The organism is Streptomyces sp. NPDC046379 (genome assembly GCF_055587785.1).
This window is the reverse complement of record NZ_JBVJFP010000005.1, coordinates 284,673-395,323: the sequence shown is the minus strand read 5'-3', so window position 1 is coordinate 395,323 and position 110,651 is coordinate 284,673. Positions and strand designations below refer to the sequence as shown.

The window sequence follows — 110,651 nt, the reverse complement described above, 5'->3', positions numbered from 1 at the left end:
CTGTTCGACGGCTCGGGCACCACCGGCTGGAAGCAGGCCGGCCCCGGCGGGTTCACCCTCGCCGACGGCACCCTCACCTCCCACGGCGGACTCGGGATGCTGTGGTACGCGGCCAAGGAGTTCACCGGCGACTACTCCCTGAAGGTCGACTGGAAGGCCGCCGGCGACGACAACTCCGGCATCGTCATCGGTTTCCCGGCCTCCGACGACCCCTGGTCCGCGTTGAACAACGGCTACGAGATCCAGATCGACGCCACCGACGCCGCCGACCGCACCACCGGCTCGGTCTACGCGGTCAAGTCCGCCGACCTCGCCGTGCGCGACGCGGCGCTCAACCCGCCCGGCGAGTGGAACACCTACGAGATCCGGGTCACCGGCGAACGGCTGGAGGTCTTCCTCAACGGACGCAAGATCAACGACTTCACCAACACCGACCCCGCGCGCAGCCTGCGCCAGGGCCACATCGGCCTCCAGAACCACGGCGACGGCGACGAGGTGGCCTTCCGCAACATCCGCGTCAAGCAGGGCGGCACCCAGCAGCCCGGCCCGCGCACGGGTGAGGTGAAGGGCGTCAACGGCAAGTGCCTGGACGTGGCGGGCGGCAACGGCGCCGACGGCACCGGTGTCCAGCTGTGGGGCTGCTGGGGCGGGACCAACCAGCAGTGGACCCTGGCCGACGACGGCACCCTCCGCAGCCTGGGCAAGTGCCTGGACGTGGACGGCGCCGGCACCGCCGACGGCACCAAGATCCACCTGTGGACCTGCCACGGCGGAGCCAACCAGAAGTGGACACCCCAGCCCGACGGCAGCATCCGCAGCACCCACTCCGGCAAGTGCCTCGACGCATCCGGAGCCACCTGGAACGACGGCACCCCCGTCCACCTGTGGACCTGCCACAACGGCCCCAACCAGAAATGGACCCTGCCATAGCGGTCGAGTGATTCCCGGACAGTTCGCCTCTCACCCCGTGTGACGGCGGCGTGAATGCCGCCGCCCCGGGCGCAGAAGACATCGGCGTGGTCCCCACCGTACGTACGGCGGGACCACGCCGATGCCGTTGCTCCGGAGGTCGCGACGTCGGGCGGGGCCGTACGAACACTTCGGAGAGCGGTTCGACTGCGTTGCGTGCGCCGCTACCCGCTTGCTCATCAGTGACGACCCCGTGATCGGGTGGGAGATGGGCCTGAGTGTCGACGACGACATCGACCGGCTTCAGCCGGGCGAGCTGATCCGCTTCTGCTCCGACGCCGATGTGGGCTGCTTCCCAGATGCCGGCGCGTGGACGGCCTTGACCGCACCGTTTCGCACGTATGCGAACGGCGTGCCGGCACCGCGCCACTCCGAGCGACTGCCCGGCGGGTGCGAGCGGGTAACCGACGAGTCGCAACAAGCCGATCTGGCCACGTTCACGGCACAGTCCGTCCGAGGTCGCGCCCCAACTCGCCCGAGGCGTGACCGGAAGGATTGGCCGAGCCGCTCACGCCGCGGCGGCGAGGGGCGTCCGCCTGGATGATCGATTCCATTGGGGCAGTGGTCATGGGCGGTCAGTTACAGCGCGGTGGTGAGGGAGTCCAAGTCCGGCGTCACAACCGCACTTCGTGCTCCCTCGTCCCCTGCGGGCGGCCGGTCCCCTGAGACGATCATTCGGGTGGCGCGGCGGCTACCGGCCCCCGGTGGGGGGCCGTCGCACCTCGAAGTGGAAGCATCCGTATTCCAGTGCCCTGACATGCACGAGCACCACGGCCGGGTCGCTGAACGCGTCGTCGAAGGCTGCGTCGAAGCCGGTCGTGGCGTCGGCCGGAATCTCCAGAAGACGGCCACCGGCAATATGGCCCTGGGCGTCATAGCGACGCACGGTACGCAGGGCGCCCGGCCGCGCGAAGGGGTAGGTCTCGCCGGGGGTGAACCCGCCGCAGTCATCGGCGTGGATGAAAACGGGACCCTGTTCGTCGTACGCGCCCGGATCTGCGCCCTTCGCGGCGGCCCAGCGACGCAACGGGGCATAGGAGACGAGGGCAATCCGCTCGCCGAGCGCGATGGGGCTCAGGCAGCAGCGCAGCGGCGAGCCCACGTCGTCGTGGGTCGCGGTGTACGGGGCGCAGGGACGGCCCGCGTCATCGGCGACCCGCAGTTGCTCGAGGGCGGCTGCGTCAACGGAAAGCACGGTGTACCTGGTCATGTGCCCATGCTGGATCGACGCACGTGTGGGTGCTGGCAGGAATCGGACGTCATGTTCGTGCATGCCCACGCGGAAGACCCCGCGACAAGGCCGCACCCGCTGAACGCGTGCCGCATACGACGGGCGACCCGCTGTACTTTCTCATCCAGGGTTCGTCGGTCCGTCGCGGCTGTAGCGGGCGGGGGCGACGAGCATGGTGGGCAGCGAGATGAGCAGCGAGAGGCTGCCCGCGGTGTTGATGTCCTCTCCGAACAGCAACACGATCGTCGGAATCAGCAGCTCACCTCCGGCCACGTTCGCGAACTTCACCCGAAAGTGGCAGATTTGACCCTATGCAGGAGAACAGTGATCCCCTACAGTGCCCGTTCCGGGCGTGGAGGGCAGCAGGCCGGGAAACGGGGGAACTGTGGCGCCTGTTTTCGATCACAGGCTGTTCGAGCTTGTACAGAGGCTGGTGCAGCGGCCGGCCAAGGAGGAGTTACCCGAGGAGGTGCCAGGCCGGGACGGCATTCCGGTCCTGGAGCTGCTCGGTGCCCACGCTGCCGAGCTCGGCGCGCAGTTCGGTCATGCGGCGCACGGTGCCAGGCCCCGGTCCGTGCCGTATCAGCGCATCGACGTGGAGGCGCTGTGGACGGAGGTCGTCGAGGAACGCGGCGCCGTCGGTTCGGCGACCTACCTTGAACCTGCATGGCAGAAGGCCGAGCTGTGCCGCCGCACCCTCGTGCTCCTGGGCCAGGAGTTCTCGTCCGACCGTTACGGCAAGGATCAGCGGGTGCGCTTCCGGCGGCTCGGCATGGTGAACTGGCTGCTTCAGACGACTGATTCCATGCAGGAACCGGACGGCCAGCAGGGCCATGTGGTGATCCGGCGGCTGCGGGATCGGGAGCTGGCACGCAGGCGGCTCTTCAGGCTGATGAGCAGCCCGAGCACCGAGGCAGCGCTGACCGGCCAGGTCCGCTGGTGGGCTCAACTGTTCGTGCTGGTCCTCGTCCCGCTGATCTGGTTTCGGCTCTGGCGGTTCATCGGTCAGGAGTACCGATGGCTGCTCAAGCAGCCCTATATGGCGCCCGCAGACCCGGGGACGTTCGTCGGGTTCGCGCTGCGACTGACGCAGCCGCGCTGGGGACGCGAAGACCCCGAACAGATCAGCAAGTTGATGATCAACGCATTCCTCGAGGATCTGCGTGCGGCCCATCGACGGCAGGGCTGGTCGCGCCGTCTGCGTGCAGGGGGACATCGCCGCACGGCCTACTGCACGGCCTGGCTGCAGGGTGCCGCTCACAGCAACGGCGGCCGTGACTTCGTCCGTCTTCTGGCCACGGTACGCAATGACACCGGCGCGTTCGACCCCCTGCTGCTCATCGTGAGCCGCCCGGAAGAAGCCGGGGAACCCGTCCGGGTCCGTGAAGTCTGTGACGATCCGTCTCCCTATGACGCCTGGTGCGAGCGGCTGATCGCAGGGGGACGGGACCGACAGCCGGAGTTCTGGTACCTGCCCGTACGCATTCCGGCCCCGGTCGTCGAAGGTGATGCGGCCCATCAGCTGCAGGCCGATCGCACCGCCCGCGCTGCCCGGTGGCAGGTTCCCAGGCCCCCGCGCTGGACCAGGCGCGCGCTGCGACGCACAGCCGCCCTGGTGCTCGCGTGTGCGGCAGCCCTGGTGGTCGTCGAACGTGTCCTGGACCACCGCGCCGATGAGGAGGCGTGGAAGAAGCAGCACTGCGGGCTGAGTGACAGCGATCCGGACGCCGAGACCGTATGGCGTGAAGAGACGACAGGCGAATGCGTCGGCATCGCCCCGAACGGGTTCGCCTTCGGCTCCCAGGACGGGCGTGTCCGGGAGACTCTCCAGGTCATCGCGGAGCAGAACGACGAGGCCGACCGTATCCATGAGGATGTGCCCGGCCGGCCGGTCATCACCTTGGTTCATCTGTCCGCTCTGCTCAGCGCACCGAGCGGTGACTCGGACAGTGCTTTGGCGTATGCGCGGGAGCAGCTGCAGGGCGCGGCCAGTGCGCAACGCCGGCAGCTCGACATCTCCCGTGGCAATGCGCCCGTTGTGCGGATCTTCCCGGCCAGCGCCGGCTCGGGGATGCGTTTCGGGACCGATGTGGCCCGCAAGATCGAGGAGCTGATGGCGCAGGACTCCACGATTGTCGGCGTAACCGGTCTCGACCAGAGCCGCAGGGCGACGATCGGCACCATCCGCGAGCTCACTCGGGTGGGCTTGCCGATGATCGCCACGACGCTCTCCGCGGACAGCCTGCCAAGCCACTCAGCACTGTATCTCCAGGTATCTCCGCAGAACCGGCGCGAGGCTGCCGTTGCGGCCGCGTACGCGGCCCGCATGGCCGACCAGGAGAGGATCGGGGAACGCAGTGTACGCATCGTGTACTCGCTCGATCCGACCGACGAGTACAGCACCAATCTTCGCGAGGACGCGGCCGAGTCCTTCGGCCGAGCCGATTTCCACGTGACAGAGCAGGGTTAGGTCCCGGAGTCCGCCTCCGGGCCTGTGCCCGAGGGAGCCACGCCCGGCGAGATCGGCAAACGGGCCTGCGGGTACGACGGTCTGGTCTTCTTCACCGGACGGACCGAGGATTTCATCACCGTGGTGGAATCCACCAACACCCGCTGCGGGCGCACCCCGCCCGCCTTCCTCGGGGGCGACGATGTCGCCCGGCTCGGTGCGGATCCCGCTCGGCGGCGCGGGCTGGCCCGAGTGCCCTACGAGTTCCTGGACTTCACCCTCGGTTCCACCGACTGCGAGGGGAACAGCGACCTGTACACGACGATGAAGGAGCTGTTTCCCAAGGAGTGCAGGAGTGCCCCTGACACCTCACTGGACGGCCATGCGGCTCTCGCCTTCGACTCGGTGAACCTGTACCTCACGGCCATTTCGCACCTTCAGGACACCGCACCGGGAGTGCCGCTGACGCCCGCTGCGGTCTGGCACGGCCTGAGCGGTATTCATGGCGATGACGCACTGGACGGGGAAAGCGGAAAGATCGACTTCGGCGGGGTGGTGGACCAGCAGGTCCCCCTCGACAAACTCATCTCGGTCCAGCGCGTGGAGAACGGTGAACGCCCGCGTGAGATGGGTTTCTGCGGCCTTGTCGGCGACCAGGCGCAGGCCGGGTGGTGCCCGCCCTCGGAGAAGCGGCGTCGCCGCGTGTTCCGGCCGACCGTTCCTCCCGGGTGACGTCTGCAGGGCCTCGGCGTTCTTCCTGCAGATCGTGCGGGAGACAGGCACACTGTCAGCCGGTCCGCCCTTGGTAGTGGATCGCGTTCACGATCTCCCTCAGGTCGTAGGCGCCCTGGTGGCCGCTGACCGAGCGGTGCCGGTCCTTCCACACGGTGATCACCGGCTCGATCAACGACCACCGCTCGTCCGATAAGTCGCTCGGGTGCGGCTTGCGTTCACTGACCCGGTCGCATCACCAGATCAACAAGCGCGGAGCGGCAGATTCTGCTCCGCAGCCACACCATCAGGCGACAACAGACCCAGTCAGAAAGTCGTGAAACACGCTAAGAGCGTAATTCACCCGAGCAGGGCGTCCCAAGACGGTTGAAGCCGACGAGGCGCGGCAAGACGACGAAGGGGAAGGACTCGCCATCGGGGGTCTTGAGAGCCGCCACGATGTCATGGTCCGGTGCACCGAATATCTCGAAGTGCTCCACGGTGCAGTGCTCCATCACCTCGCGGATGTACGGATCCGAGAGCCGCCAGTGGGCGCGGATGGCATCGGAGTCGCGGTAGAGCTGGAAGCTGTGCGCCAGCATCCGCTCCTCGTCGATGAAGACCTCGACCATGAGCTGAGGGCCGTGCTCTTGAGCAAATGCCACCGCCTGCGCGATGGCGCGCCGGAAATCGCCGAGGTGACCGTCGGTGATGCGCATGCTATTGCGGAAGAGAATGGTGCTCCCCTTTGTGATCTCCATGCGCCGAGTGTTGCGCCTCAACCAAGGTTGAGGTCAAGGGTGCCGTCCGGCCGGCGGTCCCCGAGTACTGCCGCTGGACGCCGGCCGAGACCGTGCCCTTCTTCAGGAAGCCGCGTCGATGACCAGCGCACCGCCCGGCTCCCCAAGCTTCTCGGTGACGTACTCCTGCACTACGGTCGGCTGACGAGTACCGAGGAGGCCCAACACGTGTGGCAGACCTCCGAGGAACTCGTGGGCGAACGCCTCCGCACCGGCTGAGAGGCGCGGCGCACCCTTTGGCCTCTTCCGGTGCGAACTCGGTTGAAGGAACGGCTTCGGTGGATCAGGGCGCCGAAGGAGTGCCCCGGGCGCGCCGCCTTCCGTGCGCCCGGGGTGGCTTCTATCGGAATGCCTGGAGGTTGCGCGCGACCCACTCGTCGAACGCAAACGGCTGGAGGAGCCGTATCGCGGGGTGTGCGGTCGTGGCTGCGCGACAGGGTGCGTGTTACCGCCGAAGCCCTCGTCGGCACCGTGGAAGATGCCCGCCATGCGGAGTCCGGGCAGGTGGATGGTGGCGGTCTTCCCGTAGCGGGTGGCTTTGCCTCACCGCTTCAGGCAGGAGCTACACCGCTCGACGGTGTTGCCCTGCTTGCAGGTCTCGCGGTCGAAGGCCGGTGGCCTGCCGCCTCGGCTGCCCCGGCCGAGCCGGTGGCTCCGCCGGGGCAGCCAGGACGGGGGTCACTGCTCGGATGCCACGCTGGCGCAGGTGCTCGCGGAAGGCGCGGGAGGAGCACACGCCACCGACGTGAGCGCGTTGGGGAACGGCGCTCCCCCGGCCGGGCCGGTGCTGCGGCCGCCGAGGCATGAACCTCGTCGCTTCGCACGCGATGGGGCATGCCGCCCGGGCCGTACAAGCGTGCCGAGACGCGTCGGTACGTACGGCAGTCAACGCGCGTGAGGCGACGCTGCCCCTCTGTCGTCGAAGAACCACGGGAATCCGTCCGGGGCGTTGACGCCGCGGTACCGGCTCACTATGGTTCCGACGACACTGCGAACAATGTTCGACATCCCGAACAAGCGGGTAGACGGCAACGCCGAGGGCTGTTCGCGGTGCACGCCGGCCTCGGTGTCCCGGCTGCCCGCTGTCCGGGCCGGTCGCGGGGTCGTGGCGGATTCAGCGGAGCGATCGTCGGCCCACGGGCCGTTCCACCTGAACGGAAAGGACGCACCATGCCCCTCTCCCCCACCAGGCGCCGCCTTCTGCAGATCGCCGGAGCCACGGCTGTCGCCTCCGTCGCCGGCGACGTCGTCGGCGGCAGCCCGGCCCAGGCCGCGGTGATCCCGCCCGTCCGGGCAGACATCGGCGCCCTCGCGCATCCGTTCGCCCTCGGCCAGGTCCGCCTGACCGCGAGCCGCTGGCTCGACAACCACAATCGCACCACCGCCTATCTGCGGTTCGTTGACGTGGACCGGCTGTTATACAACTTCCGCCACAACCACCGCCTGTCGACGGCCGGCGCCGCCGCGACCGGCGGCTGGGAGGCTCCGAACTTCCCCTTCCGCAGCCACGTCCAAGGTCACTTCCTCACCGCCTGGGCCCAGTCGTACGCCGCCACCGGAGACACCGTCTGCCGGGACAAGGCGACGTACATGGTCGCCGAACTGGCCAAGTGCCAGGCGAACAACGGCGTCGCCGGATTCGCCCCCGGATATCTCTCCGGCTACCCCGAGTCGGATTTCACCGCCCTGGAAGCACGCACGCTCTCCAACGGCAACGTCCCGTACTACACGATCCACAAGACGCTCACCGGGCTGCTGGACGTCTGGCGCCTCCTCGGCAACATCCAGGCCCGCGACGTGCTGCTGGCCCTGGCCGCATGGGTGGACGCCCGGACCGGCCGCCTGACCTCGGCCCAGATGCAGGCGATGCTGGGCACGGAGTTCGGCGGCATGAGCGCCGTGCTGACCGACCTCTACCAGCAGACCGGCGACGCCCGCTGGCTCGGCGTCGCCCGCCGCTTCGAGCACGCAGCGGTCCTCGACCCCCTGGCCGCGGGGCAGGACCGGCTCAACGGCCTGCACGCCAACACTCAGGTGCCGAAGTGGATCGGAGCCGCCCGCGCGTACAAGGCCACCGGCGCCGCCCGCTACCGCGACATCGCTGCCAACGCCTGGAACATCTGCATCGGCGCCCACACCTACGCCATCGGCGGCAACAGCCAGGCGGAGCACTTCCGTGCCCCCCACGCCATCGCCTCCTATCTGCGCCAGGACACCTGCGAAAGCTGCAACACCTTCAACATGCTCGTCCTCACGCGGGAGTTGTTCGCCCTCGAGCCCAATCGAGCCGCTCTCTTCGACTACTACGAGCAGGCGTGGCTCAACCAGATGATCGGCCAGCAGAATCCGGCCGACCCGCACGGCCACGTCACCTACTTCACCCCGCTCAACCCCGGCGGCCGGCGCGGGGTCGGGCCGGCCTGGGGCGGCGGCACCTGGAGCACCGACTACACCACCTTCTGGTGCTGCCAGGGCACCGGCCTGGAGATGCACACCCGGCTGATGGACTCCATCTACTTCCACGCCGGCACAGCGCTCACGGTGAACCTGTTCGTCCCCTCGGTGCTCACGTGGACCGAGCGAGGCATCACCGTCACGCAGACCACGTCGTACCCGGCGGGCGACACCACCACCCTCCGCGTCACCGGCAACGCCGCCGGCAGCTGGACGATGCGCATCCGCATTCCCGGCTGGACCACCGGCGCCACCGTCAGCGTCAACGGCGTCGTGCAGAACATCGCCACCACACCCGGCAGTTACGCCGTCCTCAACCGCACCTGGACATCCGGCGACACGGTCACCGTCCGTCTGCCCATGCGGATCGTCATGCGCCCGGCCAACGACGACCCGAACATCGCCGCGATCACCTACGGCCCGGTGGTCCTCTCAGGGAACTACGGCAACGCCACGCTCGCTTCACCGCCGGCCCTGGACACGTCCTCGATCAGGCGTACCGGCTCCACCACACTGGCCTTCACCGCCACGGCGTCCGGATCCACCGTGAACCTCGGTCCGTTCCATGACGCCCATGGCCACAACTACACGGTCTACTGGACCATCGGCACGGTGCCCACCGTCCGCCTGGTCAACGCGGCCAGCGGGCTCGTGCTGGGCATCCAGGACATGTCCACCGCCGACGGCGGCCGGGCCCTGCAGTGGACCGACTCCGGCACCGCCGACCACAACTGGGAGATGATCGCCGACGGCGGCGACTTCCGCTTCCGCAACGCGCACAGCGGCAAGGTTCTCGGCGTCCGGGACATGTCCACCGCCGACGACGCGACCGTCCTGCAGTGGACGGACAACGGCACCGCCGACCACCGCTGGACCCTCCTCGACCAGGCCGACGGCACCTACAAGATCCGTAACGTCCACAGCGGCAAGCTGCTCGCCATCGCGGGCGACTCCACCGCCGTGGGCGCGTTCGCGGTCCAGGACTCCGACGACGGCACGGCCGACAACCGATGGCGCGTCGTGCGCAACCAGGGTTGATCCGGGCGGTCCCGGCGGCTTCGGGGAAAGGAGCGCATCCACCGGAGCAGGGCACGAACCGCCGTTCCGCGCGCCGCCGGACCTCCGGGCGTCGTCGGCGCGCGGTGGTCGAATGGGGAGGCGTGCTCTTCGTTCTCACGCACGACCATGACGGTGAACGGCTCAGCGGTGTGTTCAGCGGCCGAGGAGCAACGGAGGAGGCCGGAAGGGCAGGGGCTGCCGGCGTCAGGACCCACAGGCAACGGCACGACCGGGCAACGGCCCGCTCGGCGGCCTCGCTCAGGTCGTGCCGGAGATGCCATCTGCGGACGGAACCTCCGCCATCCGGAAACCCTCACCGAGTCCGAGCAGCTTCCACCCGAGAACGTCCGGGCCCACTGCCCCGAACTGGACGCCCTCACCCGGGGCATGCCCGCTCCTTCCCGACCATGCCGGCCGAGCGCCGGGGCGAGCGCCTGCCGGACCGCCTCGACGCCGTCCGGCAGGACGACTCGCCCAGCCTCCACACCCTCGCCGTCGGCATCGACCGGGACCGCGACGCCGTCATCGCCGGCCCCACCCTGGCCTGGAACTCCGGCGTCGCCGAAGGCCACGTCAACCGGATCAAGACGCTCAAACGCCAGATGTTCGGCCGGGCAGGCTCCGTCCTCCTGCGTGACCGAGTCCGGCTGGTGTGACGGGCCCGGTGGGGTCACCCAGGACTGCGCCATCGGCGTTGCGGCGGGGTCGGTCGGCGGGGTGCGGGACGCCGGCGATCCCCAGTTCCCGGATCTCCTGCCGCAGTACCGGGGTCAGCGCCTGCGCGTAGGACTCCGCCACATGGCTTCCGTCACGGTAGACGAAGGTGTCGCCGACGACCACGGGGCATCGGCCTGCCTGCGGACACAGCCACGGCTTCGGGTCGATGACCGCGGCGCCGGTGCGGAGGGCCGCCCTCTCGCCGGCCTCCCGAAGAGTGGGGGACCTGATCACATCTCGCTGGTCCGCCTCGCAGTTCTCCAGCCGCAGCGGATGCCGCGCCGCGCACTCGACGGCATCGCCCCTCGGCCACGGATTGTCGAGCAGCACGACCACACGGCCGGCGTCACGGGTCAGCCGCCGATAGACGCGTTCGTACCCCGCTGTCCATTCCCGCGGCGGCTCCTCCATCCGGTTCACCGGCGTGGCCTCTTCGGACGAGGAGGCCACGACCAGCATCGGCCGCAGCTCTGTGATCCGTTGCAGCGCTCCCCTCCTCCAGGTGTCGCACGCCTCGTACGCCCTGCCTTTGGAGCGAAGCGTGACGTCGGCGGTCTTGCAGGACGCCTTCGTCAGCGACACCAGCTTCCACCCGTGCTCCCGACTCCACCGGTCGAGCGGGGGAAACCACTGCGCCGCATGGGAGTCGCCGAAGAGGACGACGACCTTCTTCGAAGACCGGTCCCCGTAGACGCACGCGGGCGAGCGTGTGGCGCCGTAGCCGAGGTGACAGCCGTCGCGGTAGACGGCCGATCGCTGCTCCTTGACGTCCGGCAGCGACGGGGACAGATTGGCCGGCAGTGCGGTGCCGGACGTGGCGATGAGGTCGGCGAGCCGGGCGTGGGGGTCCTGCGCCGTCGCCAGGGTCTCGCTCAGCTTCGGGGAGTGGACCGAGGAGCCGATCGCCGGCGGGAAGGACGCCGCGACGAGGCAGACGCACACGACGCTCGCGGACAGACCGAGGCCGAGGGTCACTGCCGCCGTGGGCCTGCGATGCAGCGACGCACGGAAGCGGACCGGGTTCTCCACCAGGTGCAGGGTCGCCCAGGCCAGCAGCAGGGCGGCCGCGCTCAGCTGGAGGGACAGCACAGGAGTGGCCGCCCGGTGCAGAGCCGAGGGACCGAGCATCAGCAGCGGCCAGTGCCACAGGTACCAGCCGTACGAGAGGTCCCCCAACCAGGTGGCGGAACGGAGCGCGAGCAGCCGTGAAACGCCGGACGGAGACGGCCGGCACCCGTCGGCGATCACCAGGACCGTCCCGAGCACGGGCAGAAGTGCGAAGTGGCCGGGGAAGGGCGTGTCGGCGTCGTACAGGACGGCCGAGGCGACGATCGCGGACAGCCCGAGCCACGCCAACGCCGCGGACACGGAACGCGGTACACGCGCCGGCGTCCCGGCGCAGAAGGCCAGCAGGCTTCCGGCCCCCAGTTCCCACAGCCGGGTGTGGGGGCCGAAGTACGCCCAGGACGGCGAGACCGCGGTCGCCCGCACGCTCAGGACGTACGAGACAAGGCACAGCACGCCCAGCGGCAGGACCCTCAGCCACGGGCGCCGCAGCACCTTCCAGCTCACCAGCAGGAGCGCGGGCCACAGCAGGTAGAACTGCTCCTCCACGGACAACGACCAGAAATGCTGGAACGGCGACGGCGTGCCGCCCTCCTGGAGGTAATCGGCTTCGGAGACCGCCAGGTTCAGATTCATGCCGTACAAGGCGCTGGTCAGCGCATCATGCAGGAACTCCTCGTAACGGACCTTCGAGGCGAAGAGCCGGCAGCCCACGAGGGTGGCCAGACAGACCAGGGTCGCCAACGGGAGGATGCGCACCGCGCGTCTGCCGTAGAAGCGCCGCAGGGACAGCGATCCGCACCGCCCGGCCTCCCGCAGCAGGCCGGACGTGATGAGGAAACCGGAGATGACGAAAAAGACGTCGACTCCGACGTAGCCGCCGGCCAGCCGGGGGACTCCGGCGTGCGCGAGCACGACGAGGACGACGGCCAGCCCGCGCAGCCCCTGGATGTCCCGTCGGAACGGAGGCTCCGGCCGGCCGCCGGCACGGGACGCTGCGTGCCCGTGCTCACGAGGTGGGCCCTCCTCGGGCAGACGGTCCGGCCGGTCCGGCGTCGATGCCCGTTTCGGACGGGGGGCCATGGGTGTGCGTGTCACACTCCCAACTGTCCGCAGGCGGGGCGCGGTTACTGTTGCTCGGGTCACATGACGCGACGCGGACGACGCCGGGCACGGGCGTACCTTTTCGGCTCGCCGCGCCGCGACGCGGGCCCACGCGGTGACCTTCACAGGACCGTCCGGACGGGTACGCCCTTCGTATCCCGCCCTTCCAGGACCGCGACCCCAGCCCTGTCATCGTCCGGCTGGTCGGCCGGAACGAGCCGGTGAGCGGCTTGGCCGGCCTGCGTGCCGGCGCATCGGGCTCCTGCGGCTGCATCGGACCTGCGGCCGGAGCCTCGGCCGGGCGTTCGCGAAGCGCCGCGTGGCCACCCGTTGTGCCTCCGCGCCCTCGGCATCCGTTCGTATGACGTACGTCACTGATGCGCTGCCCGTGATGCGGACAGTTACAAGCGTGGAGCATTCACTGCGCGTCCGTGTCCGAGACGGGGACCCCGAGGCCTTCGGGCGACTTTTCGACACCTACGCATCGACGGTCCACCGGCACGCCGTTCGGGTCACGGGCAACTGGTCCACGGCCGAGGACGTGGTGTCGCTGACCTTCCTCGAGGCCTGGCGGCTGCGTGAACGGGTGCGGCCGGAGGGGGACAGCCTGCGCCCCTGGTTGCTCGGAATCGCGACGAACGTCATGCGCAACATGGCGCGGACGGCGCGTCGGCACCAGGGCGCGCTCGCCCGGCTCCCTCCCGCTCCCCCGGTCCCGGACTTCGCCGACGAGGTGACGCAACGGCTGGCCGACCGGGAGGAGCTGGTCGCCGCGCAGCGGGCGCTGAGCGGGATGCGGCGCGCCGAGCGGGAGGTGTTCACGCTGTGCGTCTGGGAGGGTCTCGACACCGCCGAGGTGGCCGAGGCGCTCGGGGTGACCGCCGGCACGGTGCGAGTGCGACTGTCGCGCGCCAGGAGGAGACTGCGCGAGCTCACGGACACGGAGCGCGGACCGGGACCAGCAGCGGCTCGGCGCCCCGTGTCCGGTGACGGGACACGGGAGCGGCACAGCCGAGTGAACCAGTGCACGGAGGAGAGGAATAGATGACCCCGGAGCGACACCACCGGCTCGAGCCCGAGGAGATGGCCGAGCTGCTGCCGGCCCCGGGCGACCCGGTGCTCGGCCCGGAACGGCACCGGGTCCTCAGGCAGCACCTGATGCGGGAGATCGGCAGGAAGAAGCGGAAGGTGAAGCTCCGGCCTTTCCTCGGTCGGCGGCTCGCCGTCTGGGCGGCGCCGCTGGCCCTGGCGGCCACCGTGGCCACGGGGACGGTCGTCGTCGACGGGCTGCGGGACGGGCGTGAGGCCGTGCAGACGCCGGGCCGGTCCGTCACGTCGGTCGGCGATCCCCCGGCGATCACGATGGGCGAGGATCAGTTCCTGTACAAACGCCGTGTGATGTCGAGGGACTACACCCCTTCCGACGCGGACGCGGAGATCGTCCAGCGCGAGGACTGGCATGCCGTGGACGGCGGGCGGGACGGCCGGGCCCTGACAGGGCCGGAGCCCGCGGACACGGACCGTCTTGACCCCAATGCGCCCACGACGGAGCGCATGGCCATTTCCGGCAGTATGGACTACCGGGAACTCCAGGAGCTGCCCGCCGACCCGCAGAAGCTGCTGAAACACGCTTACAGGAAAACGGAAGGGCAGGGGCGGTCACCCGAGGAGGCGGCCCTCGGGTACATATCCACCCTGCTCGAACCGGCGGCCCTGGTCCCCGGCCTCAGCGAGGCGCTCTACCGGGCCGCGCGCCGGATCCCCGGCATCGTCGTCGAGGGCGAGGCCCAGGACCGGATCGGGCGCACGGGCACCGGCCTGTCCCTCCCGCACTCCAGCACGTACGACCGTGCCCTGGTCTTCGACGTGTCGAGCTCTGTCTTCCTCGGCGTCGAGGAGACGACTGCGCTGCTCGAGATCGGCGTCGCCGACCGGGTCGGTGAGCCGCCGGTCGAGTCCTGGAAACTCGGTTCCGGATGACGCCCCCGGTCCGGGAGGACGCCCGTTCCTCGTCCCGGTCGCCGTACCGGTACGGGGGCCGGGGCAGGCCGTTCGCGGGATCCGGTCCGTGCGCGGGCTCCGGGCAGTCGGGACCGCTGAGGCAGGACGTGGGGCCATGACCTCGAATCCCGGGCACGGGTTGTGCGATCGGTGCCGACGTGGTCGAAGTCGTCGGGACGCTCGCCCACCTTCGCCCGCCTGAAGGGGGGTTGAGGTCGTCATTTCGGTGCCCTGCCTCGATCCCAGCAGCACCCGCCCGCCGGGGCGCACGGCGAGCTGGGCACGGTAGCCGTCCCACTCTGACTCAGCCGCCACCCGGCCGGCAGAGTGGGGCACAGGGGAGTTGGACGGCTACGGCGTGGTCCGGCAGGCGGGGCAGGACGTGGGCGGCCGTAGACCCCGCCCTGCCGTGAGCCGCGGGAATCAGGTTGGCTTGCGCCACACGGAAATATGCTTCGCCGAGTCCTGGGTGAACGGCGCCCCGCCCCAGTCCGCGACGCGACGTTCCAGTTCAAGCCCCGCGATCCGTGCCATCAGGTCGAGTTCCGCCGGCCAGGCATACCGGTGTCGGGAGTTGCCGCGACGGTAGCGGCCGTCGTCACCGTCGCGGGTGAAGTGGTGCGAGACGAGTATCTGTTCAACCAGGTCGAAGGTGTCGAAACCGAGATGCTGCTCAGAGACGTCGAACGGCACCGCGACCTGGCCGGGCGGCAGGAAACGCAGCGGCGGCACGCCCAGCTCGATGACGAATCGGCCGCCGGGCTCCAGATGACGTGCGGCGTTGCGGAAGCATTCGACCTGTTCATCCTGCGTGAGCAGGTTGGTGATGGTGTTGTAGACGAGATAGACCAGGGTGAACTCGCCGGGGACGACGGTGGTGGCCATGTCCCCGATGACCACCGGGAGTGCGTCCTCGTCGATCTTGCGCCGCAGCACCGCTGCCATGTGCTCGGACAGTTCGATGCCCACCACCGGCACGCCGCGTTCCCGGAGCGGGACGCCTACTCGTCCGGTTCCGATGGCGAACTCCAGTGCCCGGCCATCTCCGGCCAGCTCGGCGAGGAAGGCGAGAGTCGGTCCGAGAACGGCGGCCGAGGACATCTCGGTCTCCTCGGCGTCATAGCGGTCGGCGGTCGCACGGCTCCACAGCTCACTGCTCGTCACAAGCGGCAACTGTGCCGGGCGCCAAGGGGCGCTGTCGACCCATTTACCTTGTACCGGCGGGCGGTACGGTCGTCCTCCCGGCGCAGCATGCACTCGCAACGCCCCTGGCAGTTGAAGTAGTAATTACTTCCGGATGCGCGTTGGGCCGAATGGGGGTGTACTGGGAACTGTGATCGTCCCGAAGTAAAAGCCCTCATACGGTACGGAAAGCACTTCACCCCTTTCGACGAGAGGTGATCTGTGCGCTGCGCCCGGAGGATCTCATGAGCAAAAAATCCTTCAGTACGAAGACTCGACGAAATCTTCGTTGCCTTTTCTCCGGAGGGGTGGCGACTGCCGCTGTCGTCACGGGCTCTCTCGCCTTGGCACCGTCCGCTCACGCACAATACGGCCCGTATACCTGCGTGTTCGGCCTTGTGTGGCGTGAGGCTGTGCCAGGGGATCGTGTCTGCGTAACTCCGCAGTGGCGCACCAAGACATGGAACGAGAATGCTCTTGGCCCCTCGCGGGTGCAGCCCGGCGGAGGGCCCTACGGTCCGGACACCTGCAAGCAAGGATTCGTGTGGCGTGAAACTCGGCCCTCGGACCATGTGTGCGTTCCCCCGCTGAGCCGCACCCAGAACCAGCAGGCCAACAGGAACGCAGTGTCGGGGTATGCCCATCCCGAGCAGCTCCCGAGCAACGGCATCTCCGCTTACTGGAAATCGGACAACCAGCTGGTAGCGACTCCCCCGAACTTCTCCTTCTACAGTTGGGAGCCGGCCCGGGGAGCCAACTACAGGCCCATTGGCAGCGGGACCATCATCTTCGGCGAGAGGTGGCTGACTGATCGAGGCTGCCGGAAGTCCGAATCTCGAACGATGTATGTGCTCGCCGTCAACGAGACAACGGGTGTCGTCAGCAACGCCGGTAAGGTGGCAGTGCCCCTCTGCCTCTACCCGTGAGTTGCCCGGGCTGCACCCAACCGCGCCGGCCGCCACACAACACCCTTCGCCGGGTGGTGGCGGCCCGGACGTCGCGGACGGGCCCGGCGCGGTGGCCTGCCCCGGCACTGCCGTCAGGGCCACGGACTACGTCATCGGAACTCGTTCGTCGCTGTCCTGGGACGGGCGCGTCGTCCTGGACGCAGATCCTGGATGCGGTCCGCCTCGGCCCGGCCTACGACGCCACCGCGGTGACTGCCGCCCAGCCCCGCGAATTCGGTGAACTGCTCATCGCAGCAGGACAACGGCGCCGGGCTGGCCGGACATCGTCATCGTGACTGGATGCGGCGAACGCGGATTCGGGCGAGGGCGGGGACGACGAGAGCTGGGGAGAACGTCGCGGGGGTGGCCCGGGCCGGCCACCCGGTCGCGGCGGTGATCAGGGTGTTGGGAACGGGAGACGCGTAGGAGACGATTCCCGAACCGGTGATCTGTGTGGCGCAGAGGGCGGCAGGGCGGCGGCTTGGCCGCGACCGGTCCCCTGTTCCGGTCGCTGCCTCGCCGTCGCGGACGTTCAGGTCGGTCACGAGCCGCAGCAGCCGCCCGCCGGGGCCTGGTCGGCGGCCGCCCCCGTCGTGGCGGGCGCGCCGAGCCGGACGAGTTGCGAGGTGGGCGCACAGCAGCCGCCGTCTGCTTCCTGGGCCTCGGGGGCGTCGAACAGGCCGGCGCCGCCGCAGACTCCGGTCTCGGGCAGGGTGAGTTCGACGCGGTCCGCGGACTCGATGTCACCGGCGATCGCGGCGGCGACGGAGCGGACTTGCTCGTACCCGGTCATCGCCAGAAAGGTGGGGGCGCGACCGTAGGACTTCATCCCGACCAGGTAGACGCCGGTTTCCGGGTGGGAGAGCTCGCGGTGGCCGTGAGGGTAGACGGTTCCGCAGGAGTGCTGGTTGGGGTCGATCAGCGGAGCGAGCGCAACCGGCGCCTGGAGGCGCTCGTCGAGGCCCAGGCGCAGCTCGTCGAGGAAGGACAGGTCGGGGCGGAAGCCGGTCAGGACGATCACCTCGTCGACCGGATCCAGGCGGCGGCCGTCCTCGCCGACCAGGCTGAGGCGGCCGTCGTCCGCCTGCTCGATCGCCTCGGTGCGGAAGCCGGTGACCGCGTCCGCGTGGCCCTCGTCGACGGCGGCCTTCGCCGCCAGGCCCAGGGCACCGCGTGCCGGGAGCTGGTCGGCTTCGCCACCGCCGAAGGTGGCACCGGAGATGCCCCTGCGCAGGATCCACACGCCCTTCGTGTCCGTGCCGTCGACGGACTTGGCGAGGTCGGCCAAGTAGGCGAGGGCGGTGAAGGCAGAGGCGCCGGAGCCGATCACGGCGGTGCGCTTGCCCGCGTACCGAGCCCGCACGGCCGGGTCCTTCAGGTCTGGGACACGGTAGGTGATCCGATCCCCGGCGGCCTTCTCACCGAGGGCCGGCAGGCCGCTGCCGCCGGCCGGGGACGGCGTGGCCCAGGTGCCGGAGGCATCGATGACCGCGCGGGCGAAGACGCGCTCCTCACGGCCGTCGCCATCGGCGATGTGGACGACGAACGGCTGCTTCTCGCGGTCGGCGTCCACGATCCGGTCCCGGCCCGCGCGGGAGACACCGGTGACGGTGGCGCCGGTGCGGACCCGCTCGCCGAGGACGGCGGCGAGCGGCTGAAGGTACTGCTCCGCCCAGTCTCCGCCGGAGGGGTACGTCGCCGGGTCGGGCCGGCTCCAGCCGGTGGGGGCCAGCAGCTTCTCGGCGGCCGGGTCGACGACCTCGCCCCAGGTGGAGAACAGCCGTACGTGACTCCACTCGCGGACGGCCGCGCCCGCACTGTCGCCCGCTTCCAGGACGAGGGTCTCGATGCCGCGTCCGGTCAGGTGGGCGGCGGCGGCCAGTCCCGTGGGGCCGGCTCCGATCACGACGACGGGGAGCTGCTGGGTGCTCATGGTGTCGGTCTCCTTGAGGGCGAGGGGGGTCAGTGCGGGTGGGCGAGGGCGGTCACCTGGTTGCGCGGGCGGCGTTCGGCCGCTCGGGCAGCATGGTCGCCGGCCCGGGCGCGGCTGTCGCAGAAGCTGACGCCGACCAGGTGGCGGGGGCGGTGCGGCGGGCCCGGGCCGGTGAAGTCAGGGCTCGACAAGCGGCGGTCACGACACCCCCTTGTTTCGATGTCTGTCTATATCGCGGAGCTTGCCAGTCATATCGACAGCTGTCAACATAGAGGCATGTCGAAGTCGAAGGCTGTGGAGTTGCCCGTCCTGCAGGACGGCGACGCGGTGCCGTGCTGCCCGCCGATCACGGCCGGAGAGCTGTCCCCGGCGGATGCGGAGCGGATGGCGGCCATGTTCAAGGCGCTGTCGGATCCCGTGCGGCTGAGGTTGTTCTCCAGGATCGCCTCGCATCCGGGCGGGGAGGCGTGTGTCTGCGACATCGCCGATGTCGGCGTCTCCCAGCCGACCGTCTCCCACCACCTGAAGAAACTGCGCGAGGCCGGTCTGCTGACTTCGGAGCGGCGCGGCACCTGGGTCTACTACCGGGTCGCTCCGTCCGTGGTGGCTGCCATGTCCGCCATGCTCGACCTGCGCGTCTGACCGCTGCCCCGGGGCGGGGTCGCTGTGGTCGTCGTCAACTGCGAGGTCGGGCTCTCGACCTGGTCCGGCCGCGCGGCAAGAGCACGGATCCGTTCGATCGTGAGATCCGCCGCCGAAGCGGCGAACAAAGGCTGCTCATCCCCTCATAGCTGGTAGCCGTAAACCGCACTCGGTTGGAGGCCGTGGAACCGTGAGGCGCCAGCCCTCGCAGCCACTTCCCGCTTCGCGGCCTCGCCGCCGAGGTGACGTACCGCCGCCTCCGGCAGCAGATCACGATGTCGTACCGGACTACCCGCCGCCCGCCAACGACGCGACCAGGCGTGTCATGGCGGGGCGCGGGTCGGGGGTGCCGGGCCAGGCGGTCATCAGAAGGTGGTGGGCGGTGCCGACGATCGCGAGAGCCGTGGTGGCCGGGTCGACCGTCTCGGGCACTCTGCCCAGTTCCTGCTCGGCCTTCAGATAGCCGGTGACGGCTTCCTGGATGGCGGTGAATCCCGGCGCCCCGCCTTCCATGGCCTCGCGGACACGCGACGCGGCGGCGGGGCGGGTCATGGCCAGGCCCGAGAGGGCGGGGCCGCCGGAGTCGAACAGCGCCATGACGACGGCGTCGAGGTTCCGCGCCACCTCGCCCTGCCCGGCGAGGCCCGTCAGCGCCCGCGCCTTGGCCGCTGTCCGGGCGAACCGGTCGAGGCAGAGCTCGGCCACGAACTCGTCGAGCCCTGCGAAGTGCGCGTGCAGCAGCCCCTTGGCGCAGCCCGCCTCCGTGGTGACGGACCGGCTGGTGAGGGCCCCGGGTCCGTCCCTCTCCACGACCCGCTCGGCGGCCGCGAACAGCCGCTCACGGACGTCGGGCGTCGCCACTCCGCGCGGTGACATAGGCATTCTCTCCCGTTCCCACACCGTCACCCACCAAGGACGGACTCCTGGGAGGGTACTGGCGATTGCCTGTTTGGGCGCACGCCCATACAGTTTGGGCGCACGCCCATTCCACTTCGCTCCCTCGCAGGAGGCGCCCGTGTCCATCGTCAACACCGAGCAGGCACAGGCATGGAACGGCCCCGAAGGCGCTCACTGGGCACGCCATCAGGACCGCTGGAACGCCGTGAACCAGGGGTTCAACGAGCCCTTGCTCGACGCCGCCGGAATCGCCGGCGCCCATCGGACCCTCGACCTGGGGTGCGGCTCCGGGCAGACGACCCGCCTCGCCGCACTCCGGGCACCCCGAGGAAGCGCGCTGGGCCTCGACCTGTCCCGGCCCATGCTGGACGGGGCACGAGCGCGCGCCGAACAGGAGGGCATCACCAACGTCACCTTCACCGAGGGCGACGCGCAGGCGCACCCCTTCGAGGCCGGCACGTTCGACGCGGCGATCAGCCGCTACGGAGTGATGTTCTACGGCGACCCCGTGGCGGCCTTCGGCAACATCGGCCGCGCGCTGCGACCGGGCGGGCGCCTGGCGTTCATCTGCCCGGCCGACGCCTCGCTCAACGAGTGGGTGACCGCGATGGCGTCCCTGCGCGGCCTGCTGCCGGTCGGCGACTTCGGGAGGACGGGGCAGCCCGGTATGTTCTCCCTGGCCGACCCGGACCACGTCCGCGGCGTCCTGACCGCGGCGGGCTTCACCGGCGTCGCCATCACCCGGACGCAGGCGTACGGGGTGTGGGGAAGCGGAGCCGAGGACGCGGCGCGGTTCCTGCTGGAGACGGGCCCCGGCCGTCACCTGATGGAACAGGCCGACCGCACCGCACGGGACCGCGCCCGCCACACCCTGACCGGGCACCTGCGCTGCCACGAGGCCGCGGACGGCACGGTCCGACTGCTCAGCACATCATGGCTGGTCACCGCGGACCGCCCCTGAGACCGGTCAACGCGCGCGCTCAGGTCCCGGCCGGATCAGGGGTCCTCGTCGACGCGCAAGGGTGACGCACCCCCTACCTCGCTGAGGCGATTGCGGCGTCGGTCCGCCTCCCTCGGCTCGGCTTGGAGCGGGGCCGGCCTGCGACGGGGGAGGTTGGCTCCGGCAAGGTGCGAGTCGTCATGTCCGGTGGTCAGGCGCTTGGGTCGCTCTCGGCGCTGGGGCCCGGAACAAGCAGCGACGCAAGGGAAGGCCGCTGGACACGCCGTTTTGTGCGGGTGCGCGGACACCTTCGCATGGCTTTTGAGGCGTGGTCGGCGGATGCGGCAGGCAATCCGCTGACCAAGTCGAATAGGCTACTTCGTGGCCCCGACCAGCATGGGACACCAGGGGAAGCGACATCCCAGAGGGCGGAAGGAGGTCCGGACATGGCAGAGACCGCCTCCCGGCCGTCCGCGTCGGCGGGACTCGAAGCTGCTCTCCGGTCGCTGGGCGCCGCCGCCCCCGCGCCGCGCGAGCGGTGGGACGATCACGGTTGGGTGGCGGAGTGGGACGGTGACGTCCACGGTCACGACGTCTATGTCCTCGTCATGGGCGCCCGCAACCATTCTGAGAGCGTGCGGCTCATGCTGGACGACTTCACGTTCGAGGACGTGCGCACGCAGCATGCAGGGGAACTGGTGCGCAAGGCGCTCACCGGCGACGCCAGGGTGACCCGCAGTCGACTGCTGCTGTCGAGGCAGCTTGTCCTGGACGTCCGGGCCGGCTCGGCGCGGTACTCGGCGAGCGTGAGCGGTGATTCCTTGGATGATCTGCCCGACTGGGCCAGGCCCTTGGCTGTGCCGTAGAGGAACGCCGACTCCGGATGGTCCGTGACGGCACCCGCGCATCTCGCCCAGCCGGGCCGAATCTTCATGGCGCTTTGGCTCTCTGGCATCCGGCCCGCCGGGGCCATGTCGGTCGGCCGAACGGGTCGATCTCAGCGTGCCCTCCGGTCTCCGCGTTAGTTCCGTGCAGGCGCTGGATACCCAACGCGGTGGCGAGGCACCGGCCGCACGGTCGGCGCCGCGCTGAGACAGCACAGACAGCAAAGACGGAGGCGGCGGTTCATGCCCAAGGTTCAGCAGCCCGTGACCGACGACAGCATCAAGGTGCGTCAGGTCAACCACTACCAGTTCAGCTGGGTCGCCGGGGAACCGGGCCGGCGCGGCACATTCACCCTGCAGTTGGTCCTCGACGAGGGCGCCTGGGAAGAGGTCCTCACCGTGGACGCCGAGGACGCCGATGTGCTGCAGGACCTGCTGGAGAACACCAAGACCGTCCACTACGACGTCTCCCGGCGCACGCTCATGTTCGGCGTCACCTCCACCGGCAACTGACCCCCCTGCGAGCCCCGACAGAAGCACCGGTCTTTCGGGGCTCGCAGCGGTGCCTCACAGACTCCGACGCCGCGCCATCGACTCCCGCCGGCCCGGTCTGCCGCACGTTCACAGGCGACTTCCGGCATGCCGGTCGAGGAGGTGCGGACCGATCCGGTTGGGCGTGGTGCTCGACTCGGCCAGGGAGATGACCCGGGTGCCTGTGGGAGCCGGTGTTAGATGCCGGACCGTCCGGTGCCGGGGCGGGGCGGCGACGCCCAAGGCGGTGATTCTCCGTTTGTCCGGCCGTGCACAGCTGTACGCGGACCAAGTCGCCGAGTCAGGTGTTCAGCTGACGCGCGATCTGCTGGGCGGCCTCGCGGGCGGGGCGGCCGACGCCGATGAGGGTGGCGGAGGCCGGGCCGGTCCAGTCGCCGTAGCCGAGCAGGTGCAGGCGGGGTTCGCCGACTGCCCGGGTGCCGACCGTGGGGACATGGCCGTGCGAGCCGCGCAGGCCAAGCGGAGCGAGGTGGGCCAGGGCGGGCCGGAAGCCGGTGCACCAGATGACGGCGTCCGCCTCGGTCCTGCTGCCGTCCGCCCACTGGAGGCCGGTGGCGGTGAGTCGGCCGAACATCGGCCGGGCTCGCAGGAGTCCCGCGTCGCGGGCGGCGCGGACGGTCGGTACGGCGACGATGTCCCCGAGTGAGGCGGCCCCGCCCGTGTCGGCGCGGCCGGTGTCGAGGGCGCGGCGGCGGGCGGTGGCGACGTCGAACAGGGCGCGGCCGTCGATGTCGTCCGGCAGGAAACGGGGCGGGCGCCGAGTCGCCCACGTGACCTCGACGTGGCCGTGGAGGGCGAGGTCCGCCGCGACCTGCGCGCCGGAGTTCCCGCCGCCGACCACGATCACGTGCTGCCCGGTGAAGTCGGCCGGACGGCGGTAGCTCACCGTGTGGAGCTGCCGCCCGGCGTATACCTCGCGGCCGGGGACGGCGGGAAGGAAGGGCCGCGACCAGGTGCCGGTGGCGCTGATCACCGCCCGGGCCCGCCATGCACCAGTGTCCGCCTCGACCAGGAGCCGGTCGCCGTCGCGACGTACGGCGTCCACGCGGGTGCCGTGCTGGACGGGCAGGTCGTAGCGCTTTGCGTAGTCGGTGAGATAGTCCACCACGTGCCCGGCGTCCGGGTAGGTCTCACCGGCCTGGGCGGGCATGGGGCGACCGGGCAGCGAACAGTGTTCCGCCGGGGAGAAGAGATGCAGCGAGTCCCACATGTGCCGCCAGGCCCCGCCCGGCGCCGGAGCGGCGTCGAGGATCGTGAAGTCCACACCCTGACGGCGCAGGTGGTAGCCGGCGGCGAGCCCCGCCTGGCCGCCGCCGACCACCACCACGTCCGCGTACTGCGTCATGAACCCTGCTGGGCGGCCGTGAACCTCCGCCGCCAGGCCAGCGAGACGTACACCAGCGCCACGAGCACCGGGACCTCGATGAGCGGGCCGACCACGCCCGACAGAGCCTGGCCCGAGGTGACGCCGAAGGTCGCGATGGCGACCGCGATGGCCAGCTCGAAGTTGTTGCCGGCGGCCGTGAAGGCGAGGGTGGCGGTGCGGTCGTAGGCGAGGCCGATCGCCTTGCCGAGCGCGAAGGTGCCGAACCAGATCACCGCGAAGTACACGAGCAGCGGCAGCGCGATACGCGCCACGTCCAGCGGCTGCGAGGTGATGGTCCTGCCCTGCAGGGCGAAGAGGACGACGATCGTGAACAGCAGCCCGTACAGCGCCCACGGCCCGATCTTCGGCAGGAACCTCTGCTCGTAGTTCTCGCGGCCCATCCTCCGCTCGCCGATCCGGCGGGTCAGGAAGCCGGCCAGCAGCGGGATGCCCAGGAAGATCACCACGTTCAGGGCGATCTTCCACATGGAGATGTCCAGGCGCTCGCCGTCGCCGAGGCCCAGCCAGCCGGGCAGCAGGTCGAGGTAGAACCAGCCGAGCAGGCCGAACGCCAGGACCTGGAAGACCGAGTTCAGCGCGACGAGGACGGCGGCGGCCTCGCGGTCGCCGCAGGCGAGGTCGTTCCATATGATCACCATCGCGATGCAGCGGGCCAGACCGACGATGATCAGGCCGGTGCGGTACTCGGGCAGGTCCGGCAGGAAGATCCATGCCAGGGCGAACATCACCGCAGGACCGAGGATCCAGTTGACGACCAGGGAGGAGATCATCAGCTTGCGGTCGCCGGTGACGGCGTCGAGCTTGTCGTAGCGGACCTTGGCCAGGACCGGATACATCATGATCAGCAGGCCGAGCGCGATCGGCAGGGAGATGCCGCCGATCTCCACCTTCGCCAGCGCGTCGTTCAGTCCGGGGATCACCCGCCCGAGCCCGAGGCCGACGGCCATGGCGACGAGGATCCACACGGCGAGGTAGCGGTCGAGCGTGGAGAGCCTGGCGACGACGGATGCTTCCTGGGTCGTCGCGGGCGCTTCGGTGCGGGTCACGGGCAGGCCCTCTTGTTGTCGGCGGCGGTACGGGCTCGTTCGGCGAGGTCGGCGAACTGCCCGGCGAGCTGGGCGATGACGTCGGGGCGCAGCTTGTAGTAGGTGAAGCGTCCGCACGGCTCGGTCTCGACGACTCCGGCCTCGCGCAGGACTCTCAGGTGGTTGGAGAGGTTGGTCTGCTTGGCACCGGTCTCCTCGACGAGGTGGGTGGTGCACAGCGTCTCGCGGGCGAGCAGGGTCACGATCCGGAGCCTGAGCGGGTCGGCCAGAACCCGGATCAGGTCAGTGTCGACTGACGTCATCATGGACTGATACTGTCACATCATCCGGCACTGATACCAGCTGAGACTGACCCACAGGCCCGTCGAAAGGGTCTTCCCATGTCCGCCGCACCGGATCCGCGACGGCACCGACCGCCGTATCACCGACCTGCTCGCCGGCCTGCCGAGCACCTGGAACCCCCGCCCCACCTGCCACTCACCCTGTGAAGGAAGAACGCATGTCCGCCGCTCCGCTCGCCTCCGTGCTGTTCGTCTGCGTGCACAATGCCGGCCGTTCGCAGATGGCTGCCGGTTTCCTCTCCCACCTCGCGGGCGACCGCGTCGAGGTCCGCTCCGCCGGTTCCGTCCCCGGCGACCAGGTGAACCCCGCGGCTGTCGAAGCGATGAGGGAAGTCGGCATCGACATCTCCGCCGCCAAGCCGAAGATCCTCACCACCGAGGCCGTCCAGGCGTCGGACTACGTCATCACGATGGGCTGCGGCGACGCCTGCCCCGTCTTCCACGGCAAGAAGTACCTCGACTGGGCGCTCGAAGACCCCGCCGGCAAGGGCGTCGAGTCCGTACGCCCCATCCGCGACGAGATCAGGACCCGCATCGAGGCCCTGATCTCCGAGATCGACGCCGCGCAGAAGGCGTGACCCCGTGACGCAGCCGCAGGATGTGCGCGAGGTCGTCATCATCGGCTCCGTACGAGGCGTCCGGTTTCCTCAACAATCCGCCCAGCGGTGAGTGCGTCAGCGCACTGCCGACCCGGCATCTGGAGCGGCGACCCATGCGGCCTGGTGGCCGGCGTCCAGGAACGGGGCAACCCTACGAGTGGCCGGTTCCGGCTCGGTGGCGAAGCCGGTGTCCTGGTCGAGTCCGGCATCCCGGCAGCGGTCAGGGTCGGAGGTCCATGAACGCGAGACGTGCGCTTCCCGGCCCACTGCCACGTGCCCGCCCCGGCCGGCCCGGACCAGGTAGACGGCGATGTGGGCATTCTCGATCCTGCCCGCGGGACCGGTGTACTGGCGCTGGACGCCGACCGTGTCGGTGCCCTTCTTCACGTCCCCGGTCTCGTCGGCCACCAGTACCGCCTGGTCGTCGTGCAGGTGGTCCACCACGTAGTCACACACGTCGTCGCGGACCCGGTCGGCGTCACCCGGCCCGGCCGAGCAGGTGTTGCATGCCGTCCGGGCTCCTCTCCCCGGCCCATTCGGCGATGGTCCAGCAGTCCTCTCGCGGCAGGTCCGGCAGCAGTCCGAGCACCAACTTCCGTATCGGGGACCCGGATTAGACCCGTGTGAACCATCCCGCTATCGGCTCATCAGGGCCCTCCGGAGCCTCCTGCCAGCGGGCAGGGTCTACGCTGTGACCTGCGGCCATCGCGTGATCGTTTGTCTTCACACGCCGATGATCAACGGGTGGCCTCCCCCGTCTCCACAGCGTGACGGGGTCGCGCAGCGTCCACCCGCCGTCCTGTGTCAGGAGGACATGTGCAACGTGGCGAACTCTGGTGGGTCCAGTTCGACGAGCGGCGGCCGGTCGTGCTGCTGTCGGGAGACGACGCGTCCGGGATCCGGGTGATGCAGGTCGTCGCTCGGGCGGGTGTCGACATCACCGGTCTGGGCGTCGAAGTGGCAGTAGGCGCCGTGGAAGGACTGCCCTTTGAAGGCGTGCTTCGGGTCGCGTTGCCGCGTCCGGGCTTCACCCCTTGCACGTGGCTGACCACCGTGTCCCGCGACGACCTGATCGAGCGAGCGGGCGTTCTGTCCTCCGCGAAACTCAGCGAGATCGAGAACGCCCTCCGTCTCGGTGGACTCGGGTAGCAGAGAAGGAACGGACGCCCGCGACGGCGTGGTCGGTCTCGTCCAGCTGATCGACGGTGACAGCTGCCTCCTCGGCGTCCTTCACGATCGAGATCACGAGCGCATGGGGCATGTTGAGTGCGGCAAGACGCGATCCCTGCCGCCCGGGCCCGGTGGAAGCCCACGGCCTGCCCAGTTGCCCCGCAGGACGTCCGGCCGCCCGGGCCGTCCGGAGCCGTTCCACGGCTACGTCGCGGTCGATGCCCGGCCCGCCGCCGGCGGAGGTGACCACGGGCACGGAGGAGGGCCGCCGCACGGCGACGGGCTGCGGGGCACCGGCGGCCGGGGCGCGGCCGACACCACCGCTCTGCCCTCCGGCACCGGGCGGGCCCTTTCAAGGCCCCGCGGGCGCCATGCCCCCGGAGGGCCCTGTCGAGTCAGCCGAGGGTGTTCTGCGTCGTGTCGACCACACGCTTGATGCCGATCAGGACCCGGTAACGCTCCCGCGCCGCGAACTCTTTCGTTCCCCAGACTGCCGGGCGTCCTACCTCTGCGCACAGATGCAGCACTCGTCCCTCATCCACCCAGACGCCCACGTGGGCGCCGTAAGCGTCGTCGGTGGCGTTGAACAGCACCAGGTCAAGTGGCTGGGCGACCAACACACGGGTTGAGCTCTGCGTATCGGCCCACAGTTCACTCGAACGCAGAGCGGGCACAGCCAGACCGAAGTGCCGAAGCACCTCGTAGGCGAACAGCTGGCAGTTCGCACCCTCCTCCAGACTGGGAGGGTCAGTCACCTCCGACGCCCCCGGAAACCGGGAGCCCACGTACGGAACGGTCCAGAAAGCGGCTGGCAGTCGGTGCAGGACTGGATCCATGGACCCATCGTCCCAGCCCAGGCGCGGGAAGGCGTGGGGACGGCAAGGCGGAAGAGGCGGCGCACGGCGGGCGGCGGCAGGGACCGGTTGGCCCAGCCAGGCCATGACGGTGTCAGGCGAACACCAGTGCGGACACTGCCGCGAGATCCCTTACTGCACATCGCCGTTGGCATCACGCCCCGCCGGAGCGGTGCCGAACCGGTGCCCTCGCCCCGATGCAGGCCATACTCGGCTACGCCTTCAGGGCCGAATGTCACCGCTGCCCCGCCGGCCGGCGTCGTAGCGGGACTGGTAGGACACGATCAGCCGGTCGCGGTCCAAGCGCCGCTGAACACTGCGTACTCGGCCGCCGCGGGCCTCTCATGCCTGACCGGCGACTCCGTGCCCGGCGGTGTCGGCCGGGCACGGCGACGCGGGTGGGTTGTCAGCTGGTGCGGTTGTAGATCGCCGTACCGGGGCAGGCGGTGACGCCGAGGCGGGTGGCGCAGCCGGAGTACTGGCTGTTGCCGTTCCACCAGGTCCAGCCGCCGATGGTGCGGCCGTTCAGCCAGGTGTACTGACCGGCGTAGTTGGCGTCGTACGTGCGCAGGCTCCAGTGCACATGGGCTCCGGTCGCGGAACCGCCCGCGCAGGTGTCGGTGCCGATGTTGCCGAGCAGGGCGCTACTGCCGATCGAGGTCCCGTTGTAGTAGGTCGCGTTCCACATGTGGTAGTAGTCCGTCGAGAAGCCGCCCGGGTGGATCACCCGGGTCCAGCCGCCGCCCGCGCCGCACATCGAGGTCGCCGTCCCTCCCTGCGAGGAGCGGATCCGGCCGCTGGCGTTGCCACCGGCGAAGTCGAGGCTGCTCCAGTAGCCGGTCGAGCCGTCGTGGGAGTGCGCGCCACCGGTGAGGGTCATGTAGTAGTCGGGCATCCAAGGCAGCAACAGCCCGCCGGTGTTGGCCATGGTCCCCATCGACGGCGCCTGCTCCGGCGCCGTCACCTTGCGCTGCGCGTACGCCGTCATGGTCTTCCGCTCCGCCTTGCCGACCAGCGGAGACTTCGCCACATGGTCGGCGAATTCGCGGTCGCCCTCGAGGCCGGTGACCCAGCGCCCGTTCTTGCGGTGGGCAATGTAGAGCCACCCTTCCGGCTCGCCGTGGTGGGTGCGCGGCGCCTCGACGTAGGCGACGCCACGGGCCCAGCCACGCGAGACGGTACGGACGTCCACGACCACGTCGCGGCCTTCGGCGGCGAGCTTTCTGACGGCGTCCTTCGGGGCGAGGCCCTTGGCATCGTGGGACCGGGAGAGGACATCGGTGGAGACGGCGTCTATCAGCGCCTGGCGGCCGGTGCCGAGGCGATCGGCGACCGCGGACGGCATCTTCACGGTGACATCGGAGGACGGCGACTGGGCGGCGGCTACCGGGGGCGTGTCCGCGGGAATCGCCGCGGCCGAAGGCGCGGTGGCGAGCAGTCCGGTGACGGCGAGGGCGGCGACGGTGATCCTCACGGGCAGTTTGGAAAGCATGCGAAGTGCTCCTCGTGGGCTCGGGAGAACCTGCCGGGCGGACAGGTAGCCAGAGTGTGGCAGAGCGCAGTGACGTCCACGAGATCGCGAAAGTTCAGGTTTCGGGGGCCGAACCATCTCCGTAGCCCTTGAGGCCTCACAATGGGCCACTGAAGGATGAGTTACCGTCATTCCCCCTGTATGGCCGAAGAATTGAAGGCTGAGCCGCTGTGGGTAGAGATGTTCTGCGGCCTGGGCGCGGCAGTTCGAGCGGCTGTTGAGTGCGTCTTGTGTCCTCGGCGACACCGGCCTGTTCGCGCCGCTGCGCGTCGACCGCTACCTCCTGCTGGACCTCACCGGCGGTGGCGACCTCGCCGAGGCCGTCGGCTCGTCCAGCTCTCGGGCAAGGGCGCCGGGGACAGGCCGGCAGCCCCACGACGTGACCATGCCGCCCAAGCCGCCGTCATGCACCGCGACATCGACGCGACGCTCGCCGTCACCCGCGACGACATCGTCAAGAGGTGATCCACGTCGGCCCGGTGGAGATCATCACCCGACTGCATGTATAGCACAATCATTCAAGGACCCAGGTCCTCCGAAGCGGTGCCGCTCCGCCGACCTGATCGGCTGCGGCGCCATGGGTCTTCTCCTCACTCCACAGCACGGCCGATGAGTTTGCGGCTCCCTGCCGGTCCAAGCTCGTGACACCCCAGGAAAGGACACAGCCATGTCGGAACTTCTCGTCGACTTCATCACCTCCCTCGACGGCCACGCATCGGGAGAGGGATGGCCCGGGTTCTGGGGCCTCGAGGGCCCGGAGTACCTCGCATGGCTCGGGGAGCAGCCCGGGGCGACCTACCTCATGGGAGCGAACACCTACCGCCTGATGTCGGGCTTCGCCGCAGGCGAGGTCCCGAGCGGCCAAGACGAGTTCAGGCCCGAAGAAGAGGCGTCCGTCGACCAGCTCACGCAGGCGTCCAAGGTGGTTTTCTCCTCCTCGCTCGAGGAGCCCCTGACGTGGGCCAACTCCACGCTCGTCCGCGACGACGCCGTAGAGGCGGTCCGCGCCATGAAATCGAGTGGCTCGGGGCTGCTCAGCACGATCGGCAGCCTCAGCCTGTGCCGATCCCTGCTACGAGCCGGACTCGTCGACCGCTTCCGGGTCGTGATGTTCCCGGTGATCACCGGGGCCACGGGCGCAGAACGCATCTACGACGGCTATCCGGACGTCGCCCTCGAGATGATCGAGCACCGCACCTTCGACGGCCGCATCCAGTTGGTCGAGTACAAGCCCCGCGTGCTCGAGCACCCGCCGCTCGGCGTCCCTGCGTGACGTCGCCCCGCGCTCTGCTGCGGCGTCCACTCCCGCCGCCGCAGCGACGATGGCGTATCCCGTACGCGGTACCCGCCCCGGCCGGGCGCCGCACGCCGTGCACCGGATGAATCCGCGCCGCGCCGCCCTCCAGGGCCGCCGCCCGTGCCGGCTCGCCGCCGAGGAGCTTCGGGACGAGTTTCCCTGAAGCACAGCGCAGCAACCCCTGGACCCATGCGCCGCGCCGCCTTGCTCTTGCTCATTGCCATGTGCACAGATCTCTCCCGTCTGTGAGGTACCTCAGTGGACGGCATCCAGCGATGCCATGCCGATCAGGTTGCCCTGCCGTCACGGGAAGGTCATTGACCGTGTGTCCACGGTCGATGACTTGGCGTCCGCAGGCCGGGCTGAGGGCGCACTGCCGGCAGTCGCGGGGCGAGAGGCCGTAGGCGGCGCGGAAGGCGCGGCTGAAGCCGACGAAGTGGTCGAACCTCGCGTGCTGCGACGGCCGCGCCGGGTCCGCGGCGCCTCGCCCTGCCGGCCGGCACGCCGGCTGACGGCTTGCCGGTCACATCGGGATCTCGAAATGCACCGTGGCGACGCCCGGTCCGTGTTCGCCGGTGGTGCGAGCGTCGAACACTTCCTTGGCCAGACTGCGCCAGAATGCCTCCGCCCCCTCGACGTTCACGTTGGTGTGGAGGTAGATGCGGTCGTAGCCGGGGGTGCCGATGACGAAGTCGCAGGCTGCGTCGACCAGTGTGCGGGCGAGCCCTCGGCGCCGGTGCTCGGGCCGCACGTAGACGCGGACGAGTTGGGCCGTGGTGCCGTACGGGTAGCGTTCGGCCAGCCAGCGCGGGTGGGGCGGATGGCGGGGGCCCTGGGACCGTACGCCCGTCGTGGCGACCACCTCGCCGTCGTGGACGGCCACGAGCAGGAGGTGCCGCGGAACGTCGAGGTACGTGCCCTCGATGTCCACCACGTCATGGTGCCACTGGGGCACGTACCCGTACCCGAATTCGTTGTAGAAGGTGTCGAGCATGACGCGGCGTGCGCCGTCCGCGTCCGCCGCTGTCGCGGGACGCACGGTGTACCCGCCAGGTGTGATCCGACTCATCTCGGTGTCCCTTCGGTCGGGCTCCCACGCTAGTCACATGAAAACGACTTTCAAAATCGTGAGGGCGCTCCGTGCGTCGCCCGTCGTGTCGGGCACGGCGGCGAACCGAACCGGGCGCGGACGTCGACGACGAGGCCGGCACCGACGACGGGCGCGTTCCCGGATCCGGGGCCGAGCGCGTGCGCGCACCGACGCCTCCGGGCACACGGTGGGGTCGACGGGCGCGGCCGGCCGGATCGTTCCCACATTGTGGCGCTCAGCAGGTGCCTCGCGAGACGCCGAGGGCGTCGGCACCCGTCGGCCGGCAGCGATGCCGCGCACCGACAGCACACCGGGAGCGGTCAGGGGCGGGTCGGCTCGGGCAGCCGTGCCCGCAAAGTGGCGGCGAAGTCCTCGGCGCGGGCGAGCTGGACGCGCAGTTTCTCCACCTGCTGCGCCGCGCTCCGCTCGTACGCGCGCAGGCGCTCGAGGAGCGCCTCGCGCTCGTCCGGGCCGAGTGCGCCGCCCTCGTCGAGGCGGTCGGTGACGTCCAGAAGGTCCCGCATCTGGTCCAGGGTGAAGCCGAGCGGCTTCATCCGCCGGATGACCATGAGGCGGGCGACGTCGTTGTCCGTGTAGAGGCGGAAGCCGCCGCGGGAGCGGGCCGAGGGGACGACGAGACCGGTCTCCTCGTAGTGCCGGATGGTGCGCAGGGACAGCTCGGTGCGCGCGGCGACCTCGCCGATCTGCATCTGCTTGCCGCCCACGTCCCTGCTCCTGGCCTCTGCGTCATGACGCCGCCCCTGGCCGGGGCCGCCAATCCCTACTCTAACGTTAGGGTAGAGTTGCCGGTTGAGGCGGCGTGCCGCCGCTCCGCCTCTGCCGTGTCGGGGCCGATGGCGCCCCCGGCGAAGATCCGATTCCGATTCCTGCAGGAGAGACGCGTGCGCGAGCCCATGTCGCCCGGCGCCGCCGCCTGCCCGCCGTGACGCTTCGCCCCTGGACGTGACTCCCGGCGCCCTCGTGCCCGCCCGCTCCGTCCTCCCTGGTCTTCCGGCTCCGCGATGACGGGGCCGCCCGCGGGGGCGCCGGCCCGGCCCCTCCGCGTCCTTCCGCGCGTCCCCGATCGCCACAGGGGGTGTGCCCGAGCACGACAGGTTCCCGAACTCTTGTCTTCCGCTGCCGCTGTGTCCCCGGCCGCCCGCCTGCGCGGCCTGAAGCCCGACTGGCTGAACAACCCGAAGGTCTGGCGCACCGAGGTCCTCGCGGGACTGGTCGTCGCCCTCGCGCTGATCCCCGAGGCGATCTCCTTCTCGATCATCGCGGGCGTCGACCCCGCGATCGGCCTGTTCGCCTCCTTCACCATGGCCGTGGTCATCTCCGTCGTGGGCGGCCGCCGCGCGATGATCTCCGCCGCCACCGGCGCCGTCGCCCTGGTCATCGCCCCGCTCAATCGCGAGCACGGCCTGGGCCACCTGGTCGCCGCCGTGATCCTCGCCGGCGTCTTCCAGGTCGTCCTCGGCGCGCTGGGGGTGGCCAGGCTGATGCGGTTCGTCCCCCGCTCGGTGATGGTCGGCTTCGTCAACGCGCTCGCCGTCCTGATCTTCATGGCCCAGGTGCCGGAGATGACCGACGTGCCGTGGGCGGTCTATCCGCTGATCATCGGCGGCCTGGCCCTGATGGTGCTGTTCCCGAGGGTCACCACCGTGATCCCGGCACCGTTGGTCTCCATCGTGATCCTCACCGTGATCACCGTCGCCGCGGCCATCGCCGTACCGACCGTCGGGGACAAGGGCGAGCTGCCGTCCTCGCTGCCGGCGCCGGGGCTGCCGGACGTGCCGTTCACGGTGGACACGCTGACGACGATCGCCCCGTACGCGTTCGCCATGGCGCTGGTCGGCCTCATGGAGTCGCTGATGACGGCGAAGCTGGTCGACGACATCACCGACACCCACTCCAACAAGACCCGTGAGTCCGTCGGCCAGGGCATCGCCAACATCGTCACCGGCTTCTTCGGCGGCATGGGCGGCTGCGCCATGATCGGCCAGACGATGATCAACGTGAAGGTGTCCGGTGCCCGAACCCGCCTGTCGACGTTCCTGGCGGGCGCGTTCCTGATGGTGCTGTGCATCGTCTTCGGCCCGGTGGTCTCCGACATCCCCATGGCCGCCCTGGTCGCCGTCATGATCATGGTGTCGTTCGCGACCTTCGACTGGCACTCCGTCGCGCCCAAGACCCTCAAGCGGATGCCCGCGGGCGAGATCGCGGTCATGGTGATCACCGTCGCGTGCGTGGTGGCCACCCACAATCTCGCGATCGGCGTCGTGGTGGGCTCGGTCACCGCGATGGTGATCTTCGCCAGGCGCGTCGCGCACCTCGCCGAGGTCACCGCCGTCACGGACCCGGACGGCAGCACGGTGGTGTACCGGGTCACCGGCGAGCTGTTCTTCGCTTCCTCCAACGACCTCGTCGGCCAGTTCGACTACGCGGGTGACCCCGCGAAGGTCGTGATCGACCTCTCGGCAGCGCACGTCTGGGACGCTTCCTCCGTCGCGGCTCTGGACGCGATCGAGACGAAGTACGCCCAGCGCGGCAAGACGGTGGAGATCACCGGTCTCAACGACCCCAGCGCCCGGTTGCACGGCAAGCTCAGCGGCGAACTCACCGCCAGTCACTGACGCACCGACGCGACCGCCCGCCGCCGCCCGCCACCAGGGGGGCGGCGGCGGGCGATCGCCGTTGCGGCCGGCCGCCGCGCACGCGGCGTCCTGCCTCCCCCGCCCGGGCAGGACGGCGGTCGCCCGGCCCGGTCTCTCCAGTCCGGCGAGGCCCGGTCGGGGACGGTGGCGCGTTCGACGCCGTGGAGGAGTGGGCCGGGCGGATCGCCTCCGACACCGGCTACGCCGCGCTCGAGCACACCGTCGAGCTGACCGGCATCTGCATCACCTGCCAGTCGTCCGCGAACGAGGGAGAACCGCCACGCCGCCGGCAGCGCGCCCCGGACGCCCCGGGCCGGGTCCGCAGCCGCGCGAGCTGACGGAGGCCGTACGCACCCTGCTCGCCCTCTCAGGACGACCGGGGCAGGCAGGCCGGGCATGCACGCGTGCCGGGACCCCGGCCGTGACTCGGTCGCGTCCGCCCGCCCGGCCCCGGTGCACGGCTCGGCATCCGACGGGCGAGGGGCAGTGCGCCGGAAACGAAGGCGCTGTCCGGGCCGGACGGTGCCGTGGCTGCGACCACCGTCCGGCCCGGAGTCTCAGGGCCCCGTCGTCGTGGTGAGGGGCTCGTGATCGTGCGCGCACGCCTCGTCGAAGCCGTAGGTGTCCCAGGCGGGGAAGGGATCGCGACGAGGAAGCCGCTCGTCCTCCCTCATCAGGCATTCGGTCAGGGCCATGTGCAAGGCCTCGGCGTTCAGACGGGTGCCGATGAACACGAGTTCCTGGGCGTGGGGACTGTCGGCGTCACGCGCGGCGGACGGCTCGAAGCGTGCGACCGAGCCGGCCTGGGACCACAGCCCCGTCACCCGGGGGCGGCTGGCCAGCGTGAAGAAGCCCTTGGACCTGAGTACCTGTCCGTAGGCGCCGCTGTCGAGCGACTCGTTCACGAACGCCCACAGCCGCCCGGGGTGGAACGATGCGGCGGAGCGGAAGACGGTCGACGAGATGCCGTACTCCTCCGTCTCGGGAACGTGGTCGCCGTTGAGTTCCCTGACCCAGCCCGGCGCCTGCTGCGCTCGCTCCAGATCGAAGAGACCGGTGCCCAGGACCTCGCCGACCGGGACGCGGCCCCGCACGGCCGGCACCACGCGGGCGGCGGGGTTGAGCCGTGCCAAGGTCGCCCGGAGGCGGTCCGCGGACTCGGCGTCGACGAGATCGAGCTTGTTGAGGACGATGACATCGGCGAACTCGACCTGGTCCATCAGCAGGTCGCTGACCGTGCGTTCGTCGTCCTCGTACTGATCCAGGCCCCGTTCGGCCAGTTCGTCACCGCCGGCCAGTTCGGGCAGGAAGTTGGCGGCGTCCACCACCGTGACCATCGTGTCCAGCCGCGCCACTTCGTCGAGGGCGGCGCCGTCGTCGCGGGCGAAGGCGAACGTGGCGGCCACCGGCATGGGCTCGGAGATGCCGGAGGACTCGATGAGGAGGTGGTCGAAGCGCCCTTCGCGCGCCAACCGGTCCACCTCCACCAGCAGGTCGTCGCGCAGGGTGCAGCAGATGCACCCGTTGGTCATCTCGACCAGGCGTTCCTCGGTGCGCGAGAGGGCCGCCTCGCCGCCGCGGACGAGGGCGGCATCGATGTTGACCTCGCTCATGTCGTTGACGATGACGGCGACGCGCAGCCCTTCCCGATTCCCGAGGACGTGGTTGAGCAGGGTGGTCTTGCCGGCGCCGAGGAACCCCGACAAAACGGTGACGGGCAGGCGCGCAAAGGGTACGTGGGCCACGCAGCGTCAGCCTTCGGGCCGGAGCAGGCCACGCTCGTACGCCTTGGCCAGCCGCTGGGGGATGCGGTACGCCACCCCGTCCACCGTGACGGTGACCAGTTGAGGCGTCACCGCCTTCCACTGTGCGCGGCGGTGCCGGGTGTTGCTGCGCGACATCTTGCGTTTGGGTACGGCCATGAGGACCTCCGGTGTGAGCGTGTACGGGACAGACAGTACATGAAAATGGATGTCATTACGAAAGTGCTGCCGCCCCCTTCGCGTTCATCACGAGGGCGGCTGTTCGCCGTGCCGTCCGGCATGCGTCGGCGGTCCCGGGCACGGCCGGGCCGTACGGGTGAGTGCATCCGCCCGGGCAGGTGGGGCAGAATCCCCGTGTACGTGCCCCGCCCGGGCACGCCCCAGCGCAGTCGAGGAGACCGTGAGCGACATTCCGAGAGCGGACCGGCCAGACCGGCTCTCCATCGAGCACTCCCAGGTCGACGGCGTCCTCGTCGTGACCGTACGGGGCGAGATCGACCACGACGTCACGGGGCGGTTCAGCCAGGCCCTGCAAGGCGGACGCGACGCCGGCACGCGGATCGTGGCGGACCTCGGCGACGTCACCTTCATGGACTCCAGCGGCATCAACGTCCTCGTCGCCGTCCACCAGCAGACGAGCGGCGCGGGCGGATGGCTGCGCATCGCCGCCGCCCGGGAATCCGTCCTGCGCGTTCTACGACTCGTCGGCCTGGACGCCGTGATCCCCTGCCACCCCACCGTCGAACAAGCCCTGAGCGACTGACCCACGCACCGCGTCTGCCATGCACGCCCTCACACGGGAGGCGTCCGCCCGGGGGCACGCGGGACAGCACCTGTCGGTCCGTCCCGGGCAGCAGTGGCTTTCCTGTCGCCTCGCCCGCGGCGCACCTCCGTGGTGCGATGGAAGGGGGCGACGGAGGTAGAGAGCGATGACCCCACCAGCAGCGGAGCGCAGGAGTGGCGCGGCCCCGGTATCAGTCCGCCCACTGGAAGCGGTGGACCTGGATCGGGCCGATGAGATCTGCAGGCTCGCCTTCGGGACCTTCCTGGGGGCTCCTGATCCTTTCGGGACCGTCGACTACGTCCGTACGCGCTGGGCGGCCGATCCGCGGGCGGCATTCGCGGCGACGGTCGAGGGCGAAGTCGTCGGATCGAACTTCGCCACCAACTGGGGCAGCGTCGGGTTCTTCGGACCGCTGACCGTACGTCCGGATCTGTGGGACCAGGGCATCGGCAGACGTCTGATGCAACCGGTCATGGACTGCTTCGACGCCTGGGGGAACCGCCACCTCGGCCTGTTCACCTTCGCGCACAGTCCCAAGCATCTTGAGCTCTACCGCCGGTACGGTTTCTGGCCCCGCTTCCTCACAGCCATCATGAAGAAGCAGGTCACCGACGGTGCCGCGGTGCCCGGCAGAGTGCTCTACGGCGAACTGCCCGCTGCCGAGCGGCCCGGCGCGCTGAGTTCCTGTCGCGCACTGACCGGAGCCGTGCACGAGGGCCTGAGCCTGGAGCGGGAGATCGTGGCGGCGCACGCGCAGGGGCTCGGTGACACCGTCCTGCTCCATGGCGCCGGCTCCGAGCTGGAGGGCCTGGCCGTCTGCCACTGCGGAGCCGGGTCGGAGGCCGGCTCGGACGTGTGCTTCGTCAAATTCGGCGCCGTGCGTCCTGGTCCGGGGGCCGCCGACCGGTTCGAGCGACTGCTGGACGCGTGCGAGCGGCTGGCCGCCGAGCGCGGGCTGGGGCAACTGGACGCCGGCGTGAACCTGGGCCGCCCGGATGCCTACCGGCGCATGATCGACCGGGGTTTCGGCACCTGGTTGCAGGGCGTCACCATGCACAGACCCAACGAACCCGGGTACAGCCACCCCGACGCGTACGTGATCGACGACTGGCGCTGAGACCGCGCGCCGCGCGACCCACCGATCCCGACGAAACCGCCGCCGGGCTCCGCCGGCCTGCGCGGCGACAGGGCTCCGGAGCGTTGCTCGGCCCGGTTCGGCGAACGCTCCTCACTCAGGTGCGTGCGTCCCCTTCCGCTCAGGCCGCCACGAGTTCCTCGGCGACGAACTTCTCCACGAACTCCCGTGCGCGACGGTCGAGATCGGCGTACTGCGCCTCTCGCTCGGCGCCCGTCACCGCGTCGCCGACCAGGAGGTTGCCTTCGGCGTCGACGCGCTGAGGGCGCTCCTCCGCGTCGGTGAGCAGGCCGACGGTCGAGCGGGAGAAGCCGCAGTAGTAGGCGATGCCCTCGCTCAGGGCGGTCTCGAGGACGGTCTGCATCCCCTCCACGACGGGATCGTCGGCAGTGGCGCCGGCGAGGCCGAGCCACAGGATGCGCTTGCCGGCGAGGCGGGGCTTGCTGCGGCCGTAGGCGAACCCGTAGTTCCACACGCGGTCGATCCAGCCCTTGAGGAGGGCGGGTACGTGCTGCCAGTACACCGGGAAGACGGCGACGACGGCATCGGCGTCGAGGACGCGCTGCATGTGGGCGTGCGCTTCGTCCGAGTAGCGCTTGTCCCGGTCGCCCCAGTCCGGCTGGTCCGCCACGTTCATCCGAGGGTCGAACCCCTCGGCGTGCAGGTCGAGGAGGTCGACGCGGTAGCCGGCGGCTTCGAGCCGGGCGGCGGCACGGCGGGCCGTGTGCGCGGTGAGGGAATCGGTGCGGTGGTGTGCGACGACGACGAGGGCTGTCCTGGCACGGCTGTCGTGCTGCGTCACGGTGTCTCCCGGCTGGTCTCGTTGGGTCCGAAGGAACGAGTCCAGTACAGCCCCGACGACGTAGATGATCCATGGGAGAAGCGCTCTCAAACATAGGAGATCGTCTACGGTGTCTTTCATGGATCCTCTGAGTTCGCTACTGAGCGGCATCCGGGCCGAGGGGTCGGTCGTCAGCCACGCGGTACTGACGGTGCCGTGGACCATCCGCTTCTCCGACGCCGCGCCGCTCACCATGATCAGCGTGCTGCGGGGAGGGGGCACCCTGCTGCTGGCCGACGGCACCGAGCGAGCTGTCGGCGTCGGTGACACGGCCATCGTCCGCGGCCCCGAACCGTTCCATCTCGCGGACCGCCCCGGTACCGTGCGCGGCTCCCACGCCGCGTACGAGATCGCCTGCTTCACCGAGAGCGCCGGGTGCAGCGCCCAGGAACTCGGCGGTATCCGATGGGGCGCCGACTCGAAGGAGGCGACCGCGCTGATCGTGGGCGCCTACCGTGCCTCGGGCCACCGCCACGAGCGGCTCCTGCGTGCCCTGCCGCCCGTCCTGGTGATGAAGGAGGACGTCGAGGTCTGCGCCTGGCTGGAGACGGCGGCCACCGACGCCGCCCGTCTTTCGGCCGGATCGCAGGCGTTGATGGACCGGCTCCTCGACTGGGCCCTGGTGTGCACGTTGCGCAGCTGGTTCGACCGGGCCGGCGCGGACGCGCCCAGCTGGTACCGGGGTCTGACCGATCCGGTCCTCGCACCGGCCCTGCATGCCTTCCACGACCGGCCCGCCGAACCCTGGACGGTGGCCTCCCTGGCCGCTCGTGCCGGCGTCTCCCGCGCGCTGTTCGCCAAGCGCTTCACCCGGCTGATGGGCCGTCCGCCCCTCGCCTACCTCACCGAATGCCGGATGGACGAGGCCGAGGCGCTGCTGTCCGACACCGACCTCGGCATCGCCCAGATCGCCAGGTCCGTCGGCTATGCCGACGCTTTCGGTTTCAGCGCCGCGTACAAACGCCACAAGGGCGTGAGCCCCAGCGCCCACCGCGCCGCAGCGCGGTCGGGATCCCTCGCGTCGAGGTGACCGGCCGACGGTGCGACGCCCGGGCGCGGGCCCTGGACGACGTCACGCGTGACCCTGTGTTCGTCCCGTCCGCTCGTCGTCCCGGAGACGAGAGCACCGCCGCAACCGCGTGGGCGCCCCGATGCGTCGAGGGGGCGACTGCCCTCTCGGACGGTTTCGGCCGCTGGTGGCGGACCAGGTCGAGCGCGCTGCTTGGCCACGCCGGCCAAGCAGCGCGTTCCGTCACGGACGAGCGGTGTCAGGTCAGCCGGCCCAGTGGGATCGGACATGCCTCGGCACGAGTCCGCCTCCCCAGGTCGGCCACGTCCTGACGGGGGTGAAGTTCTCGCGTCCCGCCCGTCCGGTGGATGCCGCTTCGGCGAGGGACGGTCCGCGCGCCTCGCCTACCGCACAGCGACGTAGTCGCCGGTCGACGACTTCGCGCCGGAGGTGGAGTTCCCGTAGTACGACCACCGCCACGTCCCCGACTTGCCGGCCTTCACCGTGGTCTTGAGCGCCCCTGTGCTGCTCGACGTCACCTTCTTGACCGTCGTGTAGGAGGAGGCTCCCGCCGCCTTGAACTGCAGGCTCACCGTACGGCCCGCGTACCCCTGGTATGTGTGGGTGTCCCAGTTCGCCCGTGTGACCCGCCCGGTCACGGTGATCGTCCTTCCCGCGGCGACCGGTTCCGGCGAGGCGTTCACGGAGACGCGTGTGGCCCGCTTGACCTGCAACGGGAGGTCCTCGTCGTCAGTGTCGTGGGCATCGCCGGCGAGATAGACCCGAGCAGCGGTCTGCCAGGTGCCGGCGTCCTCGTTTCCGAAGTCGAGGTGCCGCGGGTCGATGTACAGCCATTCCTTGAAGTCGCAGATTCCCTTCTCCTTGTCCACGACCTCGCAGTCGCTGGTGATGATGGAGGTGTAGAGGGTGTCTCCGCTGTCGGGCTTTCCCCGGTAGGGGAACACCGTGGGCCCGGCGTCGTATCTGAGTGTGGTCGTCATCCGGAAGGACGCACGCACCTCGACCTCGTCCTTGACCCCGATCACGATCGGCTTCCCGCCGTTCACCGCGACCCGGGTGAAGGCCACCCCGCCCTCCGCGGCCTCGGCCGGCACCGCCGTCAACGCCGTGAACACGACCGCCGTTCCACCGGCCACCGCCGCTTTCCACATCGTCTTCCCCATCCTCGGGTCGCTCCTTTCCCCTGCGGCATGGTCCCCACGCGCAGGCGCCCCGGCCGAAGGTTCGTCCTCGCGGCCAACTGTGGGACAGGAGAGGGCCGTACGCGGTTGTACGCGGTGCGGCAACGATTCGATCACCCCGGCACCGCCCCGGTCCGTTCGGGATGACGGTGCTGCCGGCAAGCGCGAAGGCATCCTGCCGCTCCGCCCCGCCCAAGGGCGGCGGGATGCCGTTCCTCGTTCAGTCCCGCCAGCCGTGTTCAGCCCCGCCACCCGTGCAGGAGCGCCTCGTCGTGCCGCACTGCTGCGGGCGGTCCGGGCCCCGCTCGGCTTGGGCCGCCCCTCCCGGTCACCAGTCCAGCGGCAGAGTGGCGAGGTACTGGTCGAGCAGACCGGAGATGATCCGGTGGTCGCGGAGGGAGGGGTGCCAGTCGCAGCCGAGCCGGTCCAGGCCGGGATCGTCGTAGTACCAGTAGCCGACCCGGTCGTCCCCCCGTGCGTTGCGGTCCGTGACGATGTCCCGGGCGGTGTCGGCGAAGGCGGTGCCGGACACCGCCGTGGCGCTGACCACCAGGAACGTCCTGCTTCCGTAGCGGGCCCGCAGCCTGTCGAGGAAGCCGTGGTAGGCGCTCGCGTAGGCGGCGATCAGCTCACTCTGCGTGGCCCATGGCTCGCCCGGGCGGAGCGGGGTCGAGAAGTCGTTGATGCCGAGGCCGATGACGACGACCTGCGGCCGCCAGGTGCGCGGCCTGTGCCAGACGTCGCCGGCGATGTTCAACAGGGCCCGGTCGTAGTAGGTGCGGTAATCGGTGCCGGGGTCGCCGCCGTTGTAGTTGCGGACCATGCCGCGGCCGGAGAACGCGTTCTGCTGGTGGTCGGCGTCGAGTTTCCGGGCGGTGAGGGCGCCGAAGGCGAGGTCCGCGTTGCTGTTCCGGTCGACTCCTCCGTTGGCCGAGCAGTCGCGCGTGCCCGAGACGTTGCCGTATCCGGCGGTGAAGGAGTCGCCGATGAACTCGATCTGCCTGTTCCGCGCCGCCGGGGCGGGAAGGACCTTTCCTCCTCGGGCGGCGACGAATCCGCCGAAGCGGCCGACGGCCCACGGGCTTTCCGTCCGCTTGACGAGCCGTACGGTGTGCTCGGTGTCGGTGAGATCCCTGACCCAGGACATCGTGCGCCCTGGCGTCACCAGTGTGTTGACGGTCGTTCCGTCGATCTGCACGTCGTAGTCGTTGGCGGCGTCGTCGAGCAGGATTCCGACGCCGGTGCCTCGGAACCGGCCCTCGAAGGCGACGCCGGGCCAGGTGTACTGCACCCAGCCGTCGGCCGCCGGCTTGACCCGGCCCACCGTCCGGAACCCGGCGAAGGACGCGGACGGCAGGGAGCGGTGGACGGCGGACGCCTGGAAGGGAGCGGCGGCGGTGACGCTCGCGGCGACGGCGGCCGTAAGGAGTGTGCGCCGGGAGAGACGGGGAGTGGTGCGCATGAGCGGTCCTTCCGGTGTCGGTGGATCTGCACGTGCGGCGGTGCGGGAGCGCTCCCATCATGGCGGTGCCGGTGCGACGTGGGGAGTGGTCTGCGGTGTCGGGTACGGAAGACGCCGGTGGGGTGGCCGCGGAGGTCGGCCGGCGCGGCGACGGCGTTCCGGTCGAGCACGAGGACAGGCGGCCGTGTCGTACGCCGGGCTGCCGGGCTGCCGGGCTGCCGGGCTGCCGGGCTGCCGGGCTGCCGGCCGAGCCTGCGGCCTGCGGCGACCCGGTCGCGTCGCGTGGAAAGCACGCCCCGCCGCCTCTGCGCGAGGCCTACCGGCTCAGACGCCGCGTCCTGAAGGGGCGGATGGGAAGGAGGAGGAACAGGCACGGCCCGATCAGCGTCGTGCGCGCTTCCTGCACTGCCGGGAAGGCGACCGCGTCCGCGGACTTCAGTTGCCGATGGTTAGCCCGGCTTCCACGGTGTAGCCCCCCTCGCACGCCCGGGTCCGCACCCACGCGGAGACGCATTCCACGATGGCCATGCCCCTGCCGCGCTCACTCAGGCCGCTCTCTGGTTCAGCGCCACCGACTGCGGGCCCCGCCCCGCAGTCGGTCGCACCGATCCGCAGCACCTTGTCCTCCAGGGACAGGCGAAGCAGGAAGTCGCCGCACCCGTGCCTCACCGCATTGGAGGCAAGTTCACTCACTACCAGCTCAGCGGTGTCCCGGACGTCTTCCGGAACGCTCCAGTGACGCAGGACGGTCGTCGTGAATCGACGCGCTTTCGGCACCTGGGAGGCTTCCCCCGGGACAGCGAGAACGGCCCTGCACAGCGCCGACCGACCGGTGAGCCCAGGAATCGCATGACGCCGTGCGCGACGGCCCGAAGGGATGCTTCCGAGCGCGGGGAGATCGCGTCGGGAAATTCGCAGTGTCGTCATGAGATCGGCCTTTGTGTGAGTCACTGCAGGTGCCGTGGTCTCCTCTGCGTCAACGTCACGAGGGGAGGGGACGCCACGGAAGGGCACTTCGCCCGGCGGGCGGTGAGCTTTATGAATCGTTTCAATAACGCCTTGTCCACTTTATCCACGGCCGAAATTCTGAGTCAACACTCCGGTTCGCCCGGAATCATTCGGGCACCCGAGGAGTCTTGACGTTCGAATACCACCGAGTTTGAAATTTACCTGTTCAACTTCCAGGACAGGATGGTGGGCAGCACGGACAGGGCTCCATCCGCACGAGGTCGGACGCCGTACCGACGGATGGGCCGGTGGCACGGGCACATCTTTGGTGCCCACCGACTTGGCCATGAGGCGCCGGCGCCGACCTCCCGGCCGCCGACCTCCCGGCCGCCGATCGGGCGGCGGCCGGGATCGCCGAAGCGGCCCGGCCCCACCGGCCTCACGTCGTCGGCGCCGTCCAACGCGGCGGCCGCATCCGGCTGGAGGCGCGGGCCCGCGCCCACCCGTCACGGTCGCAAGCCGAGCGTCGGAGGGAAGGCCTTCTTGGACCGGTGCAGTCACACCGCCCGGAAAGATGCGCCGCCCACCCGTCTGCGGCTTCCCGTGGCCACGGGGCGACGGGCTAGCCGACCTTCGCGCCCCGCCGCAGTTCCTCGAACGCCTCGATCGAGATGGGAACCGCGTCCGGCCTGCCGAGGTCGTCCAGAGGGACTCGGTGCGTCTCGCGGGCGGACCAAGCGGCGACGGCGGCGACGACCGTGAGCCCGAAGGAGATGCCTCCGATGATGAGCGGCACGTTGCTGGAACCGGGCGGAGCGATGACGGCGAACAATGTGGGCATGGACGCCGCGATGAGCAGACCGAGGTTCTGCGACACCGCGAACCCGGTGACCCGGGTGCGCGTCGGGAACATCTCCTGGAAGGCGCTGGCGAAGGTGGCGTTCCACATCTGGTACAGGACGCCCCACATCACGATCGCCAGGAGAACGGTCAGCATGACGTGCCGCTGGCTCACGGCGTACAGGTAGGCGAAGGAGAGCACACCCGAGCCGAGGGAACCGATGATCAGCACCGGCCGCCGGCCGATCCGGTCGGACAGGTTGCCGAAGACCGGGATGACGGCGATGCCGACGAGATTGGCCACCACCGGAATCCACAGATAGACCGTGGTGCTCATTTCGACGCCGTACCCGGGCTGCGTCGCGTAGGCCGCGCCGAACACCGCCGCCGTGACTCCGATGACGTTCGTCAGGGCCATGCACACGGCCCGCACCATGTTCCCTCGGCTCTCGCGGACGACCTCGAGGATCGGCGCCTTGGGGATCTCGCGCTGCGCCGCCTGGTCCTGGAATGCGGGCGTCTCCTCGACGCCTCGACGGATCAGGTAGCCGGCGAACAGCACCACGCAGCTCATGAGGAACGGAATACGCCATCCCCACGTGGTGAAGTCGTGGGTGGACAACACCGCGGACAGCGGAAGAAATACGGCGGCCGCGATGATCTGCCCGGCCTGGGTTCCCTGCAGGGCGAAGCTCGCGTAGTAACCGCGCCGGCCGAAGGGGGCGTGTTCCAGAATCATGGCGCCGGCCCCGCCCAGCTCACCGGCGACCGCGAATCCCTGGACGAGTCTCAGCAGCACGAGCAGGGCGGGCGCCAGTAGGCCGACCTGGCCGTAGGTGGGGAGCAGCGCCACGGCGAACGTCGACGCGCCCATCAACAGCATGGCCAGCACCAGCACGTTCTTCCGGCCGTGCTTGTCGCCCAGGTGCCCCAGGACGAACGCGCCGAGCGGCCGGGCCACGTAACCGACGGCGTACGTGGACAGCGAGGCGATGACCGCTACGGTCGGGCTGGCCGAGGGGAAAAAGACCTTGGGAAACACCAGTGCAGCGGCCTGCGCGTAAATGAAGAAGTCGTAGTACTCAAGTGCACTGCCGATCCAGCCACTCACCGCCGCCTTTCTTGGTATCTTGCGGTTGTCTCCCGGGTATCGCGTACCCGAGCGCCCGCGCATCTCGTCCTGCATGACCAACCTCCAGGGGCTGCATCCATCATGTCGATCGACCGGCGCGCGCCTTCGGCGGTCTGCCTTCCTCATCGGTCGGTTCTGCCGCAGCGAGGGACGCACAGGCGCGAGCGATGTGATCGATCGGCATGGGATGCGTTTCTCGTTGTGTCGGCGTCCCCTTCGGGTGGTCCGAACTCCCGAAACCACATCACTCGACGTGATGACTCCGCGCTGGTCACTGGACGTCCGGCCACACCCGCCGCCTTGTGAGGGCGCGAAGTGAGATAGCCGGCAACCGGAGCCCGGCCAGGGGCGAGTCTTCCCTGACTGCGATCATGCCCGGCCGGCTTGTCGCTGCAGCGAAATGACCGCCACAGCGCCGGAGCATCCAGCAAGCGAGTACCAGGAGAGCATGGGCTCCGACCCCGGTCAATGTGCTGATACGTTTCAATCTCCCCGCCACCGCCAACGAGGTGTCCCCCATGTCCGCCCTGAGCTGCGGAAACACTCGCGCTGGAACTGCCGCCCTGCGCGACGTCGGCCATGGGCGGCTCCCTGCGGCCCTCGGTGGTGCGTCGAAGGACGTCACCACCGCCGACCTGAGCGACGCCGACCCGACCGTCCTGTTCAGCTGTAGGCCAGGAGCCTTCCCGCGACCGTGACACCCGTCCACGAGGTGAGGGAGACGACCGCGGCCAGTCGGGCGGCGACAGGCGTCGGCCGATCTTCATCCCAGTCGGCCACGCTGCGGTAGGTCCACCGGTGGAAGATCAGGATGTTCAGACCGGCGAGCAGGATGAGGCCGAGCTTCCACGGGGCGCTGCCACGATCGGCGATGAGGCTCGCGCCGGGCAGGAACATGATCACGCCGGTGGCCGCGGCAATCATGAAGCCGAGGTGCGACAGGCGCAGGAAGTGGTCGGCCGCAGTCGTCACCCGCAGCGCCCGTCGGCCGATCCCGAGCAGCCGGAAGTCAAAGGCTGCGGCTGGGCCGACGAGGAGGGCGATCCCGATGATGTGGACGCTTTCGAGCATCGGATACAGATAGGCCGTGCCTCGGACAGCCTCGGCGAACCAGCTGTCCTCCAGCCGGAAGAAGACCTCGTCCATGAAGAGCAATCACGCTCGGGGCGACCGTGCTCGCAGGGAGAAGACTCCACCCGCGACGACGGCAACCAGCACGACACCGAGCACGACCCACACCGCAGTCGGTGACGTGGCCTCGGAGTCCGCTGAGGTCGACGGCGCATCCTGATCGGCGTCGGCGGACGGTGCGCCGCGTTCCGGATACGGGACCGGCAGCGGAGTGGCCGGGAGCTCCTCGTTGAGCACCTGGTTGACAGGCTGCCCGTCCTCGACCCAGAACACCACTGGACGGAACTCGTCGTTGTGGCTCTTGCCGATGTAGCCGACGGCTTCGATCCGCTCGCCGTCGTCGAGCTTGCGGTCAAGGCCCCACATCGAGGTGAAGCTCGGCGGCGCGATGGTGACGGCCAGCTCGTCGTGCGAACCGCTGTAGGACGGTGCGGCGCTGATCGGATCGCTGTCGGCGGCGTCCCGCAGCCCGACGGGCAGATCGCGCTCGGGTGCATCGGCGGGGAGGCCGTCCTCGACGGTCACGGTGAAATAGGAGTGCGGCTCGCCCCAGCGGACCTGCGAGACGGTACCGGCCATGTAGTAGAGGCGGTCGGTGTCGAAGTCGTCGAACCCGTGATGCGCCTGCGCGCCACCGGCCGAGAACAGGAGGAGCATCGTGGCGGAGAGCAGGGAGGCCGCGGCCAGCCCGGCGCGATGGAGGCCGACGCGGGCCGGCGGTGCGGCAGTCCTGAAACGCATGCCGAGTGGATCCTTTCAGACGGCCTGGATTGTCCGGCCCTCAGCGAACCTCTCTCGCTGGTGAAGAGGGAGTCACTGCCGAGGCAGGTACTGACAGGGCATCCTTCAGCGGGATCTTCGGCGCGCACTGCGGGTACTGACCCGAGTCGAGGCGGTCGGCGACGCCCTCGGCGCTCATCGCGGCCGGGACACACGTCCGGTCGGCGGTCGGTTACCTGTCGTGCTCTGCGGCGAGGCGGTCCGGCAGCGGTGCGAGGGGGTGGGCGCGCCAGAAGAAGGCGTCGGCGGCGTGCTGGTCCCCGGCGAAGTTGACCGCCTCGGCGATTCTCCCGCCCCGGATGCGGAAGGCGAGCGCCCAGATGGTGTCGAGTCCTTCGGGAGTCGTGCTCCACCCCCGGTGCAGGTCGACGACCCAGTCCCGGTCGGCTGCGATGCACAGCGTGTTCGCCCGGAAGCCGGACTTGCTCAATTCCCTGAAGAATGCGAGGACTTCGTCGACGCCTTCCTTCGTCCCGGCCAGTGGGTGGTGGCCGGGAATGGTCCAGCGGATGTCGGGCGTGAAGAACGGCCTCAGCGTTTCCGGGTCGCCCGACGCGTAGGCCTCGTAGTAGCGGCGGATCAGCCGCACATGCGGGTGTTCACCCGTTCCGGCCGGCACCGCGGCGCCGGCGGCGCCCGCCCCCGGGAGCATCACGGCGGCCAGCCCCGCCGCCCCGAGTCCCACTCCGCGCAGCATGCTGCTTCTGCTCAACGGCTCGTCCACCGTTATGTCCCTCCTCGTGTCCCGCGGTTCCCCTCCGGCGCGGTCCGACGTCGGTGCCGAACTCCCGCTGCCGAAGGTGGGCTCAGCGAATCAGCCGCTCCGCGACGCGGTCCAATGCCTGTGCCCATGCGTTCGGGGCATGGGTTCCCGGCCGCGGGCCGAAGGGCCGGCAGGCCCTCGCCCTCACGCTGTCGTCCGCGGGGCGTCGTCGGTCGCCGCTTCCCGGACGGCGGTGAGGAAGTCGTGGGCTGCCTCGCCGTGTGCCTCCGGTGGCCAGGCGACGGCGACGCGGAGCGGCTCGATGCCTGCGATCGGCCGCCACACCAGCTCGGGGTGCGCGTAGTACGCGGCCATGGAACGCGTGCCGAAGCACACCGCGGCGCCGGCGGCGACGTGTTCGAGCATCTCCTCCACGTTGTCGTTCTCGGGCCCCCATACCGGAGCGGAGCCGTCCGGCCGGGGGTTGACCGCCCACCAGTCCACCCAGGCGCGGGGGGCCCGGCCCGTCCACATCAGCGGCTCGTCGCGCAGTTCCAGGATGTCGACCGGCTCCCGGGAGCCCGCCAGCCGGTGCCCGGCGGCCATCGCCACCCACCGCGGCTCCGTCGCGACGACTTCGGCCCGCAACCCCGTCAGATCCGCGGGCAGCCAGACGAAGGCGACGTCGACCAGACCCTGCCGCAACGCCTCCGCCTCACCGCCCCATTCGAACCGTTTGGGCTCGATCCGGACGTCGGGGCGCCGGGCGCTGAACACGGCACGCGCCCTGCGCCCCAGCGGTCCCGCGCCGGTCGCCACGAACCCCACCCGTAGCAGCCGCTCCCGCGCGGCCCGGGCGCCCCGCACCTGACGCAGCGCCAGCTCCCAGTCGTCCAGCACCCGCCGCGCCGCGGCCACCAGGTCCTCGCCCGCACGCGTGAGCCGGATCTCCCGGCCGGCGCGGGTGAACAGCTCGGCCCCCAGGTCGCTCTCCAACCGCTGGATCTGCCGGCTCAAGGACGGCTGGGTGACGAAGAGTTCCCGAGCGGCCCGGGTGAAGCTCAGATGCTCGGCCACGGCCAGGAAGTAGCGCAGCACCCTCGTATCGACGTCCACGTGTGTCCTTTCCCCGCCGGGTCCGGTCGGATCATGCCCTCAACGTATGGAGGCAGGCGTTGGACCGCACGGGTCCGGCGTGTTTCGGTGGTGCCGTGCGGGGCAGCCGCGGCACCGGGGGTGTCACGCGGCACGGGCCCGGCGCCCGATGGGGGCGTGCGGTGCCATGACGAACTCGCGGAGTGGAACCGGCGCAGGGCGGCGAGGTCACGGAACCGGGCGGCGGGCGGTTCGGGGAGGCATCGTGCCGGACGAACTCCTCGCCGGCCCCACTCACGTCGCTCTTCGCCGGTCCGGACAGGCGGATCGCTTGCAGGTGGGAGGGGCTGTCACCTCCCCCACCCCGAGGGCCCGGCGATCGGCCGTCGCCTGCAGCGACGGCCGGGCCCGTCTCGGTCGGCTCACCCGGTCGGCGGGGCGTCGAGGGCCTCCAGTGCGGCGGCGGCGACCCACCGCACCCCCGGCGAGCCGTCGTCGGACGCGAGGCGGGCCAGACGGTCGCGGGCGGGACCGATGTCCGGAGGCAGTGCGCCGGTGGCCCTCGCCCACGCGAGCAGACCGGACGTCGCCGTACGGCGGACGCCCTCGTCCGGATCGTCCAGGCTCCGCACGAAGCGCCGCAGGTCCTGGCGTGCGGTGTCACCGCCGTCCTCCAGCAGCCACAGCGCGGCCGCCCTCACATTCCCGCTCGACGTCTCGTCCGCCAGGCGGCGTAGGCCGGGCAGCGCCTGGGCGAGGCCGCGCAGGGCGTTGCGGGTCTGCGAGACGTCGTGCCCGGCTTCCAGATGCGCCGTCAGCGCCCACGCCACCGCGTGACGCTCCCACGGCCGCAGCCCGTGCCTCACCAGCACGCCCAGCCCGTCGACCGCCCCGGCGCGCAGTACCGGGTCCTCGTCGTCGAGGTACGGCAGAAGCTGCCATACGGCGTCCCACCCGCCGCCCTCCGCGACGGCCACGGCGGCGGCCGCCCGGGTCGAGGCGGGAAGACTGCTGTCGTCCAGTGCGGACTCCAGCCGCTCGGCCGCCTCCGAGACGCCCAGGCCGCCCAGGGCGCGTACGGCTTTCGGTCCGGCCAGGGGGTCCGTCAGCCATCGCAGCGCGACACCGGCCGTGTCCGGATCGTCGTCCCCTTCGGCGTCCCTGAGCATCGCGGCGGCCGCCCGCGGGTCGGTCTCCGCTTCCAGAGCCGCCGCCAGCGCGTCCCGCACGGTGGTGTACCCGATGCTTCTCAGCCGGGAGGCCGCCGCGGCACGCACCTGCGCCGACGGGTCCCGCAGTCCGGTGAGCAGGGAGTCGAACAGTGCCCCGTCGCAGCGGGAGGGGACCATGGCCAGGGCCCGGACACGGGCGGCGGGGGCGCCCTGTCTGGCGGTGCGCAGTACCTCCGCCGCGACGGCCGGATCGTCGTCGGACCGGTACAGCAGCTTGCGGGCGAGTCCCCAGGCGACGTCGTGCGGGTCGCCGAGCAGCCGGGCCACGGCCGCCGCGTCCCCGACCGTGCCCCGCGCCTCCAGGGCGGTCAGGGCGTTGATCCGCACATGCCGGTCCGGGTCGGACAGCAGCCGTGCGAACGTCTCCGTCATCCCGGGCCCGTCGAGCCCGAGGCGCAACACGGCCAGCGACGCTCGGCGCCGCACGCGCGGATCCGGGTCCACCAGGAGCGCCGGCAGCACCTCGGCGGCGGCCTGCCGCACCCCCAGTCGGCCCAGCCCTACGGCAGCCGCCGCCCGCACCACGGCATCCCCGTCACCGGCCGCCCGGACGAGGGCGGCTGCGTGTTCCGCCCGCCCGAGCCGCCCCAGCCCTTTGGCCGCTGCCGCGCGCCTCGCCGGGTCCGCAGACGTCCCCAACTCCCGCAGGAGGAACGCGATCTGATGCTCCGACATGCCTGCCACCCCCGATGAGTGAGACTCACGAGCCAGCGGAAGGTTGGCCTGCCACTTGCGGACCGTGCGGCGTGGCCCGTCTTCGACGGGTGCGGCCGGACGAGGGCCACCTCGTCAAAGGCGTGCACCGCAGGCGGGCAGCAGATGACCGATGACGCCCATGGCCCGGGGCACGCCGCCTGCCGTGGGTGCCGCCCGTCCGAGGTGAAGGCGAGCAGCTACTGGCGTTCAGGCCAGGCAGGTCACGTCTTGTGCCGACAGACAGCCCTGGCCGACAGGGCGACGCGGAACCTTGATGCGCTCGTCCGGCCCCGTCCTTCGGACTGCCTTCTCAGCGCAGCTGCTCGGCCAGTCCGACGATGACGCCCTCCGGTCCGCGGAGGTAGCAGAGCAGGTAGCTGTCCTCGGACCGGGCGATCTCCCCGACGAGTTCGGCGCCGTGCGGGCGCAGGCGGGCAACGGTGTCCTCGACGTCGTCGACGGCGAACAGGCGGGCGGGCAACGCGGGGACGGCGGGTGCGGGACTCCGTCACCGGGGTCCCGCGGCGGGCCTCAGCGCCGTTCGGGCAGGTCGGCCTCCGCCGGCATGGTCGCGAGCGGGCGCGGCGCACGCGTCGACGACGCCGTGGGCTCGGTCTTCTTCCCGCAGAAGGCGGCTTCCAGCGATCCGCCGAGCGCCGTGTTCGCCGCGCCCCGGTTCGAGGTGTTCGCCATGGCGGACAGCGCGCGCCGGCCGTCGCGGGTGGCGAAGGCGTACGTGTAGAAGCCCTGCACAGTGCCGGTGTGGCCGTACACCTGGGTGCCGCAGGACAGGTCGTAGCGGCGCAGCCCGAGCCCGTAGAAGCGGGTCTGGGCGGTGTCCGTCGGGGTGACCGTGGTCATGGCGTCCAGCATCCGGGGCGAGAGCAGCTTGCCCCGCATCAGCGCGGTGGTGAAGGTGTTCAGGTCGGCCGGGTCGGAGATGACCGCGCCGGCCGACTGGGCCCAGGAAGCGGTCTGCTCCGTCGAGTCGACGAGCGGCGCCCCGGCCTCGTCGGGGTGGAGGTAGCCGCGTGCGTGCAGACCCGCGATCCGGGTCTGCGGATGCACGTAGGAGGTCCGGCCCAGCTTCAGCGGCTCGATGATGCGCCGCTCGTACTGCTTGGCGACCGACGTCCCGGTGGCCTTCTCGATGAGCATGCCGACGACGATGAAGTTGGCGTTGGAGTACTTGTAGGCGACACCGGGCTCGGTGGTGCGGGGTTCGGCCAGTGAGAGGTCGACCAGCTCCTGGTAGGTGAAGACGCGGTTGCGGACGGCTTCGAAGCCGGGCACGGTCTGCGCGAACATGGCCTCGGTGTAGTCGGCGAGGCCACTGCGGTGGGTGAGCAGGTGCCGGACCGTGATGCGGTCGTCGGGCAGCAGTCCGGGCAGGTAGCGGTTGACCGGGGCGTCGAGCTCCAGCCGTCCCTCGTCGACCAGTTGGAGCAGCACGACGCTGGAGAAGGTCTTGCTGACGCTGCCGATGCGGAAGCGTGCCCGGATGTCCATGGCTGCCCCGGAGACGCGGTCGCGGACGCCGACCGTGCGCGTCCTGATGCCGTCGGGTCCGACGAAGCGGGCCATCGCGCCGGGTGCGCCGTTGGCCATCGCGGACTCCAGGGCCGCCGTCACGCCGACCATGTCGGGGGCGGGAGTCGTGCGGTCCGCGGGGGCGGTGGGGGCGGCCGGCGCCGCGGCGGCCACTGTGGCGGGGACGAGGCCGCCTGCGAGGGCGGCGATCAGGGTGGCGCTCATGGCCAGACGTCGGTGCATCGGCAGGGGCACGTGGCTTCCTCGTTCTCGACTCGTCGATGTGACGGCACACGTGAGAGGTGTGCCGTGGAGGTCCGGGGAGGAGCGACGACAGCGCGGTCTCCCGGATCCCCGTCAGACAGGAGTGTCAACGCGTCACATCGGTTCCCGTCACCGGGCATTGGTGTCCCGCTCATCACGGTCAGCACGGTGCCGGTGGGGCGAAGCCCGGCCCCCGCAGGGATCGAGGGCCCGACTTCTGCGATCGCGCCACTGTTGCCGGTCCCCGTGATCCCTCGCCGTCGAACGACCGCCGGCTCAGGTCCTGCGGTAGCGAGCGCTGGCGAAGGAGAAGCCGCTGAAGGCCAGCAGACCCGCGGCGATCACGACGAGCAGCCACGGGCCGACCGGGGTCCGCGTGAAGGCGCGCAGCGTGTCGTCGATCCCCTTGGCGTTCTCGGGATCGAACCGCACGGCGGCGATCAGGGCGAACGCTCCCACGCCGCCGAACAGGAGCCCCCGGGCCACACCGCCGCAGACGCCGAGCGCGTCGACCGTCCGGCGCACCTGTCGGCCGACTCCGGCCATCCGCAGGTGCTTGCGGAATGTGCGACGTACCGCCCGGACCAGAATCCATCCGCCCGCGACGATCACCCCGACCGCCGCGGCGCCGACCAGCCAGCGTCCGCCGGGCATCTCGAGCGCCCTCGCGGTGATGTCCTTGGACTGACGGTCGGACGAGTTGCCCCCGTTGCCCGACCCGGTGGCGAAGGCGATCACGGAGTAGGCGACGAAGCCGTAGAAGACGGCACGGCAGGCGGAGAGCAGACGCTTGTGCGCCTTGCGCCCGTCCGGAGCGGAGGCGCCGAACGCCGCCTCCGACAGTCGCCACAGCGCCATCCCGGCCGTGGCGATGCCCAGCGCCCACAGCAGCACCGAGGCGAAGGGCTTGTCGGCGATCTCGGCGAGCGCGCCCGAGCGGTCAGCCTGCTCGCCGCTGCCGGGGTGGAAGGCGATACGGATCGCGATCATCCCGATGAGGAAATAGAGCACCCCTCGCGCCACGAAGCCGGCCCGGGCTGCACGGTCGATCGCCGTGCTGTCGGCGGCGCGCCGCGCGGTGCGCCGGGTGCGTCGCGCGAACGATGTACCTGTCATGCCCGCACGGTTGCCCCCGGTCCGGGTGCGGAAACGGTGCGTGGCGCCTTGAGGATTCGCTCCGGCGCCGTGTGGGAGGCGGCAACCGGACTCCGTGGCGGCCCTTCGTCACGGCGGCCGCGTCCGTGGCCGCCGTTGTCCGGGATGCGTGCAGACACCGGAGCCGTACTCACGGCCGGGGGCGGACGCGGTGCCACCGTGGGCGCGCGTCCCGGCCGCGGCGTCCGGCCGCGGCGGCGCAGCGTGGGCACACCCGCTGCACCCTGTCGGCCGCGCCGCCGGATTCCGGGAAGGTGTCGGGCCAGCTGACGTGGGGGAAGCGCGCGAGCTGCGAGCGGTGGAGGGACAGCCCGCACACGGTCTCGTTCCGGCCCGGTTCCCAGGCGTGCACCTCTCCGGCGGGCAGCCTACGGCGGCCTTCCTCCTCGTCGGTCCACTGTCCGGAGGCGGCGACGGCGTACTGCTTGCCGCGTTTCGTGTGCTCGACCATGTCGTCCCGACCACGTTGTGAGGGCAATCCTGCAGGTCACGTCGGCACCGTCCGCCACTCACCCGGTCGGCCACGGCCCCTCGCTCCGGGCGGTGCGGCCTGGCCGGCACCCCGCCGCTGCTACGAGTGCCACGGAAACCGCGGTCCCACACACGCGCCGGCTCCACCACCGACGGCGAGATCGACCGCGAGATGGCGAGGCCCGGCGCCAGGGCCGCGGAGCGCTACCGGGCGGGTCCGACGGCTCGTCACCTTTCCACATTGTCTAGACCTATTTTGTCTAGACCTCTTGCCCCGCCCGTGACGTGAGAGCTACGTTTCCCGCTGTTCGGAGCACCGAGCAGTGCACGTTTCCTTCAATTCCCTTGCTGGGCAAGGCTGGAAGGAGCATGTCCGCATGCAGGACCGGAGTCTGTCCAGGAGAACCGTCCTCGCCTCCGCGACCGTGGCCGCCGCGAGCGCGACCGGCGTCGTGGGCGTCACGGCCACCCCCGCGCTCGCGCACGACCGTGACGACCGCCTCAAAAAGATCATGGCCGGGATGAGCGTCGAGGCGAAGATCGGCCAGCTCTTCGTGCCGTACTTCTACGGCACGTCGGCGACTTCTCCCAGCCAGTTCGACCAGGACCGCAACCTCAGGGAACTCGGCGTCCGTACCGTGGCCGAGCTCATCGCCAAGTACCACATCGGCGGTGTCATCTATTTCTCCGGGTGGGCGAACAACATCCAGGACCCCCATCAGGTCGCGGAGTTGACGAACGGTGTGCAGCGGGCCTCGCTCGCCCTGCCCACCCCCATCCCGTCGCTGATCTCCATCGACCAGGAGCACGGGGCCAACGTCCGCATCGGCAGCGGCGCCACCCAGCTGCCGGGCGCGATGGCGCTCGGCGCGGGCGGCTCGCTCTCCGGCGCGCGGACCGCCGGGCGCATATCCGGCACCGAACTCGCCGCTCTGGGCATCCACCAGAACTTCGCCCCGGTCGCCGACGTCAACGTCAATCCGGCCAACCCGATCATCAACGTCCGTTCCTTCGGCGCCGACCCCCGCGAGGTCGGCCGTATGGTGGCAGCCCAGGTGACGGGCTATCAGCAGGCCGGCGTCGTGGCCTGCGCCAAGCACTTCCCCGGCCACGGGGACACCGCGGAGGACAGCCACACCGGACTCCCCGTGATCACCCACACCCGCGAGGAGTGGGACCGCGTCGACGCCCCGCCCTTCAGGGCCGCCATCGCCGCGGGCGTCGACTCGATCATGACCGCGCACCTCCAGGTCCCCGCGCTCGACCCCAGCAACGAACCCGCCACCCTCTCGCCCACGATCCTCCAGGGCGTGCTGCGCGGCGAGCTCGGCTTCGACGGCGTGATCGTCACCGACGCCCTCAACATGCGCGGCGTGCGGACCAAGTACGGTGACGACCGCGTGCCCGTCCTCGCCCTCAAGGCCGGCGCGGACCAGTTGCTGTTCCCGCCGGACATCGACGTCGCCTACAACGGCGTCCTGGCCGCCGTCCGCAGCGGAGAGATCACCGAGGACCGGCTCGACGCGTCGGTCCTGCGCATCCTGCGGCTCAAGGACAAGGTCGGTCTGCTCAGCGGCAGCCCCTACGTGTCCCCGAGAGAGGTCGATCGGGTCGTCGGCGCACGCAGGCACCGGCTCGCCGCCGCCCGGATCGCCGAGCGCACCACCACCCTGCTCGTCAACGAGAACGAGGCGCTCCCGCTGCGCCGTGGCCAGAAGAAGCTGCTCGTGGTCGGCGCAAGCCCGGCCTTCCCGACCGACGGCACCCGCACCACGGTGCCCGAACTGGCCAGGGCGTTCGACGAACTGGGCTACAGCACCACCCACCTCGCCACCGGCCGCGCGCCCGACGCGGCGAGGATCGACGAGGCCGTGGCCGCGGCGCAGGGACGGGACGCGGTCGTGGTCACCACGGACAACGTCGGCGCGACCAGCGCCCAGCGCACCCTGGTGTCCCGGCTGCTCGCGACGGGCGTCCCCGTCGTCCACCTCGCGGTGCGCAACCCCTACGACATCGCCCACCTCGGCGACGTCCCGGCCTCACTGGCCTCCTACTGCTGGACCGAGGTCGAACTGCGCGCCGCCGCCCGGGTGATCGCCGGCCGGGTCGAGCCGCGCGGCAGACTGCCCGTGCCCGTCCAGCGCGCCGACGACCCGACCGAGGTCCTCTTCCCCTCCGGGCACGGCCTGTCGTACGACGGCTGACGTCCGCGTCGCGGCCCCCCTTCGGCGCGGGCGCCCAAGGGGGGCACTGACCGGCCGGCGGCGGGCCGACCGGCACTGGGACCCCAGGCTGTACACCGACCACAGCCGCGGCCACCAGTACACGGCCAACAGCAAGGAGACCCGCGGCGGCCACACCATCACCGTGGACCGCAACGCCTGGGACGCCCCGGTCGCGATCATCGGCTGAGCCCGGGCCCTCCCGGGGCGGGGTCGCCCCACCGACAATGGGGACATGCTCTTCCCCTTCACACACGGCCACGACGGTGAACGGCTCAGCGGTGTGCTCGGCGGTCCCCCGTCCGGGGCCACCGCTGTGGTGCTGCACGGGGCGGGCGCCAGCAGCGCCGAACGGGTGCTCCCGGTGGTGCGGGAGTTCGTGGCGCACGGCTGTCGCGGGATCGCCTTCGACTTCTCCGGGCACGGTGACAGCACCGGTGCGCTTAGTGAGTCGAGTTTGCGGCGGCGGTTCGAGCAAGTCGTGGCGGTGATCGACGCGTACGCGGGGGCGGACGGGCCGCTGGTTGCGGTGGGATTCAGCATGAGCGGGCAGACGGTGGCGGATCTCGTCGCGCACTACGGGGACCGAGTGGCGGCGCTGGGGCTGTGCGCCCCCGCCGTGTATGCGGCCGAGGCGTGGGACGTGCCCTTCGGGGAGGGCAACGGGCGGTTCAGTGGCATCATCCGGCGGCCGGACAGCTGGCGGCGGTCGCGTGCGCTGGAGGTGCTGCGGGCGTACGAGGGCCGGGCGGTGCTCGCCGTGCCGGGCACGGACGCGGTGATCCCGCCCGCCGTGACCGAGGCCGTACAGGATGCGCTGGCCGCGCGCGCCCGGTACGCACGCTTCGACCTTCCGGGCGCGGATCACCATGTGGGGCGGTGGTTCCGCGATCACGACGACGACCGACGGGGGTTCGTGGAGGCGGTGCTGGCCGGCCTCGATGACCGGGGCCGGTCGGTCACGCGGGCGCGGGTGGCCGAGTAGCCCGGCACAGGGTGGTGAAGGAGAAGGGCCCTCGGCGAATGCCGAGGGCCCTGGCCGCGTGTCGCCGGGGGAAACGCCCACGCGACGTCCGTTGCGGGGTCGGTGCCGGCCGACGGGGTTCGTCGGCCTCGTCACTGCGCGCCGATTCTTGCACCGATCGACGCCGACCACCGTCTTTAACAGTGACAACTAAAAGGTAGCAGCTTTCACTTGGAAGTGGGTAGAGATTGGGTCGTGCTCGCTGTATCGGAACGGCGGGGCTCCGACCTGCTCGCCTTCCGCGGCCGACCCCCGGTCGGCCGATCCCGGACCGCCCGGATCTACGACCGAACCTGCGCCGGGTCTCCTCGTCGGCCGGCGGGAACGTCTCCAGATGCAGTCCTTCCAGGGCCGCGTCGGTGGCGGTGCTGAGCGTGGCGGAAGTGCTGAAGAACCGCAGCCGGGCGCCGTCCACGTCGATCTCCAGGGTGATCACCGGTCCGGTGCCGGGGATCGCGGCACCGGACCCGCCGAGGTACCCGGCGATCTCTGCGGCCAGCTCGCGGTGCCGCCGGTCATGGGTGCGGTCGGCACGGTGGCGCACCTGCCGCAGCAGATGGCCGCCCCACTCCGCGCGATTGCCGGTCCGGCCCGCCAGTCCCTCCGGATGAAGACAGACCCGGACCACATTGACCGGCGGCTCCAGCAGCTCCGGCGCGCAGCCGGCCAGCAGCCGGTCAACGGCGAAGATGTCGGCCTGACGGCGGCGCGCGGACGGGCGCCCGGCTGCCCCGAGCACTGATCCAGCCCCGCGCCCGAGTACGTGTGCTCGGGCGCGGGGCGTGGGAGCGTGCCGGTGATCCGGGACGCCTCCGGTCCTGGTCGGTCCGTGTCACCACTCGGCGAGGAGCGGTGTGTCCGGTTCGCGGCGGCGCCAGGTCTCGGTGAGCCGGGACAGGCGGGTGGGGGCGGCGATGCCGTGCACGGTGGCGATCCGGCCGTCCGCGATGTCGAAGGCGACGGCGGCCACGACCCGGTCGCCGAGCACGAGCAGGAGGGCGGGGGCGCCGTTGACGAGCGCGTAGTGGACGGCGGGCGTGCCGCCGAGCAGGCGCCGTTTGGCGGGGGTGGGCTTGAGGCCGCGTGCGACGGCGGCGACGCGCTGCGGGGTGTCGTACCGCTGCGCTGTCTCGGCCCGGCCGGCGCCGTCGGAGATCGCGGTCGCGTCGTCGGTGAGCAGGGCGACCAGGCGTTCGGTGCGGCCGGAGGAGGCGGCGGCGAGAAACTCCTCGACGATCCTGCGGGCGGACGCCGGGTCGACCTCGCCGCCGCGGCGCGCTGCGGTGACGCGGTGCCTGGCCCGGTGGAGGTGCTGCTGGCTCGCGGACTCGGTGATGTCGAGGATGCCGGCGATCTCGGCGTGGCTGTAGGAGAACGCCTCGCGCAGGAGGTAGACGGCCCGCTCCAGGGGGGACAGGCGTTCCATGACGGTCAGCACCGCCAGGGAGACCGATTCGCGCTGTTCGACGGTGTCGGCCGGGCCGAGCATCGGGTCGCCGTCGAGAAGGGGTTCCGGCAACCAGGCGCCGACGGTGCGCTCGCGGCGGGCCCGGGCCGAGCGGAGCCGGTCGAGGCAGAGGTTGGTGACGACCTTGGTCAGCCATGCCTCCGGCACCTTGATCCGTCGGCGGTCGGCGGCCTGCCACTGCAGGAACGCGTCCTGTACGGCGTCCTCCGCGTCGGCGGCGGAGCCCAGCAGCCGGTACGCCAAGGAGGCCAGCCGGTTCCGGCTGGCCTCGAACCGACCCGCGTCGAAGCGATCAGTGGTGGTGGTGCTGTTCACGCGGAACACCCTATTCCGCTATGCGGCAGCCTTCTCGGCGGACGCGTCCGGCGCGGCGGTCAGGCGACGCCTGCGGGTGGGCAGGCCGAAGGTCGGGTGGGAGACGGCCCACAGTGACATCCGGATGATGGCCGTCTTGACCCGCGCGGCCTTCAGGCCGCCCACGTACCCCGGCTTCGGCTGCGCCCGGACGTCGACCAGGTGCAGGATCCCGTCGCGCCGCCCCAGGCTGATGTGGTTGCCCAGGTACGTGAGCGCGACCGTCGGGACCTTGCGGCCGGTCAGGCGGCTCACGATCGCCTCCGTGGCCTGGCGCCCCGTGCAGCCGGCGGAGGCGCAGGACATCGGCACGGCGATACCGTTGTCGCCCACGGCGTAGGCGGCGTCGCCGACGGCGTAGACGTTCGGGTACGACACCGACCGCATGGTGCGGTCGACGACGATCCGGCCGTTCTCGGTGACTTCCAGGCCGCTGGCGGCGGCGATGGGGTGGACCGTGAACCCGCCCGTCCACACGGTCGCGTCCGACGCCAGGGTGGTGCCGCCGGAACACAGCACCTTCGTCGCCTCGACGGCTTCGACGCTGGTGTGCTCCAGGACCGTGATGCCCAGCCGGTCGCAGGCCCGGCGCAGGTGGCCGCGGGCTCCGGGCGAGAGCCGGGCGCCCAGCTCGCCCCGGGCGATCAGCGTGACCGCGAGGCCGGGCCGGGCCTCGGCGATCTCGGGGGCGGTCTCGATGCCGGTCAGCCCGTCGCCGACGACCACCACGCTGCCGCCTTCGCCCCGCCGCTCCAGGGTGTCCAGGCGCTCGCGCAGGCGCAGGGCCGACGGTCGGCCGGTGACGTCGAAGGCGTGTTCGTCCACACCCGGGACGCCGTTGTGGGCGACGTGGCTGCCGAGTGCGTAGACGAGCGTGTCGTAGGCGAGCTCGTCCTCGGCGTCGGCGAGGGCGACGACCCGGCGCTCGGGGTCGACGGCGGTGACACGGGCCAGGCGCAGCCGTACGCCCGTGCCCGCGAAGACGTCGGCGAGCTTGAGCGGCTCGATCGGGTGACCGGCCGCGAGCTGGTGCAGCCGCAGCCGCTCGACGAAGTCCGGTTCGGCGTTGACCACGGTGATCTCGGTGTCGTCCGGGGACAGCCGACGGGCCAGGGTTCCGGCCACGTAGGCCCCGGCATAGCCGGCGCCGAGGACGACGATGCGGTGTTTCATGTGGTGCTCCTGTGGTTCGCTTGCTCCCCGGGTCTTGAACGGGACAGCGCCCCGATTGCTGACAGGAACGTCCGAAATGTTCCGGAGGGCGACACGAACGGGTGACGCCGTGCGCCGCCCGGTCCTCGGACCGACCACACCGCGGGTCGGTCGTGCCGGGCGCACGTCGGACAGGTCGGCGGACCCGCGGCCGTACGCGGCTCCGGGCGTCCGGTAGGGGCGCCCCGTCGTCGGACGGCGGGGTCCGGCGACGGGGCGGCGGATCACCGGGGGCTTGCGGCCTTCCGGTCGTCGTCCCGGAGGTGCCGGGCGCCGAAGCCGGCCGCCATCTCCCCCAGCGTGTCGGCCACCGCACGGGCGCCGGGCGCTCCGGGTTCGATGAGCGTGTAGTGGCCGGTGCCGGGCAGTACGACGGTCCGCAGGTCGCGGTGCACGGACGCGTAGTCCGTGAACTGGGCCTGCGGGACCTCCTCGTCGACGGCGCCGTGCAGCAGTACGGTCGGGACGCCGGTCGTGCCCGCGTCGCGCAGCAGGGTGATCGGGTCCACCCGGGGCAGCCGCTCCTCGAACAGCTCAGCGCCGCCGAGGAGTTGCAGGGCGGCGTCGTCGCTGAGGCCGTCGCGGCGGGTGGCGGCGAGGTCCGTGATCGGGGCGAGCGCCAGCACGGCGGTCGGCAGGGTCCGGGTGTGCCAGCGCGAGCCGGGGGGCAGCAGGCCGCGGGCCGCGCACCACAGGGCGAGGTGGCCGCCCGAGCAGTGCCCGGCCAGAACGTACGGCCGCCCCCGCGGCAGCGTGTCCACGATCCGCGCGACGTCGTCGAACGTCTGCGGATAGCCGCCTGCGCCGCCGGACCTGCGGAAGCCCGGCAGCAGCACGTCGAAACCCTGCCGGGAGAGGTAGGCGGCGAAGGGGGTCAGGTGCATGCGGTCGTAGCGCCAGTAGCCGCCGTGCAGCAGGATCACGAGCGGGGCGGCGGGGTCCTCGGCGGGCCAGGCGTCGTAGACCTGGTGGGGGTGGTCCCCGTAGCGGCCGTGCACCGGCGCGAGGACCGGCTTCAGGCTCAGGACCCGTTTCTCCTCCTCGGCGGCGAAGGCGGAGATCGTCCTAGACGCCACCGCGCACCTCCCACAGTTCGGGGAAGACCGGGCGGGTCGCTCGTTCCTCCAGCCAGGCGAGCCCGGTGGAGCCGGCGCTGCCGCTCTTGGCGCCCATCGCGCGGCGGACGACCATGATGTGGTCGAAGCGCCAGCGGGCGACGAGCTCGGCGATGTCGGTGAGCAGTTCCCCGAGGACGAGCAGCGGGTCGTGCTGGGGGCCCGCGTAGACCTGCCGCCAGGCTTCGACCACGCCCGGGTCGCAGGTGTGGGGGACGGCCGGGTCGCGGTCCCGGACGTGCTCGGGGACGGGCAGCCCCCGCCGGTGCAGGAAGTGCAGCACCTCGTCGTAGAGGGACGGTTCGCGGTAGGTCTCGGCCAGCGCCTCGTGGACCGCGGCGTCGCCCTGGTGCATGCGGAGCATCCCGGCGGACTTGTCGCCCAGCAGGAACTCCATGTGCCGGTACATCGCCGACTGGAAGCCGGACGCCTGTCCGAACGCCGCCCGGAAGCCGTTGAACTGGGCGGGGGTGAGCGCGCCGATCGGCGCCCAGGCGGCGTTGAGGGCGGTCAGGGTGCGCCGGCTGCGCACCAGCGCGTCCATGGCGGCGTCCAGGTCGTCCTTGGCGAAGGCCGTCCGTGCGGTGCGCCACTCGTGGACGACGAGGGTGAACCACAGCTCCATCACCTGGGTGGTGATGAGGAAGCCCATCTCGTCGGGGGCCTCGGTGAGGGGGCTTTGGAGCGTGTTGAGGACGGACGCGTGCACGTACGCGTCGTAGGGGCTGGCGCCCGGGAAGGGCCGGGTCAGCGGGTCGAGGTCGTCCTCGGCGGCGGCGGTGGGCGGGACGGGGGCTGACGTGCTGTCGTTCATGGCATCTCCTGGTGCTGCCGTCGGTGCCGCGGGGGCGGCTCTCTCACACGCCGAGGTGGACGCCGCCGGAGGCGTCGATCCACTGTCCGGTGATCCAGCGGGCGTCGTCGCCGGCCACGAAGGAGACCACGTCGGCGATGTCGGCGGGGGCGCCGAGCCGGCCGAAGACGGAGGCGGCCGCGTACCGTTGGCGGATCTCCGGGATGCTGAGGGTGGGGTTGATCTCGGTCTCGGTGTAGCCGGGCGCGACGCTGTTCACGGTGATGCCCCTGGGGCCCAGTTCCTGGGCGAGGGAGAGGGTGAGGTAGTCGAGGGCCGCCTTGGTCATGGTGTAGGCGGCGATCGGGGGGAAGGCGACGCGGGTGGCCACCGAGGAGACGTTGATGATCCTGCCGCCGTCGCGCAGCCGGTCCAGTCCGCGCTGGATGATGAAGAAGGGGGCCTTGGTGTTGACGGCGAAGACGCGGTCGTAGTCCGCCTCGGTGACATGCGCGATGGGGCGCGGGAGGGTGATGCCGGCGTTGTTGACGAGGATGTCCACGCCGGGGCGGGTGTCTTCCTGGTCGGCGAGGGCCCGGTCGTAGGCCTCCCAGAGGGCGTCGGCGTCGCCGGGTACGCCGAGTTCGGCGTGGACGGGGAAGGCCCGGCCGCCGTCGGCCTCGATCTCCTTGACCGTGCGCTCGGCCGCCGTCGCGTCGTGCCCGTAGTGGACCGCGACGAGGGCGCCCTCACGGGCGAGGCGCCGGCTGATGGCCCGGCCGATGCCGCGGCTGCCTCCGGTGACCAGGGCGGTCCTGCCTTCGTGCCGCAAGGTGGTGCTCAACGTCTTCTCCTTCTGGTGCGTGGCTGGTGAGTGACTGATGGGTGGGTGACTGGTGGGTGGGTGACTGGTGGGTGGCTTGTGGGTGGGTGACTTGTGGGTGACGGGTGGAGGGGGCGCGGCGGGTCCGCGCCCCCGGTCATACGTCGAAGTCGAGGGTGAGTTCGGGGCTCAGGGGCCGGGCCCGGCACACGAGCGTGTAGCCGGCGGCTTGTTCCTCGGCGCCGAGCGCGTGCTGCGGGCCCGTGGTCACGCGTCCGGTGAGGACCCGGGCCCGGCAACTGCCGCAGATGCCCTCGCGGCAGGCGTACGGCACGTCGGGGTGGGCGGGCAGCAGCGCGTCCAGGACGGTGGCGTCCCGGGACGCGGTGACCGTGCGGCTGCGGCCGTCCAGCAGTGCGGTGATGCGGGTTCCGTGCGGGGTGGGAGCTGTGGGGGGTGGTGTGCTCGGGGACGGTGTGCTGTGAGCTGGTGCGCTGAGGGCTGGTGCGCTGGAGAGTGGGGGTGCGCTCGGGGACGGGGCGTCCGCGGATGACTCGTCCGCGGGAGTGAACAGTTCCGAGCGGATCCGGGCCGGGTCGGCGCCCCACTCCGTGAGTGAACGGCGGACCGCCGCGACCATGCCTGCCGGGCCGCACAGCGCGAACGTGGTGTCGGGGCCGGGGAGCGCGTCGAGCGCGGTGAGCAGCCGGGACAGCTTCGCGTCGTCGATCCGGCCGCCCGGGAGGCCGCTGCCGGACTCTCGGGTGAGCACATGGGTGACGGTGAGGCGGTCGACGAACGCGTCCTTGAGTTCGGCGAGTTCGTCGGCGAGCAGGGCGTCGGCGGCCGTGGGGACCGAGTGGACGATGCTGACACGGCAGGCCGGGTCCTCGCGCAGGGCGGCGGCGGCCATGGCGGCGAGCGGGGTGATTCCGGAGCCGCCCCCGACGAGGACGTGGTGGCCGCCGGGATGCTCGGGCAGGGCGAACGTGCCCGTCGGCGGGGAGAGTTCCAGCACGTCGCCGGGCGCCAGGCCGGTGACGGCGTGGTCTCCGAAGCCGCCGGGCGCCCCGCGGCGGATCACCAGGCGCAGTGCCGTCGGGTCGGCCGGCGGGGGGCACACCGAGTAGCTGCGGCGCAGTTCGGCGCCGTCGGCGCGGCGGTACCGGACGACGACGTGTTCCCCGGGCCGGTGGGCGAAGACGTCGCGCAGGACGTCGGGCACGTCGAGGGTCACCGCGACCGCGTCCGCGGTGAGCCGCTGGACGTCGACGACCGCGAGCCGGTGCCGGCCGGTGCGCCGCCCCGCGGCCCCGGGGCGGCCGGGAGACGCCGGGTGGGGGGTGGCCGGGGGCGGGGGCGGGGCGGCGGAGTCCTCGCGGGGGGCGGCGGGGTCCGGGGGGCCGGAGGCCCGGCAGGTGGTGGCGGCGGTGTTCACGGTCTGCCTCACAGCGCGCTCAGGTGGGGGAACAGCTCCTGGCATCCCGTGCACCGCAGTACGGACTGGCAGCGGTTGGGCCCGAAGGGGCTGTGCGGCCGGGTGGCCCGGGAGCCGCAGTGGGGACAGGGCACGGCGGCCAGGGCCACGGGGACCGGGCCGTTCGCGGCGACGGGCAGGGGCGGGGCGATGCCGTGGGCGGCGAGCTTCTCCCGGCCGGCCGCCGTGACGCGGTCCGTCGTCCACGGCGGGGAGAGCACCTGCCGGACCCGCCCCTCGGGGTGGCCGCTCGCGGCGAGGACGTCCCGGATCGCCGCGACCATGGCCGGCAGCGCGGGGCAGCCCAGGTAGGTCGGGGTGAGTTCCACCTCGAGCACTCCGTCGGCGGCCGGGGCGACGGAGCGGATCACACCGAGGTCGCCGAGGCCGATCATCGGCAGTTCCGGATCGGGCAGCGCCTCCACCAGGGCCCGTACCTCCGCCGTCGTGCGGGCGGGGCGCAGGGATACGACGGGGCGCGGCGCCGCCGGGGCCGGCCGGGTCGGGCCGTTCACCAGCGGCCTCCCGGGAACTGGCGGTGGACCGACTGCATCTCGGCGATCAGCGGGCCGAACTCCTCGGTGTGCAGGCCCGCCCTCCCGCCCCGGGCCCGCCAGTCCGGGTCCGGCACGGTCAGGCCCGCGCGGGTCACGACCTCGCCCACGGCCCGCTCCCACACCGGGCGCAGCGGGGTCGGGGAGGGGACCGTGCCGGCCGACACGAGGTGCCGTACGACCTCGTCCTCGTCGAACAGTTCGGCGGTGTAGGGCCACACCCGCTCCAGGGCCCGCTGCATGCGGCGGGAGCTCTCGGGCGTGCCGAGGCCCAGCCGCAGCGTCCAGTTGTCGGCGTGCATCCGGTGGAAGGCCACCTCCCTGGCGGCCCGCCGGCCGAAGGCGGCCAGCCGGTCGTCCGCGCAGCCGGCCAGGGCCTCGTAGTACGGGACGGCGTAGTGCGTGTACGCGAGCTGCCGGGCGACGGTGACGGCGAAGTCCCCGTTCGGCAGCTCGGTCAGCAGGGCGTTGGTGAACTCCCGCTCGGAGCGGGTGAAGGCGAACTCGTCCTCGGTGCGTCCGGTGCCGTCCACCTGCCCGGCGAGGGTGAGCAGGGTGCGGGCGTGGCCGATCAGGTCGAGGGCGATGTTGGACAGGGCCATGTCCTCCTCGATGCTCGGGGCCCGCGTGATCCACTGGCACAGGCGCTGCCCGAGGACGAGGGCGTCGTCGCCCAGGCGCAGCAGGTGTACGGCGAGGTGGGCGTCGAGGCGTGCGTCGGCGCGCGGGGCTTCGGCGCGTGCGGCTTCGGCGACCGTGGCCGGGTCAGTCGAGGTGGTCACCGTCGGGGCCTTTCTCGGTCAGCGGCGCGAAGTGTTCCGGGTACCGGTAGGGCTTGTGGCGTGCGCCCGCGAAGTACGGGTCGCGTTCGTCGGGGGACGCCGCGTGCACGGCGTCCGAGCGGACCACCCACAGCGACAGCGGGTCGCCGCGCCGGGTGTACAGGTCACGGGCCCGCAGCAGGGCGGTGTCGGCGTCGGCGGCGCGCACGGAGCCGACGTGCTGGTGGGCGAGGCCGCGGCGGGGCCGGACGAAGACCTCCCAGGACGCCTGGGCGCCCTCCGGCTGACGGTTCACGCGCGCTCCTCCGTTCCCGTTCCCGTTCCGCCCGGTGCGGCCTCCGCCGTGGCCGCGTCGCCGGCCGTCCGCGCCTCCGAGGCCGACGACGGGGCCGGGGACGGGGCCGGGGACGTGTCGTCGGCCGCGCAGCGCGCGGCGTACGCGGCGGACGCCTCCCGTACCCAGGCGCCGTCCTCGTGCGCCGCGCGCCGGTGTGCGACGCGCTGCCGGGACCAGTGGGTGTCGTCGCCCAGCGCCGCGCGGTAGGCGTCCCAGTCGACGGGGGTGAAGTCGTAGTGGCCGCGTTCCTCGTTCCAGCGGATCGCCGGGTCGGGGAGGGTGAGGCCGAGGCGTGCGGCCTGGGGGACGCAGGTGTCGACGAAGCGCTGGCGCAGTTCGTCGTTGGTGTGGCGCTTGATGCCCCAGGCCATGGCGCGGCGGGAGACGGCGGCGCCGAGCGCGGCGGCGCCGGTTCCGTCCGTGCCGGTGTCGGGCGGCCCGAACATCAGGGCCACGGCCGGCAGCCACCAGCGGTTCACCGCGTCCTGGGCCATCGCCTTCTGCTCCGGGGTGCCTTCGCACAGGGCGCGCATGAGGTCGTATCCCTGCCGTACGTGGAAGGCCTCCTCCTGGCAGACGCGGCGCATGGCCCGGGCGTACGGCCCGTAGGACGTACGGCACAGGGGGGCCTGGTTGATGACGGCGGCGCCGTCCGTGAGCCAGGCGATGGCGCCGGTGTCCGCCCAGGTCAGCGCGGGGTGGTTGAAGGTGGCCGAGGCCCGCTGCCGGCCCTTGTGCAGGGCGTCGAGCAGTTCGGCCCGGTCCACGCCCAGCGTCTCGGCGGCGGAGTAGAGGTACATGCCGTGCCCGGCCTCGTCCTGGACCTTGGCGATGAGCACCGACTTGCGGTGCAGGGAGGGGGCGCGGGTGAGCCAGGAGCCCTCCGGCTGCATGCCGATGATCTCGGAGTGGGCGTGCTGCGCGATCTGCCGGAGCACCATCCTGCGGTAGCCGTCGGGCATCCAGTCGCGGGGCTCGACGGTCTCCCCCGCGGCGATGAGGCCGTCGAAGTGCGCGAGCAGCTCGTCCTGCGCGGAGGGCACGGCGGAGGCGGCGGACGCGGACCCGGAGGTGGCGGACGCGGAGGTGGCCGGCTGTGCGGTCATGCGCCGCCTCCGCGGCCGGTTCCCGCCACGGCGGGCACGTGCCGGTCCGCGGACCGGACGCAGGGCCTGGGCACTGGCATCACTCCTTCGGCACTGGCCGGGCCGCGGCGCGCCCGGTGCGTCGGCGGCGCCCGTCCCGGATCGGGCGGGTGGCGCTTCTCCGTCTCGCAAAGGGGCCACCCGGCGGTGGGTGGCGCGTCCTCCGTCTCGGAAAGAGGCCCCGCGCGCCCCGCGCTATCCCCGCGCCGGACGGACCGGACGGGTGAGAAAGGTCACGCGCGGACGCGGGGATTGCCGTGCGCCGCGCAGACCTCTTGTTCGGGTGACACGGGACCCACGAGACGCGCTCGGCGGCCGTTCGCCGCGCCGGAAGGGGAAAGCATGGGCACCATCAGGGAGTTGCTGGTCGAACTCACCGGGACCGCCGAGTTCGCCGACGCCGAGCGGGTCGGTGACGACGTCGACCTCGCCGCGAGCGGCATCGACTCCGGAGACCTGGTGCGTCTCGTCCTGCTCGTGGAGCAGCGGCTCGGTGTGGAGATCACCGCCGACCACATGGAGGAGCTGCGCACGATCGCCGACTACGAGCGGTTCGTGGCCGAGCACTCCTCCGTCGGCGCCGGCGGTGCGTGATGTGGCTGACGCAGCTGCTGGAACGCAACCGCCAGTGCTGGCCCGACCGGACGGCGCTGATCGACGAGCGGCGCCGGGTCACCTGGTCGCAGTTCCACGACCGCACGCGTGAACTGGCGCGCGGACTGGCCGAGCTGGGCATCGGGCGCGGCGACCGCGTCGCGGTGCTGTCCAAGGACCGCATCGAGGTCCTGGAGACCTATTTCGCGCTCGCCCGGCTGGGCGCGCTGTTCGTTCCGCTCAACCACAGCCTGGCCGTTCCGGAGGTCGCCGGCATCGTCGAGCGCGTCGGGGCGGTGGCCGTCCTCGGCGAGTCGGAGCTGCTGGACCGGCACCCCGAACTGCCGGCGTCGGTGCGGATCAGGGTGGCGCTGGACAAGCCGGCGTTCGACGCCCTGGGCACCCTGGCCACCGAGCGCGAGCTGCCCGAGGTGGCCGACGCCGACCCGATCGCCGTGCTGCACACGTCGGCCACCACGGGGCAGGCCAAGGGCGTCACGGTCGACAGCGCCTCGTTCCGTGCCATCGCGCTGGGCTGGCTGGTCATGGCGCGTCCCACCGACGGCATCGTCATGGTCAACTGCTGCCCGCTGTACCACGGCAGCATGGTGGTGTCCCTGACCTATCTGGCCGCCGGCGCCACGATCGTGCTCATGCCCGGCTTCACCCCGCAGCGGGCGCTGGCCGCGGTGGAGGAGCACCGCGCCACCCACATGTGGCTGGTGCCGCAGATGCTGCGCTTCATGCTCCAGGCAAAGGGCTCCGCGCACGCCGACCTGTCCTCCCTGCGCGAGGTGCTCTACGGCGCGGCCCCCATGCCGCTGGACGTGTACGCGGACGCCGTGGAGCGCCTCGGCTGCGGTTTCCGGCAGGTCTACGGCATGACCGAGGTCGGTGGCCCCTTCGTCACCCTCGGCCCCGACGAGCACCCGGCGCCCGGGGACGTCACCGCCCGCATCCCCTGCGGGCGCGTCGTGCCCGGCATGTCCGCCCGCGCGGTCGACGGCGCCGGACTCGAGCTGCCCCGCGGCGAGATCGGTGAGATCGTCGTGCGCGGACCGGGTGTCATGCAGGGTTACTGGAACGACCCGGAAGCCACGCGCGAGATCGTGCTCGACGGCTGGATCAGGACCGGTGACCTCGGCTTCGTCGACGAGGCGGGGCGCATCCACCTCGTGGACCGCACCAAGGACGTCATCATCCGGGCCGGGCAGAACGTGTATCCCTCGGAGATCGAGCGCGCCCTGATGACGCACCCCGCGGTCCGGGACGCCGCGGTCGTCGGCATGCCCGACGAGGACTACGGCGAGGTGCCGCTTGCGTACGTCGTCGCCGAACCGGGCACGCGGCCCGCGGAGCTGCTCGCCCACGTCGGGGAACTGCTCGCGCCCTACAAGCGCCCGCGGCGGGTGGAGTTCATCGAGCAGGTGCCCCGCAACCCCGCGGGAAAGATCGTCAAAAAGCTGCTGCGGGCCTGAACGGCGCGCCCGCGCAGTGCCCGGCACCGCCGAGGCCGGGGTCTTGCGAGGGCTCGCCCCACAAGGCCCCCGGCCTCATGGACGATCGGCGGCGTCGCCACGGAAACCCATGGACAGCGAGGCGCCTCCATGCATGGACAGCGGGGCGCCCTCCGTGGAGGACGGTCCACGCCGGTCACCGCCCTCGCGGCGGCTCCGGCGGGTACCGCCGGGTTCGGGCCGCGCGGGACGTCAGCGCCTGTCGCGGTAGTGCAGGAGGAACCTGGCGCGCTGTTCCGGTGGCAGCCGCATCACCGTTTCGCGTACCGAGGAGGGCAGACGGGACAGCTCCCCGTCGTCGTGTCCGAGCAGGCCGGCCAAAGGATTCGACCAGGGGTCGGACAACCTCGACGGCGCGCGGTTCCCGTACATCTGTTCCGCGTAGCGGAACCCGGTGAGATTTCTCGTGATGAGCCTGCGTGTCCCCCTCTTCCTGGCCAAGGCCGAAGCGGCTTCCAGCAGCCGGATGCTGCGCTGTTTGGGCGCCGTGGCCTCGGGGACGAGCGCCACGGCGCAGTTGTTGAGCAGGATCGCGGTCCGGTCGCTGAGCCTGGAGGCGGCGAACCGGAACTTCCACGGGGCCCCGCGCAGTTCCTCCAGCCGTGGCACCACGCGTTCCGTGAGCCGGGTGGCGGCGCGATCCGGTTCGTCGCCGCGCAGCAGTTCCTGCGCGCTGCGGAGGTCGGACACGGTCGCGTCGAGCGCCGCGATGTACGGGCCGAGGCGGGACTGCCGAGTGAGCCCGCGACGGTTCTTCCTGACGAGTTTGCGCGTCTTCCTGGTGCCCGCCAGCTTCGCCGCCTCGTCGAGCAGGTCGAAGCTCTCCCGCGCGGGTGAGGGCTCGGAGGCGGGGGACAGCGCCACGGCGCAGTTGTTGAGCAGGACCGCCGTCGCGTCGGCCAGTTGGGCCGCGCTCCGCCGCTTCTCGCCGTCCTCGCTCCGGCTCAGCTCGGTGAGCTCCGGCAGCACCTGCTTCCTGAGCCGTTCGGCGGCTCGCCGGGGCTTCTCGTCGTCCAGGAGCCTGCGCACCTCGTCCAGCGACTTCACGGTCGAGGCGAGCCCCAGAAACTTGCGGTTGTCCGTGACGATCCTGCGGGTCTCCTCCGTCTCGGCCAGCGCCAGCGCCAGTTGGAGCAGCCTGGAGTCCTCCCCCGCGGGAAACGAGGTGCCGGCGCCGGAGGAGATGACGCAGTTGTTGAGCAGCAGCGCCGTCCGGTCGCTGAGTTTGGCGGTGTGGCGCCGTACGCCGTCGGTGCCGAAGGCGCGCAGCCTGGTCAGCCGCGGTACCACCTTCTTCTCCACGACCGACACCGCCCGGACGGTGTGCTCGGGGTGCAGGTCGCGGGCGCGGTCCAAGGCGACCCGCACGGCGTCCAGCTCCGGGCGCAGTTGCTGCTCGACGGCCTCGTCCAGCAGGTGCTCGCCGGCCCAGGACCAGGCTCCGAAGTGTCCGGTCATCCGTTGCGGCGACGCCGCTTTGGCGGCGAGTGCCGCCAAGGGCGTGACCAGGGTGCGGCGGACCTCGCCTTCGAGCACGGGGAGCGCCGAGGGGTCCAGGCGGTGATCGTCGAGTGCGGTGATGCGGTGGCGGAGATGGTCCCAGAATCCGGGGTGGCCGAGCGCCCGCTGCCAGCCGGCGGCGGCCGCTCCCCAGCCGTCCTCCCCCTCGGCGGGCGCCGCGCGGCCCGACAGTTCCTCGTCCAGGGCCCGGGCATGGGCCCGTACTGCCGCGTCGTGCGCCTGGTGCAGCTCCCGGTCGCAGCCGCAGGAGCCGTCCGGAGCGTCCCAGAGCCAGAACAGCTCGTCGACGATCCGGCGCTGCGGATGGTCGATGACGTCGAAGGCGGCCGCGTACTGCTCCGCGCTCCGTCGGCCCGGCACGGGCAGCTCGCCCGCGGGAAGGTGCACCCCGGCGCGGGCGGCGGTGGTGATGTGCTGCTTCTGTCGGCGGATCGTCCGGCGCGTCGCCATGGTGGAGAGCCCGGTCAGCCTGAAGGCGTTGCGCTGATAGAGCTCGGGGACGGTGAGTTCGCGAAGGCGCTCCAGGACCACCGGTGCGGTGCCGTTCGGCAAGGCGTCCTCCCAGGTGTTGCGAGTTCAACGGCGCTCTTGCCGTGTCACGAGTCGGTGTGCGGGGTCAGGACCACCGTGACGGTCCGGTTCGCCGCGTCGGTGTCGTGCGGGGCGTCCCGCTGCTCGGCGGAGGCGACCAGGAAGCCGGTGAGCGGCCGGTCGGCGGCGTCGCTGAGCACGCGGGCGGCGGTCATGGCCCGCCACAGCGAGGTGACCGAGCCTCCGCCGGTGGGGGCGCCGGGCACGTCGGCGATGTGTCCGAGGACCTCGACGCGCAGGTTCCGCTGCCCGGCGAGGCGCTCACCCACCCGGGTCAGCTGTGCGACCCCCGCGTCGGTCGGCTCGGCTCCCTGCGCGAACAGGCCCTGCGCGAAGACCACCTCCACGGAGTCCTCGTGCCGCTCCACCCGGGTCCCCGGGGTGCGGACCGCCTGTGCGAGCGCGTCGAGCGCCTGAGCACGCCGGGCCTCGGCCGCCGCGGCGGCGGCTCGCCCGGGCTGTTCCTTCGGTTCCTGCCGTACGTCCTGTCCGGCACGGGGAACGGCCGCGGAGTCGGACACCGGCTCCCGGGCACCGGACGGCAGCTGGGTGGCGAGGACCCACGCCGCCGTGATCGCCCCGGCGCACAAGGCGACGGCCACGGCGGGCCGGCCCCGGTGGCGGGCTCGGGCGAGGGCGGCGGCCGGGCCCGTGCGCCGGAACCGCCGGATCCGGGCGAGGGCGGCCTCGGCGGACTCGTCGTCCGGGTGCTCGTCGAGCAGCCGGCGCCAGCATCGTTCGGCGGCCTCCAGCTCGCCGCGCTGGGCGTGCACGCGGGCGCGCAGGTCCGTCACGTCGCGGTGCCGGGTGACGGCGGGGTCGTCGGCGCGGTCCAGTTCGCGCAGCGCCGCGTCCAGGTCGCCGGCGCGGGCTTTCGCGGTGGCCCGGGCCACGGTGTACTCGACGCGCAGCCCCGTGGCGAGGTCGCGGTCGGTGCGGGGCCCGGACACGGTCACGGGCTGGGTTTCCGTCGCGGTCACCGGCGGATCACCCCGCCCTCGACCGGACCGCCCGGCGCGTCGAGCTGCCGGGTGAGCTCGGGGGGCAGCATCTCGTAGAGCCGCTGGAGGACGTCGAGGAGGGTGTCCCGGTCGCGGGCGGCGACGGCCCGTTTGCCGCGCGCGATCACGGCGTCCGCCTCGTTGCGGGGTGTCATCACGTGGCGCATCCGGGACAACTCCTCGAACAGCTCGTACTCCAGCTCGCCGGTGGCGCGTTTCAGGTCGACGTAGAGGTCACGCGCCTGCTCCCGCAGCCGTTCGAGTCGGGCGACGTCGGCGTTCTGCATGGCCTGGCCGGCCCGGCCGCGCAGGCGCTCCAGTTCCTGCCGCTCGGCCGCGCTTCCGCCGCGCCGGAGCAGGCCCTCGCACTCCTTGAGCGCGTCTCCCAGTTCCAGCATCAGCCGTGGCGCCTCGACGGCCTCGCGCTCGACGCGGTCGAGCCGCGCGTGCAGGTCGCGAAGGAGCTGGTCGCATTCCAGGGCCCCATTCATGTCGGTGACCGCGTGGTCGATCTTCACGCGGAGCTGCTCCGTTTCGCCGGACAGCTCCCGCAGGACGGGCTGCGCTGCGACGGCCCTGGTCTCCCGCACGCGTTCGGTGAGTTCGGCCGTCCGCCGCTCCAGGCGGCGCAGCTCGGCGACGAGTTCGGCGTGCTCCGGCTGGGCGCTTTCCAGCCGTACCCCGGCCTCGAACTCCACGCCCATCGTCTCCACGACGGCCCTGGCCTGCCCGATCTTGCGGATTTCGTAGCTCACTTCGACCTCGCTGCCCTCCGGGAGGTCGTAGCGCAGGTCGCCCCGGCGGAAGGTGACCTCGCCGACCTGCTTGTTGTTCTTCGCCTCCGCGTCCTCGCCTTCGAGGAGGGGGATGCGGATGACCGCGTCGGGATGGTCCCGGGTCAGGGCGATGGTCGTGTGGAAGGTGCTGCTTCCGTCGGTCGGCAGCGCCGCCCCCTTGCGGACGATCGCGGCGAAGGCGCCGTCGTGCGTGCCGATGCCGAGCGAGTGCGTGAGGACCGGCCCCGGCGGCAGGGTGTTCGTGTGGGTGATGGTCAGCGTGTCGGGGGTGAGCTTCTGCCTCGCGCCCGAGGCGTCGGTCAGCTCCACCGTGAACCGGGACTTGGTGTCGGGGGTGATGGTGACGGTGGTGTAGAAGGAGCCGTCCGCGCCGAGGGCGACCCTCGGGCCGTGGAAGGCAGGGATCCCGTCCGGGTTGTGCAGGGAGACGCTGTAGCCGGTCCAGTCCACCCGGCCGGTGCGGTGCAGTTTGCCGGACACGGGGATCTGGGTGGTGTCCAGCGACTGGGGCTCGTAGAACAGGTCGGCGGTGAACTCGCCGGCGCGGGGGCGCGGCCGGGTCGCGGGGGCGCGGACGGTGCCGGCGTAGATGGCGGCGCCGCGGGCGACGACCGTGGACGGGTCCTGGCTGTGGTCGAGCCGGATGCCGAGCCCGTCCCGCGGGTCGGCGAGCAGCTCGCGCAGGCCGGGGGCGAGCGTGGCGCCCCCGACGAGCAGCAGCCGGTCGATGTGGTCGGGGCGCAGCGAGCCGTCGGTCAGCGCCTTGCGGCACAGGTTGATCGCCCGGGTGTAGAAGGGAAGGGCGATGTCGTCCAGGGCGCCGCGGGTCAGCGTGTACGCGAACTCCTGTTCTGTGCCGCTGTCGTCCTTGAGCTCGACGAACAGTGTCGCCGAACCGGCCCGGGACAGTTCGATCTTGGCGGTTTCGGCGGCCCCCTTCAGCTTGGCGAAGTTCGTCCGCCACCGCGCGTTGCCGCGGACGAACTCCCTCAGCCCGAGGTCGCGTTCGACGGCCGGCGCCAGCAGCAGGTCGACGATGGCCCAGTCGACGTCCTTCCCGCCCAGGTGCCGGTCACCGGCGTGCTGGAGCAGTTGGAGCTCCCCGTCCCGCTTGCTCATCACGGCCGCGTCGAACGTGCCGCCGCCCAGGTCGAAGACCATCCAGTGCGCGGACTCGGCGGCGTTGTCCACGCCGTAGGCGAGCGCGGCCGCGTTCGGCTCGTGCAGCAGCGGGCAGTGCTCCCCGAGCCCGGCCAGCACCGCCGCCTTGCCGGTGGCGCTGGACTGGTTCAGCGCGAACGCCGCGGGCACCGTGATGACGGCGACGGCCGGCGGCTCCCTCAGTTCCACGTCGGCGGCGACGTCCTGGCACAGTGACTTCAGCACCTCGGCGGACAACTGCTCGGGGGTCAGGGAGACATTCGCCCGGCGGAAGCGGTACTCGGCGCCGGCCACACCCATCCGGAGCTTGAACTCGGCGTACGCGTCGTCCGGATCGGTCTCCGCGTGCTCGCGGGCCCTGCGGCCGACGTAGGTCACTCCCTCCCGCGGCATCCACACCGCGGACGGGGTGCAGTCCCAGCCCTCGTTGTTCTTGATGATCCGGGACCGGCCGTTCTCCGCCACGGCGACGGCGCTGTTGGTGGTCCCGAGGTCAATGCCGAAATCGATGGTCTCACGCATCTGATCTCCCCTGCCGACTCCACGATCGGCTGCGTGTGCGAATCAGGAAAGAGGCGGCCTGCCGACGACGACCTCACCCATCTGGATGAGGCGTCCGCGGAAGTAGACCGAGGGCAGGAAGGTCTCCAGGACGACTTCACGGGTGAGGGCCGGGTCGTCCTCGAACGACAGGACCTTCAGCGACAGGCCGGGGTCGTAGTGGTCCCCGTCGTGATCCAGGATTCTGAGCTCGACGCCCTCCTGCAGTGCCTGGCGTGCGGTACGCAGGCTGCGGCCGATCTGCCGGGAGGCGTTTCCCGGCCCGTCGTCCTGCCGCCCCAGTCTCCGTTCCGCCTTCCACACGCCGGTGGCCGCCTCGGCGAGCCGGGCGGTGTCGAACTCCTGCGCCTTCGGCGTAGCCGCGGCGGTCGCGGCGGCGCGGCGTGCGGCGGCTCCGGCCGCTTCGAGGTTGGCGAGGGCGGTGTCGAGCACGGCGAGGTGGTCGGCGATCCGCTCGCGCTGGCCGGCGTCCAGCCGTTCCGGGGCGATGCGGAACTCCCGGGGGTGCTTCCACTGCCGGTACCAGCAGGCCAAACGGTCCTGCGTGTCTCTCCGCCTCACGTCCCCACCTCTCGGCGCTCGCTGCGACGGCGCCCCTCGGTCGTGCCGGGCCCGTCCCGCACGACTGTGGCGGCACCGCTTCGGGAGGGGTCCCGAGACGGCACCGGTACACCGGTACCGGCAGCCCGACACGGGTGACGGACGCCAGGAGCGCTTCACACGGCGCAGGGTCTTCGGGGGAGGCAGGACGTTGCACCACCTTGGGATCGACCGGCTGGAACCGGCGCTGCTGGCGGCGGCCGACGGCCTCTCGGGCGCCGTCGCCGCGGCCGTCGAAACCGGTGCCGCCCTCGTCGAGCCGTCCCACGTGCTGATCGCGCTCGCCCGGGTGCCGGGCAGCGTGACCGCGGGGCTGTTCGGTCGCAGCCGCATCCCCGTGGAGGCGTTCGTGGAAGCGCTGCGCACCCAGAGCCCGGCACACGACGGGATGCCGCCGACGGAACTGACCGACCGCACCGCTGCCTCGGCGACCCGGGAGGCGTTGGGCGCGCTGCCCGCCGGGGCCGGGGAACGGGAACTGCTGGCCTCGGTCCTGCCCCGCCTGGAACCGCCCGCCGCGCTGCTGCTGCGCGAATACGCCCGGGCCGATCTCGACCAGTGGATCAGCGAGTGCCACGCCGAACCCGGCCGGGCGCGGGAGGTGTTCGGCGACGACGGCCGACTGCTGCTCGACTGCTTCAGCCCGGGCGCGCGGCAGGTGCTGTCCGCGATGGCCGGGCCGAGGAACGACCCGGCGCCCGGCCTGCTGACCACCGCTCACCTGCTGCGGGCCATGGCCGAGGTGCCCAACGGCCTGATCGAGCAGGGGTGCCGCTTCCTGAGCCGGGACGTTCGCGTCCTGCGCCTGCGGATGGCGTCCCTCACGGGCGACGGCCGGGATGCGTCCGGGCCGGGACTCACGGGCGGCGGCCGGGGCCCGTCCGGCCCGGCACTCGCGGGCGGCGGCCGGGGCCCGTCCGGCCCGGGCGGGGCGCTCGCCCGCGACCGCCTCCCGGAGCCGCTCGCGCGCACGCTGCAGCAGGCCGCCGCGGTCGCGGCGCAGCGCGGCAGTGACCTGGTCGCCGAGCGCGACCTGCTCGCCGCGCTGCTCGACACTCCGGCCGGCCTGGCCGGGGGGCTGCTGCGCGACGCCCGTGTCGACATCACCCGGCTGCGCCGCTATGCCGAGGAGTACTACCAGGAGCTCCCCGAGCAGGCGCCGGACGCCGCGGCGCACGTGCCGCCGCCGCACGAGTCGCTCGACCGGCTGCGCGAGCGCCTGATCGGACGGGAGGCGGTCATCGACCGCCTGGCGCCCCACCTGGAGATGATCACCCGGTCGCTCAGGCGGGGCCTGCGCCTGCACGATCGCCCCCTGGGCAGGTTCCTGTTCTGCGGTCCCAGCGGCACCGGCAAGACCCTGGCCGCCCGCGCGCTCGCCGACGTGGTGTACGGCTCGGAGGACGACGTGCTCTTCTTCGAGATGGGGCAGTTCAACACCAAGGAGTCGATGAACAACTTCATCGGCGCCGCGCCCGGCTACGTCGGCTACGGGGAAGGCAGGCTCACCAACGGACTGCGCGACAACCCCCGGCGGGTGCTGCTCTTCGACGAGGTCGAGAAGGCGGACGGCAGGGTGCTCGACGCCCTCCTGCGGCTGCTGGACGAGGGACGGATCAGCGATCCCGCGGGACCGGTGCGCGACGCCCGTGACTCGGTGATCGTGCTCACCTCAAACCTCGGCGCCGCCGAGTTCGCCGACGTGGCGCCGTCGCGGGACGGCCAGGAGCCGGAGGCCGCCGCGCACGTGCGGCGGATCATGGCGGGGTTCTTCCGGCCCGAGTTCCTCAACCGGATCGACGAGGTGGTCCTCTTCGAGCCCTTCCGGCAGGACCAGCTCGAAGCCATCGCACTCGGCGGGCTGAGGCGGCAGGCCGCCCAGGTGGCCGGGCAGCTCGGGGTGGAGCTGTGCTGGACGCGGGACTTGGCGGCGCGGATCGCGGAACTGGCGATGACGCGGCGCCGGGAGGAGGCCGCCCGCGGCGTGAACCGTTACGTCGACGGCGTCCTCCCTCCCCTGCTGCGGCTGCTGGACGAGGCCGACAGCCGTGGGGAGTTCGTCGAGCGGGTGCGCATCGTGCCGGACGGCGAGCGGCTGTCGGTCGTGGACATCAGTGGGGCGGGGACCGGTGCGGCGGGCATCAGGGGGGTGGGCATCGGTGGCTGAGCTGCTCGACGGTCGCTACCTGTTGCACGAGAGGCTCGGGCAGGGCGCGTTCGGCACGGTCCACCGGGCGGAGTTCCGCGTCCTCGGGCACACGCTCCGGGAGGTCGCCGTCAAGCTCTTCCACGAGGGCCCGGCGATCCCGGCGGTCCCGGTGGGGGAACTGCTCGGCGAGGCGCTGCAGTTGGTCCGGACCGTGGCCGAGTGTCCGGATCCGGTGGTCCGCGACCGCTTCCTCACCTGCTACGACGCCGGCGTCGAGGGCGGCGGCACGGGACGGCCGTACCTGGTGACGGAACTGGCCCGGGGCGACCTGGCCGGGCGGCTGCGCGGCGGCCAGCTGCCGGTGGCGACCGTGCGCGACCACGCGCTGCAGATCTGCCAGGGCCTCGCCTTCCTGCACGAGCGGGGCGTCGTCCATCTGGACCTGAAGCCGGGCAACATCCTGGTCTCGGCGTCCGGTTCGCTCAAGATCGGCGACTTCGGGCTGGCGCGCCGCGTCAGCACGTTGCTGCGCCGCGCTCCCGCCTCCCGGGGGACGTCGTGGTACCTGCCGGCCGAGGTGCTGCAGCTGCAGGACGCGGGCCCCGAGGCCGATGTCTACGCCCTCGGCCTCATCTGCTACGAGATGCTCACCGGCCGCCTCCCGCGCCAGGACCAGCTCCGGGCCGCGGCGCCGGGCGACGGGGGCCGGACCGACACCGACGCGCTCGTACGGCTGAGGCTGCGCGACGTGGAACCGGCCGGCGCCCGCAACCCCGAACTGCGCGGCCACCCGCTCGAAGCGGTGGTCCAGCGCGCGCTCAGCCCCCTGGCCACGGACCGGTACCCGGACGCCGGCGCGTTCCTGCGCGCCCTGGACGCGACCGCGCCGGCGCCCCCGCCCCGCACCCCGACGCCGCGCCGGCGGGCCGAGGAGCTGGTGGCGCACACCCGCGCGGCGATGCGGCGCGGCGACCTCGACCTCGCGCACGAGCTGGTGCGCGAGGCGCTCGATGTCGACCGGGCGCTGCCGGACACCGCGATGGTCGCCGAGGTGTACCTCGTCGCGACCGAGCTGGCCCTCCTCCGCGAGGACCCCGTCGAGGCCCGGGCGATGGCGATGGAAGGGCTGGGCAGGCGCCGCTGCCGGGTGACGTACCAGGCGATGGCGACGGCCTTCGCGGGCACGGAGCTGGGCCGCGGCTTCGCCCGCCGGAGCCGGGAGGGGACGAGCCGATGACCGCCCCGAGCGAGCCGACGACGGCCGGCCGCGAGCCCACGACGGCCGGCCGCGAACCCACGCCCGCCGCATCCATGCCGACCACCCCCGCGCAGCGGCCCACGCCCCTCGGGCCCGAGCCGGGGACTCCGGCCGCGGAGCAGGAACGGCCGCGGTCCGGGCCCGCCCCGGTGCTCCCCGCCGAACCGGCGTCCGCCTACGAGGCGCTGTGGCAGGACGGGGAGCTGCAGCCGTGGACCCCTGCGGCGATCCGGCTGTGGGAACAGGAGGACGGCGACGACGTCGAGGTCGTCCACCACCTCGCCATCGCGCACCACGCCCGCGCCTACGACCTGGAGGCGGCCCACGACGACGCGGCCTTCGCCCACTTCGAGAAGGCGCTGCGGCACTGGGCCACGCTCTGTGGGGAGCCGGAGTTCTGGCGCCGGATGCACGAGCGCCTCGACGAGGCCATGGGCGCCCCGGTGCCGGACGCGATCGTGGCCGAGGTGCGGACGCGGCTGCCGTACGACCTGCTGGAACCCCATGTGACCCTGGCCGCCCGGCTGCGGCTCACCGATCCCGGCCGGGCGCGCCGGCACGTGCGGCTGGTGACCGGCTCCGCCTTCCCCGACGCGATCGTGGCCGAGGCGCGCGACGGCCTCGTGCGGGACCTGCTCGACGGCGTCCCCGCGGCGGTCGCCGAGGGCAGGTTCGCGGAGACGATCGACGTCCTGGAGTCATGGCTGCTCCTGGACCCGGACCATCACGGCCTGCTGCACGCCCTGCTCCTCACCGGCAGGAGCTGGATCGAGCGGCTGCGGGAGCAGCCGTACGCGCAGCGGCGGACGGAGGAGCTGCTCGACCGTGTGGACGCCCTCGTCCGCACCGGGCTTCCCCGTTCGGCGGCGCCCGGCGGCGAGCTCGCCAAGGAGCTGGCGCGGCACGAGTGTCTGCTCGCCCTCCGGGCCTTCGGAGCTCTCGGCGCGGTCAGGCCCTCGCCGGACGCGCTGGGCTCGCCGTCGGAGGTCGAGCAGGCCCGGCACCGCGGCCGGCGGGCCGCCCGCCACGTGGACCGGGCGCTGGAGCTGTACCCGGAGCTGGGCGAGGATCCGCGCTGCACGGAGGTGACGGAGCTGCGGAACGAGGGGCTGCCGCGCTTCCTGGCCTGGCTGGACGCGGTGGAGGCGCAGTTCCTGCTCACCGCGTTCGGCATCGGTGACCGGGAACTGTCCCGGGCCCGGCTGCTCCTCGACGCGGCCGGGACGTACGCGGCGGCCGATCCGGGCCTCGAGGAGTTCGTCCGCTCGCTGGAGAACCTGCTCTCGCTGCGGCAGGTGTGAGACGACCAGGAGAGATGATCCATGACCGACAACCCGTGGGCCTGGCGCGACGGGCACAACCCGTACCGCGCCACGCCCTTCCAGGTGCTCGCCCTCGCCCCGGACCTCGGCGGGCGGGGGGCGATCCGCAGCCACGTCAGGAAGCGGCGGCAGCGCATCGAGCGGCGCGCCGACCGCTACCCGCTGTTCGGACGCACCCTGCGGGTCGCCGAGGTGAACGCGGCGGAGGACCGGATCAAGGACCCGGCGCAGCGCCTGCTGGCGCAGCTGTGCACCCACCGGCCCGAGCCATCGGCCCGAGCCGCCGGTCCGACCGGACCGGTCCGATGACACGGCCGGCCGACGCGATGCGGATCGACGAGCGGGAACGTCCCCTCGCCGACCGGCCGGAGCCCCCGCAGGGCGTCGTGTGGCGGCTGCTGCGTGAGAAGGCGCGGACCGGCGACGCGGCGGCGGAGGAGACCCGCCGACAGGTCGAGGCGCACAGGAGCGCCCTCGAACACCTCGCCCGGGACGTCGCCGGCGTGCTGCACGGGTTGCACGGCGTCACGCCGGCCACCGCCGCCGACGCGCTGCCGTCGCTCGCGCACCGGCTGGCCAGGGCCCTGGAGGCCGCCGGCGCCCGCTACCTCGATCCGGCGGGCACGCCCTACGAGGAGGTCCGGATGTGGGCCGACGTGGAGGGCTGCGAACCGGTGGCGGGCCTGGAGCGGCCCGTGGTGGCCGAGACGCTGCAGCCCGGCGTGCTGATGGCCGACGGAAAGCTGACCCAGCGAGCGCGGGTGTATCTGGCCGTCCCGCGGGCCGCCGACGAACGGCAGGAGGAACAGGAATGAGCATCACCGTCGGAATCGACCTCGGAACCACCAACAGCTGCGTCGCCGTGCCCGCCGACGCGGACGTCCCCGGCAAGCGGGAACTGATCGCAGCGGGCCGGCTGCGGCCGGTCGGCGGCGCGCTGATCATCACCGACGCGTACCAGGCGCCCATCACCCCGTCGGTGGTGTGGCTGGGCGAGGACGGCGCCCCGGTCGTGGGCAGCCTGGCCAAGAACATGGTCAAGCGCGACGGGCAGCCGCCGCCCGCGATGTTCTTCAAGCGCATGATGGGCACCGACCAGCCGGTGACCGCCGGCCACGCCGACCTGACGCCGCAGCAGGCCTCCACGCACGTCCTGCGCCACCTCAAGGCCCTCGCCGAGGAGGTGCTGCGGGTCCCGGTGGACCACGCCGTGGTGACGGTGCCCGCCTTCTTCGAGATGCGGGCCAAGAACGAGACCGTGCAGGCCGGCCTCGACGCCGGCCTGGCGAAGGTGGAGACGCTCATCGAGCCGTTCGCGGCCGCCCTGGCCTCCGCCCACGGGCAGCGGCCGACCGAGCCGAAGACGTTCCTCGTCTACGACCTGGGCGGGGGCACGTTCGACGTGTCCGTAGTGGCCTGGTCCCCGGAAGCCGGCTTCGAGCACCTCGCGTTCGAGGGCGACCGCTACCTGGGCGGCTACGAGTTCGACAAGGCGATCGTGCGCTGGATGGCCGAGCGGCGCCCCGCCTACGACCTCCGCCTCGAACCGGACCGGCCGGAAGAGGCCCGCCTGCTCGCCCGCCTGCTGGTCCGGGTGGAATCGGAGAAGCACTTCCTCTCCCGGGAGCAGCAGACCGAGATCTACGTGGAGGGCGAGGCCGACCGGGCCGGCATCCCCATGACCATCAAACTGCCCTTCGGCCGCCCCGAGTTCGAAGAACTGATCCGGGACGACGTGCAGCGCACGCTCGCCCACTGCGACGCCGCGCTGCAACGGGCCGGGATCGCCCCCGCCGACCTCGACGAGGTCGTCATGGTCGGCGGCTCGTCGCGGGTGCCGCTGGTCGGCCGCCTGCTGCGGGAGCGGTACGGGCACGAGCCGCGCCTGATCGACCCCGACCTGTGCGTCGCCGTCGGCGCCGGCGTCAAGGCGGGCGCCACCGGTGTCCGGCAAGGCGTCCTGGAGATCGACCAGGTGGCGGCCGCCCTGCCCGCGACCGACATCGCCGGGCGGGTTCACCCGGGCCCGGACGGGACGGTGACGGGCCCCGTGCAGGTCGTGCTGCGCTCCGGGGACGGGGTCCGGAACCTGCGTCAGCGGACCGACCCCGAGGGGCGGTTCGTCTTCGAGGACGTCGCGCTGCACGACGGGGACAACGAGCTGACGGTCACGGTCGTCGCGGACGGGGAGGAGATCGAGACCCGCCGGTTCACCGTGACGCCCGACCAGGCGCCGCCGCCCACCGACGAGGGCGACGTGCTGGCGCACGACTTCTTCGTGGAGCTGGAGGGCGGGCCGCACCGCATCGCCCAGGCCGGGACCAGACTGCCGTACCACACCGGCTTCCCGCTGGAGACCGCCGGCCAGGGCGTGGTGCTGCGGGTCCGGCTGCACGAGGGGCTGATCCCCATCGGCCAGGTGGAGATCCACGACCTGCCCGGCACGCTGCCGGCCGGCACACCGGTGGAGCTGGAGCTGGAGTTCCGGCCCGACTGGTCGATCGACGCGGAGGTCCGGGTCCCCGCCGTCGGCATGCAGGGACGGGCGCTGATCTCCGTACCGCGCGAACACGTGCCCTCCTGGGAGGAACTGCGGCAGCGGTACGCGGACATCGGGTCCGGCTGGCAGGAGCGGCGGGCGGTGGCCCGGCCGGAGGACGCCATGCGCATCGGGCCGCAACTGGACGTCGTCCTGCGGGAGTGCGAGGCACTGCTGGACCAGCGTCAGGACCGGGCCAAGTGCCATCACCGGCTGCGCGAGGCACGGACGCTGCTGGACAGGGTCCGGCTCCCGGCCGCGGAGTCGATGCACCCGCCGCTGCCGGAGTTCGAGAACAGGCTGGCCGAACTCGCCGCGCTCTGCGACCGGCTCGCCCGCACCGACGCCACCGAGGCGCAGCAGCACCGTGAGAGCATTCCCGGGCTGCGGGCGGCCGGGCTCGCGGCGTACCGGGCCGGCAACGCCCTGGACTGGCACAGCATCAACCAGGCTGTCGAGGACCGCTGCGTCGCCGTGCACCGGAGGGTGAGCGCCGGTCAGCCGCCGCCCAGCCCGGCGAACCTCCGGTTCCTGCTCCACCAGGAGCTGCAGGAGCTGGACCGCGCCCTGCGGGACACCGACCGGGTCACCGGCGGGAAGTACGCCGGCCGGGTCGAGGAGTTCCTCGCCGAGGTGGCCGCGATCGTCGCGGCGGTGGGCAGCGTCGACACCAACGACGTACGGTCCCCCGATCGCTTCGCCGGGATCCATCGCAACGAGGTGCAGCCGCTGGCCGCACGGATCGAACACTGGATGGAGGAGATCACGGGCGACGACCCCGGAGTGATCCCGCTCAGGCGACGCGGAGGCGGTGAGTGGCCGTGATCGACTGCCCCCTGTGCGGCCGGACGCTGACCGCACCGGCTCCCGAGTGCCCGGTGTGCCGCGGCGACCTGCGTCCGCTGGCGCGGATCGCCGCACTGGCCGACGAGCACTTCAACCGGGCGGTCGCGCTGGCCCGCAGGCAGCAGTGGCACGGCGCCGCCGAGCATCTGGCGGTCACCCGCGCGCTCAGCCCTCACGACGTCGACGCCATCGTCCTGCTCGCCAAGGTCCGTTACCGCCAGCGGGGCGGGCAGCGCGCCGAGGCCGGTCGACTGCTGCGGCGGGCGGTCGAACTGGCGCCGGACCGCGAGGACGTCCGCGCGGCGCTGGAGGAGGCCGCCCGCCCGCAGCGGCAGCCCGGGCAGGGGCGCAAGCGGCGCCGCCGATGAACCGTGAGAGGCAGGTGAACGTACGTGCGCGACGCGTCGTCGTCCGGGAACGGCCCCGAGCCCGGGAGCGGCCATGAACCCGGGGGCGGCTACGAGCGGCTCCGCGAGCGTGGCAGCCGGGCCTTCTCGGCGGGAAACCTTCGGGAGGCGATCGAGGCCTTCGGGGACGCCGTGCGTCTGCGCCCCGATCTGGTGACGGCCCACCTCGACCTCGGCAGGTGCTTCGAGGAGACCGGCAGGACCGAGGTCGCCCGCCGCATCTACGAGCACGCCCTGCGCACCGACCCGGCCTCGCCCCTGGCCGCGGCCGCGCTCGCCGGCCTGCCCGCCAGACCACCCGCCCGGCACGCCTTCGAGCTGGGGCAGGTGGTGCGCAGCCCGGACAACTCCTACCGCGTGCTGGAGCGCAGGATGGGCGGGCACGGCGCGGTGTCGATCGTGGAGCCGGAGGGGCGCAGCAGCTTCTTCGACCGCGTCGGGTACCGCCGCTACGTGCTCAAGACCTTCAACCTGCCGCAGCCGTGGAGCGACGAGGACCGGGAGCGCTTCGCCAACGAGGCCCAGACGTGGGTGCTGCTGGAGAGGCACCCCAACATCGTCACGGCACTGTGGGTCGAGCGGGTCGAGCACCACCACTGCCTGCTGCTGGAGTACGTCTCCGGCGGCGACCTGGACACCGCCCTGGCCAGGGGGCCGCTCGCCCTGGAGCGCGCGCTCCGCTTCGGCCTGCAGTTCTGCGACGGCATGGAGCACGCCTCCCGCACCCTCGGCGTCCTGCACGGGGACGTGAAGGCGGCCAACTGCCTACTGACCGAGGACGACACGCTCAAGGTCACGGACTTCGGCCTGGCGCAGGTGTTCGGTCCCGCGCAGGCGGTCGGCGGACGGCTGCTGGAGCTGCGGCCGGAGGTCAGGGCCGTCTACCTGGTGCCGGGCGGAACCCGCAGCTACCGGGCGCCCGAGCAGTCCCGGATCGGGGCGCGCGTGGACGTACGGACGGACATCTACGGTTTCGGCGTGCTGCTCCACCAGATGGTCACCGGCGATCTGCCGGTCAGCGGCAGCATCGCCGCCGAGCACATCAGGGCACGGACCGGCCCGGACGACTTCCCGGCGGGACTGCGGGAGTTGATCCTCGCCTGCGTGGAACGGGAACCGCAACGGCGACCGCGCAGCTTCCGCGGCCTGCGCGGGGAACTGCAGGCCGTGTACGAGAGGGTCGTCCGGCGGCCGGCGCCGACGCCGGCGCAGCCCCTGCCCGGCGACCGGGACCTGTACATCCGCAGAGGAGCGGCGCTGGACGAGCTCGGCCGGCACGAGGAGGCCCTCGCCTGGTTCGGCAAGGCGTTGCGGGTCGCTCCGGGCGACGGCTGGGCGCTGCACAACAAGGCCCTCGCCCTGATCGCGCTGGGGCGCCGCGACGAGGCGCTGGCCTGTCTGGATCAGGCGCTCGAACGCTATCCGGGTTACACCCAGGCCCTCCAGGCCAGGGCCAGGCTCCTCACCACCATGGGGCGGCACCAGGAGGCGCTGGAGTGCCTGGCCCAGGTCCTCGATGGACCCGGCCGGATCGGCCCCGGTCACCTCGCGGACGCGCTCGGCCACGTCGGCGATGCTCTGCGGGACGGTCGCGGCGGCGACTTCGCGGACGTGCTCCGCGGTCTCGGGGATGCGGCGCGGGTCGGCAGCCGAAGCGACGGCGACCTCGACGACGTGCTCCGCCGTGTCGGGGCAGTTCTGCAAGGCGGCGGCCCTGACGCGCCGCGCCGCACCGGGGAAGCCGGGCAGGCCGGTCGGCGCGACGGCGGCCTCGCGGACGCGTCCGGCGGGCGAGCCGGGCGAAAGGGCTCCCGGTATTCGCAAGGCGTCCTGCTGGCCTGGCAGATCGCGGCCGCCGAGGCCGCGGCGGGGTGCGCGCCCGCGATCGAACCGGCGCACCTCATGCTGGGGGTGTGCAAACTGGGCGACAGCCGGTTGCCCGAACCGGCGGTTGCCGTGCTGCGCACGGCTCCCGCGCTGCGGGCCGAGATCGACGCGCTGCGGGGCCGGTTCCGCCGGGCGGGGCTGGACGTCGCCCCGTTCCGCCGCCGACTGCGCAGGCGCCTCACCCGTCCCGTGCCCGGCGCGGCGCCCGACGGGCCGCCGAGCGGGGCTCCCCGCGACGGCGTCATGCACCGGACGCCCGCCGCCCGTGCGGTCTTCCGCCGGGCCGAGGAGCTGGGGGCCGGGGCGGGGTCGTCCGGCGCCGGGGCCGGGGCGTGGACGTCCGGCGCGTCCGTGGGTCTCGCCGAACTTCTGCGGGCTCTGCTGGAGACGCCGGCTCCGCCCTGGGACGAGCCGGCCGCAGAGCTGGGCCTGGAGGACGGGCTCAGGTCGCTGACGCACGACGACGGAGGTCCTCGATGACCGGCGCTCCCGACGACGGCGCCGTCGGCCTGGTCCTGATGCTCGCCCTGGGCGAGGCCGCCGTCGGCGGCGCCGACGCGGTGGAGCCGGTGCACGTCCTGCTCGGGATCTGCAAGACGTGCGAGCTGCCGGCGGCCGACGCCGGGCTCGACGGTGAGGTGCGAGAGCTCAGGGCCGCCTTCGAGCGGGCGGGACTGGACACCACGTCCTTCCGTCGCCGGCTGCGCGCCCGGGTCGCGCGACCGGACCGGGCCCGGGGCGACGACGTGCCGCCAGGGAGCGACGTCGCCCACCGGCTGTTCGCCCGGGCGACGGAACTGGCCGTGGCACAGCACCGCGACGGGGCGGGACTGTCCGACCTCCTGGCCGCCGTGCTGGAAACCCCCTCCGCGCCGTGGGCGGCGCTCGCCGCCGAGATGGGTGTCCCCGATCTGCGCGCCGCGCTGCTGCCGGGACGGCCGGAGCCGGGCGGGCGGCCGGGAGCCGTGCAGTCGGGCGGACGCTCTGCCCAGGTGTCCCTCACGGTGCTCCGAGGCCCGCTCCAGGGGCGGACGTTCGAGTTCTCCGAACGCACGACGTGCGTCGTCGGAAGGACGGAGGACTGCACGCTGCGCTTCCCCGAGGACGGGGGGACCTCGGGGCTCTCCCGGCATCACTGCCTGTTCGACATCAATCCCCCCGACGTGCGGGTCCGCGACCTCGGCAGTTCCAACGGCACGTTCGTCAACGGCGACAGGATCGGCCGACGGAGCGCCCGGCCACCGTCGCAGGGGGCGGACCGGACCGCGTGGTCGGAGCGTGATCTGGCGGACGGCGACGAGATACGGCTGGGCGGCGTCCGGCTGCGGGTCGGCGTCCGCGTCCCCGCCCGCTGCGCCACATGCGGCACGACGGTCCCCGGGACCGAGAAGGAGGCGGCGGAGGGAGCGGGCAGCCCGGACGCCCGCCGGTGCCGTCTGTGCCGTACCACAGAACCGCCGTCCACCCCCGGCGCCCTTCCGCCACCGCGCCCGGAGGGTGCGTGCTCGGCGTGCGGCGGCGGGCTCGGCGCCCAGCGCATCCGCCGGCCCCTCGCCGGGGAGCTGTGCGCGGCGTGCAAGGGCGACCCGGAGCGGGTCGTGCAGCAGCTCCTGCGGGTGGCCGAGGACGGCACCGGGAACCTGAACCTGTTCGGCGGCTACACGATCCGGCGGCGGCTGGGGAAGGGCGGCATGGGCGCGGTGTACCTCGCCCACGACCCCCAGACGGACGAGCCGTGCGCGATCAAGGTGATGCTGCCGCAGGCCGCGGCGAACGAGACGGCCAGGGCGCGGTTCCTGCGCGAGATGTCGACGGTCGAGATGCTGCGCCACCCGCATCTGGTACGCCTGCACGACCACGGCTGCTGGAACGGCATCTTCTTCTTCGTCATGGAGCACTGCGACGGAGGAGACGTCGCCGGGCTGGTCCACCGGCGGGGCGGCCGGCTGCCGGACTACCAGGCGCTCGGCATCACGCTTCAGGTGCTGGACGGCCTGGACCACGCGCACCGGGCGGACGTCCGGGCCTACGACGCCGAGGGCAGCCCGCTCGCGGTCCGCGGGCTCGTCCACCGGGACCTGAGCCCGCGCAACATCTTTCTGCACGGCGGCATGGCCAAGGTCGGCGACTTCGGTCTGGCCAAGGCGTTCGACGCGGCGGGCCTGAGCGGGCTGACGCACACCGGGACCAGCGCGGGCAGTCCGTCGTACGTGTCCAGGCAGCAGGTGCTCCAGTTCAAGCACGCACGGCCCGAGGTCGACGTCTGGGCCGCCGCGGCCTGCCTGTACTACATGCTCACCGGCTCGGCTCCGCGTGACTTCCCGCCGCACGCCGATCGATGGCGGGTGGTCCTGGACAGTCCCGCCGTGCCGATCCGCCACCGGAACCCCGGGGTGCCGGAGCGTCTCGCGAAGGTGATCGACCACGCCCTGACCGAACACCCGCGCATCGGCTTCGGCACCGCGGCGGAGTTCCGCCAGGCGCTGCTGGAGGCCCGGGAGTGACGGGGGCGCCTCCGGGACCCCTCCCGGACGCCGGTGTCCAGCATGGGCACTCGGCGAGTGCGGGCGAGTACGGTCGACTGGCGCGACCGTCTCAACTCCTCCGGTGCGCAGTCCGTCAAGGCCCGGACCGCAGTGATCAACGCCATCGGGAAGATCAACACGGCCCTGGGCAGGATGACGGCCGATGAGGACGGTCTTGACGGGACACTCGTACGGTTCGCGGTCGAGCGGGAGTCGCCGCTCGACCAGGCAGGTGGGGTCGTACGGGACCGTGTGGCTGCCGGTGTGCATGGCGGCCTCGCCACCGGGACGTCTTCGCGCGGGTCCACCCCACCGACCACGAGCCCGCACCGACGGGCCGACGCCGTGGACGACGACGGCCCCGCCCATGGAGGACGGGGCCCAAGGCGTCGGTCCCCGAAGGAGTCACCGGCTCAGGCGGGGCCACTCGACGAGGGACGGACAGCAACCGCGTCAGACCCGCCACGGCGGCATCGGGCAGAGGTTGCCGCACGGCCGGACACAGGTGATCGAGCCCGGCATCAGCAGGCCGGCGTCGTCCTCGTCGTCCGCGCCTCCCGTGAAGCAGACCTCGGGAACCCAGCCCCAGCGGCCGTTGTCGGCCAAGGCCATCGTGCTCCCGGTTCGGGGCGGCCGGCGCGCGGTTCGGCGACACGGTTGCCGCGCCGCCCCGGCCGCGGCAGCCGCCTCGGGTCTCCGGTGGCACGGCCGGCGCCGCGCGGCCCGGCGGGCCCGCGAGCGGGCTGCCGCTCGGCGACGTGCGGCAGGAGTGCCGGGGGCGGGCCCGTGCCGCGGTGCGGCTGGAGGGCCGGAACTGGAACACCGGCTGCTGGAGAGCGTCCGGAGATACGGTCTGGTCGTCGCCTGGGAGGAGGTGGTGGTGCCGACGCTGCGCGCCGTGGGCCGCAAGTGGGAGTCGTCCGGCGACCGCTGTGTGGAGGTCGAACACCTGCTGTCCTGGCACGTCGCCGGCGCCCTGCGCAACGCGCCACTGCGCTGCCGTGCGTCGAGCCGGTCACCGGCGCCCCGCCGGTGGTGCTGGCCTGCACGCCCGGTGAGCTGCACTCCCTCCCGCTGGAGGCGCTGACCGCTGCGCTGGCCGAGCGTGGGCTGCCGACGCGGACGTTGGGGACCGCGGTGCCGGCGGAGGCTCTGCTTGCGTGCGTGCGGCGCACCGGGCCGGCCGCCGTCGTGCTGTGGGCGCAGGCCCGCTCCACGGCGTCGTGACCACTGGCCCGGCACGTCGCCGCCATGGAGTGGGGGCCGGCGGGCGCGCGCGGCCGGCCCCTCGTGCTGCCCGCCGGTCCGGGCTGGGACCGACGGACGAGCGCCGGCTTCCCCCGCTGCTCGGGTCTGCTGGACGCCGTGGAGACCCTGGGCGCCCTTTACCCCGGAAGCGCGGCGCCGCCCCCGGCGGCACGCTGAACGCCCTGCGCCGGGCGAACGGGCCCGGCGCGTTCAGCCGGGGAACCGTCCCGAGCTGCGCAGGGCCCAGCGGCGCTCCGCGTAAGCCAGGTCGTCCCGCCACAGCCGGCCCGCGGCGGCCCGCATCAGCGGGCGCAGCAAGGGGGCGGCACGGCGGGCGACGGCGAAGCCGAGCCGTTCGGACGTGGCGACGACGGCCTCGACGACCGCCGTGCGCGGACGGCCCAGGGAGTCGCGCCCCAGCGGCGTGGCGTGCGTCTCCACGACGGAGTCCCGCCCCTCGCCCTCGGTGATCCGCATCAGTACCGTGCGCGGACCGGGCGCCGTGAAGACCGCGCGCACGGGAACGACCAGCGGTCCGGCGACCTTGAAGGACACGTCGACCGTGAACGAGTCGTCCTCGTCCCCCTCGCCGGGTGCGCGGACGACCGTCAGGTCGACGAAGGAGTACGGGTGGAACCAGGCCCCGTGCCAGGGGTCGAGACGGTTGGCGACGACGTCCTCCGGCTCGCAGACGCCCACCCCGGTGTACACGGCGGTCAGCGACCCGGCCGTCGCGGGGCGGGGCGGCACCGACGGGCCGGCGGTCGGCTCCTCCTCCCCGGCCTCGTCCAGCCGCACCCACAACAGCACCCCGTCGTCGTGGACCGGCCACGGCTCCCAGCCGGCGAACGGCGCGCCGTCGAGGGTCAGTCCGTGCCAGTGGCACACCAGGGCGCCACAGCGCACCGGGCTGTCGCGCAGCGGGGCGCCCAGGTGCGGGCAGGCGCCCGGACCGGCCACCGGGCGCCCCCCGGCGTCCCGCCACAGCACCACCTCCCGTCCGGCGACCGTGCGGCCCAGGGGCCGGTCGGGGCGCAGGTCTCGGGAGGCGCCGACGACGTACCAGTTGCCGGTGGGGCGGGTCCGGGCCCGCTTGAGGGCGGCGGCGATGAGCCCCGGCCGGGCTTCCCGCCAGGTGGGACGCTGGCGCTCCCAGGCGACCCGGTCACGGCTCAGGCTCAGCGGCAGCCGCCTGCGGCGGCGGTCGGGACGGGCGGGTGTCACACGGCCTCCTCGTGACGGGCGACGCGGCGGGTGTGCAGACGGGCCGCGGCCGGCTCCGCCGCGGCGGGAGGGGGCGGCCCGGCGGGGACGCGCCGGGCGGCGGCGCGGGCCGCCGCGACCCGCAGCAGGCCGTCCGCGGCGACCAGGGCGCGGCGCCGCCGGGGCACTACCGCGCGGCGGTGCAGCACCGCGTAGCCGTCGGCGGCCACCGCGTCCAGAATGCCGCCGTACAGGACGCACGCCGTGCGGATGCAGGGCCGGGAGACGGGGTCGAGCATGTCGATGCCGGGCACGGCGCGCCGGTAGGCGGCGCGGGTGAGCGACGCGAAGTCCTTCAGCGCCGCGGTGACCCGGTGGTCGCGGCGGCCGGTGTCGCGGCAGTGGCGCAGCAGGTCGTGGTGGACGCCGTGGGCGCCGAGGAGGTCCTGCGGGAGGTAGACCCGTCCGCGGTCGAGGTCTTCGCCGACGTCCCGGAGGAAGTTGGTGAGCTGGAAGGCGACGCCCAGTTCGGCTGCGTGCGGCTCGGCCTCGGCACGGGGCGTCACGGTGCCGAGGACCGGCAGCATCTGCAGGCCGATGACGGCCGCCGAGCCGTGCATGTAGGCGCGCAGCGCGGCGTGGTCGGCGTACGAGGTGACGGTGAGGTCGCTGCGCATCGAGGCGAGGAAGTCGGCGAGGTGGCGGGGGTCGACGGCGTACCGGCGGACGGTGTCGCAGACCGCCCGCACCACCGGTGTGGCGCCCGCGCCGCCGGCCAGGCCCCGGGCCAGGTCGTCGTCCAGCCGGTCGAGGGCCCGGGCGCGTTCGGCCGGCCCGGCGGCGCTGTCGAGGGAGTCGACGATGTCGTCGGCCCAGCGGGCGAAGCCGTACAGGGCGTGCACGGCCGGGCGCCGGTCGGGGGTGAGCAGGCGGGTGGCGAGGAAGTAGGTGCGGCCGTGCCGGGCGTTCAGCTCGCGGCAGCGGGTGTAGGCGGCGCGCAGCGCCGGCGCGGTGATGCCGGCGGCGTCCAGTTCCCTGGCGGTCACGGGCGGGCTCCTTCCGAGCGGGGGTACGGGACCGGCGCGCCCCGTCGGCGGGGATGCGGGGCGGTCGCCCGGCGGCGTGGCGGCGGACCGCCGGCCGGCCCGGCGGCGGTCGCCCGGGCCCGCCGTCCGGGCCGGGTGTCGGGCAGCGGTCCAAGGGAGCCCGGTGGCGCCGGGACGGCGGGCGGCCGGAGGGCGGGCGCGGGGGCCCGCGACCTCACGCCGGGGCTCCTTCCGGACGGCGACGGGCGCCCGGTGCGCGCCCGGTCCCGGCGGTCGTGCGGCTCGCGCCGGTGATGCGGGCGGCGGCCAGCCTGCCGGACAGCAGCACCGGCGGCACCCCCACCCCGGGCGTGGTGCCGCATCCGGCGAGGACGGCGTTGGCCGTGCCGCGCACCAGGTTGCGCGGGCGGAAGGGGCCGGTCTGCGCGAAGGTGTGGGCGGCGGAGAACGGCGTTCCTGCGGCGTGCCCCTGCGCCGTCCAGTCGGCCGGCGTCACCAGGCACTCCTCCTCGATCGCCGCGGCGATGCCGTCGAGTCCCCGGCGTTCCAGCACCCGCAGCAGCGTGTCGCGGTAGCGGGGCCCGAGGTCGCGCCAGTCGGCCGCGCCGGGGCCGATGCCGGTGTGCGGGCAGGGCGCCAGGACGTAGTGCAGATGTCGGCCCGGAGGGGCGAGGCCGGGGTCGGTCGCGGTGGGACGGGTGATCAGCAGGGAGGGGTCGCTCATCAGCTCGCCGGTGCGTGTGAGCTCGTCGAAGGTACGTCGCCAGGCCCGGCCGAAGGACAGGGTGTGGTGGGCCAGCTGCGGCCAGGTCCGGTCGCAGCCGGCGTGCAGGATCACCGCCGACGGCGCGTGCCGCAGCCGCGCGGGGCGGCGTGGGGTGCGGCCGAGGAGGCGGTACGTCACCGGCAGGTCGGGGGTGAGGACGACGGCGTCGCAGGGGATGCGCTGCTCGCCGGTGACCACGGCGGTGATCCGCTCGCCGGAACGTTCCAGCCGGGTGACCGGGCTGCCGTAGTGGAAGACCGCTCCCGCTTCCCGGGCCGCCTTGGCCATCGCCCGCGGCAGGGCGTGCATGCCGCCGCGCGGGAAGTACACACCGGCGACGGTGTCCATGTAGGCGATGACGGCGTACGCGGCCAGGGCCCGCGTCGGCGGCACCCCCGCGTAGAGCGCCTGGAAGGTGAAGACCCGGCGCAGCCGCTCGTCGCGCAGGTGGCGGGCGACGCCGGCCTCCCAGCGGCCGAATCCGCCGAGCGCGGCCAGCCGGAGCAGGTCGGGGCCGAGCAGTTGCAGCGGGGAGTCGAAGTCGGCGTCCAGGAACCGCTGCCGTTCGGCCCGGTACAGCTCGGTCAGCCAGTGGCGCAGCCTGCGGTAGCCGCCCGCCTCGGCGGGACCGGCGAACCGCTCCACCTCCGCCTCCATCGCGTCGGCGTCGGTGTGCACGTCCAGCGTGCTGCCGTCGGCGAAGGACGCCCGGTAGGCCGGGCGCAGCGGGATCAGCTCGACGCGGTCGCGCAGCGAGGCGCCCACCGCAGCGAACGCCTCGTCGGCGATGTCTGGCATGGTCAGCACGGTGGGCCCGGTGTCGATGCGGTAACCGCCGCGGTCCAGCATCCCGGCGCGTCCGCCGGGCCCGGCGTCGCGCTCGACGACGGTCACCCTGCGGCCCGCGCCGAGCAGGTGCAGGGCGGCCGACAGCCCGGCGAGGCCGGCCCCGACGACGACCACGTGATCGGTCGGCCCCTTCAGCGTCCTGGTCACCGGCCGCCCTCCGTCCGGGAATCGCCGGCGAGCGCGACGGCGCACGGCGGAGCTTCCACGGCCGAGGGGCCGGCGCCGGACGTGCGGGCGGGGCCGGGCTCGCGGGCGGAGCCGGGCTCGCGGGCGGAGCCGGGCTCGCGGGCGGAGCCGGGCTCGCGGGTGGGGCCGGTGCGGCCGGAGGCATCGGTGGACGCGCCGGAGCCGGACGCACCGGTCACGCCGGTGCATCCGGCGGTTCCGGCCGACCCGGCAGGCCCAGCGGACCCGGCGGACCCGGCGGACCCGGCGGACCCAACCGACCCGCCGGACCCGGCCGACCCGGTGAACCCGGTAATGCCCGTGAACAGTGCGCGCAGCGCTGCGGCCGGGCCGGGCTCCAGCGCGGCGGCGGCCAGGATGCGCAGCGCACGGTCGGTCAGCCGCTCGATCTCACGCCGCACCAGGGCCCGGGCTCCGGTGCCGGTCAGGACGTCGCGTACCCGGTCCAGGTCGTCCTCGGTCAGGGCGGTGTCGCCGGACACCGCGTCGAGGACGGCGAGCGCGGCCGGGTCGTCGGCGGCACGGGCGCGGGCCGCCGCCATGAGGTAGGTCGGCTTGCCCTCGCGCACGTCACCGCCGGACGGCTTGCCCGTGACGGCGGGGTCGGCGAAGAGGTCGTCCAGGTCGTCGCGCAGCTGGAAGGCGAGCCCGGCGCAGCGGCCGGCCCGGCGCAGCGCCTGCGTGACGGCCGGGCGGGCGCCCGCGAGGGCGGCTCCGAGACCGAGCGGGCGCTCCACCGTGTAGAGGGCGCTCTTGAGGCGGGCGGCGCGCAGGGCGTGCGACGTCGAGCGCGACCCGCTCGCCTGACCGTGGACGTCCAGATACTGGCCGGCCACCATCTCCGTCCGTGTGGCGCGCCACAGCTCACGGACCCGCGCCACGGCGCCGGGCGGCAGGGCCGCGCCGTCCAGCAGCAGGTCCGTGATCTCGTCGTCCGCCCAGGTCAGCGCGAGGTCGCCGGCGAGCACGGCGGCCGCGTCGCCGAGCCGCCGTGCCGAGCCGGGCGGTCCGCCCGCGTACTGGCGGGCGACCGCGGTGTGCAGTGCGGGACGGCCCCGGCGCGTCTCGGCGGCGTCCATGACGTCGTCGTGCACGAGGGCGCAGGTCTGCAGCAGCTCCAGCGCCGCGCCGGCCCGCAGCGCCGCCCGGACCTGCGCCGGGTCGCCGCCTCCGCAGGCGCGCAGCGCCCACCACAGCATGCGGGGGCGGATCCGGCGCCCGCCGTGCAGGGTGAGGCCGGCGACGCGTTCGGCGAGGTCCCGGGCGAAGACCGGGTCGAGCCGGCGGGCGTGCTCCAGCCGGGCGGCCAGCAGCCGGGCCAGCACCGGCTGGAGGGCCGCGGCCGGGCCGGCGTCGACGACCCCGGCGTCCACGGCGGCGAGGTCCGCGGAGGTGACCGCACCGGACCGGGCACCGCCCGGACCGGCGGTCGCCGAGGCGTCGAGGGCTCCTGACGCGGCGTCGGCGAAGGCGACGGCGACGCCATCAGCCGCGTCGCCACGGCCGGAGACGCCCGGCGGCGAAGCCGAGCCGACGCCGTGGCCGTGGCCGTGGCCGCGGCCGTCCGACGCTCCCGTGCCGTCGGAGCGGTGGGCGTCTCGGCGGGCCGGCCGACGACGCGGAACGCCGCGGCGGTCGGCGCCGGCCCCGGGCGTCTCCTCCCACGCGGCGCCGGGAACGGCGTCACGAGCGGGACCGTCGGCGCCGGGCCGGCCGGCCGAAGCCTCCGGGGGCCCGCCCGGCGGGTCCGCCGTGTGCCGGAAGGTCGCCTGGCTGGAGCGCATCGCGGATCCTCTCACCCGTCGTCATTGCCGTCGTTCTCTCCGTCGAGACACATTCCGCGCCGGACGCCGGTCCGGATGCGCCGAACGGGTCTGGAGCGGACGGGCCGGGTGCGGAGCACGACGACACACCCCGCGCTGCATCCGTCCGCGCCGCCCGCCCGGAACACTGGACGTCGGGCCGCCGTGCGCAGGGCTCGCGCGCCGTCGACCCGCCGGTGATCCGGGCACGCGTTCCCGGTCGGGGACGACGTATGCGGGCGGGAACGCGCGGGAAGCCGGATGCGGCCGGGGAGTTCGGGAAGGGAGCAGCGGTCGTGGAACTGCAGGCCGACGTCGCCGTGGTGGGCGCGGGCGCGGCGGGGCTGTCGCTCGCGCTGCGGCTGGCCCGGCCGCCCGCCGGCGCGGCCCGGCTGGACACGGTGCTGCTGGCCGCCCCGCCGGGCCCGGCGGCCGCCCCGCCGCGCACCTGGTGCTTCTGGGAAGCGGGCGAGGGCCCTTACGACGAGGCGCTGACCGCGTCCTGGCAGCGGCTGAGGGTACGCGGCGCCGACGGCACGGCCGTGAGCGCGGCCATCGCGCCGCTGCGCTACAAGATGCTGCGGTCGGACGCCTTCGAGGCGCTGGCCGGCCACGCGATCGCGTCGGGCGGGCGGGTGCGGCGGGTCGAGGCGGCGGTCGACCGGGTGGAGCAGACGGCGGACGGCGCCCTGGTGCACGCCCGCGGCGCGAACGGCCGTCGCGTCGTCGTCCGGGCCCGCTGGGTGTTCGACTCCCGCCCGCTGCCCCGCCTCCCGCCCGCCCGCACGACCCTCCTCCAGCACTTCCGCGGCTGGTTCGTCCGCACGGCCCGGCCCGCCTTCGACCCGTCGGCCGTGGAGCTGATGGACTTCCGCACGCCCCAGCCCGCGCACGGTCTCTCCTTCGGCTACGTGCTGCCGGTCGGCCCCGCCGAGGCGCTCGTGGAGTACACCGAGTTCTCCCGCCGCGTCCTGTCCCGCGAGGCGTACGACCGCGCGCTGCGGGACTACACGGGACGCGTGCTCGGCCTCGGCGGGCCCGGCGACTACGAGGTCACGGAGTGCGAACAGGGGGTGATCCCGATGACGGACGCCGTCTTCGCCCGGCGGACCGCGCCGGCCGTGTTCCGCATCGGCGCCTGCGCCGGCGCCACCCGCCCGTCGACCGGCTACACCTTCAGCGCCGTGCAGCGGCAGACGGACGCCGTGGCCGCCGCGCTGCACGCCGGACGGCGCCCGCTGCCGCCGCTCCCCCACCCGGCCCGCGCCCGCCTCATGGACGCGGTCCTGCTGCACGCCCTGGACAGCGGCCGGGTGGACGGCCCGGCGTTCTTCACCCGCCTGTTCGCCCGGGTGCCCGCCCCGCGGCTGCTGCGGTTCCTGGACGGCCGCACCAGCCTGCCGGAGGACCTCGCGATCGGCGCGCACGTCCCCGTCGCCGCGATGCTCGCCTCCGCCCTCGCCCTGCCCCTCATCCCGCGCCGGGACCCTCCCGCCGCCTGACACCGGAGCCCGACCGTATGCCCCTTCTGCGCGACGCCGACCTGGCCGGCGCCTTCGACCACGCCGCCCGCAGCTACGACGCGCTCGTGGCGGCCAACCCCGGGTACCACGCCCATCTGCGCCGGTCCGCCCGCCGGCTCGGCCTGCCGCCGGACGGCGCCGGGCTGCGGGTCCTGGACCTCGGCTGCGGCACGGGCGCGTCCACGGCCGCCCTGGCCGCCGTGCTGCCCGGCGCGGACATCACGGCGGTCGACGCCTCCTCGGGAATGCTGCGGCGTGCGGCGGCACGGCCCTGGGCGCGGCCGGTGCGGTTCGTGCACGCCCCGGTCGAGCGGTTGGCCGAGGCGGGGGTGAGCGGCCCGTTCGACGCGGTGTTCGCCGCCTACCTGCTGCGCAACGCCGCCGATCCGGACGCCGTGCTGGCCACGGCCCTGGAACTGCTCGCGCCGCACGGCCGCCTCGCGGTGCACGAGTACGCGCTGAGCGGGCGGCCGGTGCACCGCGCCGTGTGGAGCGCGGTCTGCGGCGGGCTCGTGCTGCCCGTCGCCGCCCTGCTGGGGGACGGGCCGCTCTACCGGCACCTGTGGCGCAGCGTCCTCGCCTTCGACACGGCGGGCGACCTCGGCCGGAGGGTGGAACGGGCCGGTTTCGAGCGGGTCCGGGTGCTGCCGCTGCCCGGCTGGCAGACCGGCGTCACGCACACCGTGGTGGCGCGCCGCCCGGCGAAGGAGCGGTGCCCGGCGGACGCGGGAGGCGTCGGGGCGGGGACCGGGGCTCCGGGGAGCGAGGGGAGCGCGCGATGACCGGCTGTGCGCCGCGTACGCCGCCCCGTCCCGGCCGGGACCGGCGGGCCCGGCTGCTGCCCGCCCCTCCTGGCGCGCCCCGCGCCGACCCCGCGTCCGCACCGCGCGTCGCGGTGGTCGGGGGCGGCATCGCCGGGCTGACGGCCGCCACCGCACTGGCCGAGCGCGGAGTGCGGGTCACCCTGTACGAGCGCCGGGAGCAGCTCGGCGGCAGGCTGGCCGGATGGAGCACTCGGCTGTCCGACGGCAGCACGGTGACGATGAGCCGGGGCTTCCACGCCTTCTTCCGTCAGTACTACAACCTGCGCGCGCTGCTGCGCCGTACGGACCCCTCCCTGTCCGGGCTGACCGCCCTGCCCGACTACCCCCTCCGGCACGCGGACGGAGGCCAGGACACGTTCCGGCGCGTGCCGCGCACTCCTCCGCTGAGCGCGCTCGGCTTCGTGGCGCTGAGCCGTTCCTTCCGGGCGCGCGACCTGGCCCGGATGAACGCCCGGGCCGCACTGCCCCTGCTCGACGTGCGGGTGCCCGGGGTGTACGACCGGCTGGACCACGTCAGCGCCCATGACTTCCTGGAGGAGATCCGCTTCCCCGCGGCGGCGCGGCACCTGGCGTTCGAGGTCTTCTCGCGCAGCTTCTTCGCCGACCCGCGGGGGCTGTCGGCCGCCGAGATGGCGCTGATGTTCCACATCTACTTCCTGGGCTCGTCCGAGGGGTTGCTGTTCGACGTGCCGGACGAACCGTTCCCGCGGGCCCTGTGGGACCCGCTCGCCGGCCACATGGCCGGACTCGGCGCCGACCTGCGCACCGCTGCCCCGGTCGAGGCGGTCACGGCCCTGCCGGGCGGTGGCTTCGCCGTGGCCGCCGCCGACGACGAGGAGCACTGCGACGCCGTGGTGCTGGCCCTGGATCCGGGTGCGGCACGGGATCTGGTGGCCCGCTCGGTCGGGCTCGGGGACGGGGCGTGGCGGGAGCGGATGGCGCGGCTGTGCACCGCCCCGCCGTTCCTGGTCTCCCGCCTGTGGCTGGACCGGCCGGTCCGCGCCGACCGGCCCGGATTCCTCGGCACCGGCGGTTACGGATGCCTGGACAACGTCAGCGTCCTGAACCGCTGGGAGGGCGAGGCCGCCCGCTGGGCCGCGCGTACGGGCGGTTCGGTGCTGGAACTGCACGCCTACGCGCTGCCCGGCGACGCCGACCGGGAGCGGCGGCAGAAGGAAGTGCTGGCGGAACTGCACCGCGTCTACCCGGAGACGCGGCAGGCCCGGGTCGTGGACGCCCGCCACGAGTGGCACGCCGACTGCCCGTTGTTCCCGGTCGGCGGCTACGGTGACCGCCCCGGCGTGCGCACGCCCGTCCCGGGGCTGGTCGTGGCGGGCGACGCGGTGCGCACCGGCCTGCCGGTGGCCCTGATGGAACGGGCGGCCACCAGCGGCTTCCTCGCCGCCAACGAGCTGCTCGGGCGCTGGGGCCTGCGCGGCCATCCGCTGTGGACGGTGCCCGACGGGGGCCGTAGCGCCCTGTTGCGGCGGGCGGCGGGAGCGGTCGGCGGGAGGTGAACGCGTTCTGGGGCGGGCCCCCGGGGCGTAGCCGGCGTCTCGGAGCCGCCGCTCACTGGCCTGCCGGAACCGCAGCGGGCCCGGGGCGCCAAACGGCCTCTCAGAGCCGCCGCTCGCGGGCCTGCCGGAACCGGTGCAGCCCTTCGGCCAGTTCCACCACCGGCTCCGGGTAGTCGAGGGCGGCGCGCAGCGGGGCGGGCAGCGTCCACGGCTCGTGGACCTCCGGGGTGCCCAGGCCCGAGAGTTCGGGTACCCAGCGGCGCACATAGGCGCCGTCCGGGTCGTACCGCTTGGCCTGGACGACGGGGTTGAGAACCCGGTTGGGCCGGGTGTCCGTGCCGGTGCCGGCCATCCACTGCCAGTTGAGCTGGTTGTTGGAGATGTCGCCGTCGACCAGCCAGTGCAGGAAGTGGGCGGCGCCGATCCGCCAGTCGACGTAGAGGGTCTTGGTGAGGAAGCTCGCCGCCGGCAGGCGGGCGCGGTTGTGCATCCAGCCCTCGTGGCGCAGTTGTCGCATCGCCGCGTCGATCAGCGGGTAGCCGGTGCGGCCCTGCCGCCATGCCTCGATGTCCTCGGCGGCGGTGCGCTCGGTGCGCCACCGGTCGTGCCGGGTGCGGTAGTCGGCATGGGCCGCCTCGGGCCTGGCGGCGAGGACCTGGCGGTGGAAGTCGCGCCAGGCGAGCTGCCGTACGAAGGCGTCGGCGCCGGGTCCGGCGCGGCGGCGGGCCCGGTGGATCAGCTCCACCGGGGACAGGGTGCCGAAGTGCAGGTGGGCGGAGAGCCGGGAGGTGGCGTCGGTGGCGAGGTCGTCGCGGGTGTCGTCGTAGGCGTCGAGTCCGCGCCGCCAATAGGCGACGACGCGGGCGCGGCCCACGCTCTCGCCGCCGGGCGGGAGGCCGGGCGAGACGCCGGCGATCCCGGCGCGGGCGGGCGGTGGCTCGCCCCGCACCCGGTCGGGGACGGGCACCCGGCGCGGGGCCGCGAGGACGGGGCGGAGCCGGGCCCGCGCCCACTGCCGGTAGTACGGCGTGAAGACGGCGAAGTGACCGGAGGAGGCGGGTGTCACCTCGCCCGGCGGGACGGCCACGGTGACCGCGTCGTGCACGAACAGCCGGCGGCCGGCGGCCTCCAGCGCGCGACGCAGCCGCTCCTCCCGCGAGACGGCGAACCGGCTGTGCGCCGCCGACATGTGCACCTCGTCGGCGTCCGCCTCGGCCACCACCCGGCACACCTCGTCGACCACGTCGCCGAAGCGCACCACGAGCCGCCCGCCGCGATCGCGCAGACAGGAGTCGAGGTCGGTGAGGCAGTCGGCGAGGAAGGCGCTGCGGTTGGGCGGGGCGAAGCCGGCCGCCGCGACCGCCCGGTCCCGTACGAACAGCGGGACCACGGCGTCGGCGGCCTCCAGGGCGGCGCACAGCGGCGGATGGTCGTGCAGGCGCAGGTCCGAGGTGAACAGGACGACCGAGACGTGCATGGTTCAGCCTCTCTCCGGCGGGTGGCGGCGGGCGGCGCGGGCCGCACCGCCTTCCGGCCCGGCGGTGGCTCCGGATGCGGTGGGGCGGCCGTCCGTGGCCGGGCCGGCGGCTCCCGCGCGTCCCTCCCGCACCCGGGACGCGGCGCGGACGATGTTGCGGGCCATGCCGCCGAAGACGACTGCATGGAAGGGGGCCACGCTCCACCAGTAGAGGTGCCCGAGCAGGCCGCGGGGATGGAACACGGCCCGCTGCCGGTACCGGACGGGCCCGCCGTCCCCGCCCTCCACGCGCATCTCCAGCCAGGCCGGTCCGGGCAGCCGCATCTCGGCGCGCAGCCGCAGCAGTCGGCCGCGCTCGATCTCCTCCACCCGCCAGAAGTCCAGCGAGTCGCCCACCCGGAGCCTGCGCGCGTCCCGTCGGCCCCGGCGCAGGCCCACTCCGCCGACGAGCCGGTCCAGCCGGCCGCGTACCGCCCAGGCCAGAGGGAAGGAGTACCACCCGTTCTCCCCGCCGATGCCCTCCACCACCTCCCACAGGGCGTCGGGCGGCACGTCCGCGTCGAGTTCCCGCACGTCGGTGTAGAGGCTGCCGCCCGCCCAGTCCGGGTCGGTGGGCAGCGGGTCGCTGGGCGCGCCCGGCGCCGAGGCGGAGGACCAGCGGGTGGCGACCTGGGCGTCGCGGACGCGTTGCAGGGCCAGGGCGACGGCACGGTCGAACCCGGTGAGGCGGTCGCGCAGACCGGGCACGTACCGTTCGAGGTCCCGCTCCCGGCAGACCACCTCGTGGCGCAGGGACTCGGTCAGCGGGCGGGCGATCGAGGCCGGCACCGGGGTGACCAGGCCGACCCAGTGGCTGGACAGGCCGGGCGTGAGCACGGGCACGGGCACGATGAACCGCCGGGGCAGGCCGGCCACGGCGGCGTAGCGGCGCATCATCTCCAGGTACGTGAGCACCTCCGGGCCGCCGATGTCGAAGGTCCGGTTGACGTCGGGCGGCAGGCCGGCGCAGCCGACCAGGGCTCGCAGCACGTCCCGGACGGCGATGGGCTGGGTGCGGGTGCGCACCCAGCGCGGGGTGACCATGACCGGCAGGCGCTCGGTGAGGTGGCGCAGCATCTCGAAGCTCGCGGAGCCGGAGCCGATGATGACGGCGGCGCGCAGCACGGCGGTCGGCACGCCCGAGTCGAGCAGGATGCGCCCGACCTCGGCGCGGGAGCGCAGATGCGGGGACAGGCGGGACTCGGGCACCGCGGCGGGGGTGAGACCTCCGAGGTAGACGATGCGGCGGACCCCGGCCGCGCGGGCCTGCTCGCCGAAGACGCGGGCCGCGTCGCGGTCGGTCCGCTCGAAGTCGCGGCCGGTGCCCAGCGAGTGCACGAGGTAGTAGGCGACGTCCACGCCGGTCATGGCCCGCGCCACCGAGTCCGCGTCCGTGACGTCGCCCCGGACGATCTCGACCCGGTGCGCCCAGGGGTGGTCGCGCAGCTTGGCCGGCGTGCGGACCAGGCAGCGCACCCGGTGACCGGCGTCCAGCAGCTCCGGTACGAGCCGGCCTCCGATGTACCCGCTGGCGCCGGTCACCAGGCAGGTAGCGGCGCCGGCGACCGGCCGTCCGGTGTCCGCCGCCGCGGTGATGTCCTCGTCGCCCATGCTCCCGTCCCGCCTGCCGTCGTCCGCGGTGCGCGCGTCCGTGGTCTCGCGCCCGTGGCCTCTCCGTCCCTGGTCTCCACCGTGCGGACGACCGGACCGGATGCGCCCGGCACACGGTGCGGTCGGGTGAAGCGGCGGACCGCCGCCGCGGTACGTCGCACCGGGCGACGGCAGGGGGCTTCCGACCGGCGCCGGCGTTCGGCAGGCGAACCCGGCCGTTCAGAAGGCGTACCTGATCCGGAGCCACGGTGCCCGCTCCGCCACCAGCTGCCGCATCCGCGCCAGGGAGCGCTGCTTGATCTCCTGGGCGTAGCGGACGTTGAGGGCGCCGTTCTGCGACCGCTTGGTCTCCTGGACGTCCGGCTGCCACAGCACCTGCTCGGCGCGCGGGTGCCAGCCCAGGTTGACCTCGTGGAGCGCCGCGTTGTGGGTGAGCATGATGATCTCGGCCGCCGCCTGCCGCTTCACCCGGTCGGGCAGGACGTCGTCGAGGTGGGCGAGCAGGTCGGCCCAGTCCTGCTGCCACCCCGGCCGCAGGACGACGGGCGAGAGGTTGAAGTGGACCTCGTAGCCGGCGTCGAGGAAGTCGGAGGCCGCGGCGATCCGCTCGGCGACCGGGCTGGTACGGATGTCCAGCAGGCGGGAGTCGTCGGCCGGCATGAGGGAGAAGCGCACCCGGGTGCGCCCCTGGGGGTCGAGTGCCAGCAGGTCGGGGTTGACGAACTTCGTCGCGAAGGACGCCTTGGCGGTCGGCAGACCGCGGAAGGCGGCGACGAGATCGGCCGTGTTGTCGCAGAGCAGGGCGTCGACGGAGCAGTCGCCGTTCTCGCCGATGTCGTAGACCCAGGCCTCGGGGTCGCACTGGTTGGGCTCGGCCTTGGGCCCCTGGGCCCGTACGTGCCGTCGTACGTGGGCCACGATCGCCTCGATGTTGGTGAACAGCGTGATGGGGTTGGCGTAGCCCTTGCGGCGGGGGACGTAGCAGTACACGCAGGCCATCGCACAGCCATTCGAAGGCCCGGGGGCGATCCAGTCGGCGGACCTGCCGTTGGGGCGGGTCGTCAGGGTGTGCTTGACCCCGAGCACGAGGGTCTCGGTCTTGACGCGGACCCACCGGGCGGTGTTGCCGTCGTTGCCGTGGAGGGAGGGGATGTTCCAGTGGCTGTCGACCTCGGTCACCCGCACGCCCGGCAGCCGGGCGAGGATCTGCTGCCCGCGCGGGGTGTCGAGGGCCGCCGGCTCCGCGTAGACCTCGCGCACGTCGAGCAGACGTCGGGCCTGCGGACTGTCCCGGAACGCCCCGTGCGCGGCGGCCCGGGGCGGCGCGGTGTCCGACCAGTCGAAGAGCGTCTGCTGCCCGGGCTCCGCCGAGGCGGCTGCCGCCGCCCGCCGATCCATGTGCTTCTCCTGTCCGTGACGGTGCCCCCGTCCTCTTCCATGGTGCACCAGTGGGGGCGGCGCCGGGTCCCGCCGGGACGCCCGCGCCGATCACGCGTCCCTGGCGGCGCAACGCAGGGCGATGGATCCGGGACGGGCCGTGTGTGGCGCAGGGGCACATTCGCCGGGCGGGGTCGTCCAGGACGACGTCGCGCCGCACGCAGCGGTCGTCGCAACCGGCCTCCTGTCCCCGGACGTACCCGTGGCTTTCCAGGAAGGCCCTGATGCGGGAACCGACAGGCAGCCAGTCGTGCCCGACAGTCATCACGCGGAAGGAGGAGGCGTCGCGGGCGTCGAGCCGATCTGATCGTACGCGTGGGCTTGCGGACGGTTCGAGGACCGTCGGCGAGCCTGGTCCGGACACGTTCCTCGGCGTGGTGAAGGGCCGACCGGGCAGTCCCGGCTAGGCCGCGCTGAACTCGTGGGCGTGGCCGCCTCGCCATTCCACCCAGCCCGGATCGTCCAGCACGCCCTCCGGGTCGTCGACGCCTGCGTTCTGCAGGAACACGACCAGGTCGTGGTCGCTGTAGGCGGTGCCGAGGATCTCGTCCCGGCCGTGACTGCGCACGCTGACCCTGCGGCCGCCCGTGCCGGCGGGCCGGTGCACGACGATCGGCGCGCTGCTCACGCCTTCCAGCCTGCCCCCGGCCGGTCCGCGGGGCGACTCGGCCGATGCGGTCAGGGGGCGTCGCCGGTCCAGTCGAACCGGGCCGGATCACCGGGACGCGGATCGTACAGAGCTCGGCCGCCGGCGCCGAAACGCCCCAGCTCGGTGGCCAGCGCGACGCCGACGCCGGTCTCGTCCGGCGTCCGATCGGTGATGTCGAGCAGGAGACCGTCCAGGGGCCCGCCGATGAGTTCGGCGTAGCGACGGCCCGGTACCGGGCCCGGCCGCTCGTGGTCGGCGCCGTAGACCCGGCCGCGCAACAGCTGCTCGTCATCACGGTCCATGCGCGCAGCCTCTCAGCCGCCACTGACAGTGCCCTCCGGAACGGGGTCTGCCCCATGTTCGTGCGCAGCACAGGCCGCCTGAAAGCGCGCGTGCACGATGAGCCGTCGCGGCTGCGGCTGCTGCACTTCGCCCGCCGGACGCCGGCCCAGCAGGCGACGGCTGCTCCGGGACGCGCGTGCGCCGTCTCCCTGGAACGGCGCACGCAGACCGTTCGTCACCAGGGCACCTCTCCCCCGTCGTCGAAGAAGCGGCTTGTCGGCCCGTGGCCCTCCACGGTGGCCAGCCGGATCGCGGCGGCTGCGCCTTGCCGCGGGGTGCGCACTCCCCGGAAGCCGTTCAGGTCGGTCGCGGTGAAGCCGGGGCAGGACGGCGTTGATCAGGATGTGCGTGTCGGCCGGTTCCTTGGCGTACTGCACGCCGCATCCGCCCGGTCCTGTCTGTTCATACCGCCCGCTCCATCCGGATACCCGCCCATCCCACCCGTTCCGAGGCGACGCGGATGAACAGCGGCGAGGCGCTCGGTGGCGGGGCATCCGCGTGGGGCGGTCAGTCGACCGCGCGCAGTACCAGCCGTACGACGCTCATGATTCCTCGCCCGACCCATCCGAGCAGTCCTGTCTCCGCGGCCAGCTCGGCAGCGTAACACCAGTGCATGACCCGACCTGGTCCCACACCCCTCGACCCGTCCGATCAGGCAGTTTCGCCGACGGCAGGACTGCGGCCCCTGTCGGCTCGCGCTCCCGCCCACGTCACAGACCGAGTGTTTTCAGACAACGGGCGTGTGGGGCGACCCGGAGGAAGGAGGATGGGATGGTGTGACGTTCCGGGGGTAGGCGGAGTGCGCAATGACGAGCGGCGCTTCGGAAGTGAGGCGGGTCCATGAGCATGGCTGCCCTGGAGCAGGGCCTCGAGCCGGTTCCCGACCGTCCGGTCGCGGCCTGCGCCGCGTACGACGGCAGCACCGGCATCGCCGAGGCCCGGGCCCTGGCCCGCACCTTCCTCACCTCCCTGCAGGCTGAACACGGACTGCCGGTCCCCGAACGAGCGATGGGCGCCGTGCAGCTGGTGGTGAGCGAGCTGGTCACCAACGCCGCCAAATACGCGCCGGGCCCGTGCCTGCTGGACCTGCAGATCATCGACGGCGCCGTCCGGATCAGCGTGTGGGACAGCAGCACCAGCCTGCCGTCCGTCCGGGAACCCGACCCCGGACGGATCGGCCAGCACGGCCTGGAAATCGTCATGGCCGTCTCCCACGCCTTCGGCATCCACCGCGAACCGGTCGGCAAACGCATCACCGCCTCCGTCGCACTCGTCGACGACTCCGACGCACATCCCGTCGGCCACCAGACCCCGTGATGGTCCGCCAAGCCGATCGGTCCACCCCGCCCCGAGCGGATGCGGGACAGGAATCGTCACCAGCGGAGTCTTATGAGCTGACGAACGGATCGGTCGGAACAGTCTGATTGTCGCAGGCGAGGCATCCGACTTGTCACACATGCTCATCCAGCAGTCCTTCTGTCACCACAAGCGGAGATCGGGAGTCCGCGGGCCTCGATGGCGGTTCCATGGGTCATGGCCGCTGCACGCGCCGGATCGGCGTGTGTTCCCAACGGTCAGGTAGCGGCATCCATTGGACAGGCCCGGGATCCTCGGGTTGCAGAGAACAGGTGATGGACATGCGAACCGAGGCCGCCCAGCGGGTCGAACTGGTCTTCTCCCTCTTCGACGCCAACGGCAACGGAGTCATCGACTCCGCAGACTTCGACCTGATGACGGACCGTGTTCTCGAAGCGGCGGCCGCGTCGGACGACGGCGCCAAGGCCGCCATCCGGGCCGCGTTCCGCCGCTACTGGACGACGCTGGCCACTGAGCTGGACGCCGACGGCGACGGCGTGATCACCCTGGACGAGTTCCGTCCCTTCGTGCTCGACCCCGAGCGTTTCGGTCCCACGATCGCCGAGTTCGCCGAGGCCCTCGCCGCACTCGGCGATCCCGACGGCGACGGCCTGATCGAACGTCCCCTCTTCGTGTCGCTCATGACGGCGATCGGCTTCGAGGAGGCGAACATCCACGCCCTGTTCGACGCCTTCGGCCCGGACGCCGAGGACCGCATCGCCGTGGGTACGTGGGCCGCCGGCATCGAGGACTACTACGCGCCGGACCTGGCCGGGATCCCTGGCGACCGGCTCGTCGCCGCCCCGTCCGTCTGACACGGCCGGTCAGTGGCAGCACCGGCGTGGGCGGCGACCGCTGCGACGCAACCGAGCTGCCACCACCCCCGTCGGAAGGCGTCCCACCGTGCGGGGCCTGCGGCAGGCCCCGCCCTCAGCCCGCGTGCGTGAGTCGTCGTGAGCACTGCCGGTGTCATGGCCGGGGCTTGTACGCGAACACCCACCGGTTTCCTTCCAGAGCGTCGTTCGGCTCGGGAAGGGGGCCACGTCCGTGCCGGCGGGTGAACTCGAAGGGCGTGTGCATCGAGGTGGACCAGCCCTTGGCCGTCAGTGCGCCCGCGGAGTCGGGCCGTGGCCCCTTGTCGAAGAGGTGGAGCAGGTCGATGCCGGTCTGCTCTCGCGTCGCCGTGTAGATCGGGCTGTCGCGGTACGCCAGCAGGTCCTTTTCCAGCTTGGCCTCGAAGCCCAGAGCGCTGCCCTTGGCGGTCAGCCCGTCCACCGCGTCCATGAGAGACGTCTCGGCGGGGCCCGGTAGGTAGAAGAGGAGTCCCTCGGCCAGCCAGACGCTCGGCGCGGCGGGGTCGAAGCCGGCGGTGGTCAGCGCGCCGACCCAGTCCGCGCGCAGATCGACCGGTACGGTGACACGCTTCGCCTTCGGGGTGGCCGCCAGGTCCGTGAGCACCTGCTCCTTGAACTCCAGCACGCCCGCCCGGTCGATCTCGAAGACCTCGCAGCCGGACGGCCAGTCCAGCCGCAAGGCGCGCGTGTCCAGCCCCGCTCCCAGCAGGACCACCTGCCGGGGGCCCGTACGGACCGACCGGAGCAGGAAGTCGTCGAGGACCCTGGTCCGCAGGCCGAAGTAGCGGGTGAACCGCCCCCACAGCGGGTCGCCGTCCCCCTCCGGGACCTGCTGGATGCGCACCGGCCAGTGCGTGCACGCCGGGGCGGCGCGCACGAAGTGTTCCGCGTAGGCGTCCTGGGCCAGGCTGTCGTCGCGGTGGGTCTCGATCGCCCGTGCCGCGGCGACCAGGAGGGCGGTCAGGCCCACACCCCCGTCCACGCCTTCCGCTTCCGTGTGCTGCGGCGCCGTGCCGGTCATGTCTCCTCCGTTGACGGGAGTGGGGCCGCGAGCTTTCTGCTCGTCGGATGCGGTGGGTCGTCCGCAGTGCCGGGGGCCGCGCTCACCGGCTTCTCCCGGTCGGGAGCAGGACGGGTTTGACCACGCGGCCGGCGCCGCAGTCGCGCTCGGCCTCGTTGATGTCGGCCAGCGGATAGGTGCGGATGAGCTGGTCGAAGGGGAAGCGTCCGGCCTGCCAGAGCCGGATCAGCAGCGGTATCAGCAGTCCGGGGACGGCGTCCCCTTCGCAGATGTGGCGGATGCTGCGGCCCCGGTCGAGCGTGCCCGGTTCGAGCGGCAGCGCGGTGCGCAGCCGTGCCACCAGGCCGAGGCTGCCGGTGGGGCGCAGCGCCCGGAGTGCGTCGTTGATGAGCGGGGCGGAGGCCGTGGTGTCGAGCGCGTACTGCGCGCCGCCGCCGATGACCTGCCGGATCCGCTCGGCCAGTCCGGTCGTTTCGGCGGGCAGCGGGATCGCGCCGAACCGCTCGGCCAGGGCCAGCCGTCGGGGGTGCCGGTCCACGGCCACGGTCAGCGCGCCGGCGGCGGTGGCCGCCATCACCGCGGCCAGGCCCACGGCTCCCGCGCCGAGCACGACGAGGCTGTCGCCCGGGCCGGCGGCGAAGGTGTTCAGCACGGCTCCGGCGCCGGTGAGGAAGCCGCAGCCGAGCGGCCCGAGCAGTTCGACGGGCAGCGCGGGGTCGACCCGGACGGCGTTGCGGGCCGAGACGAGCGCGTACTCGGCGAAGGCGGACTGACCGAACCACCGGGGGGCCAGCGCTCCCCCGGCCGCGTCGGTGAGCCGCGGCGCGTCCTCCCGGCGTCCCCCGAAGAGGTTGAGGGAGGCGAAGGAGTCGCAGTAGGCGGGGGCGGCGGCGCGGCAGTTGCGACAGTGCCCGCAGGAGTCGAAGCTCAGCACGACGTGGTCACCGACGCCGATCGTGGTGTCCGGGCCGCCGCCCGTCCGCACCACGACCCCGGACCCTTCGTGGCCGAGCACCGCCGGCAGCGGGCTGCTGCCGGCCGATCGCCGGACCGCGAGATCGGTCCGGCACATCCCGCAGCCGGCGATCTCGACCAGGACCTCACCGGCGGCGGGCTCCGTCCGCAGGGCCACCTCCTCGAGCGTGAACGGATCCTCGTACGAGCGCAGTACCGCCGCCCGGAACCTCACCGTCACGCCTCCCGCGGGCGGTGGACGACGAACGGCCGCAGGTTGCCGTACAGCCCCCACGGTCCGCCCGCCACACCGACCCCGCTGTCCTTGGCGCCCGCGAAGGGCTGGGCGAGGGACAGCTCGGCGTGGTGGTTGATCCAGGCCGTGCCGCATTCGAGCCGGTCGGCCACCGCCTCGGCCCGGTCGAGGTCGGCGCCCCACACGGAGCCGCCCAGCCCGAAGCCGGTGCCGTTGGCGGCGTCGACGGCTTCGTCGAGGTTCCGGTACGGCAGCACCGGCAGGACCGGCCCGAACTGCTCCTCGGTCACCACCGGGCTGTCGGGCGGGACGTCGGTGAGAATCGTGGGGGCGAAGAAGTACCCCGGCCCGGCCGCCCGGTGGCCGCCGGCCGCCGCCCGGGCCCCGTCCGCCAGGGCCCGACGCGTGATCCGCTCGACCCGGGCCA

Annotated in this window: 96 protein-coding genes and 8 pseudogenes (1 of these 104 only partly in view); 41 read left to right on the top strand and 63 right to left on the bottom strand. The window is 72.5% G+C overall.

The window, feature by feature from the left end:
- On the top strand, window positions 1-930 hold a 930-nt coding region (locus tag ACZ6KF_RS12625; protein WP_469238430.1), incomplete at its 5' end, for a lectin.
- Window positions 931-1,051: 121 nt separating this feature from the next.
- On the top strand, window positions 1,052-1,513 hold the full coding sequence (locus ACZ6KF_RS12620; RefSeq protein ID WP_469157581.1) for a DUF4241 domain-containing protein: 462 nt from the start codon (window positions 1,052-1,054) through the stop codon (window positions 1,511-1,513).
- A gap of 147 nt (window positions 1,514-1,660) precedes the next feature.
- On the opposite strand, the gene ACZ6KF_RS12615 is transcribed toward ACZ6KF_RS12620, so the two are convergent.
- Window positions 1,661-2,179, bottom strand: a complete 519-nt coding sequence (locus ACZ6KF_RS12615) for a DUF1203 domain-containing protein (protein WP_469157582.1) — start codon at window positions 2,177-2,179, stop codon at window positions 1,661-1,663.
- A 141-nt stretch (window positions 2,180-2,320) separates the two neighbouring features.
- Window positions 2,321-2,473 (bottom strand): hypothetical protein, encoded by a 153-nt coding sequence (locus tag ACZ6KF_RS12610; protein WP_356627970.1) that lies wholly within the window; start codon window positions 2,471-2,473, stop codon window positions 2,321-2,323.
- A gap of 112 nt (window positions 2,474-2,585) precedes the next feature.
- Between ACZ6KF_RS12610 and ACZ6KF_RS12605 the strand changes: the two genes are divergently transcribed.
- Together ACZ6KF_RS12605 and ACZ6KF_RS12600 are read left to right on the top strand one after the other, a co-directional pair.
- Window positions 2,586-4,670 (top strand): hypothetical protein, encoded by a 2,085-nt coding sequence (locus ACZ6KF_RS12605; RefSeq protein ID WP_469238429.1) that lies wholly within the window; start codon window positions 2,586-2,588, stop codon window positions 4,668-4,670.
- 24 nt (window positions 4,671-4,694) lie between these two features.
- The gene (locus tag ACZ6KF_RS12600; RefSeq protein WP_469238428.1) at window positions 4,695-5,381 is read left to right on the top strand and encodes a hypothetical protein; all 687 of its coding nucleotides are present in this window, start codon (window positions 4,695-4,697) and stop codon (window positions 5,379-5,381) included.
- Between the two features lie 58 nt (window positions 5,382-5,439).
- On the opposite strand, the pseudogene ACZ6KF_RS12595 reads toward ACZ6KF_RS12600, so the two are convergent.
- From ACZ6KF_RS12595 to ACZ6KF_RS12585, 3 genes and pseudogenes are all read right to left on the bottom strand, one after another.
- Window positions 5,440-5,607 (bottom strand): annotated as a pseudogene (locus ACZ6KF_RS12595) (transposase); the annotation flags it as partial.
- 100 nt (window positions 5,608-5,707) lie between these two features.
- Complete coding sequence (locus ACZ6KF_RS12590; protein WP_469238427.1) at window positions 5,708-6,121, bottom strand: hypothetical protein; 414 nt, start codon at window positions 6,119-6,121, stop codon at window positions 5,708-5,710.
- Between the two features lie 46 nt (window positions 6,122-6,167).
- Window positions 6,168-6,292: pseudogene (locus ACZ6KF_RS12585) on the bottom strand (IS701 family transposase); the annotation flags it as partial.
- 1,038 nt (window positions 6,293-7,330) lie between these two features.
- On the opposite strand from ACZ6KF_RS12585, the gene ACZ6KF_RS12580 reads away from it, so the two are divergent.
- Together ACZ6KF_RS12580 and ACZ6KF_RS12575 are read left to right on the top strand one after the other, a co-directional pair.
- Window positions 7,331-9,652 carry a beta-L-arabinofuranosidase domain-containing protein gene (locus tag ACZ6KF_RS12580; protein WP_469238426.1) on the top strand — a complete coding sequence of 774 codons (2,322 nt, stop codon included), beginning with the start codon at window positions 7,331-7,333 and terminating at the stop codon, window positions 9,650-9,652.
- 428 nt (window positions 9,653-10,080) lie between these two features.
- Complete coding sequence (locus tag ACZ6KF_RS12575) at window positions 10,081-10,329, top strand: hypothetical protein (protein WP_469238437.1); 249 nt, start codon at window positions 10,081-10,083, stop codon at window positions 10,327-10,329.
- 112 nt (window positions 10,330-10,441) lie between these two features.
- Here the strand turns inward: ACZ6KF_RS12575 and ACZ6KF_RS12570 are convergent.
- Window positions 10,442-12,538, bottom strand: a pseudogene (locus ACZ6KF_RS12570) (acyltransferase family protein); the annotation flags it as partial.
- A gap of 430 nt (window positions 12,539-12,968) precedes the next feature.
- Here ACZ6KF_RS12570 and ACZ6KF_RS12565 point away from each other — a divergent pair.
- The gene (locus ACZ6KF_RS12565) at window positions 12,969-13,607 is read left to right on the top strand and encodes an RNA polymerase sigma factor (RefSeq protein WP_469157585.1); all 639 of its coding nucleotides are present in this window, start codon (window positions 12,969-12,971) and stop codon (window positions 13,605-13,607) included.
- Complete coding sequence (locus ACZ6KF_RS12560) at window positions 13,604-14,539, top strand: CU044_5270 family protein (RefSeq protein WP_356627977.1); 936 nt, start codon at window positions 13,604-13,606, stop codon at window positions 14,537-14,539. The genes ACZ6KF_RS12565 and ACZ6KF_RS12560 overlap by 4 nt, the downstream gene beginning before the upstream one ends.
- A 444-nt stretch (window positions 14,540-14,983) precedes the next feature.
- On the opposite strand, the gene ACZ6KF_RS12555 is transcribed toward ACZ6KF_RS12560, so the two are convergent.
- Window positions 14,984-15,724 carry a class I SAM-dependent DNA methyltransferase gene (locus ACZ6KF_RS12555; RefSeq protein ID WP_469157586.1) on the bottom strand — a complete coding sequence of 247 codons (741 nt, stop codon included), beginning with the start codon at window positions 15,722-15,724 and terminating at the stop codon, window positions 14,984-14,986.
- Window positions 15,725-16,809: 1,085 nt separating this feature from the next.
- Here ACZ6KF_RS12555 and ACZ6KF_RS12550 point away from each other — a divergent pair.
- Window positions 16,810-16,996 (top strand): annotated as a pseudogene (locus tag ACZ6KF_RS12550) (NF041680 family putative transposase); the annotation flags it as partial.
- A 234-nt stretch (window positions 16,997-17,230) separates the two neighbouring features.
- On the opposite strand, the gene ACZ6KF_RS12545 reads toward ACZ6KF_RS12550, so the two are convergent.
- Together ACZ6KF_RS12545 and ACZ6KF_RS12540 are read right to left on the bottom strand one after the other, a co-directional pair.
- Window positions 17,231-18,622, bottom strand: a complete 1,392-nt coding sequence (locus ACZ6KF_RS12545) for an NAD(P)-binding domain-containing protein (RefSeq protein WP_469238425.1) — start codon at window positions 18,620-18,622, stop codon at window positions 17,231-17,233.
- A 29-nt stretch (window positions 18,623-18,651) separates the two neighbouring features.
- A complete protein-coding gene (locus ACZ6KF_RS12540) occupies window positions 18,652-18,813 on the bottom strand; it encodes a hypothetical protein (protein WP_469238424.1) in 162 nt (53 codons plus the stop codon).
- Between the two features lie 85 nt (window positions 18,814-18,898).
- Here ACZ6KF_RS12540 and ACZ6KF_RS12535 point away from each other — a divergent pair, with 85 nt between their 5' ends.
- Window positions 18,899-19,264 carry an ArsR/SmtB family transcription factor gene (locus tag ACZ6KF_RS12535; protein WP_356627981.1) on the top strand — a complete coding sequence of 122 codons (366 nt, stop codon included), beginning with the start codon at window positions 18,899-18,901 and terminating at the stop codon, window positions 19,262-19,264.
- A gap of 288 nt (window positions 19,265-19,552) precedes the next feature.
- On the opposite strand, the gene ACZ6KF_RS12530 is transcribed toward ACZ6KF_RS12535, so the two are convergent.
- The gene (locus tag ACZ6KF_RS12530) at window positions 19,553-20,140 is read right to left on the bottom strand and encodes a TetR family transcriptional regulator (RefSeq protein WP_469157590.1); all 588 of its coding nucleotides are present in this window, start codon (window positions 20,138-20,140) and stop codon (window positions 19,553-19,555) included.
- A 139-nt stretch (window positions 20,141-20,279) separates the two neighbouring features.
- Here ACZ6KF_RS12530 and ACZ6KF_RS12525 point away from each other — a divergent pair, with 139 nt between their 5' ends.
- From ACZ6KF_RS12525 to ACZ6KF_RS12515, 3 genes are all read left to right on the top strand, one after another.
- A complete protein-coding gene (locus ACZ6KF_RS12525; RefSeq protein ID WP_469174670.1) occupies window positions 20,280-21,122 on the top strand; it encodes a class I SAM-dependent methyltransferase in 843 nt (280 codons plus the stop codon).
- 425 nt (window positions 21,123-21,547) lie between these two features.
- A complete protein-coding gene (locus ACZ6KF_RS12520) occupies window positions 21,548-21,967 on the top strand; it encodes a hypothetical protein (protein WP_469238423.1) in 420 nt (139 codons plus the stop codon).
- Window positions 21,968-22,228: 261 nt separating this feature from the next.
- Window positions 22,229-22,498 (top strand): hypothetical protein, encoded by a 270-nt coding sequence (locus tag ACZ6KF_RS12515; protein ID WP_356627985.1) that lies wholly within the window; start codon window positions 22,229-22,231, stop codon window positions 22,496-22,498.
- 319 nt (window positions 22,499-22,817) lie between these two features.
- Here ACZ6KF_RS12515 and ACZ6KF_RS12510 read toward each other — a convergent pair whose 3' ends face one another.
- The 3 genes from ACZ6KF_RS12510 to ACZ6KF_RS12500 are packed head-to-tail and all read right to left on the bottom strand — an operon-like array spanning window position 22,818 to window position 25,275.
- Window positions 22,818-23,882 (bottom strand): ArsO family NAD(P)H-dependent flavin-containing monooxygenase, encoded by a 1,065-nt coding sequence (locus ACZ6KF_RS12510; protein WP_356627986.1) that lies wholly within the window; start codon window positions 23,880-23,882, stop codon window positions 22,818-22,820.
- On the bottom strand, window positions 23,879-24,970 hold the full coding sequence (gene arsB / locus ACZ6KF_RS12505) for an ACR3 family arsenite efflux transporter (protein ID WP_356627987.1): 1,092 nt from the start codon (window positions 24,968-24,970) through the stop codon (window positions 23,879-23,881). Before arsB ends, ACZ6KF_RS12510 begins: the two co-directional genes overlap by 4 nt.
- Entirely contained in the window at window positions 24,967-25,275 is a 309-nt protein-coding gene (locus ACZ6KF_RS12500) for an ArsR/SmtB family transcription factor (protein WP_356627988.1), read from the bottom strand. The genes arsB and ACZ6KF_RS12500 overlap by 4 nt, the downstream gene beginning before the upstream one ends.
- 194 nt (window positions 25,276-25,469) lie before the next feature.
- On the opposite strand from ACZ6KF_RS12500, the gene ACZ6KF_RS12495 reads away from it, so the two are divergent.
- The gene (locus tag ACZ6KF_RS12495; protein WP_469238422.1) at window positions 25,470-25,889 is read left to right on the top strand and encodes an arsenate reductase ArsC; all 420 of its coding nucleotides are present in this window, start codon (window positions 25,470-25,472) and stop codon (window positions 25,887-25,889) included.
- Window positions 25,890-26,006: 117 nt separating this feature from the next.
- On the opposite strand, the pseudogene ACZ6KF_RS12490 reads toward ACZ6KF_RS12495, so the two are convergent.
- Window positions 26,007-26,511 (bottom strand): annotated as a pseudogene (locus ACZ6KF_RS12490) (IS701 family transposase); the annotation flags it as partial.
- 215 nt (window positions 26,512-26,726) lie between these two features.
- Here ACZ6KF_RS12490 and ACZ6KF_RS12485 point away from each other — a divergent pair.
- Entirely contained in the window at window positions 26,727-27,059 is a 333-nt protein-coding gene (locus tag ACZ6KF_RS12485) for a type II toxin-antitoxin system PemK/MazF family toxin (RefSeq protein WP_356627990.1), read from the top strand.
- Window positions 27,060-27,475: 416 nt separating this feature from the next.
- Here ACZ6KF_RS12485 and ACZ6KF_RS12480 read toward each other — a convergent pair whose 3' ends face one another.
- On the bottom strand, window positions 27,476-27,916 hold the full coding sequence (locus ACZ6KF_RS12480) for a hydrolase (protein WP_469238421.1): 441 nt from the start codon (window positions 27,914-27,916) through the stop codon (window positions 27,476-27,478).
- A gap of 424 nt (window positions 27,917-28,340) precedes the next feature.
- On the bottom strand, window positions 28,341-29,426 hold the full coding sequence (locus tag ACZ6KF_RS12475; protein WP_356627992.1) for a M23 family metallopeptidase: 1,086 nt from the start codon (window positions 29,424-29,426) through the stop codon (window positions 28,341-28,343).
- Window positions 29,427-30,132: 706 nt separating this feature from the next.
- Between ACZ6KF_RS12475 and ACZ6KF_RS12470 the strand changes: the two genes are divergently transcribed.
- The gene (locus tag ACZ6KF_RS12470; RefSeq protein ID WP_469174674.1) at window positions 30,133-30,738 is read left to right on the top strand and encodes a dihydrofolate reductase family protein; all 606 of its coding nucleotides are present in this window, start codon (window positions 30,133-30,135) and stop codon (window positions 30,736-30,738) included.
- 547 nt (window positions 30,739-31,285) lie between these two features.
- On the opposite strand, the gene ACZ6KF_RS12465 is transcribed toward ACZ6KF_RS12470, so the two are convergent.
- Window positions 31,286-31,831 carry a GNAT family N-acetyltransferase gene (locus tag ACZ6KF_RS12465; protein ID WP_469238420.1) on the bottom strand — a complete coding sequence of 182 codons (546 nt, stop codon included), beginning with the start codon at window positions 31,829-31,831 and terminating at the stop codon, window positions 31,286-31,288.
- 341 nt (window positions 31,832-32,172) lie between these two features.
- Window positions 32,173-32,577 carry a MerR family transcriptional regulator gene (locus ACZ6KF_RS12460; protein ID WP_469238419.1) on the bottom strand — a complete coding sequence of 135 codons (405 nt, stop codon included), beginning with the start codon at window positions 32,575-32,577 and terminating at the stop codon, window positions 32,173-32,175.
- Window positions 32,578-32,997: 420 nt separating this feature from the next.
- On the opposite strand from ACZ6KF_RS12460, the gene ACZ6KF_RS12455 reads away from it, so the two are divergent.
- Together ACZ6KF_RS12455 and ACZ6KF_RS12450 are read left to right on the top strand one after the other, a co-directional pair.
- A complete protein-coding gene (locus ACZ6KF_RS12455; RefSeq protein ID WP_469157599.1) occupies window positions 32,998-34,488 on the top strand; it encodes a SulP family inorganic anion transporter in 1,491 nt (496 codons plus the stop codon).
- Between the two features lie 182 nt (window positions 34,489-34,670).
- Window positions 34,671-34,847 (top strand): hypothetical protein, encoded by a 177-nt coding sequence (locus tag ACZ6KF_RS12450; protein ID WP_356627997.1) that lies wholly within the window; start codon window positions 34,671-34,673, stop codon window positions 34,845-34,847.
- Window positions 34,848-35,066: 219 nt separating this feature from the next.
- Here the strand turns inward: ACZ6KF_RS12450 and ACZ6KF_RS12445 are convergent, their stop codons facing one another.
- Together ACZ6KF_RS12445 and rpmF are read right to left on the bottom strand one after the other, a co-directional pair.
- A complete protein-coding gene (locus ACZ6KF_RS12445; RefSeq protein WP_469238418.1) occupies window positions 35,067-36,254 on the bottom strand; it encodes a GTP-binding protein in 1,188 nt (395 codons plus the stop codon).
- Window positions 36,255-36,260: 6 nt separating this feature from the next.
- A complete protein-coding gene (gene rpmF, locus ACZ6KF_RS12440; protein ID WP_356627999.1) occupies window positions 36,261-36,431 on the bottom strand; it encodes a 50S ribosomal protein L32 in 171 nt (56 codons plus the stop codon).
- A 241-nt stretch (window positions 36,432-36,672) separates the two neighbouring features.
- Between rpmF and ACZ6KF_RS12435 the strand changes: the two genes are divergently transcribed.
- Together ACZ6KF_RS12435 and ACZ6KF_RS12430 are read left to right on the top strand one after the other, a co-directional pair.
- Window positions 36,673-37,035 (top strand): STAS domain-containing protein, encoded by a 363-nt coding sequence (locus ACZ6KF_RS12435; protein WP_356628000.1) that lies wholly within the window; start codon window positions 36,673-36,675, stop codon window positions 37,033-37,035.
- A gap of 232 nt (window positions 37,036-37,267) precedes the next feature.
- Window positions 37,268-38,173, top strand: a complete 906-nt coding sequence (locus tag ACZ6KF_RS12430; protein ID WP_469174680.1) for a GNAT family N-acetyltransferase — start codon at window positions 37,268-37,270, stop codon at window positions 38,171-38,173.
- A 139-nt stretch (window positions 38,174-38,312) separates the two neighbouring features.
- Here the strand turns inward: ACZ6KF_RS12430 and ACZ6KF_RS12425 are convergent, their stop codons facing one another.
- Window positions 38,313-38,993 carry an NAD(P)H oxidoreductase gene (locus ACZ6KF_RS12425; protein WP_469174682.1) on the bottom strand — a complete coding sequence of 227 codons (681 nt, stop codon included), beginning with the start codon at window positions 38,991-38,993 and terminating at the stop codon, window positions 38,313-38,315.
- 118 nt (window positions 38,994-39,111) lie between these two features.
- On the opposite strand from ACZ6KF_RS12425, the gene ACZ6KF_RS12420 reads away from it, so the two are divergent.
- Window positions 39,112-40,062, top strand: a complete 951-nt coding sequence (locus tag ACZ6KF_RS12420) for an AraC family transcriptional regulator (RefSeq protein ID WP_469238417.1) — start codon at window positions 39,112-39,114, stop codon at window positions 40,060-40,062.
- A gap of 383 nt (window positions 40,063-40,445) precedes the next feature.
- On the opposite strand, the gene ACZ6KF_RS12415 is transcribed toward ACZ6KF_RS12420, so the two are convergent.
- The 13 genes and pseudogenes from ACZ6KF_RS12415 to ACZ6KF_RS12355 form a co-directional block, all read right to left on the bottom strand.
- The gene (locus ACZ6KF_RS12415; protein WP_469157603.1) at window positions 40,446-41,225 is read right to left on the bottom strand and encodes a hypothetical protein; all 780 of its coding nucleotides are present in this window, start codon (window positions 41,223-41,225) and stop codon (window positions 40,446-40,448) included.
- A gap of 346 nt (window positions 41,226-41,571) precedes the next feature.
- The gene (locus ACZ6KF_RS12410; protein WP_356628005.1) at window positions 41,572-42,705 is read right to left on the bottom strand and encodes an SGNH/GDSL hydrolase family protein; all 1,134 of its coding nucleotides are present in this window, start codon (window positions 42,703-42,705) and stop codon (window positions 41,572-41,574) included.
- Between the two features lie 435 nt (window positions 42,706-43,140).
- Window positions 43,141-43,632 carry an ATP-binding protein gene (locus tag ACZ6KF_RS12405; RefSeq protein ID WP_469157605.1) on the bottom strand — a complete coding sequence of 164 codons (492 nt, stop codon included), beginning with the start codon at window positions 43,630-43,632 and terminating at the stop codon, window positions 43,141-43,143.
- Between the two features lie 643 nt (window positions 43,633-44,275).
- Window positions 44,276-45,751 carry an MFS transporter gene (locus tag ACZ6KF_RS12400; protein WP_469238416.1) on the bottom strand — a complete coding sequence of 492 codons (1,476 nt, stop codon included), beginning with the start codon at window positions 45,749-45,751 and terminating at the stop codon, window positions 44,276-44,278.
- Between the two features lie 537 nt (window positions 45,752-46,288).
- Window positions 46,289-46,771 carry a hypothetical protein gene (locus tag ACZ6KF_RS12395; RefSeq protein WP_356628008.1) on the bottom strand — a complete coding sequence of 161 codons (483 nt, stop codon included), beginning with the start codon at window positions 46,769-46,771 and terminating at the stop codon, window positions 46,289-46,291.
- 9 nt (window positions 46,772-46,780) lie between these two features.
- Window positions 46,781-47,413, bottom strand: coding sequence for a DUF6152 family protein (locus ACZ6KF_RS12390; RefSeq protein WP_356628009.1), 633 nt, complete (start codon window positions 47,411-47,413; stop codon window positions 46,781-46,783).
- A gap of 295 nt (window positions 47,414-47,708) precedes the next feature.
- Complete coding sequence (locus ACZ6KF_RS12385) at window positions 47,709-48,248, bottom strand: nuclear transport factor 2 family protein (RefSeq protein WP_469238415.1); 540 nt, start codon at window positions 48,246-48,248, stop codon at window positions 47,709-47,711.
- Between the two features lie 195 nt (window positions 48,249-48,443).
- On the bottom strand, window positions 48,444-49,355 hold the full coding sequence (locus tag ACZ6KF_RS12380; protein ID WP_469174691.1) for a LysR family transcriptional regulator: 912 nt from the start codon (window positions 49,353-49,355) through the stop codon (window positions 48,444-48,446).
- A gap of 401 nt (window positions 49,356-49,756) precedes the next feature.
- Window positions 49,757-51,241: a HEAT repeat domain-containing protein gene (locus ACZ6KF_RS12375; protein ID WP_469238414.1), complete on the bottom strand. Its 1,485-nt coding sequence runs from the start codon at window positions 51,239-51,241 to the stop codon at window positions 49,757-49,759.
- A 331-nt stretch (window positions 51,242-51,572) separates the two neighbouring features.
- Window positions 51,573-51,731: pseudogene (locus tag ACZ6KF_RS12370) on the bottom strand (VOC family protein); the annotation flags it as partial.
- 62 nt (window positions 51,732-51,793) lie between these two features.
- Entirely contained in the window at window positions 51,794-53,047 is a 1,254-nt protein-coding gene (locus ACZ6KF_RS12365; RefSeq protein ID WP_469157610.1) for a serine hydrolase domain-containing protein, read from the bottom strand.
- A gap of 285 nt (window positions 53,048-53,332) precedes the next feature.
- Window positions 53,333-54,172: a DUF1206 domain-containing protein gene (locus ACZ6KF_RS12360; RefSeq protein ID WP_356628014.1), complete on the bottom strand. Its 840-nt coding sequence runs from the start codon at window positions 54,170-54,172 to the stop codon at window positions 53,333-53,335.
- A 169-nt stretch (window positions 54,173-54,341) separates the two neighbouring features.
- Window positions 54,342-54,662 (bottom strand): hypothetical protein, encoded by a 321-nt coding sequence (locus tag ACZ6KF_RS12355; RefSeq protein ID WP_356628015.1) that lies wholly within the window; start codon window positions 54,660-54,662, stop codon window positions 54,342-54,344.
- A 397-nt stretch (window positions 54,663-55,059) separates the two neighbouring features.
- Between ACZ6KF_RS12355 and ACZ6KF_RS12350 the strand changes: the two genes are divergently transcribed.
- From ACZ6KF_RS12350 to ACZ6KF_RS12340, 3 genes and pseudogenes are all read left to right on the top strand, one after another.
- Entirely contained in the window at window positions 55,060-56,886 is a 1,827-nt protein-coding gene (locus ACZ6KF_RS12350; protein ID WP_469238413.1) for a glycoside hydrolase family 3 protein, read from the top strand.
- Between the two features lie 67 nt (window positions 56,887-56,953).
- Window positions 56,954-57,094: pseudogene (locus ACZ6KF_RS12345) on the top strand (glycoside hydrolase domain-containing protein); the annotation flags it as partial.
- 45 nt (window positions 57,095-57,139) lie between these two features.
- Complete coding sequence (locus tag ACZ6KF_RS12340) at window positions 57,140-57,889, top strand: alpha/beta hydrolase (RefSeq protein ID WP_469238412.1); 750 nt, start codon at window positions 57,140-57,142, stop codon at window positions 57,887-57,889.
- Here the strand turns inward: ACZ6KF_RS12340 and ACZ6KF_RS12335 are convergent.
- From ACZ6KF_RS12335 to paaA, 11 genes are all read right to left on the bottom strand, one after another.
- Window positions 57,864-58,556 (bottom strand): hypothetical protein, encoded by a 693-nt coding sequence (locus ACZ6KF_RS12335; protein WP_469238436.1) that lies wholly within the window; start codon window positions 58,554-58,556, stop codon window positions 57,864-57,866. The two genes, ACZ6KF_RS12340 and ACZ6KF_RS12335, sit on opposite strands and share 26 nt — an antisense overlap.
- A 204-nt stretch (window positions 58,557-58,760) precedes the next feature.
- Window positions 58,761-59,720 (bottom strand): RNA polymerase sigma factor SigJ, encoded by a 960-nt coding sequence (sigJ, locus tag ACZ6KF_RS12330; RefSeq protein WP_356628019.1) that lies wholly within the window; start codon window positions 59,718-59,720, stop codon window positions 58,761-58,763.
- 9 nt (window positions 59,721-59,729) lie between these two features.
- Window positions 59,730-60,923, bottom strand: coding sequence for an NAD(P)/FAD-dependent oxidoreductase (locus ACZ6KF_RS12325; protein ID WP_469238411.1), 1,194 nt, complete (start codon window positions 60,921-60,923; stop codon window positions 59,730-59,732).
- Window positions 60,924-61,186: 263 nt separating this feature from the next.
- The gene (locus tag ACZ6KF_RS12320; protein ID WP_469238410.1) at window positions 61,187-62,038 is read right to left on the bottom strand and encodes an alpha/beta hydrolase family protein; all 852 of its coding nucleotides are present in this window, start codon (window positions 62,036-62,038) and stop codon (window positions 61,187-61,189) included.
- On the bottom strand, window positions 62,028-62,891 hold the full coding sequence (locus ACZ6KF_RS12315) for a tryptophan 2,3-dioxygenase (protein ID WP_469157618.1): 864 nt from the start codon (window positions 62,889-62,891) through the stop codon (window positions 62,028-62,030). Before ACZ6KF_RS12315 ends, ACZ6KF_RS12320 begins: the two co-directional genes overlap by 11 nt.
- A gap of 43 nt (window positions 62,892-62,934) precedes the next feature.
- The gene (locus ACZ6KF_RS12310) at window positions 62,935-63,714 is read right to left on the bottom strand and encodes an SDR family oxidoreductase (RefSeq protein WP_356628024.1); all 780 of its coding nucleotides are present in this window, start codon (window positions 63,712-63,714) and stop codon (window positions 62,935-62,937) included.
- Between the two features lie 136 nt (window positions 63,715-63,850).
- Window positions 63,851-65,143: a 2Fe-2S iron-sulfur cluster-binding protein gene (locus ACZ6KF_RS12305; protein ID WP_469174699.1), complete on the bottom strand. Its 1,293-nt coding sequence runs from the start codon at window positions 65,141-65,143 to the stop codon at window positions 63,851-63,853.
- Window positions 65,140-65,685 carry a 1,2-phenylacetyl-CoA epoxidase subunit PaaD gene (gene paaD / locus ACZ6KF_RS12300; protein ID WP_469238409.1) on the bottom strand — a complete coding sequence of 182 codons (546 nt, stop codon included), beginning with the start codon at window positions 65,683-65,685 and terminating at the stop codon, window positions 65,140-65,142. Before paaD ends, ACZ6KF_RS12305 begins: the two co-directional genes overlap by 4 nt.
- Window positions 65,682-66,410, bottom strand: a complete 729-nt coding sequence (gene paaC, locus ACZ6KF_RS12295) for a 1,2-phenylacetyl-CoA epoxidase subunit PaaC (RefSeq protein WP_469175123.1) — start codon at window positions 66,408-66,410, stop codon at window positions 65,682-65,684. The genes paaD and paaC overlap by 4 nt, the downstream gene beginning before the upstream one ends.
- Before the next feature lie 79 nt (window positions 66,411-66,489).
- Window positions 66,490-66,801, bottom strand: a complete 312-nt coding sequence (paaB, locus tag ACZ6KF_RS12290; protein WP_469174701.1) for a 1,2-phenylacetyl-CoA epoxidase subunit PaaB — start codon at window positions 66,799-66,801, stop codon at window positions 66,490-66,492.
- Window positions 66,798-67,949 (bottom strand): 1,2-phenylacetyl-CoA epoxidase subunit PaaA, encoded by a 1,152-nt coding sequence (gene paaA, locus ACZ6KF_RS12285; protein ID WP_469238408.1) that lies wholly within the window; start codon window positions 67,947-67,949, stop codon window positions 66,798-66,800. The genes paaB and paaA overlap by 4 nt, the downstream gene beginning before the upstream one ends.
- Before the next feature lie 381 nt (window positions 67,950-68,330).
- Here paaA and ACZ6KF_RS12280 point away from each other — a divergent pair, with 381 nt between their 5' ends.
- Complete coding sequence (locus tag ACZ6KF_RS12280) at window positions 68,331-68,582, top strand: acyl carrier protein (protein ID WP_356628028.1); 252 nt, start codon at window positions 68,331-68,333, stop codon at window positions 68,580-68,582.
- Window positions 68,582-70,060, top strand: a complete 1,479-nt coding sequence (locus ACZ6KF_RS12275) for a class I adenylate-forming enzyme family protein (protein WP_469238407.1) — start codon at window positions 68,582-68,584, stop codon at window positions 70,058-70,060. The genes ACZ6KF_RS12280 and ACZ6KF_RS12275 overlap by 1 nt, the downstream gene beginning before the upstream one ends.
- 231 nt (window positions 70,061-70,291) lie before the next feature.
- Here ACZ6KF_RS12275 and ACZ6KF_RS12270 read toward each other — a convergent pair whose 3' ends face one another.
- From ACZ6KF_RS12270 to ACZ6KF_RS12255, 4 genes are read right to left on the bottom strand one after another with little or no spacing between them, the layout of a single operon-like run.
- On the bottom strand, window positions 70,292-72,172 hold the full coding sequence (locus ACZ6KF_RS12270) for a hypothetical protein (protein WP_469238406.1): 1,881 nt from the start codon (window positions 72,170-72,172) through the stop codon (window positions 70,292-70,294).
- Window positions 72,173-72,216: 44 nt separating this feature from the next.
- Complete coding sequence (locus tag ACZ6KF_RS12265) at window positions 72,217-73,191, bottom strand: tetratricopeptide repeat protein (RefSeq protein WP_469238405.1); 975 nt, start codon at window positions 73,189-73,191, stop codon at window positions 72,217-72,219.
- Window positions 73,188-75,692: an Hsp70 family protein gene (locus tag ACZ6KF_RS12260; protein WP_469174711.1), complete on the bottom strand. Its 2,505-nt coding sequence runs from the start codon at window positions 75,690-75,692 to the stop codon at window positions 73,188-73,190. The genes ACZ6KF_RS12265 and ACZ6KF_RS12260 overlap by 4 nt, the downstream gene beginning before the upstream one ends.
- Window positions 75,693-75,734: 42 nt before the next feature.
- Complete coding sequence (locus ACZ6KF_RS12255; RefSeq protein WP_469157627.1) at window positions 75,735-76,292, bottom strand: hypothetical protein; 558 nt, start codon at window positions 76,290-76,292, stop codon at window positions 75,735-75,737.
- A gap of 190 nt (window positions 76,293-76,482) precedes the next feature.
- Between ACZ6KF_RS12255 and ACZ6KF_RS12250 the strand changes: the two genes are divergently transcribed.
- From ACZ6KF_RS12250 to ACZ6KF_RS12210, 9 genes are read left to right on the top strand one after another with little or no spacing between them, the layout of a single operon-like run.
- Window positions 76,483-78,498 carry an AAA family ATPase gene (locus ACZ6KF_RS12250; RefSeq protein ID WP_469238404.1) on the top strand — a complete coding sequence of 672 codons (2,016 nt, stop codon included), beginning with the start codon at window positions 76,483-76,485 and terminating at the stop codon, window positions 78,496-78,498.
- Complete coding sequence (locus ACZ6KF_RS12245) at window positions 78,491-79,717, top strand: serine/threonine-protein kinase (protein WP_469157629.1); 1,227 nt, start codon at window positions 78,491-78,493, stop codon at window positions 79,715-79,717. The genes ACZ6KF_RS12250 and ACZ6KF_RS12245 overlap by 8 nt, the downstream gene beginning before the upstream one ends.
- Window positions 79,714-81,039 carry a hypothetical protein gene (locus ACZ6KF_RS12240; RefSeq protein WP_469238403.1) on the top strand — a complete coding sequence of 442 codons (1,326 nt, stop codon included), beginning with the start codon at window positions 79,714-79,716 and terminating at the stop codon, window positions 81,037-81,039. Before ACZ6KF_RS12245 ends, ACZ6KF_RS12240 begins: the two co-directional genes overlap by 4 nt.
- A 21-nt stretch (window positions 81,040-81,060) precedes the next feature.
- Window positions 81,061-81,369 (top strand): hypothetical protein, encoded by a 309-nt coding sequence (locus tag ACZ6KF_RS12235; protein WP_469238402.1) that lies wholly within the window; start codon window positions 81,061-81,063, stop codon window positions 81,367-81,369.
- Window positions 81,366-81,875, top strand: a complete 510-nt coding sequence (locus ACZ6KF_RS12230) for a hypothetical protein (RefSeq protein ID WP_469238401.1) — start codon at window positions 81,366-81,368, stop codon at window positions 81,873-81,875. The genes ACZ6KF_RS12235 and ACZ6KF_RS12230 overlap by 4 nt, the downstream gene beginning before the upstream one ends.
- Window positions 81,872-84,424: an Hsp70 family protein gene (locus ACZ6KF_RS12225; protein ID WP_469238400.1), complete on the top strand. Its 2,553-nt coding sequence runs from the start codon at window positions 81,872-81,874 to the stop codon at window positions 84,422-84,424. The genes ACZ6KF_RS12230 and ACZ6KF_RS12225 overlap by 4 nt, the downstream gene beginning before the upstream one ends.
- Window positions 84,415-84,813, top strand: coding sequence for a hypothetical protein (locus ACZ6KF_RS12220; RefSeq protein WP_469157634.1), 399 nt, complete (start codon window positions 84,415-84,417; stop codon window positions 84,811-84,813). Before ACZ6KF_RS12225 ends, ACZ6KF_RS12220 begins: the two co-directional genes overlap by 10 nt.
- A 24-nt stretch (window positions 84,814-84,837) precedes the next feature.
- Window positions 84,838-87,219, top strand: coding sequence for a protein kinase domain-containing protein (locus ACZ6KF_RS12215; protein ID WP_469238399.1), 2,382 nt, complete (start codon window positions 84,838-84,840; stop codon window positions 87,217-87,219).
- Window positions 87,216-89,243, top strand: a complete 2,028-nt coding sequence (locus ACZ6KF_RS12210; protein WP_469238397.1) for a protein kinase domain-containing protein — start codon at window positions 87,216-87,218, stop codon at window positions 89,241-89,243. The genes ACZ6KF_RS12215 and ACZ6KF_RS12210 overlap by 4 nt, the downstream gene beginning before the upstream one ends.
- Window positions 89,244-89,717: 474 nt before the next feature.
- On the opposite strand, the gene ACZ6KF_RS12205 is transcribed toward ACZ6KF_RS12210, so the two are convergent.
- Window positions 89,718-89,876, bottom strand: coding sequence for a hypothetical protein (locus ACZ6KF_RS12205; protein ID WP_469238396.1), 159 nt, complete (start codon window positions 89,874-89,876; stop codon window positions 89,718-89,720).
- 420 nt (window positions 89,877-90,296) lie between these two features.
- Here ACZ6KF_RS12205 and ACZ6KF_RS12200 point away from each other — a divergent pair, with 420 nt between their 5' ends.
- Window positions 90,297-90,491 (top strand): hypothetical protein, encoded by a 195-nt coding sequence (locus ACZ6KF_RS12200; protein ID WP_469157637.1) that lies wholly within the window; start codon window positions 90,297-90,299, stop codon window positions 90,489-90,491.
- 231 nt (window positions 90,492-90,722) lie between these two features.
- On the opposite strand, the gene ACZ6KF_RS12195 is transcribed toward ACZ6KF_RS12200, so the two are convergent.
- The 4 genes from ACZ6KF_RS12195 to ACZ6KF_RS12180 all read right to left on the bottom strand — a co-directional run bounded on the left by ACZ6KF_RS12195 (window position 90,723) and on the right by ACZ6KF_RS12180 (window position 96,346).
- The gene (locus ACZ6KF_RS12195) at window positions 90,723-91,736 is read right to left on the bottom strand and encodes a DUF5914 domain-containing protein (protein WP_469238395.1); all 1,014 of its coding nucleotides are present in this window, start codon (window positions 91,734-91,736) and stop codon (window positions 90,723-90,725) included.
- Window positions 91,733-92,761 (bottom strand): phytoene/squalene synthase family protein, encoded by a 1,029-nt coding sequence (locus ACZ6KF_RS12190; protein ID WP_356628045.1) that lies wholly within the window; start codon window positions 92,759-92,761, stop codon window positions 91,733-91,735. The genes ACZ6KF_RS12195 and ACZ6KF_RS12190 overlap by 4 nt, the downstream gene beginning before the upstream one ends.
- Before the next feature lie 214 nt (window positions 92,762-92,975).
- Window positions 92,976-94,523, bottom strand: coding sequence for a phytoene desaturase (locus tag ACZ6KF_RS12185; protein WP_469238394.1), 1,548 nt, complete (start codon window positions 94,521-94,523; stop codon window positions 92,976-92,978).
- Window positions 94,520-96,346, bottom strand: a complete 1,827-nt coding sequence (locus ACZ6KF_RS12180) for a polyprenyl synthetase family protein (protein WP_469238393.1) — start codon at window positions 96,344-96,346, stop codon at window positions 94,520-94,522. Before ACZ6KF_RS12180 ends, ACZ6KF_RS12185 begins: the two co-directional genes overlap by 4 nt.
- Window positions 96,347-96,660: 314 nt before the next feature.
- Between ACZ6KF_RS12180 and ACZ6KF_RS12175 the strand changes: the two genes are divergently transcribed.
- From ACZ6KF_RS12175 to ACZ6KF_RS12165, 3 genes are read left to right on the top strand one after another with little or no spacing between them, the layout of a single operon-like run.
- Window positions 96,661-97,866 (top strand): lycopene cyclase family protein, encoded by a 1,206-nt coding sequence (locus ACZ6KF_RS12175; RefSeq protein ID WP_469238392.1) that lies wholly within the window; start codon window positions 96,661-96,663, stop codon window positions 97,864-97,866.
- A 17-nt stretch (window positions 97,867-97,883) separates the two neighbouring features.
- Complete coding sequence (locus ACZ6KF_RS12170; RefSeq protein WP_356628049.1) at window positions 97,884-98,669, top strand: methyltransferase domain-containing protein; 786 nt, start codon at window positions 97,884-97,886, stop codon at window positions 98,667-98,669.
- Complete coding sequence (locus ACZ6KF_RS12165; protein WP_469238391.1) at window positions 98,666-100,228, top strand: FAD-dependent oxidoreductase; 1,563 nt, start codon at window positions 98,666-98,668, stop codon at window positions 100,226-100,228. Before ACZ6KF_RS12170 ends, ACZ6KF_RS12165 begins: the two co-directional genes overlap by 4 nt.
- Window positions 100,229-100,328: 100 nt before the next feature.
- Here the strand turns inward: ACZ6KF_RS12165 and ACZ6KF_RS12160 are convergent, their stop codons facing one another.
- The 6 genes and pseudogenes from ACZ6KF_RS12160 to ACZ6KF_RS12135 all read right to left on the bottom strand — a co-directional run.
- Entirely contained in the window at window positions 100,329-101,705 is a 1,377-nt protein-coding gene (locus ACZ6KF_RS12160) for a cryptochrome/photolyase family protein (RefSeq protein WP_469238390.1), read from the bottom strand.
- A 3-nt stretch (window positions 101,706-101,708) separates the two neighbouring features.
- Window positions 101,709-103,355 carry an SDR family oxidoreductase gene (locus tag ACZ6KF_RS12155; protein ID WP_469238389.1) on the bottom strand — a complete coding sequence of 549 codons (1,647 nt, stop codon included), beginning with the start codon at window positions 103,353-103,355 and terminating at the stop codon, window positions 101,709-101,711.
- Between the two features lie 219 nt (window positions 103,356-103,574).
- Window positions 103,575-104,753 (bottom strand): spore photoproduct lyase family protein, encoded by a 1,179-nt coding sequence (locus ACZ6KF_RS12150; protein ID WP_356628053.1) that lies wholly within the window; start codon window positions 104,751-104,753, stop codon window positions 103,575-103,577.
- Window positions 104,754-105,195: 442 nt separating this feature from the next.
- Window positions 105,196-105,420 (bottom strand): hypothetical protein, encoded by a 225-nt coding sequence (locus tag ACZ6KF_RS12145; RefSeq protein WP_356628054.1) that lies wholly within the window; start codon window positions 105,418-105,420, stop codon window positions 105,196-105,198.
- Window positions 105,421-105,470: 50 nt separating this feature from the next.
- On the bottom strand, window positions 105,471-105,743 hold the full coding sequence (locus ACZ6KF_RS12140) for a hypothetical protein (protein ID WP_356628055.1): 273 nt from the start codon (window positions 105,741-105,743) through the stop codon (window positions 105,471-105,473).
- Window positions 105,744-105,958: 215 nt separating this feature from the next.
- Window positions 105,959-106,160: pseudogene (locus ACZ6KF_RS12135) on the bottom strand (dehydrogenase); the annotation flags it as partial.
- A 469-nt stretch (window positions 106,161-106,629) separates the two neighbouring features.
- Here ACZ6KF_RS12135 and ACZ6KF_RS12130 point away from each other — a divergent pair.
- Together ACZ6KF_RS12130 and ACZ6KF_RS12125 are read left to right on the top strand one after the other, a co-directional pair.
- On the top strand, window positions 106,630-107,100 hold the full coding sequence (locus ACZ6KF_RS12130) for an ATP-binding protein (protein ID WP_469238435.1): 471 nt from the start codon (window positions 106,630-106,632) through the stop codon (window positions 107,098-107,100).
- A gap of 320 nt (window positions 107,101-107,420) precedes the next feature.
- The gene (locus tag ACZ6KF_RS12125) at window positions 107,421-107,954 is read left to right on the top strand and encodes an EF-hand domain-containing protein (RefSeq protein WP_356628140.1); all 534 of its coding nucleotides are present in this window, start codon (window positions 107,421-107,423) and stop codon (window positions 107,952-107,954) included.
- Window positions 107,955-108,108: 154 nt separating this feature from the next.
- On the opposite strand, the gene ACZ6KF_RS12120 is transcribed toward ACZ6KF_RS12125, so the two are convergent.
- The 3 genes from ACZ6KF_RS12120 to ACZ6KF_RS12110 form a co-directional block, all read right to left on the bottom strand.
- Window positions 108,109-109,014: a class I SAM-dependent methyltransferase gene (locus ACZ6KF_RS12120; RefSeq protein WP_356628057.1), complete on the bottom strand. Its 906-nt coding sequence runs from the start codon at window positions 109,012-109,014 to the stop codon at window positions 108,109-108,111.
- 82 nt (window positions 109,015-109,096) lie between these two features.
- Window positions 109,097-110,203: an NAD(P)-dependent alcohol dehydrogenase gene (locus tag ACZ6KF_RS12115; RefSeq protein ID WP_356628142.1), complete on the bottom strand. Its 1,107-nt coding sequence runs from the start codon at window positions 110,201-110,203 to the stop codon at window positions 109,097-109,099.
- 2 nt (window positions 110,204-110,205) lie between these two features.
- Window positions 110,206-110,651, bottom strand: partial view of an aldehyde dehydrogenase family protein gene (locus ACZ6KF_RS12110; protein WP_469238388.1) — the 3' portion only. Its footprint extends 958 nt past the window's final position; only the last 446 of its 1,404 coding nucleotides appear in the window; its start codon lies off the right edge, out of view; the stop codon is at window positions 110,206-110,208.

Coding starts and splice junctions, on each gene's coding strand:
- ACZ6KF_RS12620 (WP_469157581.1), top strand. CDS start 1,052: ATGCCGTTGCTCCGGAGGTCGCGACGTCGGGCGGGGCCGTACGAACAC.
- ACZ6KF_RS12615 (WP_469157582.1), bottom strand. CDS start 2,179: ATGACCAGGTACACCGTGCTTTCCGTTGACGCAGCCGCCCTCGAGCAA.
- ACZ6KF_RS12590 (WP_469238427.1), bottom strand. CDS start 6,121: ATGGAGATCACAAAGGGGAGCACCATTCTCTTCCGCAATAGCATGCGC.
- ACZ6KF_RS12580 (WP_469238426.1), top strand. CDS start 7,331: ATGCCCCTCTCCCCCACCAGGCGCCGCCTTCTGCAGATCGCCGGAGCC.
- ACZ6KF_RS12575 (WP_469238437.1), top strand. CDS start 10,081: ATGCCGGCCGAGCGCCGGGGCGAGCGCCTGCCGGACCGCCTCGACGCC.
- ACZ6KF_RS12560 (WP_356627977.1), top strand. CDS start 13,604: ATGACCCCGGAGCGACACCACCGGCTCGAGCCCGAGGAGATGGCCGAG.
- ACZ6KF_RS12545 (WP_469238425.1), bottom strand. CDS start 18,622: ATGAGCACCCAGCAGCTCCCCGTCGTCGTGATCGGAGCCGGCCCCACG.
- ACZ6KF_RS12535 (WP_356627981.1), top strand. CDS start 18,899: ATGTCGAAGTCGAAGGCTGTGGAGTTGCCCGTCCTGCAGGACGGCGAC.
- ACZ6KF_RS12530 (WP_469157590.1), bottom strand. CDS start 20,140: ATGTCACCGCGCGGAGTGGCGACGCCCGACGTCCGTGAGCGGCTGTTC.
- ACZ6KF_RS12520 (WP_469238423.1), top strand. CDS start 21,548: ATGGCAGAGACCGCCTCCCGGCCGTCCGCGTCGGCGGGACTCGAAGCT.
- ACZ6KF_RS12515 (WP_356627985.1), top strand. CDS start 22,229: ATGCCCAAGGTTCAGCAGCCCGTGACCGACGACAGCATCAAGGTGCGT.
- ACZ6KF_RS12510 (WP_356627986.1), bottom strand. CDS start 23,882: ATGACGCAGTACGCGGACGTGGTGGTGGTCGGCGGCGGCCAGGCGGGG.
- ACZ6KF_RS12500 (WP_356627988.1), bottom strand. CDS start 25,275: ATGATGACGTCAGTCGACACTGACCTGATCCGGGTTCTGGCCGACCCG.
- ACZ6KF_RS12495 (WP_469238422.1), top strand. CDS start 25,470: ATGTCCGCCGCTCCGCTCGCCTCCGTGCTGTTCGTCTGCGTGCACAAT.
- ACZ6KF_RS12480 (WP_469238421.1), bottom strand. CDS start 27,916: ATGGATCCAGTCCTGCACCGACTGCCAGCCGCTTTCTGGACCGTTCCG.
- ACZ6KF_RS12475 (WP_356627992.1), bottom strand. CDS start 29,426: ATGCTTTCCAAACTGCCCGTGAGGATCACCGTCGCCGCCCTCGCCGTC.
- ACZ6KF_RS12470 (WP_469174674.1), top strand. CDS start 30,133: ATGTCGGAACTTCTCGTCGACTTCATCACCTCCCTCGACGGCCACGCA.
- ACZ6KF_RS12465 (WP_469238420.1), bottom strand. CDS start 31,831: ATGAGTCGGATCACACCTGGCGGGTACACCGTGCGTCCCGCGACAGCG.
- rpmF (WP_356627999.1), bottom strand. CDS start 36,431: ATGGCCGTACCCAAACGCAAGATGTCGCGCAGCAACACCCGGCACCGC.
- ACZ6KF_RS12420 (WP_469238417.1), top strand. CDS start 39,112: ATGGATCCTCTGAGTTCGCTACTGAGCGGCATCCGGGCCGAGGGGTCG.
- ACZ6KF_RS12415 (WP_469157603.1), bottom strand. CDS start 41,225: ATGGGGAAGACGATGTGGAAAGCGGCGGTGGCCGGTGGAACGGCGGTC.
- ACZ6KF_RS12410 (WP_356628005.1), bottom strand. CDS start 42,705: ATGCGCACCACTCCCCGTCTCTCCCGGCGCACACTCCTTACGGCCGCC.
- ACZ6KF_RS12405 (WP_469157605.1), bottom strand. CDS start 43,632: ATGACGACACTGCGAATTTCCCGACGCGATCTCCCCGCGCTCGGAAGC.
- ACZ6KF_RS12400 (WP_469238416.1), bottom strand. CDS start 45,751: ATGAGGAAGGCAGACCGCCGAAGGCGCGCGCCGGTCGATCGACATGAT.
- ACZ6KF_RS12395 (WP_356628008.1), bottom strand. CDS start 46,771: ATGGACGAGGTCTTCTTCCGGCTGGAGGACAGCTGGTTCGCCGAGGCT.
- ACZ6KF_RS12390 (WP_356628009.1), bottom strand. CDS start 47,413: ATGCTCCTCCTGTTCTCGGCCGGTGGCGCGCAGGCGCATCACGGGTTC.
- ACZ6KF_RS12375 (WP_469238414.1), bottom strand. CDS start 51,241: ATGTCGGAGCATCAGATCGCGTTCCTCCTGCGGGAGTTGGGGACGTCT.
- ACZ6KF_RS12360 (WP_356628014.1), bottom strand. CDS start 54,172: ATGACAGGTACATCGTTCGCGCGACGCACCCGGCGCACCGCGCGGCGC.
- ACZ6KF_RS12355 (WP_356628015.1), bottom strand. CDS start 54,662: ATGGTCGAGCACACGAAACGCGGCAAGCAGTACGCCGTCGCCGCCTCC.
- ACZ6KF_RS12350 (WP_469238413.1), top strand. CDS start 55,060: ATGCAGGACCGGAGTCTGTCCAGGAGAACCGTCCTCGCCTCCGCGACC.
- ACZ6KF_RS12340 (WP_469238412.1), top strand. CDS start 57,140: ATGCTCTTCCCCTTCACACACGGCCACGACGGTGAACGGCTCAGCGGT.
- ACZ6KF_RS12325 (WP_469238411.1), bottom strand. CDS start 60,923: ATGAAACACCGCATCGTCGTCCTCGGCGCCGGCTATGCCGGGGCCTAC.
- ACZ6KF_RS12315 (WP_469157618.1), bottom strand. CDS start 62,891: ATGAACGACAGCACGTCAGCCCCCGTCCCGCCCACCGCCGCCGCCGAG.
- paaA (WP_469238408.1), bottom strand. CDS start 67,949: ATGACCGCACAGCCGGCCACCTCCGCGTCCGCCACCTCCGGGTCCGCG.
- ACZ6KF_RS12280 (WP_356628028.1), top strand. CDS start 68,331: ATGGGCACCATCAGGGAGTTGCTGGTCGAACTCACCGGGACCGCCGAG.
- ACZ6KF_RS12275 (WP_469238407.1), top strand. CDS start 68,582: ATGTGGCTGACGCAGCTGCTGGAACGCAACCGCCAGTGCTGGCCCGAC.
- ACZ6KF_RS12260 (WP_469174711.1), bottom strand. CDS start 75,692: ATGCGTGAGACCATCGATTTCGGCATTGACCTCGGGACCACCAACAGC.
- ACZ6KF_RS12240 (WP_469238403.1), top strand. CDS start 79,714: ATGACCGCCCCGAGCGAGCCGACGACGGCCGGCCGCGAGCCCACGACG.
- ACZ6KF_RS12235 (WP_469238402.1), top strand. CDS start 81,061: ATGACCGACAACCCGTGGGCCTGGCGCGACGGGCACAACCCGTACCGC.
- ACZ6KF_RS12230 (WP_469238401.1), top strand. CDS start 81,366: ATGACACGGCCGGCCGACGCGATGCGGATCGACGAGCGGGAACGTCCC.
- ACZ6KF_RS12225 (WP_469238400.1), top strand. CDS start 81,872: ATGAGCATCACCGTCGGAATCGACCTCGGAACCACCAACAGCTGCGTC.
- ACZ6KF_RS12210 (WP_469238397.1), top strand. CDS start 87,216: ATGACCGGCGCTCCCGACGACGGCGCCGTCGGCCTGGTCCTGATGCTC.
- ACZ6KF_RS12205 (WP_469238396.1), bottom strand. CDS start 89,876: ATGGCCTTGGCCGACAACGGCCGCTGGGGCTGGGTTCCCGAGGTCTGC.
- ACZ6KF_RS12180 (WP_469238393.1), bottom strand. CDS start 96,346: ATGCGCTCCAGCCAGGCGACCTTCCGGCACACGGCGGACCCGCCGGGC.
- ACZ6KF_RS12170 (WP_356628049.1), top strand. CDS start 97,884: ATGCCCCTTCTGCGCGACGCCGACCTGGCCGGCGCCTTCGACCACGCC.
- ACZ6KF_RS12165 (WP_469238391.1), top strand. CDS start 98,666: ATGACCGGCTGTGCGCCGCGTACGCCGCCCCGTCCCGGCCGGGACCGG.
- ACZ6KF_RS12160 (WP_469238390.1), bottom strand. CDS start 101,705: ATGCACGTCTCGGTCGTCCTGTTCACCTCGGACCTGCGCCTGCACGAC.
- ACZ6KF_RS12155 (WP_469238389.1), bottom strand. CDS start 103,355: ATGGGCGACGAGGACATCACCGCGGCGGCGGACACCGGACGGCCGGTC.
- ACZ6KF_RS12150 (WP_356628053.1), bottom strand. CDS start 104,753: ATGGATCGGCGGGCGGCGGCAGCCGCCTCGGCGGAGCCCGGGCAGCAG.
- ACZ6KF_RS12140 (WP_356628055.1), bottom strand. CDS start 105,743: ATGGACCGTGATGACGAGCAGCTGTTGCGCGGCCGGGTCTACGGCGCC.
- ACZ6KF_RS12130 (WP_469238435.1), top strand. CDS start 106,630: ATGGCTGCCCTGGAGCAGGGCCTCGAGCCGGTTCCCGACCGTCCGGTC.
- ACZ6KF_RS12125 (WP_356628140.1), top strand. CDS start 107,421: ATGCGAACCGAGGCCGCCCAGCGGGTCGAACTGGTCTTCTCCCTCTTC.
- ACZ6KF_RS12120 (WP_356628057.1), bottom strand. CDS start 109,014: ATGACCGGCACGGCGCCGCAGCACACGGAAGCGGAAGGCGTGGACGGG.